Genomic DNA, 115343 nt, shown 5'->3' on the forward strand with positions numbered 1-115343 from the left:
GGGTAACCATGGGGTCACCTCTGGGAGGATGAACCCATCCGAGCGACACCCGATTTCAGGTTTGACGACATCACCCCGGTGCGACGAGCGCCGGGGTGATGGACTACCCTGAAAGTGTCACTCATCACAAGTGAGAAAAGAGTTTCCATGACAGATTTCACCGTTCTTAAGAACCTCCAGCCGCAACCCGAGCTGGTGCGCGAGAACATCAAGAAGGATCCCGGCTTCGGCCAGTACTTCACCGACCACATGGCGCACATCCGCTATACGATCGATGACGGCTGGCAGGGGCACGAGGTCCGGCCGTATGGTCCGCTGCTGCTCGACCCGGCAGCCGCCGTCCTCCACTATGCCCAGGAGATCTTCGAGGGGCTCAAGGCCTACCGTCATGCTGACGGATCGGTATGGACGTTCCGACCCGAGCGCAATGCCGCGCGCATCAACAGGTCCGCCGAGCGTCTCGCGCTGCCACAGCTGCCCGAAGAGGACTTCATCGACTCGCTCAAGCACCTGGTCAGCCTCGATCAGGCATGGGTTCCGACGCCGGAGTCGGACGCCGATGAGTCGAGCCTGTACCTGCGGCCGTTCATGATCGCCACGGAGCGGTTCCTCGGCGTGCGGGCCAGCCACGAAGTCGACTACTACGCCATCGCGTCGCCGGCCGGACCTTACTTCTCCGGGGGCATCAAGCCGGTGTCGATCTGGCTCTCACCGAAGCTCAAGCGCGCCGGCGCGGGAGGCACGGGATTCGCCAAGTGCGGCGGCAACTATGCATCGTCGCTGGTGGCGACCAACGAGGCGGCCGCCAAGGGGTGCCAGCAGGTGCTGTTCACCGACTCGGTGGAGAACAAGTACATCGACGAGCTCGGCGGCATGAACCTCATGCTCGTGACGAAGAGCGGCAAGCTGCTCACCCCGGCGCTGAGCGATTCGATCCTCGACGGCGTCACCCGCCGTTCGCTGCTCGAACTGGCTCCTCAGCTCGGACTCGAGGCCGAAGAGCGTCAGATCTCCATCGAGGAGTGGCGCGAGGGCGCGGCCAGCGGCGAGATCGTCGAGGCGTTCGCCTGTGGCACTGCCGCGGTCATCACGCCGATCAGCAAGCTCGTCAGCGAAGACTTCACCATCGACCATGGTGAAGAGGCCGGTGAGACGACCATGGAGCTGCGTAAGACGCTGCTCGGCATCCAGTACGGACGCGTCGAGGACAAGAACAACTGGCTCGTGCGACTGGCCTGATCAGGTAAACGCTGCAGATCTGGCAGGCGTTGCCGGTCCGGCGGGCATGGCTGGTCGGGCGTTGCTGGTCTGGCGGGCGTTGCTGGTCCGATGGGCATTGTCTGATCTGGACGGCAGCCGGGCACGCTTCTGAGGTGGGCAGCTGCGAAGAGATTCGGAGCTGCCCGCCTTCTGCGTTCCGCCCGTTGTTCATCACCCGCTGTCAATTGCGCTGCGGATCTCGGTGGGCGGCTCAAACTGTGGTGGGCGGCGGATGTCGGGGTGGATGCGGAGACTGTGGTGGACTGGGGAGTGGCGTACGTGCGGTAAACGCGCGCGGAGCGTTTTACTCAGTTGTGCGTTAATTGCGGTACTGTGGCCACGTGCACACGACCACCTCGGCGTCGGTACCGACAGCCTCCGAAGTCATCGCCCACCTGCCATGGAAGTGGCGCACTCAAGGTGCCATTTTCATCATCGGCGGGCTCGGTTTCATGTTCGACGCATGGGACGTCGCCCTCAACGGATTCCTCATTCCGCTGCTCAGCGGCTATTGGAGTCTCACCGTCGGCCAGGCCGCCTGGATCGCGACCGCCAACCTCATCGGCATGGCACTTGGTGCCTTCATCTGGGGCGGCATCGCCGACGTCATCGGTCGGAAGAAGGCCTTCACTCTCACGCTCCTCGTGTTCTCGATCTTCACCGTCGCCGGAGCCTTCGCGCCCGCATATGGGTGGTTCATCCTCTTCCGCTTCCTCGCCGGATTCGGGCTCGGCGGATGTATCCCCGTCGACTACGCCCTCGTCGGGGAGTTCACTCCCAGCCGTCACCGCGGACGCGTGCTCACGGCTATGGACGGCTGGTGGCCGATCGGCGCCTCGCTCTGTGCGTTCGTGTCGGCTTACCTCCTCGGCTTCGGGGACTGGCGCCTGATCATGCTCGTCATGATCGTGCCGGCTCTGTTGACGGTGGCGGTGCGTTTCGGGATTCCGGAATCACCTCTCTATCTTGCCTCGGTCGGACGCTACGCAGAGGCCGATGCGATCATCAAGCGACTGGTCGAGCGCACCGGCGCCGACGTCGCCGAATGGACCCATGAACCAGTCAGCGGGACTGCTGCGACGCCGACCTCGGGCACAGGACCGAAGGTCAGCGGGCAGCTGCGTGCGGCCAGCGGTCAGCTGGTGCAGCTGTGGCAGCACTCCGCGAAGACGACTCTCGTCGCCTGGTCGCTGTTCGTCTCCGTCCTTCTTGTCTACTATGCGGCGCTGACATGGCTGCCGGGGATCCTCAAGAAGCAGGGGCTGGCCGATCAGGCGGCATTCCTCGTCACCGGGTCGATGACCGCGGTGGGCATCCTCGGCGTGATCGTCTCCGCGCTCATCGTCGAACGATTCGGTCGCAAATGGGTGCTCGGGGCCTCGTCGATCGTGGCCGCCATCCTCCTCGTCGGATCGGCCGTATTCATCGAAGCCTCCGGCGCCGACCTCACCTGGACCGCGAGGGCCGCAATCATCGGTTTCGGCTTCGTCATCCAGATCGCCATCCCGACGCTCTACACCTACGTCTCCGAGCTCTATCCCACCCGACTGCGCGGATCCGGTTTCGGGTGGGCGTCGGCAGCGTCTCGACTGGCGACAGGAATCGCTCCGATCGTCTTCGGTGCTTTCATGTGGCCCGTGCTCGGACTGACGCTGACATTCGTCCTCACCGGAGCGCTCGTCGTTGTCGCCGTGCTGCTCATGGGCTTCCTCGCCCGAGAGACGACCGGCGAAGAACTGAGCTGAGGCAGTCGCGAAAGCAGCGGGGCAGCTCCACCTTCATTCGTTTGGCAACGGATCTGCTTCCATGAAGCTGTGACCTGCACAGATGGGGGCCCGAAATCTCGTGTCAGTGGCGAACGATAGTGTTCTGGACATGGAAGCAAAGCAGGTTCCAGACGTGCTCACCGAGATCGCTCGGTGGTGTGAGAGCCTGTCCGAAATGCCTCCTGCCGCGACCGAGGAAGAAGCGATCGATCGCATCACGGCCATCGAGAAGCTGACCTCCGCCTGCGCCGCCGCGCAGGCCCGCGAAACCCTGACGTTCGATATGCACCGCAGGAATCGGGAAGCCGAAGACGGGATCCCGAGCAAGAAGCAGGGTCTCGGAGTCGGTGCGGAGATCGGCTTAGCCAGAAAGGTCTCCCGGCGCCGTGGCAACGCGCTGCTCAGATTCTCTCGGACCCTGCTCTTGGATCTGCCCAATGTCTACAGGGCGATGAAAGGTGGCGACATCTCGGAGGAGAAGGCCCACACGGTCGCAAAGGAATCCGACTGGCTTCCCCGTGAGAAGAAGCACGAGCTCGACGAGCGGATGGCCGGACGCCTGGCCGAGGTGGGTGTCAGGCGACTGGGCAACGAAGTGAGGGCTCTCGCACAGAGGCTCGATCAGCAGGCTGCGGTCGACCACCTCGAGCGCTGTATCGAAGAGCGCTCGGTCAGTGTGCGTCCGGCACCGGGAAACATGGCCTATCTGACCGCTCTGCTGCCGATGCCGCAGGCAGTCGCCGCATTCGCCAACCTCAAGAAGTCGGCGCAGACTGCCATCGCCGCAGGCAACGCCGATGGCCGTGGTCAGAGTCAGATCGCTGCGGATCTCTTGGTCGAGCGGCTGACCGGGCAGGCTGCTGCTGCGGCAGTGCCCACCGAAGTTCACCTCATAATGCAAGACAGCAGTCTGTTCGGGCCTGGGGAAGAATCGGCCTGGTTCCCCGGAGTCGGCCCGATCCCGGCACAAGCCGCCAGGGCCGTCGTTGCCGAAAACGACGCCGCCATCTTTATCCGCAGGCTCTACACACGACCCGAAGACGGGCAGCTCGTGAGGATGGACTCGCGCCGCAGGGAATTCTCCGGGCTGCTTCGACGCATGGTCATCTTCCGCGACGACGTCTGCCGCTCGCCCTGGTGCGAGGCACCCATCCAGCACGCCGATCATGCCGACCCGGCTGCCGGCGGCGGCGAAACCGATTGGGACAACGCCTCTGGACTGTGCGCGTCCTGCAACTATCTCAAAGAACTCAGCGGTTGGCGCCACAAGGCAACTGCCGGTGCCCTCGAGGTCGTCACACCGACCGGTCACCACTACAAAACCCGCACCAAACCACTCAGTGACCCCGATCCCGGATGCACCTCTGCTCAGGACGAGGGATTCGGTGCGAGGCATGGCCCCGGCCAACAGGATCCTCCTGATCAGCAGCACGATCGGGAACGGCAGCAATTTCCCGGTCGACAACACGGCCCCGAGCCGGGACGAGACTATGGTCCCGAAACGGGACACGAGTCCGCTCAAGCAGCGGAGGCGACGGCGTCGACCGGTGACGGAGCTCGTGCCGCGCCGCCCAGCGACGGAGGTCGTGCCGTGCCGCCCGGTGACGAAACCCGTGCCGTGCCGCCCGGTGACGAAACCCGTGCCGCGTCACCGGGCGACAGAGCTTGTGCCGTTCCTCCGAACGACCGTGACGGTGCTTCACCGGACGAAGCCGTACACGCGTTTTCGGTGCTGATCCCATGGCGGTACGTTCGCCGGACCTCGCAGCCGGCAACCGTCGAAATCGCCGGAACCACCATCGGAATCGATATCTTTGATGCTGACGAACGCCCGATGAGTCCCACCGAAGAACTCCTCTGCGCCGCAATCATCGAACACCGAGGCAGGCTGTGAACCGAGTCTGCCGAAGCGATGACAAGTGGTCACCGAAAGTTCAACTGCCCGCTCCAACACGGGACTATGGTGATAGTCATGAACGACCTCAACGGGCAGACGTCGCCCGCTGACCACATCGCGACCTCCGGCCGAGCAGACGTTCCCGCGGTCGAAATCGTGTGGGGGATGCCGTCGGGAATGGGTACGTTGTGGCAGGGAGTGCCCTCGGGGCCGGGAATCGCCGGAGTCCTCCCGCCCCGCAGCGAGGTCGAAGCAGTCTATGGGGCTGCTGCCGCCGAGCCGCCGCTGAACGAGGACCCGAGGTTCGCGGCAGTATTCGCCGACGTCTACGAAGTCTCCGTCCGCAACGGACAGGTCCTCATGACATTGACGCGGACCCAGCCCGACGGACGGCTGAGCTCATTCGCCTACGGACACCATTGGAAATGGGAAGAACAGAAATATCCGTGGGCATTCGAACTGCAGCGCCGCCTCGGCGAGTCTTCGACCGAACTCGAATCGACCTTCGCTCTCAACCTGCTCGCCCGTGATCCGAACCGGCGGGAACGAGGTTTGGGACGGCGCACTCTCGAGGCGTGGGTCGGGGAGGTCGGTCGCTTCGGCTGCTGGCTGCAGACCGACGATATCGACAGTCCGGCACGACGGCTCTACGAGGAACTCGGCTTCACCGAACTCGGCCACGGGCCTGAAGCACCCAACGGGCACCCCGGTTTGGTCATGTTCCGCAGCCCGCGGTGAGAAATCCTCGTCTGAACAGTTCTTAGTCAGCGGCACCAAGCGGCTGAGTCAGCGGCAGTCATTAGGATGGGGCCATGCGTGAAGAAGACTCCTCAAAGACGGCCTCGACGGTGAACGCCGAACTGCCCGACGACGAAAACATCTGGCTCGAAGACATCTACGGCGAGGAGCAGATCGCCTGGGTGAAAGACCAGAACGTGAAGACCCTCGAGCGATTCCACGACGGACTCTTCGACGACATCTCCGGTGATCTGCGCACCGCACTGGACTCCGACGACCGCATCCCGATGGTCACCAAACGCGGGGACCACTTCTATAACTTCTGGCGGGACAAGACGAACCCGAAGGGCCTGTGGCGACGCACCTCCTGGGACAGCTACCGCACGGCCACCCCCGACTGGGAAGTGCTGCTCGACCTCGACGAACTGGCCGCAGAGGAAGACACCGCCTGGGTCTGGTCAGGAGCGATGGTGCGCCGCAGCGACAACCGCCGCGCGCTCGTCCTCCTGTCCCCGGACGGAGGCGACTCACACCGAGTCCGCGAATTCGACCTCGATGACCGCGCCTTCGTCGACGGCGGCTTCGACATCCCCGCCGCCAAAACACGGTTGGCCTGGCTCGACGACGACACCGTGCTCGTTGCCACCGAAACCGACGCTGACTCACTGACGACCTCGTCCTACCCACGCCAAGCCCGAGCGCTCCGCCGAGGTCAGAGCCTCGACGACGCCCCGATCGTCGCCGAAGTGCCACGCGACCATGTGGCGATCTTCGTCGGCAGCGACATCCGCCCCGACACCGAGGCCACCGACCGTGCCGTCATCATCGACGCCATCGACTTCTTCAACTCGACGATGAGCTTCCTCGACCTCGCCGACATCACGAGCGCAGACGGTTCGCTGTCAGTCGAACCGACAGCATGGGCCGACGCGCTCAACAGGGTCGACGTCCCCACCGACGTCGAGGTCGGCTTCGAGCGCGACCTCCTGCTCTTCCGACCCCAGTCGACGTGGACGTCCGCCACCACCGAGGTGGCCGCCGGCGGCCTCGCCATCGCCGATATCGATGCAGTCAAGTCAGGCGAGATCGCTCCGCGCGTGATCTTCACCCCCGACGCCCACACCTCCCTGCAGTCCTTCACCTTCACCCGGGACTACCTCGTGCTCGAGCTGCTCGCCGACGTGCAGTCGAAGCTCACGGTCCTCGACCTGGGCAACGGCTTCGCCGAATCCGCCCTGCCCGGAGTCCCGGCCAACCATATGGTCGGCCTCGGCGCGGTCGATCAGTACGACCCGGCCACCGCCAACGACTTCTGGATGGTCAGCACCGGCTTCCTCACGCCCTCGACATTGTCGTACGGCACCTTGGGCCCCTCGGACGAAGCTGCGGGAACGAACTCCGACGAGTCCACCATCGAGGTGATCAAGTCAGCCCCGGCGATGTTCGATGCCGAAGGGCTGAGCGTCGAGCAGCACTTCGCCACCAGCGCCGACGGGACGAAGATCCCGTACTTCCAGATCGGAGCCGATGACCTCGCACTCGACGGAGAGAATCCCACCCTGCTCGACGGCTACGGCGGCTTCGAAGTCAGCCGCACTCCCGGATACTCACCCGTCGTCGGCATCGGCTGGCTCAGCCGCAGCACCACCGGCAACACCCTCCCGGCAGGTCGCCGAGGCGTCTATGTCCTCGCGAACATCCGCGGCGGAGGCGAATACGGACCCGAATGGCACACATCGGCGATGCGGGAGAACCGCATGCGCTGCTATGAAGATCACTCGGCCGTGGCACGCGATCTCATTGCCCGCGGAGTGACGAGCCCGAAGACGCTCGCCTGCGCCGGCGGATCCAACGGGGGCCTGCTGGTGGGCAATATGCTCACCCAATATCCCGAGCTCTTCGGTGCTGTGTCCTGCGGCGTTCCGCTGCTGGACATGGCCCGATACACGAAGCTCAGCGCCGGCTATTCGTGGAAAGCCGAGTACGGAGACCCGGACGTGGCCGAGGACTGGGCGTTCATCAGAGAATTCTCTCCTTACCACCTCCTCGAGAACGGTCAGGACTATCCGCCGGTGCTGTTCTGGACGGCCACGTCGGATGATCGGGTGGGCCCGGTGCAGGCACGAAAGATGGCCGCCCGGATGCAGGCGCACGGAATCGAGAACGTGTGGTTCTTCGAAGACACCGAAGGCGGACATTCCGCCGCTTCGGACAATGAGCAGACCGCGTTCACCCGGGCGCTGAGCTACCGGTTCATGTGGAACGCACTGACAGGGGAGTAGGTTGGGAGACATGACGAACGAGACGCAGCACTTCCACGGCGAGTACAAGGTCATCGGCGGCAAACTCGTCGTTGCCGATGTCACCACCGACGGTCAGACCATCACCGAGGTGAAGATCTCCGGGGACTTCTTCCTCGAACCCGAGGAAGCCTATTTCGACCTGGCACCGGCACTCGTCGGCGCCAGCGTCACTGCCGATAATGCGGCGCTGCGCGGTCGCCTCGACGCGGCTCTGGCCGGCTACGGTTCGGAACTGGCGATGCACGGCTTCTCCACCGCCGATATCGCCACCGTCGTGCGCCGGGCGTTGGGTTCGGCGGCGAACTTCACTGACTTCGACTGGCAGGTCATCCGCGGCGAGGTGTTGCCGACCCAGCTCAATGTGGCGCTCGATCAGGTTCTGCTCGAGGAAGTCGCAGCAGGTCGCAGGCAGCCGACCCTGCGGTTCTGGGAATGGGAGGACACGGCTACCGTCATCGGGGCCTTCCAGTCCTACGTCAACGAGCTGCGGCCCGAAGGCGTGGAGAAGTACGACGTCCAGGTCGTGCGTCGCATCTCAGGCGGAGGTGCGATGTTCATGGAGGGCGGCAACTGCATCACCTATTCGATGTTCGTCCCGCCTTCCCTCGTCGCCGGCCTCGACTATGAGGAGTCGTATGTGTTCCTCGACCAGTGGGTGCTCGCGGCTCTCAAAACTCTCGGCGTGGAGGCATTCTACAAGCCGATCAACGACATCTCCTCGACCGGAGGCAAGATCGGCGGTGCCGCACAGAAGCGCAATCGCGACGGCACACTGCTCCACCACGCGACGATGAGCTACGACATCGACGCGGACAAGATGGTCGAAGTTCTGCGCATCGGCGAAGCGAAGATCTCCGACAAGGGAGTGGCGAGCGCGAAGAAACGCGTCGATCCGCTGCGGAGTCAGACCGGTGAGGCGCGCAAGGACATCATCGATGTCATGGCGGACACCTTCGCCACCCGCTACGGGGCCACTTACGGCACCTACACAGAGGAGGAACTCAAGCGGGCCCAGGAACTCGTCGATGAGAAGTTCGGGACCGAGAAGTGGACGCACCGAGTGCCGTGAGCACCTCTGAATCCACCGCTTTCCGGGGCACGATCGTGGCCCTCGGCGGCGGTGGGTTCTCGATGTCCGAGACCGGGGAATCGGCTATTGACGACGAGCTTCTGCAGATGGCGACTCGACGAGCCCATGCCGTCCATCAGGAAGGCACCGGCACCGGCACCGCATCACTCATTCCACACGTCTGCTTCGTCCCGACGGCATCCGGCGACAGCCGCGACTACATCGAGAGGTTCGAAGCGGCGTTCGAGGCGCGGGCGCGAACCCATGTCCTCTCCCTGTTCGGGCAGAGCCCGTGGGACTACCAAGATCCGGCGATGCTGCTCGACATGGACCTCATCTACGTCGGCGGCGGCTCCACGGCGAACCTGCTCAGCCTCTGGCGGAGGCATGGCGTCGACCAACGGATGAGAGATGCGGCCGCCGGAGGATCGATCCTCGCCGGCATCAGCGCCGGTGCGAACTGCTGGTTCGAAGCATCTTCGACGGACTCGTTCGGTTCGCTGGCACCGCTGAACGACGGGCTCGGATTCCTGCGGGGGAGTGCCTGCCCGCACTTCCATGGAGAACCCGGACGGAAGGAATCCTTCCGGGAATGGATCGCGCAGGGCCGGCTTCCCGTCCCCGGAATCGCCATCGATGATCATGCCGCGGTCGTATACGTCGACGGTGCGGCCACCTCGGTGATGGAGGAATCCGCAGGGGCGCAAGCGTTCGTCGTCGATACGGGCGGTCGCCTGCACAGCCTCGACGTATAGGCTTCCGTCGCACCTGTCCGCCAAGACGGTTGAGGCGAGGAGAATTTCGGTGCGGACCGGTCGCCGCAACCAGCCGGGCTGTCTGTAGGATTGGGAATCAATCACGTCCCCTTCACTAGGAGAGCCATGCGCCAGGTCGAACCGTCCGTTGAACTGCTCGCCAAGCCCAATATCGATTGGGAAGCGATGAGGACTTACCTCGACGAGGTGGGCGGTACCTCCTGGGCGGACCGGGTCGAAGATGCGGAATCTCCCGACGCCGAGGATCTCCTCGAGTTCTCCGGACGCATGTGCTACCGCTCATGGGAGCCGGGACTCAACCCGAACGTCTCGCGTGTGCGCACCGATTCCGCGCAGTACCTCGGCAACGTCGTGAAGTCCCAGCACGGATCCGTGCTCGAACACGCGAACTTCACCTTCGTCCTCCACAACGTCTCGCGCGTGCTCACCCACGAACTGATCCGCCACCGCGCGGGATCGGCGTTCTCGCAGGAATCGCTGCGCTACGTCCGCCTCACGGACATCCCGTTCTGGTTCCCTGAGTGGGCCCGTGAAGATCCCGAACTCATGGAACGCAGCCTCAAGGTCCTCGACACACTCGAGGAGCACCAGCAGTGGATGGCCGATCATTTCGAGCTTGACGAGGAGGGCACGAAGTTCTCCCACAAGAAGCACATGACCTCGTTCATGCGCCGCTTCGCCCCCGAGGGCCTGGCCACCGGAATCGTCTACACCGCGAACCTGCGTTCTCTGCGCCACGTCATCGAAATGCGCACTGCGAAGGGCGCTGAAGAGGAGATCCGCCTCATCTTCAACAAGATCGGCGAGGTCATGCGCGAAGAGGCACCGGCAGTCTTCGCTGACTACGAAGTCGTCGACGGAGAATGGATCCCCGGCACCCGCAAAGCCTGAGACCACGCAAGGCCTGTTGCGAAGCGTCCGGAGGCCTCCGAGCGCCTCACACCTACAGACACCTGACACGTCGAGCCACACCTGACGCCGATGTCAGACAGATTTCAGGAGGAACCGTCATGGCAGATATCTACGCTGCTCAGCTCAACCCCGGCAAGCTCGACGTAGTCACCGACTGGGTAGCCAAGCAGGACTGGGCCGCCGAGCTCGACCTCGCGGTGCACCCGCTCGAGGCCGTCACCGCGTACCGATTCGACGATCCCGCCGGCGAAGTGGGCATCGAGATCCACATCGTGAAGAGCAGCGATCAGCTGCTGCAGGTGCCGCTGACCTATCGCGGAGCACCGCTCGAGGGCGCCGACGAAGCATTCGTGGCGAATATGGAGCATTCGGTGCTCGGCAAGCGGTGGGTCTACGCCGGCATGGGTGATCCGCTGTTCCGGCAGCGCCTCGACCACACCATCGCCACCGCGTCGACCGCGGCGAAGCAGTACCGCGTCGACGCTGAAGGCAACCGGGGCGAAGAGATCACCGAGGTGGCCCACGCCTTCGGGACGGGACCGCTGCCGGGTGCCGGCGACGTCGAGATCCTCTACCGCCTGTCGCCCGAGTCACCGGCGGAGAAGACCGACGCCGGTCTGCTGCTGGGCCGCTGGGAAGGCCAGGACACGAACGTCGTCCTCGCCATCATGGTCTGAGGGCTCGCCTATGTGATCTGAGGGGCCCGGGCTAAACGCCGTACGGCACAGCCAACTCGTTGCGGGGAGGAATCGGAACTCATGAGCATCGACTGCATCTTCTGCCAGATCGTCGCAGGTGACGCGCCGAGTGCGCCGATCGCCGAGACCGAGTCGACCTTCGCGTTCATGGACATCCAGCCCGGGTCGGACGGGCATCTGCTCGTCGTGCCGAAACGTCACAGCACGGACCTGCGGGACATCCCGGCCGAAGATCTGTCTGCGGTGGCGCTCGAATCCCAGCGCATCGCCAAGCACGCTTTCGACGCGTGGGGAGCCGACGGCGTCAATCTCCTCAACTGCTGTGGCGCCGATGCGTGGCAGACGGTCTTCCACTTCCATATGCACGTCATTCCGCGCTACCGGGACAAGGGCAAAGACCGCCTGCGTCTGCCGTTCGAACCCGGCATCCGCGGGAATCAGGAGCTCATCGGATCCCTGGCCGCGAGCATGCGGGAGTCACTCGGCGACGAATGAGGCAATGCCGTGACCGCCGCCGTTGCGCTCGACCTCGCCGAGGCGACGCACAGTGCCCGGGCCGTCGGCCGTCTCACCTGGTCAGGTCGATGATCGTCATCCCCGCCGAGGCAGAGGGTGACCCCATCGCCTCCATCGCCGCGGGCGCCTCGTCGAGGCCGATGACAGTGCTGACCAGGTCCTGTGGTCGCAGCCGTCCCTTAACGACAAGGTCCACGAGCTCAGGGTACTCGGCTGCAGCCATTCCGTGCGAGCCGAGCACGCTGAGTTCGAGAGCGATCACGCGCGGCAGATCGACGACCGGCTCGGCAGACAGCAGTCCGATCTGCACATGCCGACCCAATGGTGCCAGAGCACCGATTGCCGCCCGGATCGTGTCCTCCCTGCCCAGGGCATCGACGGTCACAGCCACCCCGTCAGGATCGGTCGACGCGAACTGCGCGACCACCTCGGCGCTCAGGTCCTCGGGACTGAGATCCCGTGCGTTGACGCATCGTGCTGCGCCGAACTCACGGGCGGATTCCAAGGCCGCATCGCTGACGTCGATGGCGACCGCCTTCGCGCCAAGGGCCCGAGCGATCATGATCGTCGACAGTCCCACCCCGCCGCAGCCGAAGACGGCGACCGTTTCGTCCGCGGCAAGGCGAGCCCGCACGCGCAGACCATGGAAGGCCGTGGCGAATCGACACCCGAGCCCGACGACGGCCGCGGCCGGCAGATCCTCGGGCACGGCCACGAGGTTGGCATCGGCATTGTGGATGACGACCTGATCCGCCCACGATCCGAAATGTGTGAATCCCGGCTGCGTCTGATCGGGGCACACCTGCGCATTGCCGGAAACGCACCACCGGCAGCTCCCGCACCCGCACACAAAAGGAACGGTCACACGCTGGCCGACGTGGAAGTCCTGTACGCCCACACCGGCCGAGGCGACCCTCCCGACCAGCTCATGCCCGGGTACGTGGGGCAGGGTGATCGTCGAATCGTGGCCGGCCCACGCGTGATGGTCGCTGCGGCACACCCCGGTGGCTTCGACGTCGATGACGACGCCGGCATCGGGGGCCGTGGGAGCGGGAATCTCATGAAGCTGGGGGCGGACGGAGAACTGATCGAAGACGATGGCGCGCATACCGTCGATCGTAGGGCGCGTGCCCGGCGGGAGCCGAGTGTGTCCGCTCTATGGCAACGGCCCGTCAGATGCCCGACCCGCCGACACCTCAGCGCGGATGAACTCCCGCGACCGCCAAAGCTTCGAGCAGGCGCGACCGCAGCGCCTGCGCCCTGTCGGAGAAATCCTTCTGCCGCTCCATGTACTCGGCCTTGCCCGCTGCGGTCTCGATGGGGACGACCCCGTAGCCCCATCCGCGCAGGTCATAGGGGGAGGCCTCCATGTCCAGGGTGCGGATGTCGAGCGCGAGGTCGAAGCAGTCGACGACGAGATCCGAATCAGCGATCGGCGAGATCTTCATCGCCCATTTGTACAGATCCATCCCCGCGTGCAGACACCCGGGCTGCTCGTTGGCGATCATGCCCTCGCGGCTCGGCTGCAAGGTGTTGAGCGGACGCGCGGGTTCGGTGAAGAAACGGAACGCATCATGATGCGAACACTGGATGCGGTGGCCTTCGACCACATCGTCGGTCTCGGCGTGGCTCAGCCGCAGCGGCACCTGCTGATGGCGGCGCTGCTCGTCGGTGAGACGGTAGACCATTGCCCATTCGTGGATGCCGAAGCACCCGAAGTTCGCTTCCCGACCCAATGTCGACGACAGCAGGGAGGCGATGAACTTCGCCCCGTCTCCACGGTCGGTGCGCCAGGACTCGAGGTCCACCTCGGCGAAATTCTGCGCATCGTCGATGCGATACCACCGACGATCGAAATACCGACGATCTTCGGCCGTCTCAAGCGCGACACGCACACCTGGCCCGGGATGCCACTTCTTCAGCTGCCCGACCTTGAACGGGTAGTAGGTGAAGAGGAAGTCCTCGACCGGGTGGGTCTCCTGTCGCATCCGCCGCCCGATATGCGCATCGGTGCGCTCGGCGATCCGATGCTCGTGCTCGTCACGCGGCTCGCGCCAGATCTCGGCAGGAACGACACCGTCGCCGAGGCGGCCCGACGATGCGTCGGTGCGCTCGGTCGCCGCCCTGTACGGGGCGGAGGTCGTGGTCGAGAGTGCGGAAGTCACCGCACCATTGTCCCAGACGGTCGAGTCGGGCTCCAGCTCAGCGACCGGAGCGCTTCGTGCCCTTCGCCGCAGGCGCGGTGAGTGGATCCTCCGGCCACGGATGCTTCGGGTAGCGGCCCCGGTTCTCGGCCCTGACATGGGCATACGCATTCGCCCAGAATGACGCGAGATCACTGGTGACCGCCAGGGGCCGCCTGGCGGGGGAGAGCAGATGCATGGTGACCTCAACCCTTCCGTCGCAGATGCGAGGCACGTCGGTCCAGCCGAAGCACTCCTGGAGTTTGACCGCGAGGATCGGGCTCGGGAGCTCGACGAGGTCGGGGTCCGGATACTCGAGGCGGATGTGTGATCCGCTGGGCACCTCGATATGGGTCGGCGCAAGCTCGTCGAGCCGGGCCGCCTCGGGCCAGGGCAGCATGCCGCGCAGCGCGGAGACGAGGTCCACGCGGGCAGGATCGGAGCCCTTCGCGATCCGGTCGAGTGCATCAGGACACCACTGGTCGAGCGTGTCAGAGAGGTGCTCCCACGTCACGTCCGGCCACGGGTCCCCGTAGATCGCGCGGAGCAGTCCCAGCCGGGCGCGCAGCGATTCGAAAGCCTCGGAGGGACGCAGAACCTCGCGGGCTCCTCGTTCGCGCACCGATTCGGCGATGGCACGGCGGGCGAGTTCTGGGCCGGCCTGGATCGGGGTGGAGGTCAGTTCGATTCCGCCGAGGCGGCCGCGCCGTACCGCGCGGACCTTCCCGGACTCGAACGTCGCCGTCTCCTCCGTGTGCAGCAGTCCGGCGCCGGCGAGTTCTGCGGTGTCGACGCCGATGGGAACAGCTGATCGGATGATCGCACGCGATCCGGCCAGGCCCACCTCGGCGATGGCCAACCATGGGCTGCCCTGCAGTGAGGAGTCTCGGGGCAGGCTCGCCGCCGTGCCTGAGGCGAGCAGGTATTCGGAATCGGAGGCGCTGCGCTGACGCGCGATCTGCAGGGGATAGGACAGCGCCGTGACGAGTCCGAGGTCCTCGGGAGTCAGCGCTGTGCCGGAATCGCCGGTGACTTCAGCGCGGTCGCCGAATCCACCGTTCCCGGTGTCGTCTCCCGTGTCGCCGCCATCACCGCCCGAGGCGAATTCGCGTGCGATCGACGCGAACCGTTTGCGGTCCTGAGCGAATCGGGCGTCCTTGCTGCGCCGCAGGTGCCGCAGCAGAGCGGAGAGATCGGCGCCCAGAGCCCTCTGCTCGGATTCGATGACGGCGACCGCTTCTGCCGCACGAGCGGGAGACAGCAGCGCAGCTCCGTCGAGGAGGCCACGTGCCGACCACACCGAGGCGGGAACCGCCGCGATCGCCCGCCCTGTCTGGGTGACGTGCAGTGCCGATATCGGGAACTCGGCGGTGTCGGGGCGCTCACCGGTTCGGCGCCCATCGGCGGAGCGCTCGCCTCCTGCACTGTCCATTGCCGCCGCCGAGATCTCCACGGCTCCCAAGGCGACCAGGTTGTCGACCGCCTGCCGCTTCGGTCCGGCTGGCAGCGGATCAGGCAGGAGGGACTCGTCGCCGCCCCACACAGCGAGTGCGAGCACTGCGGAGGTGAGATCGGAGGTCGCGATTTCGGGAGGAGTGTGCTCGGGCAGGCTCGCCCAATCCGCCTCTGACATGCACCGATACGCAACACCCGGTCCTTGCCGGGCGGCACGACCGGAACGCTGTGTTCCCGAAGCCTTCGACTCCCGCATCGTGACCAGCCCGGACATGCGCCGCCTCGTATCCAGCCGTGGTCCCCGGGAGAGCCCGGAGTCGACGACGATGCGCACTCCGTCGATCGTCAGTGCCGACTCGGCCACCGACGTCGAGACGATGACGCGACGGTCCCGTCCCTGGTCGGCGCGTGGGCGCAGAATCGCGTCCTGCTCCTTAGCGGGGGTCCGCCCCATGAGAGTGTGCACCTCGACCGAGTCACCGGTACCCGAACCACCGGAGCCGATCGGTCCACCACCGGCTCCCGAACCGCCATCTGATTCCACACGGCGCCGCACGCGAGAGGCCACCTCGTCGACTTCGCGTGCACCGGGAGCGAAGACGAGGACGTCGCCCTCGCCGGTCTCAGTCAGCGCATGCACCGTCGTCGCCGCCAGATGATCAAGGAAATCCCAGGTCACACCCCGCGCGTCAAAGGGCCGCTCCTTCGCCGGCGCCCACCGTATTTCTAAGGGATGAGGATCGGCGGACACCGACAGCAGCGTCGCCGGCGACTGCGGTCCGTCACCGAGACGCGCGGCCCACAGCTGCGCATCCAAGGTCGCCGACATGACGACCACGGAGAGATCCTCGCGCAGATCAGCCAGTTCCCGGCACATCGCGAACGCGAGATCCGTATCCAGCTGTCGCTCATGCACCTCGTCGAGAATGACCCCGTCGATACTGGTCAGCTCCGGATCGCGCAGCAGTCGGGACAGAAGCACACCCGTGGTGACGAACTCGATCCGTGTCGCCCGCGAGGTCCGCGACTCTCCGCGGACGGTGAACCCCACCACCTCGCCGAGGCGGGTCCCCGTCAACGACGCGAGCCGCCTGGCCGCGGCGCGGGCTGCCATCCGCCGGGGCTGGGTGACGATGATGCGGCCCGGACCAGTCAGGTGCTCAGCGATCATCGGCGGCACCACGGTGGTCTTACCGGTTCCGGGAGGAGCCTCCACGACCAATCTCGGGGCGGGGGTCGCCTCGGCGAGGCCCAGCTCATCGATGAGCCGGGCGGCAGGCAAGCCGGCCCCGATGCGGGCGAGATCGAAGGTGTGCGGGAGGTGCGGATCGGGCATGCCACCAGTCTCTCAGCAGGGCGGCCCCGCCCGCACACGGGACACAGCGGGGGAACTGTGGGGACCTGATCGCGGATCGATGAGCACCGACGCGGCAGAAGGCACCAGGCACTGACTAGACTGTGACACATGCGTATCGCCAGATTTGTACATCAGGACGAACCCAAATACGGAGTCGTCGAAGGTGAAGTGCCGCCGATCACCGACGGAAGCTGGGACACGTCGGGACTCGAACTCGCCGTTCTCGACTCGGACCCCTTCTTCTCTCCGGCCCAATCGACAGGCGAGAGGCTGAAGATCGACGACGTGCGCCTGGTCAGCCCCATCCTGCCGCGTTCGAAGGTGATCGGCGTGGGCCGCAACTTCGCCGCACACGCAGCAGAACTCGGCAACGAGGTTCCCGTGACCCCGGTGACCTTCTTCAAGCCGAACACCGCGGTCATCGGCCCCGGCGACCCCATCCGCCTGCCCGCCATCAGCGAATACGTCTCCTATGAGGCCGAACTCGCCGTCGTCATCGGCCGTGTGGCCAAGGGTGTGAAGGCGGAGAACGCTTTCGACCATGTCCTCGGCTACACCGCGAGCAACGACGTCACCCTGCGCGACCTCCAGAAGTCCGACAAGCAGTGGACGCGGGCAAAGGGCTTCGACACCTCGGCCCCGCTGGGCCCCTGGATCGAAACGGAACTCGACGTCGACGACCTCGGCATCCGGTCCTGGGTCGACGGGGATCTCAAGCAGGACGGCACCACCGCCGACTTCATCTTCGATATCCCGACCATCATCGAACACCTGTCGGAGACGATCACCCTGCTGCCCGGCGATGTCATCCTCACCGGAACCCCGGAAGGGGTCGGCCAGATCGTGTCCGGCAACCGCGTCGACATCGCCATCGAAGGACTCGGCGTCCTGTCGAACCCGGTCATGGACGCCTGAGCCCACCGACGCCTCGGCGGAGTTGCGTCCCGGACCTTCCCACCGCCGCCTCGGCGATCGCATCCGCGGAACACCAGAGCCGCCGAACCACCAGCGCCACCGCGCACACCACAGACTCACACCCGAGAAGATCACGCAAAGGACAATCGTGAGCGTCAAAGTTCGTTTCTGCCCATCGCCCACCGGCACCCCGCACGTCGGCATGGTCCGCACAGCCCTGTTCAACTGGGCCTACGCCAAGCACACCGGCGGCAAGTTCGTCTTCCGCATCGAGGACACCGACGCGGCACGTGACTCCGAGGAGAGCTTCGGCCAGGTCGTCGAAGCCCTCAAATGGCTGGGCCTGGACTGGGACGAAGGCATCGAGGTCGGCGGCGACAACGGACCCTATCGCCAGTCGCAGCGCGGCGAGATCTACGCCGACGTCATCGAGAAGCTCAAGGCCGGCGGCCACATCTACGAGTCCTACTCGACCAACGAGGAAGTCGAAGCCCGGCACAAGGCCGCGGGCCGTGACCCGAAGCTCGGCTATGACGGGTACGACCGCGACCTCACCGACGCGCAGAAAGCTGCCTTCCGCGCCGAGGGCCGCGAACCGGTGTGGCGCGTGCGCATGCCCGATGAGGACATCACCTTCACCGACCTCGTCCGTGGAGACATCACCTTCAAGGCCGGAACCGTGCCCGACTTCGTCGTGGTTCGTGCCAATGGCCAGCCGCTGTACACCCTGGTCAACCCCGTCGACGACGCGCTCATGGGTATCACTCATGTGCTCCGCGGCGAGGACATCCTGTCCTCGACCCCGCGTCAGATCGTTCTCTACGAACACCTCAAGGCCATCGGCATCGCCGAGGCGACTCCCGAGTTCGGTCACCTGCCCTACGTCATGGGCGAAGGCAACAAGAAGCTGTCGAAGCGCGACCCCGAATCGAACCTGTTCCTCCACCGCGAGAACGGGTTCATCCCCGAGGGACTCATCAACTACCTCGCCCTGCTCGGCTGGTCCATCGGACCCGACCGCGACGTGTTCAGCGTCAAGGAATTCACCGAGGCATTCGACGTCCACGATGTCCTGCCCAACCCGGCCCGCTTCGACGTGAAGAAGGCCACCGCCATCAACGCCGACCACATCCGCCTCCTCGATCCGGATGACTTCCGTGACCGTCTGGTGCCGTATCTCCAGGCCGCCGAGGTGCTCCCGGAGTCCCCGAAGGAGGCTCAGCTGCAGATCCTCGACGAGGCCGCACCGCTCGTGCAGACCCGCATGAAGCTGCTCGGAGAGGCTCCGGATCTGCTCGCGTTCCTCTTCACCTCCGATGACGACCTCGTCATGGCCGAGGACGGGCTGAAGACGCTCAAGGACTCCGCCCCCGAGGTGCTCGCCGCCTCGATCGAGGTCCTCGAGGGACTCGATGACTGGACCACGGCCAAACTCGAAGAGGTGCTGTCAGCCAAGCTCGTCGACGAGATGGAGATCAAACCGCGCCTGGCCTACGGACCCCTGCGTGTGGCCGTGTCCGGCCGCAAGGTCTCACCACCGCTGTTCGAGTCGATGGAGATCCTCGGCAAGGACTCCTCGCTGAAGCGCCTCAAGGCCCTCGCGGCACAGCTGTGACCATGGTCGAGCAGAAGAACTGGACCCGTGGGGGACTGCACTTCCGTGACGTGACGGTCACCGTGCCCTTCGACCATTTCGGAAGGTCGGGGGATGCCGCCTCGGCGGGGAAGAGCGCCGCGTCAGCCGCCTCGGGGAAGGCGAATCTGCCGGACGCGATGGACGTCTTCGCCCGGATCATCGCCACTGAGGCGGACAGTCAGAAGCCCTACCTCGTGTACCTGCAGGGCGGGCCCGGCGTGGAAGCCCCGCGCCCGGGCATCGTCGGCGGTCCCGGCGCCTGGGTGAAGCGTGCCCTCGAAGAATTCCAGGTCGTCATGCTCGACCAGCGTGGCACCGGAAGATCGAATCCGATCGGCTCTGTTGATGGGGCCATCACCGGACTGGAGACGGTAGGGGACGGCCCGGCCGCGATCGCCGAGGCGCTGTCCTTCTTCCGTGCCGATTCGATCGTCGAGGACGCGGAGATCCTGCGCCGCCACCTCGGCGCGGAAACCTGGTCCCTGCTGGGGCAGTCCTTCGGCGGCTTCACGACTCTGCGCTACATCTCCGCGCATTCGGATGCCCTTCACGAGGTGTACTTCACCGGCGGTCTGCCGGCGATCGGCCTCGATCCGGCGACCGTCTACGGACGTACGTGGGAGGGCATGATCCGCAAGTCCGAGCAGTATTACGCAGCGTTCCCCGGCGACCGTGAGAAGATGCGGCACCTCGTCGAACTTGCGTCTGTCGGTGACGGTCTCGCCCTGCCCGGGGGAGCGCGGGCGACGCCGGAGCGGATCCGTCTGCTCGGGCACTTCCTCGGCGCTTCGGATGGTCCGGAGAAGCTGCATTATCTGCTCGACCTCGACTTCTCTTCGGGGGCATTCCGGCATGACCTTGCCGCGTCTCTGCCGTTCTCGGGGCGCAATCCGCTCTATGCCGTCATCCACGAATCCTGCTGGGCCGACGGCACGGTGACGAACTGGGCGGCCAGGCGGGCGATGCCCGATGCCGTGGTCAAGGATCCGACGCTGCTGGCCGGCGAGCATGCCGGGCCGGAGTCGCTGCATGAGGATCCGGAGCTTACGCCCTTCGCCGAGGTGGCAGAGATCGTCGCCGCACGTCAGTGGCCCGGTCTCTACGATGTCGACGCTCTGCAGGCCGCCTCGGTCCGTGGTGCGGCGGCAGTGTACTTCGAAGACGCCTACGTGCCGGTGGAGTATTCGCTGTCCACGGCCGAGCATCTTTCCGGGGTGCAGCCGTGGGTGACGAACGAGTACGAACACAACGGTCTGCGTGCCGACGGCTACCGGGTCCTCGACCGGCTCATCGGCCTCGCCCGCGGGTGAGGCCGGGGCCCGTCGGGACAGGCAGACCGAGCCCACGCGCGGGACTACTTGGCCTGTCGGCGGGCTGGGTGCGGTGAGCCAGTTGTGTTAAGAAGGTCACACTGAAAAGGAGCCTCTCGGATTTGTCGGGAGGCGGGGTGCTTGTGTAGAGTTATATCTCGTTGCTCAGGGAAATCTCCTCGGGGATAACCTTGAAAAACATTGGGCTATGGTGTAATTGGCAGCACGAGTGATTCTGGTTCATTTAGTCTAGGTTCAAGTCCTGGTAGCCCAGCGGACACAGTCTGGATCTGTCCAGGAGTGTTGTTCTAGCCCCCGTCGTCTAGTGGCCTAGGACGCCGCCCTCTCAAGGCGGTAACGGCAGTTCGAATCTGCTCGGGGGTACGGTTGAGCCCCGCATCGAATTTCGGTGCGGGGCTCACTCTAATTCACGGGCGTTTTCCCTCGTTTTCCACTCCGCTGGTCATAGGCCCGAAGGAAGCACGGGTTTGAGGAGGCTGTAGGGGGCGGGACTCACTCGCCCCAAATTGAGGTCACTATCGGATGCTTCCGCCAAAACTCAGGTCGCTATCGGATGCTTTCTTGCGCGAAAAGTATCCGATAGCGACCTATTCTTCTGGTGCAGTGAGTCAGCGGCTGACTGAATCGGCGATGCGCTTCGTATGTTCGGCCGTCTTGATGTTGGAGACGATGAGCTCGAGCACGAGACGGACGCCGATGACCCACAGGGCCGGGATGATCCAGCCGAAGATGATCGACAGGATCAGTGGCAGCACGCTGAAGCTCGGTCCACCGCTGAGGTAGCTCGATGCCGAACCTGCGGCGATTCCCGTGGTGATGCCGGCGACGATGGTCCCGAGGTAGGACAGGACCGCGACCACGATCGCGATGATGTAGATGAAGCCCGCCCACTTCACCGCGATGAAGTTGTCGAATCGGATGTCGAACAGCGACTTGAAGAACCCGGACTGCTGAGGCGCCGACTGCGGAGCCTGACCATACGCAGGCTGCCCGAAGGCAGGCTGGCCGTACGCCTGCTGTTGGGCCGTACCCTGCGAGTATGCGCCCTGCTGGTAGGGGTCCTGCTGGTAAGCGCCGGGCTGCGAATACCCGCCCTGCTGGTACTGCTGTCCCTGTGCCTGATAGGCATTGGGATCATAGGTGCCCTGCTGATAGCTGGGCTGATCGGGCTGGAACTGTGCATCATTGCCGTGCTGCGATGCCGGCGCATCCTGGCTGGGCTGGAACTGAGTGTCCTGAGGGTTCTGCGCCGAGTGATCCGAGGCGGACTGGGCACTCTCTGGCTGGTCGCTCGCGCCGGGGCTCTGGCCGTCGAGGTTCTGCTCAGCCGAGGTACTGTTCGGGTCGTTCGGGTTCTGCGGTGTCGACATGGTGTCCCCTTCGAGAATGGAACGCACCCAGGACAGGGCACGCTCGCCTGATATCTGCCTGTAGTCGCAACCTATCAGGATGCGCCGACTCGCAGCAGGGCGACTGTCATTTTGGAAGGAAGCACGAAGTGTTGACTCAGCCCGCAATCCCAGGCTGAGGTGATGGCGTCAGGCGTCGGAGTCAGTGGGAGCATCGTCGGGGGCAGACGAAGCCTCCGCTGAGTCAGCGGGAGCATTGTCGGAGACGGACGAAGCCGAATCGGCATTTCCGTCATCGATCCCGGTCAAGGCGATGCTCCACTCGACGGCAAGCTCGTCACCCGGGGAGACGACGTCGAAGTCCTCGCCGGCTTCGCCCGCGGCGAATGCATTCGGAGGGCACGTCATCGGCTCGATCGCAATCGCCCGACGAGCCAGATCCTCATCGAGGCCGTCGCCCGTACACGCCTGCCAGGTGCGGAACCCCGGCCCCATCCCGACGACGACCTCGCGCTGATCTGCACCCTTCAGTCGTGCCCTCGACCATCCGTCGTCACCCCGCCGAGGCTGCCCGAAAGCATCATCGAGGATCGTGCCGCCGATGAGGCGCAGCGCCCGGAAGTCCTTGCACACCATGCATGCGGAATCATCGGAGGCATGATCGGCCGGGACGGCAGTGCCGTCATCGAAGGGACGAACAGCCGTGGGGATGAGCCGCTCATCGGTCTCGTACCAGCGCGCAGCGGGAATGACGAGCTGAGCCTCATCGACGAGCTCACCATCCCCGGCCGAGAGCCACGGATGAAATCCGAAACCGAACGGTGCGGGAGCCGACCCCGTGTTCAGGGCACGTGCGCGCATGCGCAGCTCCGCCTCGGCGAGTTCGAAATCCACCTGCAGATCGAACGCAAACGGATACCCCTCCGTCGGCTCCAGCGTGTATTCGAGGCTGACCATCGACTCTGTGCGCTCGACCACGGACCATTGCACATCGGCGACGAGACCATGAAGTGCGGTACCCCGCTCGGGCTCGGTGATCGGCAGCCGGCGGCTGTCGCCGGCGAAGTCGTAATGGCCCCCATCGATCCGATTCGGCCAGGGCGCGAGCACGGCTCCGTCGAACGCCTTCATCGGCACCACGACCGGACGATCGCCGACGCTGAAGCTCACCAAGCTCGCGCCGATGGGGGAGATGACCGCCGCCGACCCGTCACAGGCGAGTGCGATGGTGGCGGACATAGGTCTCCAGGGTGCTCGAGCGCGGGAAGAACAGTTGCAGATATTCTACGCCGTCCGCACGCATCCGGGCCGCCAGATGTTAGCATTATGATCGAAAATGATAACTTTTGGGAGGTCTGATGCCAGCGTCGCATCGCCGGGCGAACCTGTCCGATGGTCGTGAGATCCTGTTCTTCCAGGACCCCGACTCACCTGCACCGATGATCGCCGCCGACCCTCGGCCACACGATTCGCGACCAGACAGCGGAACCCTGCGCTTCGACGTTCTCACCGGCGAATGGGTCGCCGTGGCCACGCACCGGCAGACCCGCACCCACCTGCCCGCCGCCGCCGAATGTCCGCTGTGCCCGTCGACGCCGGATCGTCCCACAGAGATCCCGGCCGCGGACTTCGACGTCGCCGTCTTCGAGAACCGCTTCCCCTCCCTCGGCCCCGGCCTCGGTGATGTTCCGTCCTCTCAGAGCGTGGACACCACCTTCGCCGAGGCGGCCGCCGACTCCGCCGAAACCGTGACCTCTGCGCTGTCGGGACCGGGATACGGTCGCTGCGAAGTCGTCGTCTTCTCCTCGGAGCACACCGGCTCCTTCGAATGCCTCGGCACCGCACGCGCCCGCACCGTCATCGACGCATGGGCCAATCGGACCGCCGAACTCTCTGCCCTGCCGGGCATCGAACAGGTCTTCATGTTCGAGAACCGCGGGGAGGAGATCGGAGTGACGATGAACCACCCGCACGGTCAGATCTATGCTTACCCCTATGTCACCCCGCACACTGCAATCACCTCGGCCCGGGCGCATGAACACCTGCGCCGGACCGGTCGGCCGCTGCTCGGCGATGTGCTCGCCTTCGAACGCGAGGCAGGGGAGCGAATGATCCTTGAGACCGATCACTTCTCCGCCTTCGTGCCCTTCGCGGCCCGCTGGCCGATCGAAGTCCACCTCGTTCCGCACCGCCAGGTGGGAAGCGTCGACGAGCTCGACGAGACCGAACGCGACGACCTGGCTCGCGTCTATCCGGACGTGCTGCGCCGCATCGACGGCCTCTACCCGAGTCCCACACCGTATATCGCGGCCTGGCATCAGGCGCCGGTCAACAGTGCCGACCGCCGCGCCGACTGGCTCCACCTCGAGATCACGAGCCCCCGTCGTGCTGAGAACAAGCTGAAGTTCCTCGCCGGTTCGGAAGCCGCAATGGGCGCCTTCGTCGGCGACGTCTCCGCCGAGGAGACCGCAGCCAGACTGCGTGCCGTGACCCTGGAACCCCTCGCCGAGGCGGCCGTACCCGCAGCCGCGAACGCGAGCACGGCTTCGGCATTCGGCCCGGAAGACGATCGTTCATGACCGCAGAGACCCCCGAGGCCGTATCCACACCGACCCCCGGACACCTCGTCGAGGAGTTCGAGTCCCTGTTCGGATACCGTCCGATCGGTTCCTTCCGTGCTCCAGGCAGGGTGAACTTCATCGGCGAACATACCGACTACAACGCCGGCTTCGTCCTGCCGATCGCCATCGATCGGGCGGTCTACGTCGCCATCGGTCGGCGACCCGACAACGGCGCTGACGGGCGAGGCGGGGACGCCGCAGAGCGGCAGGTCGTTGACGCAGAGAGCACGGGGACTGTGCAGCCGCCTCGGCGAGGGGACAGCATTCGCATCGTCTCCGACCATCGCGATGACACCGGCCGGAGAATGTCCGGCCAGTTCGCGGCCGCGGACCTCTTGCCCGGAACCCTGCCCGGATGGCTGAGCCATCCTGCGGGAGTCGTCGACGAGATCGCGAAGACCACCGGCACGGTTGTCGGCGGAGTCGACCTCTATATCGAATCCACCGTGCCCGTCGGTGCCGGACTGTCGTCATCGCACGCACTCGAAGTCGCGGTGCTCATCGCCCTCGACGAGGTGTACGACCTCGGCCTCGACGACCGGGAGAAAGTCCTGCTGACACAGCGAGCCGAGAACGACTTCGTCGGTGCGCCGACGGGAATCGTCGACCAGGCCGCTTCGATCATGACCGAGGCCGGGCATGCGCTCTTCCTCGACTGCCGTGACCTCAGCGCTCGCCAGATTCCATTCGACCTCGACGCCGAGGGGCTCAGACTCCTCGTCATCGACTCGAAGGTCTCTCACTCGCACAGCGAAAGCGGGTACGGCGCCAGGCGGAGGACCTGTGAGGAGTCCGCCGCGATCTTCGGAGTCGACAGTCTGCGGGAACTCGCCGATGACGTCGACCTGAGCGAACTGACCGAGGAGCAGCGGAGGCGGGTGCGCCACGTCATCGCCGAAAACGCACGGGTCTGCGCCACCGTCGAATTGCTCGAGGACAATGAACGAGCAACCGGCGACGAGCATGATGCGCGCATCAGTGCCATCGGCGACCTATTGGTGGCTTCCCACGAATCTCTGCAGCACGACTACGAGGTCTCCTGTGTCGAACTTGACGTGGCGGTGGCCGCCGCAATGGGAGCCGGGGCGCTCGGCGCGCGGATGATCGGCGGCGGCTTCGGCGGTTCCGCGATCGCCCTCATCCACGCAGACCAGGTTGTTCAAGTTGGCGACGCCGTCACCGCGGCATTCGCCGAGCACGGCTGCGGGGCGCCGGACATCTTCGCTGTCAGCGCGGGTCGGGGTGCTGCCCGGTTCGACTGAACCTTTTTCGGCTGAGCCGCTGATTCGGCTGACCCGGCAGGCGTTGACTTCCCGAACCTTCGCAGCTCATGCTTGAACCTCAGATGAGGATGGACTCAAGCAGGCGGGGGAGCGCATGGGCATCTGCGACGTCAATGGAGTGAGCCTCGGCGTCGACGAGTTCGGTGAGGCGGATGCGCCGCTCGTTCTCTGCCTCGGCTCCCCGACGATGCTGTCCTGGCCCGATGCTCTGTGCGAGCAGCTGGCAGAGCAGGGACGTCACGTTGTGCGCTGCGATCTCCGCGATGCCGGGGCCTCGAGCCATGGTGATCTCGAATCACCGGACTACACCCTGCGAGACCTTGCTGCTGATGCCGCCGAACTCGCACGGACCTTCGACGGTCGGCCCGCTCATCTCGCGGGAATCGGCATCAGCGGAATGATTGCGCAGGTCGCGGCTCTCGACCATCCGAAGGCGTTTTCGGCACTCACTCTCATCGGCACGCGACCGGTCGCTCCCGGCCCCGTCGACGATGACCTGCCGGATCATGATGAGGCGACGATGGGTCCGTTGTTCTCCCGTCCGCAGCCGGACTGGACGGACGTCGGCTCGGTGGCCGACTACATGGCCGAAGGTGCGCGGATCCTCGGCGACGACCCTGAAGAGGCACGGGCAGTCGCCGCGCGGATCTGGGCACGTACGCAGAGCTCTGATTCAGAACAGAGCTCAGATCCGACACAGAACTCAGATCCGGAAGCTCATCTGGCCGATCAGCTGGGAATGGTGTTCTCCCGTCTCGACTGCCAGCCACGCTGGCGAGAACGACTGCCGCAGCTGACGGTGTCGACTCTCGTCGTGCACGGCAGGCGTGACCCGTTCTTCCCCGTGGGCAATGGAGAGGCGCTCGCCCAGGAGATTCCAGGTGCCCGGCTGCTCATCCTCGAGGAAGCCTCGCGGGCAGCGCCGGCTGAGGACTTACCCGAGGTTGCGGCAGCGATGGCAGCGCTCTGAGCGGATCGACGCAGACTGAGGCGATCAGTCGGTGCCAGGCGCGCCGGCGGCGTCGTCGGGAGTTTCGACGATGCGGATCGGGCGCAGCTTCGCCCAGATGAGGAAGACGGCTGCGGCGATGATGAGGCCGATTCCGGTCCACAGGTTCGCATCGACCCCGCCGGTGCGCTCTGCTTCGTCGGGGGTGAAGCCGACGATTCCGGCGATCGTGAGGATGACGCCGAAGATCGCCAGCAGCGCACCGATGAAGTTGCGGACGTCGAAGGCGCCTGCGGTCTTGGTCAGTTCGTTGGATTTGCTCATGGGTCTCACTGGCTCCTTCAGCCGAATGTCACGTTGAGGATGATGACGAGCACCAGAGCGACACCCGCGACGGGCACGGGGCGCTTCCAGAACGGCGCCTTCGGTTCGCTGAGGTCCTCGAAATCGGACTTCGGGGTCTCCGAGTAGACGAGTCCGCGCAGCTCCGCGGCGGGCTTCGGCGTGGTGAACAGGGTGACGATCACCGACAGAACGATGTCGACGACGAACGCCGTGCTGGCCGCGAGGAATGCGGCACCCTGACCGGGCAGGTCAAGGACTCCGGTCTCGGCGAGGATGAACACGAACACGGCCGAGAGCGTGCCGCCGACGAGGCCGACCCAGCCGGCAGTCGCCGACATCCGCTTCCAGAACATACCGAGGATGAACGTGGCGAACAGTGGGGCGTTGAAGAAGCCGAACAGCGTCTGCAAGTAGTCCATGAGGTTGGAGAAGTTGCCCGCGATGAGCGCTGTGAAGATCGCGACGACACAGGCGCCGATCGTCGCCCAGCGGCCGATCTTCAGGTAGTAGTCGTCTTCGCGGTCCTTGACCACATACTGCTGCCACAGGTCATAGCTGAATACCGTGTTGAACGCGGAGATGTTCGCGGCCATACCGGCCATGAATGCGGCGAGGAGGCCGGCGATCGCCACACCGAGGAGACCGTTGGGCAGGACCTCGCGCATGAGGAGCAGGAGCGCGTCGTTGTACGTCACGCCCGTCTGTTCGAGCGCGGTCGCCTCGTCGATGGATGCCGAGATCTCCTTGAACTGCGTCATCTGCGGTACGAGGACCGCGGCGATCATGCCGGGGACAACGACGATGAAGGGGATGAGCATCTTCGGGAACGCGCCGATGATCGGGGTCAGGCGCGCGGCATTGATCGACTTCGACGCCATGGCGCGCTGGACCTCGACGAAGTTCGTCGTCCAGTAGCCGAAGGAGAGGACGAAGCCGAGGCCGAAGACGATGCCGACGACCGAGAGCACGGGGTTGGAGAAGCCGGAGAGCTGTTCGCCGGGCCAGCTGCTCAGCTGTTCGGCCCCGAGCATTCCGTCATTGCTCACCCGGTCGACCAGCCCGTCCCAGCCGCCGACGCGGTTGAGGCCGATGAGGGTCAGCGGCAGGAGGGCCGCGACGATGACGAAGAACTGCAGCACCTCGTTGTAGATGGCCGCGCTCAGCCCGCCGAGGGTGATGTAGGACAGGACGATCGCGGCGGCGACGATGAGGGTGATCCACAGCGGCCAGCCGAGCAGTCGATTGACGATCGTGCCGAGCAGGAACAGGTTGACGCCGGCGATGAGCAGCTGTGCGACCGCGAAGGACAGTGCGTTGACGAGGTGAGCGCCCGTACCGAAGCGCTTGCGCATGAACTCCGGGACCGACCGGACCTTCGAACCGTAGTAGAACGGCATCATCACGACGCCGAGGAACAGCATCGCCGGGACCGCGCCGATCCAGAAGTAGTGCATCGTCGGCATGCCGTACTGGGCGCCCGTGGCGGACATGCCCATGATCTCCACGGCGCCGAGGTTGGCCGAAACGAACGCGAGAGCCGTGACCCAAGCAGGCAGGCTCCGTCCGGAGAGGAGGAACTCGATGCTCGAGGAGATCCCGCGCTTGGCGAACCACCCGATGCCGAGGACGAAGATGAAGTAGATCGCTATCAGCAGATAGTCGATCCACTGTGCGTCCAAGCGGATTGCTTCCAAGGTTCCTCCATATGCGTCAGTGCATGTCGTCGTGATGCGTCAGTGCATGGCTGCGTGTGGTGTAAGACACCTGAGTGGACACTTTAGAGGATTGTGAGCCTGATCGCTAGTGATCGAACCTGAACAGTTTTGATCGTTTGCTGGCGAGGGTCAGACGACCTCGACCTCGACGCCGGCCTCGCGCAGGGAAGCGAGTTCGGATTCCTCGCTCTTCGAATCGGTGATGAGCTGCTGGATCTGCTCGGTCGGAACGGTGAGCACCGATGAGCGGAGGCCGACCTTCGTATGATCGACGAGCGCGGTCACGCGCCCTGCCCCGGCGGCCATGGCCCGATCCGTATCGGCGACGGGGAACGCCGGTGTCGACAGGCCGAAGTCCGCGGCCAGTCCGTTCCCGGAGAGGAAGACGGTGTCGGCGCGCAGGCCGAGCAGCTGGGACACCGTGCCGCCGCCGACGAAGGCCCGGATCGAATGGCGCAGCAGTCCGCCGACGACGATGACCTCGTTGTCGGGGGAGGAGACCATGGCCTCGGCGACGAGCAGCGAATTCGTCACCACGCGCAGACCCGAACGCGTCACGAGCTCCTTGGCCAACAGTTCGGTCGTCGTTCCCGGCCCCAGGGCCACGACATCGCCGTTGCGCACCTGCGTCGCCGCAGCGCGGGCGATGGCCGACTTCTCGGCCAGAGCCTGCTCGAGCTTCTCCGCATAGCTCGACTCCCGCGCGCTCGAGGCGAGGACAGCACCGCCGTGGGTACGGATGAGCCTGCCCTCCTCAGCGAGCTGATCGAGGTCACGGCGGATAGTCACGGCCGAGGTATCGAGCTTGTCCGACAGTGAGGTGATGGAGACTGCGCCGTCTCTCTCGATCGTATCGACGATGATGTTGCGTCTCTGAGCGGCGATCATGGGGCCATAGTACAAGTCCGGAGGCCGGGCCGACTTCAAGGACGGTGCACGACCGCGGGCCCGGAGGGATGATCCTCCGGGCCCGCGGTCAAACCGTTCGCCGCTGGGCGAGGTGCGATGGGAGCAGAGTCGGACTCAGCCGCGCACGAGTGCTTCGGTCAGAGCACGCGCTGCATCGAGGACCGACTTCGCGTGCAGGCGGCCGGGCTGGCGAGTGAGTCGGTCGACCGGCCCGGAGATCGAGACGGCCGCGACCACCCGATTGCTCGGCCCGCGCACGGGAGCCGACACCGAGGCGACGCCCCGTTCGCGTTCGGCGATGGACTGGGCCCAGCCGCGGCGACGCACCCCGGAGAGCATGGTCGCGGAGAACCGGGCACCGCGCAGACCCGTGTGCAGGCGGTCCGGTTCCTCCCAGGCCAGCAGCACCTGAGCCGCGGAGCCGGCGCGCATCGACAGCGTCGCACCGATCGGCACGGAGTCGCGCAGACCCACGGGGCGTTCGGCCGCGGCCACGCACAGACGCAGATCGCCCTGACGGCGGAAGAGCTGAGCGGACTCACCCGTCTGATCGCGCAGCTGACCGAGCACCGGTCCGGCCGCGGCCAACAGGCGGTCCTCGCCGGCAGCCGACGACAGCTCGGCCAGACGCGGCCCGAGGACGAAGCGCCCCTGCAGATCGCGGCCGACGATGCGATGGAATTCGAGGGCAACAGCCAGGCGGTGGGCAGTGGGGCGTGCCAGTCCGGTCAGCGTCACCAATTCGGCGAGAGAGGCGGGTCCGGCCTCAAGTGCGGAGAGAACCATTGCGGCCTTGTCGATGACCCCGACGCCGCTACCATTGCTTGTCATAGGCACCATTGTGCGCGTCTCAGTGGGCGAGATGCAAGTTCGCATTGCGATACGACCGAGTAGATTTCGAATACGCACTCACTCCAGTGCACACATCGCAGTTCATCGACGCGCCGTACCTCGGCCCGTCAGGTCTACATCGGGTGCAGAGATCCCTGCACCGGCGGGAGGAACCATGCCACGCACATTGGCCGAGAAGGTCTGGGCCGATCACGTCGTCTCACGAGGTGTTGACGGTGCGCCGGACCTCATCTACATCGACCTCCACCTCGTCCACGAGGTGACCAGCCCGCAGGCCTTCGACGGACTTCGACTCGCCGGGCGCCCCGTGCGCCGCCCCGACCTCACCATCGCCACCGAGGACCACAACACCCCGACGTGGGACATCGACAAGCCGATCGCCGAACCGACCTCGGCCACGCAGATCAACACCCTGCGCAAGAACGCCGAGGAATTCGGCATCCGCCTGCACAGCCTCGGCGACGCCGACCAGGGCATCGTCCACGTCGTGGGACCGCAGCTGGGCCTGACCCAGCCGGGCACCACCGTCGTCTGCGGCGACTCGCACACCTCCACCCACGGCGCCTTCGGAGCGCTCGCCTTCGGCATCGGCACCTCCGAGGTCGAACACGTGCTCGCCACGCAGACGCTCAGCCTCAAGCCCTTCAAGACGATGTCGATCACCGTCGACGGCGACCTGCCCGAAGGCTCGAGCGCCAAGGACATCATCCTCGCCATCATCGCGAAGATCGGCACCGGCGGGGGACAGGGCTACGTGCTCGAATATCGCGGCTCGGCCATCCGCCAGCTGTCGATGGAAGCCCGGATGACGATCTGCAATATGTCGATCGAAGCCGGTGCCCGCGCCGGAATGGTCGCCCCCGACGAGACGACCTTCGAGTACGTCAAGGGCCGTCCCCACGCCCCCGAGGGCGAAGACTGGGACGCCGCCGTCGAGTACTGGAAGACCCTCTACACCGACGAAGGCGCGGACTTCGACGCCGAGGTGGTCCTCAAGGCCGAAGACATCGAACCCTTCGTCACCTGGGGAACGAACCCTGGCCAGGGCCTGCCGCTGTCGGCGAGCGTGCCCAGCCCCGACGACTTCACCGACGAGAACGACAAGGCCGCCGCCGCCAATGCGCTGGCATATATGGGCCTGACCCCCGGCACGCCGCTGCGCGAGATCGAGGTCGACACCGTCTTCCTCGGGTCCTGCACGAACTCCCGGATCGAAGATCTCCGGGCCGCCGCCGAGGTGGTCCGCGGTCGCAAGAAGGCCGACAACGTCCGCTTCATGGTCGTCCCCGGCTCCGCGAAGGTCCGCCTCCAGGCCGAAGAAGAAGGCCTCGACGTCATCTTCAAGGACTTCGGCGGCGAATGGCGCTTCGCCGGCTGCTCGATGTGCCTGGGCATGAACCCGGACCAGCTCGCCGAGGGCGAACGCTGTGCCTCGACCTCCAACCGCAACTTCGAAGGCCGCCAGGGCAAGGGCGGTCGCACCCATCTCGTCTCGCCGCTCGTGGCCGCGGCCACTGCGGTGCGCGGCACGCTGTCCTCACCGGGCGACGTCGCCGACCTGCCGCGGGATGCCGAACCCGTGGAATGGGCCGACAATCGCCTGTCCCTCAACCTGACACCCGTCTCGGCGAACGACTGACAAGGAGGACGAGCCATGGAAGCTTTCACCACCCACACCGGCATCGGCGTTCCTCTGCGCCGATCCAATATCGACACCGACCAGATCATCCCCGCGAAGTTCCTCAAACGGGTCACCCGCACCGGCTTCGAGGACGCCCTGTTCTACCGCTGGCGAACCAACAACGACTTCGTCCTCAACGACCCCGATTTCGCGTCCGGCTCCGTCCTCGTCGCCGGCCCCGACTTCGGTACCGGATCCTCCCGCGAACACGCCGTCTGGGCGCTCAAGGACTACGGCTTCCGCGTCGTCCTGTCCTCCCGCTTCGGCGATATCTTCCGCGGCAACTCCGGCAAGGAGGGCCTGCTGGCCGCCCAGCTCGAACAGGCCGATATCGAACTGATCTGGAAGATCCTCGAGAACCATCCCGGCACCTCGATCACCGTCGACCTGAACGAGAAGACCGTGACGTGTGACACCGTCACCGTGTCCTTCCAGATCGACGACTACACGCGCTGGCGCCTGCTCGAAGGCCACGACGACATCAGCCTCACCCTGGCCAAGGAAGACGAGATCGTCGCCTACGAATCCTCCCGTTTCGCCTTCAAGCCGACGACCCTGCCCGCCAAGGTCTGACCCTCACTTAAGCCGGCGCCCCCGCACCGATCCACCCTCACCGAGGATGCCCACCGTCACGCGTCCGGACGTGACGGTGGGCCGCCTCGGCGAATCGGTGGGATACCGTCGGCTGGGTTAGTCTAGGACGGTGCCCGCGGCAATCGTGGGGCACCGTCTCCGGGTGGCATCCCGCCCGGATCCGATCATCGGAATCAGGGAGGAACATGCTCGAAGTACGTGGGGGAAATCCGCTGGACGGCACCGTCCGAGTCCGCGGCGCCAAGAACCTGGTGCCCAAGGCGATGGTGGCTTCTCTGCTCGGCGAGACTCCGTCCGTGCTGCGCGGCGTGCCCAACATCCGCGATGTCGAGATCGTCACCGGACTCCTCGAACTCCACGGAGTCCGCGTCACCTCCGGACCCGACGGGGACCAGCCCGATGGCGAACTCCACCTCGACCCGGCCGATGTGGCTCAGGGCTCCATAGTCGACATCGACGCCCACGCAGGATCCTCCCGGATCCCGATCCTCTTCTGCGGACCTCTCCTGCACAGCCTCGGTCAGGCGTTCATCCCCGACCTCGGCGGCTGCCATATCGGCGACCGCCCCATCAACTTCCACCTCGATGTGCTCCGCAAGTTCGGAGCCGAGGTCGACAAGACCCCCGGCGGCATCATGCTCAAGGCGCACAGCCGCCTGCAGGGCACCAAGGTCGAACTGCCCTACCCCTCCGTCGGGGCCACCGAGCAGGTGCTGCTGACCGCGGTCCGCGCCGAAGGCGTGACCGAGCTGCGGGGAGCGGCCATCGAACCGGAGATCATGGATCTCATCGCGCTGCTGCAGAAGATGGGCGCGATCATCACCGTCGACACCGACCGCGTGGTGCGCATCGAAGGCGTCGACACCCTCCGCGGGTTCATCCACCGCGCCCTGCCCGACCGCAACGAGACCGCATCCTGGGCCTCGGCGGCACTGGCCACCGGCGGAGACATCTTCGTCGAAGGCGCCAGCCAGCCGGAGCTCATCACCTTCCTCAATGTGTTCCGCAAGATCGGCGGTGAATTCGATGTGCAGGAGAACGGCATCCGCTTCCGCCACCCCGGTGGCAAACTCCGATCCTTCGCCCTCGAAACCGACGTCCATCCTGGCTTCATGACCGACTGGCAGCAGCCGCTGGTCGTCGCGATGACTCAGGCCGAAGGTCTGTCGATCATCCACGAGACCGTGTATGAGAACCGGTTCGGCTTCACCGACGCCCTGCGGGATATGGGAGCGCAGATTCAGCTCTATCGTGAATGCCTCGGCGGCACCCCCTGCCGCTTCGGACGACGGAACTATCAGCACTCGGCCGTGATCTCCGGACCCACCGACCTCAAGGGCACCCGCATCGACGTTCCCGACCTGCGCGGCGGCTTCAGCCACCTCATCGCCGCACTGGCTGCCCAGGGCACGAGCGAAGTCCACGGCATCGAACTCATCAACCGCGGCTACGAGAACTTCCTCGACAAACTCACCGGACTCGGTGCCGAGGTCTCCGCATGAGCGCCGACATCGAACCAGACGCGAACGACCACGATCTCGTCTCCTTCGATCCCGCCTCGGTGCGTTCCCAGAACCGGGCTGGCACCGTCGCGGCCGCTGCGGCCTTCGGACTCATGCGTACGGCTACGAAGATGAGCGTGCGGGGAGTCGAGCACCTGCCGCCGTCCGGCACGGGCGTCATCGCCGCCGCCTACCATGCCAACCATCTCGACCCGATCCTCGTGGGGCTGGCACTCAAGCGCAACGGCCGGATGCCGCACTTCCTCGCGAAGTCGACGCTGTTCACCGGGGTGCTCGGCAAGATCCTCAAGACCATCGGGCAGATCCCGGTGCTGCGGGCCTCGGCGTCGGCCGGCGACTCCCTCGAATACGCGAAGGACGCCCTGGCGAACGGGCAGACCGTCGTCATCTACCCCGAGGGCACGCTGACGAAGGACCCGGAGCTGTGGCCCCAGCACTTCAAGACCGGCACCGCTCGGCTGGCATTGGAGACCGGAGCCCCGATCATCCCCGTCGCCCACTGGGGACTGGACACGGTCTACCCGCGAGGGCAGAAGAAGGTCCGCTTCCGCCCCTTCAGCCATGATTCTGTCGTGTCGTTCGGCCCCGCCATCGACTATTCGGACCTGTGGGAGCACCGGGATGAGAAGAAGACGATGGGAGACCTCTCCCACCGCGTGAAGAACACCGTGGCAGCGATGGTGGCCGAACTGTCCGAACGCGAACTGCCGCAGCGTTTCACAGCTAAGGAGACAGGCGAATGAGCGTCGACAAGATCACCGTCCTCGGAGCCGGATCGTGGGGAACCACCTACGCCGCGGTCATCGCCGACGCCGGATTCCCCGTCACCCTGTGGGCCCGCCGTCCCGAGGTCGCTGAAGAGATCAACTCCACGCACACCAATGAGCGCTACCTGGGCGAGCGAGTCCTGCCTGAGGGTCTGAGCGCGACCGCTGACGATATCGCTGCGGTCACCGACGCCGAGGTCATCGTCCTCGCCGTCCCCGCCCAGACCCTGCGGGAGAACCTCACCCGGTGGAAGCCGCATCTGCGTGAGGGCGTGAAGCTCGTGAGCCTGATGAAGGGCATCGAGGTCGACACCGGCAAACGCATGTCCGAGGTCATCGCCGAGGTCGCCGAGGTCGACGAATCCCAGATCGCCGTCGTTTCCGGACCCAATCTGGCGCGTGAGATCGCCGACCGGCAGCCCACCGCCACCGTTGTCGCGTCCTCCGACATCACCACCGCCGAGGTGGTCGCGGAGATCAGCGCGAACGCCTACTTCCGCCCGTATACGAACACCGACGTCGTCGGCGTCGAGATCGGCGGAGCGATCAAGAACATCATCGCCCTGTCCGTGGGCATCGCCGACGGACAGAAGCTCGGCGACAACTCCAAGGCGTCGATCATCACCCGCGGGCTCGCGGAAACCTCTCGCCTGGCCGCGGCCATGGGCGCTGAGGCGCATACTCTGTCCGGACTCGCCGGGCTCGGCGACCTCGTGGCCACCTGCGCTTCGCCCCTGTCGCGCAATCGCACCTTCGGACGCCACCTCGGTGAGGGGATGAGCCTCGAGGACGTCATCGCCCACACCTCGCAGACGGCCGAAGGCGTGAAATCCGCTCCCGCCGTCCTCGCCCTGGGTCGACGCAACGGCGTCGACCTGCCCATCACCGAGGCGGTCTGTGCGGTTCTCGCCGGAAGACTGCAGGTTGACGAACTCGCCGGATTGCTGTTGTCTCGGAAGCGTAAGCACGAAGGACCACCTGCCTGAGCCACACCGAATCTCAGGCACCCGCTGGAAAACTAGGAGCACTCATGAGCGCCAACTCACCGTTCTTCAACCTTCCCGAGCTTCCCACCTTCACGCTGACGAGCACCGACATCGAAGACGGTGGGGTGCTCACCGGCCCCCAGCTCTCCGGCGCCATGGGCGTGCCCGGCGGTGAGGACGTCTCTCCGCAGCTGTCCTGGTCCGGGTTCCCCGAAGAGACCAAGGCCTTCGCCGTGACCTGCTACGACCCCGACGCTCCCACCGGCTCGGGCTTCTGGCACTGGGTCGTCACGGACCTCGACGCCTCGGTGACGAGCCTGGAGGCCAACGCGGGCGACCCGGCCGCCGATCTCCTGCCCAGCGGCGCCGTGACCCTGCGCAACGACGCCGGCGAACCCCGCTTCGTCGGTGCCGCCCCACCGGAGGGCCACGGACCGCACCGCTACTTCTTCATCGTCACCGCTCTGGCCGAACCGCTGGGCATCGACGAATCCGCATCCCCGGCCTTCGCCGGCTTCAACATGTTCTTCAAGGGCATCGGCCGGGCGTGGCTGGAATGCACGTACGAGGCCAAGTGAGCTAGAGTCTTTCAGTCCGCGCACACCTGACCCGCTGTGCGCACCCGTGTCCGGTTCGAGTGCACGGGAGTACCACTTCAGCAAGGAAACTCATGGCAGACAACGATCACCGGCCCCTTGTCGCAGTCCTCTTCGGAGGCCGTTCGAGCGAGCACTCCGTCAGCTGCGTCACCGCGGCCGGTGTGATCGGTGCCATCGACGCCGATGCCTTCGACGTACTGCCGATCGGCATCACGAAGACCGGTCTGTGGCGGGTCGTAGACGACTGGGCGAGCATGCGCTTCGACCCGGACAACATGCCCGAGGTCACGGACAACGGCACCGAGGTGATCCCCCCTGTCTCCGCCGACGGGTCACCGCTGCTGCACCGTGATGCCGAGGGCAACTACACCGAACTGGGTGCGGTCGACGTATTCTTCCCGCTCCTGCACGGCCGCTTCGGTGAGGACGGAACCCTGCAGGGGCTGTTCGAACTCAGCGACACCGCGTTCGTCGGCTCCGGAGTGTTCTCCTCCGCAGCGAGCATGGACAAGCACTACACGAAGTCACTCATGGCCCACGCCGGAATCCCCACCTGCCCGTGGGAGCTCGTGACCGAGACGATGTGGGCCGCAGACCGCGCGGAGGCGGAGAGGCGAGTGGCCGCACTCGGCCTGCCCGTGTTCGTCAAACCCGCCCGGGCCGGATCGTCCATGGGAGTCAGCCGGGTCGCCGAGGCGTCCGACCTCGAAGCCGCCCTGCTCGGCGCCTTCGAGCACGACTCCAAGGTCATCGTCGAACCCGAGGTCAATGGTCGTGAGGTCGAATGCGCCGTGCTCGGTTCCGTCTATGACACGGAGCTGCGAGTGTCGTCTCCCGGAGAGATCCGGGTCAGCGGAGACCACTCGTTCTACGATTTCGACGCCAAGTACCTCGACCTCGCCGCCGCGGAGGTCACCTGTCCGGCCGATCTCGACGAGACGGCGACCGCCCGGGTTCAGGAGTTGGCTGCCTCGGTGTTCCGTCTCTTCGACTGCACCGGTCTGGCCCGCGTCGACACCTTCGTCACGGACACCGGCGAGGTCGTCATCAACGAACTCAACACCCTGCCCGGGTTCACCCCCACCTCGGCGTACCCGTTCATGTGGGCACAGTCAGGACTCGAATACTCCGAACTCATCGGCGAACTCATCTCGATCGCCCTGATCGACCGCGCCCGCGCAAAGTAGGCACGCGGGCCGCGGAGCTATCGAGTCCGCGGAGCAGCCGCGTCTTCGGCGGGCGCTCTAGCCGGCGATGTCCTCGGCGCCGACGCACTCGTTCTCCGGCGGGAACTTCGACAGGGTCGGTGAGATCGCGGCGAGCACGTCATTGCCTGACTCGGCCTTGCGGTTGACGAGCACCTCGACGGCGGGGGTGCGCCCGTAGCTGGTGAATCTCCACGTCGAATCGTCGTCCTCGACCGGCTTCGAGATCCAATCGACCCCGGACACGCTCACGCACTGATCCGTCGTCGGCCCTGGAGGAGTGACTCCGCAGCGCAGCACCGCGACGTTGGGGTCTCCCCACGCCTTCGTGCCCTGCGAGGAGGTCGTGCGTGCCTTCTCGCCCGAGATCTCATCGGGAAGGGTGAGCAGGATGTCGGCACACTTCGGATTCGCCGCGTCCTTGGCCGGTTCGACGATGACGGTGCGCGAACACCCGGTCACTGCCAGACCGGTGAGGACCGTGGCCAATGCGACGTAGGCGAGAGAACGACGACGGTGCGCGGGCCGAGCGTTGCGGCGCGTCGAAGCAGGGCGAGATCTCATAGGACTACCGTATCGCCCGATAACCTGGAGCCATGACCCGACTGTCCGAACTTGGCGAATCACACATCATCTCCCGCGTGCTCGGCCGCAATCCCAGCAGCACGCACGTGATCGTCGGACCCGGGGACGACGCGGCCGTGACCGCACCGGAGGGGCGACTCGTCTCGACCGCGGACATGCTCGTGGAGGATGAGGACTTCACTCGCGAGTGGTTGGACTGGGAGAAGCTCGGAGTCAAGGCGGCAGCCCAGAACCTGGCCGACGTCTGTGCCATGGGCGCGACCCCGCACGGATTGCTCGTCTCCGCCGCCGTCCCCGATGACACGGACATCGCCTGCCTCGAAGCCCTGTACTCCGGGCTCTTTGACGAAGCGGAACGAGCTGGGACGGCTTTGGACTGCACGGTGCCGATCATCGGCGGGGATCTGTCTTCCTCGGGTCTCATCGTCATCGCCATCACCGCACTCGGGACCGTAGGGGAGGAGTCCGCAATTCTGCGCTCCGGCGCCCGGCCCGGAGATTCGCTCTACCTGGCCGGAACGGTCGGGCGAGCCGCCGCCGGGCTCGACCTGCTCTTCGCCGGAGCGCGACCTGACACCGCCGGACCGGAGCTCCGCTCGCTCATCGACACCCAGCTGGCGCCACAGCCTGACTACGGTGCGCTGCGCACGGTCGGGGCTGCCTCGGCGATGATCGACGTCTCCGACGGGCTCAGCCTCGACCTCGCGCGGGTGGCGACCGCCTCGGGGGTGGGCATCGATCTCGATCGCTCCGGGCTGCGCGACCTTGTCGACCCGCTGCTGCCCGCAGCCGAATTCGTGCTCGAAACACGGGCGACTGGAGGGGCAGGCGACGGGGTCAGTGAAACGGAGGTGGCCACGACGGCAGAGGATCTGGCGCTGTCCTGGGTGCTCGACGGGGGAGAGGACCACGGCTTCGCCGCGTCTGCGCCGCCTGCCGCCGTGCCTGGAGTAGGCTGGCGGAGAATCGGTGAGATCCGCACCGGACACGATGTCAGCCTCGACGGCACACCCGTGCCGGCGAGCGGTTTCAGCCATTTCGGGAAGTGACATGAGCAACGCCATCAGCCTCAACGGTCGTCTGGCAGCCCGCTGGGCCCGCCGTGCGGTCGACCGGCTGCGCAAGGAGCGCACCGAGATCGACGAGCTCAACGTCTTCCCCGTCCCCGACGGCGACACCGGCACGAACATGTACCACACCCTGCGCGCCGCTTACCTCGCCGTCGAAGAGCTCACAGGCCCCGTCACCCTCCCGCACGTCGTCGCGGCACTGGCCGCCGGAGCCGGACGCGGCGCTCGCGGCAACTCCGGACTCATCCTCGCCGTCGCCCTGCAGGGAGTCGCCGATGCCCTGGCCGGAGTCACGGTGGCCACCGCCGACGCCATGGCCACCGCCCTGGAGACCGCGTCCGACCGGGCGCGGGCCGCCGTCGCCCGACCCGTCGACGGCACCATGCTCACTGTGCTCGACGCCATGGCCACCGAGGCCCGTGAGCAAGCCGACGACGGAGCCTCTCTGATCGACGTCATCGCGGCCGTGCGGGAACGCTCCCGGTCGGCGCTGCGCGAGACCACCGGACAGCTCACCGTGCTTCGCGAAGCCGAGGTCGTCGACGCCGGATCGACGGGCATCGTCGAACTCTTCGACCTCCTCTACGCCACCGTCACCGGCCGCACTCCTCAGGATTCGATGCTCGCCGAGGTGGCCCGCGCCCCGAAGATCATCCACGAAGCCACCGCCGACGAACTCGAGATCGTCGCCATCCTCGTCGACACCCCCGCTGACGCACTCGCCGAGGATCTCGACCGCCTCGGCGGGACCTCGATCGTCATCAACGCGGCCAAGGTCCACGTCCACGTCGCCGACGAAACGACCGCCGCGGCCGTCATCGACCGCCTCGGCGAATATGGGATCGCCCGGCTTGATATGGAAGACCTGCGGATGCACGAGGAGGAGGGTGAGACGAAGCTCATCGCCCTGGTCAAGGGCACGGGACTGCTCATGCACACCGCGCTCAACGGGGCCACGGCGCTGACTCCGGAGGTGGGGGACCTGTTCGAGACGATGACCGAACTCATCGCCGCCGAGGACCGAGAGGTCATCGTCATCCCCAGCTCCACCTCGGCGCTGAAGTCCCTTGCCGGGCTGGGGGCGCACGTCGTGCGCTCTCGCAACGTCGGCACCCTGCTCTCGGCCCTGGCCGTCTACGATCCCTTCGCCCCCGCGGGGGAGATCTTCGCCGATATGACCGAAGCGGCCGCGGGCACGAGGGTGGGCACGATCTACTCAGCCGATCAGCTCGCCTCCGACCCTCCGACGGGGATGCTGCCGGTGATCCGCGAAGACGAAGGATCGACTGCGGGCGGCGTTCCGGGTGCGGCCACGGATGATCGTCCGAGCGGGGGCACGGCAGTGGCGGCTCATCCGGCACAGTTCTACCGGGTCTTCATCGAAGGCCGCGCGAAGACCCAGAGCACGGAGCTGCGGACCCTGGTCGAGAAGCTCGCCGATCGGCTGCTCGGGGCCGGGGGAGAGCTGCTCACCGTCGTCCACGGACCCGACTGCGCACCGGAGGTGCTCGACCACCTGCGGGATTGGATCCAGAAGTCACATGAGACCGTCCACTTCCAGGACATCGATTCCAGAGACTCCGGAGTGCTCGTGATCATGGGGGTCGAATGACGACCCGGCTCGAAGACAACTTCCGGCCGGCTGATCGGAAGAACTTGGCCCAGCGCGGGGTGCATTCGGTCACTGACCTGCTCCGCTTCTTTCCCCGCCGCTACCTCGTCCCCGGGGAGCGCACGGAACTCGGGGATCTGCCCCTGGGGGAAACCGCGATCATCCAGGCCGAAGTCATCAAGGTGGAGACGCGACGGATGAAGCAGCGGAAAGGCACGATCACCGAAGTCATCGTCCATGACGGGAAGCAGTCGATGAAGATCGCGTTCTTCAACCAGTACTGGTTGGAGAAGTCGCTGAAGCCGGGACTGACCGTCGTCTTCGGCGGCAAGGTGGAATCGTTCCGCGGGCAGCTGACTTTGGCGTCTCCGGTGTGGCTCAACCGCACCGAGGATGACCATGAGTGGACACCCGAGGACCTCAACTCGCCGTTCCCCATCTACCCGGCTGTGAAGAAGATCGCGCAGTCCCGGCTGTGGAGTTCGATCAAGACCTTGCTCACCGTCGCTGGGCCCGAGGAGTTCGAGGATCCGCTGCCGAAGGGGCTGCGGGAGGCACATGAACTGCCGGATCTGCGCACAGCTCTGGAGGACATGCATCGACCGCGGAAGATCGAGGACGTCGAACGGGCCCGTCTGAGGTGGAAGTGGGAAGAGGCACTCGCCCTGCAGACCGAGTTCGCTGCCCGCAAAGCGAAGTTGGCCGACGAGAAGGCGACGCCGCTGCTCACGCAGGGGACGAAAAGCCGCCGATTCGACGAAGACCTGCCCTTCACCCTCACCGAGTCCCAGGTCAGGGTCGGTGAGGAGATCGCTGAGGACATGGCCGCAGACCGGCCGATGCACCGGCTCCTGCACGGTGACGTCGGTTCCGGTAAGACCCTCGTGGCACTGCGGGCCATGCTCACTGCGGTCGACTCCGGTGCCCAGGCCGCCATGCTCGCCCCCACCGAGGTGCTCGCCACTCAGCATTTCCATTCGATCCGGACATTCCTCGACGAGCAGATGGCGCTGTCGCCTCTGCTGGCCGACGACGACCAGGTTACGGTGGCGCTGATGACCGGGTCGATGCCGGCGAAGGACCGTCGCGAACTCGCTCTCGACCTCGTCGCCGGCAACATCGACATCGTCGTCGGCACGCATGCGCTGCTGTCGGAGTCGACGATGTTCGCCGATCTCGGTCTCATCGTCGTCGACGAACAGCACCGCTTCGGTGTCGAACAGCGGGAAGCGCTGCGCGCGAAGGGCGGGGACACGACCCCGCACACTCTCGTGATGTCGGCGACGCCGATCCCGCGCACCGTGGCGATGACGGTCTTCGCCGACCTCGATATCTCGACCTTGAAGGAGATGCCGGCCGGGCCGAAGGACATCGCCACCCATGTGGTGCCGGTCGTCGACCAACCTGCCTGGTACGTCCGGGTTCGGGAGCTCATGCGGCAGACCGTCGAGGCCGAGAAGGGAGTCTTCGTCGTCTTCCCGCGAATCGAACCGATGGATATCGAAGATCCGGAGTCCGGGGATGTAGTCGGACAGAAGCAGGGCATCGAGGACATCACACGGAAGCTGTCTGAGACCCCGGAACTGGCTGGTCTGAAGTTCGGTCTGCTTCATGGGCGGATGTCGACGGCGGAGAAGGACCGGGTGCTCGCGGACTTCGTCAGAGGCGACATCGAGATCCTCGTCTCGACGACGGTCATCGAGGTCGGCGTCGACGTGGCGAGGGCGACGATGATGGTCATCATCGAAGCTGAGAACTTCGGTGTCGCACAGCTGCACCAGCTGCGCGGACGCGTCGGCCGTGACGGCAGCTCGGCCATGTGCTTCCTGCTCACCGAGATGAGTGCTGAAGATGAGAGCTATGGACGGCTGCAGGCCGTGGCCGAGACGCTCGACGGTTTCGCTCTGGCCGAATACGACCTCGACGCCCGAGGCGAAGGCGACGTGCTCAGCGGCTCCCAGTGGGGCGGATCCTCACTGCGGCATCTGTCGATCCTCCGCGACTCCGAGATGGTCGCCGAAGCGAAGACGATCGCTGAGCAGATCGTCGCCATCGACCCCACTCTCGAGGCGGTCCCCGCGCTCAAGGCCTTCATCAGGCGCGTCCTGCCCGAGGACGACGCCCACTTCATCGAGGCAGGCTGAGGGAGCAGATATGAGAATCATCGCCGGCGCACACAAGGGCGCCAGACTGTCCTCACCGTCGGGAGCGAGCACCCGACCCACGTCCGACCGGGTCAGGGAGTCTCTGTTCTCGATGCTCGAGGGCTACGGGGTGCTGCAGGCTGCGAACGTCCTCGACCTCTTCGCGGGGTCCGGTGGACTCGGCTTCGAAGCGATGTCGCGGGGTGCCGCGCAGGTCGACTTCGTCGACTCCTCGCTCGCCTCTATCCGCTCGCTGCAGGCCAATGCGGACAGGCTCGGCCTCGATCATTCCGCCGAGGTCCACGCCGGAGATGTGCTCCACTTTCTCGCCGGACTGCCCGGACCGGAGAATCCGGAGTCACGTGTCTTCGACCTCGTGTTCATGGACCCGCCGTATCCGCTGGGCGAGGACGCTGTCACGCAGATCCTCAGGCGTCTGCGAACGCACTTGGACATGGAGTCCATCGTCGTGGTCGAACGTGCCGCGCGTTCGCCGGAGCCGACGATGCCCGACGGGCTGGAGGTCTTCCGTTCGAAGACCTTCGGCGAGACCGCGATCCACTTCGTCCAGCTCGTCGCAGAGGGGGCGGGCGACGGCACCGAGGAGGGGTGAACCTCAGAGCACGCTGGAGAGGAACGACTTGGTGCGTTCGTGACTGGGGTTGTTGAAGATCTGGTCGGGCGGGCCCTCTTCGAGGACCTGACCGCCGTCGAACATCATCACCCGGTGAGAGACGTCGCGGGCGAACTGCATCTCGTGAGTGACCAGCAGCATCGTGATGTCCGTGGTCTCGGCGATATCGCGCAGCACGCCGAGCACGTCGCCGACGAGCTCGGGGTCGAGCGCCGAGGTGACCTCGTCGAGGAGGAGGATCTCCGGACTCATCGCCAGCGCCCGGGCGATCGCCACACGCTGCTGCTGGCCGCCGGAGAGCCTGGTCGGATGAGCATCGGCCTTTTCCGACAGCCCGACACGTTCGAGCAGCTCCTTGGCCTCCGTGCTCGCCTCAGCCTTCGACTTGCCGAGCACGTGAACGGGTGCTTCTATGATGTTCTCGAGCACCGTCATGTTCGGGAACAGATTGAATTGCTGGAAGACCATGCCGATGCGCGTGGTCATCTCACGAGTGCGCTTCTTCGGCATCTCGACCCGCTTGCCGTCGCGTTCCTCGAACGTCAGCGGTTCGCCGTCGACGAAGATGTAGCCGTCGGTGAGGTCCTCGAGCGTCATCACGAGGCGCAGGATCGTCGTCTTGCCCGAACCGCTGGGCCCTATGAGGGTGACGCGCTCGCCGGGAGCCACCGTGAAGTTGAGGTCTTTGAGCACAGTCGTGGGGCCGAAGCTCTTCTCCACGTCCTTGAACTCGATCGCCGGCGTGCCTGCGGTGGCGGGAGTGGCTGGGGTTTTCTCAGTAAGTGGCAAGGCGTCGGTCCAATCTCTGAATGAGCAATGAGGTCGGGTAGCTGGCGACGAGGAAGATGATTCCGGCCAGAGTGAAGGCTTCCGTATAGGCGAATTTCGCTGCTCCGAACTGCTGCGCGGAGGTGACGAGCTCGACCACGGAAATCGCGAACAGGAACGGTGTGTCCTTGAACATCGCGACTGCGTAGTTTCCCAGCGAGGGGATGGTCGCACGCAGAGCCTGCGGCAGTACGACCGCGGTGAAGGTCCTCACCGGCGGCAGGGACAGTGCGGTGGCAGCCTCGAACTGGCCCGGCGGCACCGAATCGATCCCGGCACGGTAGCTTTCGGACATGTACGTCGAATAGTGGATGCCGATGACGATGAAGCCGATGACGAGCGCCGGAACATCGACCAGGCCCGGTATGCCCGCGAAGATGTAGTAGACGAAGATCAGCTGCACGACCAGCGGCGTGTTGCGGACGAAGGCGACGAGCAGTCGGACAATCCAATTGATCCAGCGCGGCAGTCCGCGGATGGCCACGGCGAGGATGAGACCGAGGACCGTGGCGATGATCGTGCCCACGACGGTCGCGATGAGCGTGTTGACGAAGCCGCGGAGCAGGATCGGCAGCGCTTCGGCGGCGAATTCCCAGTTCCAGATCACAGTCGCCCCCCTTGTCCCGAAGCGGGTCCGGACTCCGGACCTGTCCCGAGTCCGTCGCCGCCTCCGTCATCTGCGGCAGCGCGTGAGGTCGAGCGGTCCTTGCGCACGGCATCTGCGCGAGCGAGGCGACGGGCCTCACGACGATCGGTGCGCGAGTTCGGCCGCCTGCGTCCCAGAGCGGCCGTGGCTCTGCGTTCGAGGAAGTTCATGAACTCCTGGATCAGCCAGGCGATGACGAAATAGATGATGAGGCCGACGGTGAAGGCGAAGTACGTGTCGTTCGTGGACTGACGCAGCTGCGTGATCTTGTCGGTGAGGTCCTGGAGAGTGATGAATGAGACGACCGCGGTGCCCTTGAGCAGCTGGATGAGCAGTGTGGCCAGCGACGGGATCATCAGGGCCCAGGCCTGCGGGAAGATCACGCGGATCATCCGTCGGGACGGTGAGAGGCTCAGGGCGATCGCGGCCTCCCACTGCCCTTTGTCGACGGTGGTGATCGAGGAACGGACCACCTCGGCGGAATAGGCGCCGTAGTTGAGCGCCAGCGCCCCGATGCCGCAGATCATAGGATCGAGCTCGACGCCGAGGAGCGGGAAGACGTAGAACAGCCAGAACAGCTGCACGAGCAGGGAAGTGCCGCGGAAGAATTCGACGATGATCCGGGCAGGTACTCGCAGCCACGCGTGCGTGGACGTCATCGCGAGCCCTAGAGCGAGCGCTATGATGACGGCGCCGAGGCTTCCGACGACCGTGAGGATGATCGTCACCCGAACTCCCTCCCACAATTGTGGGAGGAAGTTCAGCAACGTCGTGAGGTTTTCGGTCATGGTGCTTCAGTTCGCGTCGGCTCAGGAGTCAGCGGTGGGAAGTTCGCCCTTGCAGAGCTGATCGGTCGTGATCGAACCGTCGGGGCGCTCCTCCTTCGTGAAGCCGTAGTCCCCGACGATGTCGAGGTAGGACTTCTCGTCGGAGACGATCTTCTCCAGGGCCTTGTTCCATTCGTCGCGCAGCTCGTCGTCACCGGTACGGAACACAGTGGCACCCGCTCCGACCTGCGGGACTCCATCGATCTCCTGGACGAAGGATTCGCTGACTTCGACGTCGGCGTCCTTGTTGTTCTTCGCCATCCAGTTGAGCGAGATCCCCGTGAGGGCGAAGACATCGGCGCGCCCGGTCGTCACAGCGTCCATGCCGTCCTGTGGGGTGCCGACCTGCTGAGCCTTGATGCCCAGGCTCTCCGCGTAGTCGGACTCGATGGCACCGGTCATGGTGGCGAGCTTGAGGCCCTTCTCCTTGACGTCGTCAAGGGTCTTCATCCCTTCCTGCTTGCCCTTCTTCGTCATCAGAGCCGTGGTGTACATGAACTCGGGGTCGCCGAAGGCGGCCTGTTCGCAGCGGTCGGGAAGAATCGACATGCCGGCAGAGATCGCGTCAAAGCGCTCGGCGTTGAGACCTGGGATGAGGGAGCCGAACTCGGTATTGACGCCTTCGACGTCGTCGACGCCGAGCTCCTTGAACACGGCCTTGGCCAGAGCCACGGACGCTCCCTGGAGTTCACCGCCCTCTTCGAAGCTGTATGGGGCTTCACCGGCGAAGCCGACGGAGATCTTTCCATCGTCGATGGCCTTCTGCAGAGTCGACTTGTCGGAGTCGCTTCCACCGCAGGCACCGAGGGTCAGCGTCAGCGCGAGGATCGATGTCGCGGCGGCCAGTCCTTTGAGTTTCATGTGCTGTTCCTTCCTTGAACGTCGACACATCATCGTGACGTGCGTCTCTGAAACAGTATTCAATACTCATGCTGTCCGAATGTCACACTGTCTGACAACGTTATATGATCGTGACTGTGACGAATCCTCCGACTTCCGAGCTGCCGGTGCTGCGCAAAGTGGTCCGCTCTTCGACGATCGACCTCATCGTCGATCAGATCCGCAACGCCATCTACTCCGGTTCGCTCGAGCCTGGTCAGTCGATCAACGAAGTGCGCACGGCCGAGCTGCTTGAAGTCTCACGGCCGTCTCTGCGGGAGGCCCTGCAGCGTCTCATCAGCGAAGGAGTGATGACTCATGCTCCCGGACGCGGTGTGCATGTGAGACGCATGCGCACGGCCGACATCGACGATGTCTATGCCGTGCGCGAGGCGATCGAATCGCAGGCGGTCAAGCTCGTCATTCGGCGTGGTTTCGCTACCTCCCGGATCAGCTTCGCATTGAGAGAACTTGAGCATGCGATCGAGGAGAACGTCGCACGCTCCATCGGCGACGCGGACCTCAACTTCCATCACTCGATCGTCGCGTGCTCCGGATCGAATCGGCTGACCAATCTGATGAAGGTCTCGATGGTTCACACCCGCCTGCTGTCGCTGTCGGATAAGCGCGGCTATGAGGTCCGATGCGATGTCCTGGACAGTCACAGGAACCTCGCCGAGGCGGTCGCGGCCGGTGACGAACCCCGTTCCCTTGCCATCGTCGCCCGGATCATGGCCGAGGCGGCCTCCCGCCTGCACGGCCAGGTTGATGATTTCGACGGGCAGGTGGTCAAAGGTATCGATGCTGAAACTCCCACCGATGACCAGTGGCTGCTGCTGCGCGAACAGGCGCACTGACAGTCGGCGCCTCTCGAGTGTCCGTCACACGGATCTGCCCGCCTCTGATCGGGGCAGACGATACGATGAGGGCATGAAGGTCGTCTGTCCCGGTTCCTATGACCCGATCACCATGGGTCATCTCGATATCATCGCCCGCAGCTCTCTGATGTTCGAAGAGGTCGTCGTGGCAGTGGTCCACAATCCCTCGAAGTCCGGTCGCTTCGACCCGGAGATCCGTGCCGACCTCATCCGCCGATCCTTAGCCGAGGACGAACGCACTCGAGATGCGCAGAACATCACGATCGACCTCGTCTCCGGGGGCCTCCTCGTCGACTACTGCACGAGAATCGGCGCCCCCGCCGTCGTCAAGGGCCTGCGGTCGGGCACCGACTTCGCCTACGAACTGCCGATGGCGCTGATGAACAAGCACCTGTCCGAACTCGAGACGATCTTCGTCCCCGGTGACCCGAAATTCGAACACGTCTCCTCCTCACTCATCAAAGAAGTCCACGCTGGCGGCGGGAACATCGAGGGCCTCGTCCCCATCTCGGTGCTGGAGGCATTGGGCGGCCGCGGACCCGCGGCCGCGAACGACGACAGCGTCGTCTGAGGAATGAGCGCAGCCGCCAACCCTGCCAATAGGGCCTGGTTCCCGGGCCTCGTCATCCACACCGTCGTCGCGCACGCGACGTACAACGGTGTCCGCGTCCTCATCTCCTACCGCACCCTGGAGCTCGGTGGATCAGGAGTCGTCCTCGGTCTCATGACCGCGGTGTACTCACTCGTCCCGCTGCTCACCGCGCTCTTCGTCGGTCGCCTCGTCGACCGCGGGTACGCCACGGCGGTGCTGTGGGTCGGCACTGCTCTGTCGATCCTACCCGTCGCGCTCGCGGCCACCGCACCCAACCTCGGTGTGCTCCTCATCGCCACGATGAGCCTGGGCTTCGGCCAGCTGCTCACCACGGTCGCCTCCCAGGCGCTCATCCCGCAGAGCTTCCCCGCTTCGAAGCTCACCGCGAAGTTCGGCCACCTCACCCTCGGGGTCTCGATCGGACAGACCATCGGCCTGCCGCTGGCCGGCATGGTCGCCGACGCCACCTCGGGTGATACTGCGATCACGAACGCGCTGTGGTTCATGACCGCACTGTCAGCGCTCACCCTCATCGCCGCCGTCATCGTCATGCTCCGCGGCCGCACGCCCCATGTCTCCCGCGCCGAGGCGGCCGAAGGTGCCATCGCCCCGTTGGCTCTGCTGTCGGTGAGGGGGATGAAGCCCGCGATCTTCGCCTCCATGGCCACGCTCGCCGCCGTCGATCTGATGACCGCCTACCTGCCGCTCATCGGTCAGCAGAACGGATTGACGGTGACGACGGTGACGTGGCTGCTCGCGGCACGGACCTTCGCCTCGGTGATCTCCCGGCTCTTCATCGGCTTCCTCACACGGAAATGGCGAAATCTCTCCCTGCTGTGGACCGCCTCGGCGGCCGCTGGGCTCTGCGTGGTCCTCATCCCCGTGCTCAGCCAACCGTGGACGCTGGCGATCCTGCTCACGATCGCAGGCTTCTGCTTCGGTCTCACCCAACCGCTGACGATGACCTGGGTGTCGACGCTGTCGGATCCAGCGAACCGGGCCGCGGTGCTGTCGATCCGCTTGGCGGGCAACCGACTCAGCCAGGTCGCGATCCCATCGGCCGCCTCGGCGCTCACGGTCATCGCCGGTTCCGGGATCGTGTTCACGATCTCCGGCGCACTGCTCCTCCTGGCCGGCGGCGTCACCTGGCGCAACCAACACGAGAAATGGTGAGCAGGAACACCTGCGTGGCGAGACGGACCCGATTGGTAATGGCCGCTGACAATGATTAGAATGGTGAGTCGCGTGTGAACGCAGGAGCGACATCCTCAAACGCACCAGGAGGACAGGGCATGAAGAGCAGATCTGAATTCGTCTATGATCTCAGATCCATGGGATTGCTCGGTCATCCGGGTGAGTGGGAACGGGTGAACACCACCTTGTCGGCTCCAGCGGATCTCAAGATCGAAGTGATCGGGGTTGCGGAAGGTTCACCACTGACGCTCGAGCTGATGTTCGAGAGTGTGTCGGAGGGGATCTACGTGTCGGGCACAGTCTCGGCGACGGCCCGCGGCGAAGACGCGAGGACGCTCGAACCCATCGAGTTGCCTATAGATGTGGACATCCAGGAGATGTACGTCTATGAGCAGGCCGAAGGGGACGAGGACTCCTACGTCATCGACCGGGATCAGCTCGACCTCGAGCCCGCGATCAGAGACGCCGTCGTGATGGCTGTGCCGTTCAATCCCTCGCGGGATGAGAGCGAAGAGTTCAGCTACACCTTGGGGGAGGACCTCGAGGTGGACGAGGACGAATCCGAATCGCCGTTCGCATCATTGAAGAATCTGTTGGAAGAGAAGAAAGAGAGCTAGACGTGGCTGTTCCGAAGCGTAAATTGTCGCGCAGCAACACCCGCCACCGTCGTTCGCAGTGGAAGGCCAAGGCTCCGAACCTGGTCAAGACTGTGGAGAACGGTCGCGTTGTGTACTCGCGCCCCCACCAGGCCAAGGTCGTCGAAGACGCAGCCGGCACCCCGCTGTACCTCGAGTACAAGGGCCGCAAGGTCGCTGACGTCTGAGACTGTGGACACTGACACCACAGCAGCACTGAAGAAGAGTCTCGGGATCGATATTGATCCCGAGACTTTTCGTCTCGCGCTCACGCACCGCTCTTTCGCCTTCGAGGCCGGTGGCATCCCCACCAACGAGCGCCTCGAGTTCCTCGGCGACTCCGTTCTGGGCCTCGTCGCCACCGAGTCGCTGTTTTACGACAACCCGGATCTGCCTGAAGGCCAGTTGGCCAAGATGCGTTCGGCCGTCGTCAACACGCGTGCCCTGGCATCGATCGCTCGCCGGCACGGCATCGGCGAGCACATTCTGCTGGGCAAGGGTGAGGAGCTGACCGGAGGGCGGAACAAGGACTCGATCCTCGCCGACACGGTCGAGGCCCTCATCGGTGCCACGTTCGTCTCTCGCGGTCGCGAAGAGGCCTTCGCCTTCGTCCACCGCCTCATCGACGGCATGCTCGACGACGCGGTCAACCTCGGTGCGGGGATGGATTTCAAGACCACCCTGCAGGAGGCCGCCGCCGACCTCGACCTGGGTGCCGTGAGCTACGAGATCACTTCGGCCGGACCTGACCATGCGATGGTCTTCACCGCCACCGCGATGCTCGGTGCGAACAACTGGGGTACTGGCGACGGCTCCTCGAAGAAGGCCGCCGAAGCCGCGGCCGCCGAGGTGGCCGTCAAAGCCATCCGCACCATCTATCCGGACTACCGGCGCTGAGCCTCACCGTGGTGACTTTGTGCGCTCACGGGCGCATTCCCGGTCGATTCGAGGGGCACTGATGCCTGAGCTTCCCGAGGTCGAAAGCGTCCGTCGCGGCGTCGACGAATGGACGGCTGGAACCACGATCGCCGGCGCCGAGGTGGCCGACCCCCGAATCTTGGGCACGACGTCCCAGCGGCGCATCGATCCGTCTGCGGTCTCCGGGTTCGTTTCGGCCGTAACTGGGGCGCACATCCTCAGGGCCGAACGGCGCGGGAAGTTCATGTGGCTGAGCCTGGGGGAGGGGACTGATCTCTCCACTGCGGACCCGGTCACTTCACCTGTGCCGAGGCCCGAACTCGGCATCCTCGTGCATCTGGGCATGAGCGGACAGCTGCGCATCCACTCGCCCGGCGAGGAGATCCACCGCCACACACGGGCGATTCTGCATCTCGACAGCGACCGCGAACTGCGGTTTGTCGACCAACGGATCTTCGGCCATATCGGCGTCCAACCTCTCGTCCACGGGTACGGTCGGCTCGTCCCCGCCTCGGCGGTGCACATCGCGGCCGATCCGCTCGAGCCCGCGTTCGATCCGGAGGCCGTTGTCGGCGAACTGGCGAATAAACGCACCGCGATCAAGACAGCGCTGCTCGACCAGACGCTGGTCAGCGGAATCGGCAACATCTATGCCGACGAGGCACTGTTTCGGGCAGGAGTCCACCCCTTGGCGGTGCCGGCCCGGACACGGAAGAGCCGCCTCGTTGCGGTGCTCGAATCCGCGACGAAAGTGATGAGCGATGCCCTGGCCGTGGGCGGGACGAGCTTCGACGCGCTCTACGTCAACGTCAACGGCGAATCTGGTTACTTCGATCGCGCCCTGCTCGTCTACGGGCGCGGGGGACAGGAATGTGTGCGCTGCGGGACCGAGATCGTCAAGATCACCGTCGGCGGGCGCGGAACCCACTACTGCCCCGTGTGCCAGAAGCCCCCGCGGTATCGTCTGCGGTGACGACGCTGGGGTGATCCGGCCTCCGAGTCTCCGGCACGGTGCACTGCAGCTGCCGAGAGCAACCCGTTGGTCGCAGTCCCTCGCCTTCGTCGCAATTCCTACAGTCAACGGTCCATCGGACACCGGCAGCGGCATTATGCACCGCTGCAGCGCGGTGAAATGAAACTCAGGGTGTGGGATGCCGGGCAGGAAAGGCTGTCGAGACCTCCGGCTTCAATGCAGTGAAGCGTAGACTCGGGCGAGAGGTCGCCACCTCGGCGCTCAGGCGGAGAGGAATGCTCATGTTCACGGTTCCAACGATCGCTGCCGGGATCGTACTCCTGCTCGTCAGGGCGGTTCTGACGGTGGCTTTCGTCCGCGAGTTCATGGTCAAGGCCAATGATATTCCGCGGTTCGCCAAAGCGGATGGGCTCAACGTCCCGACCGCATGGTTCGTTGCCATCGCCGAGCTTGCCGCCGCAGTCTCGTTCGCCACCGGCGTCCTCGCCCAATGGGCCGGTCTCGGCGTCATCGTGCTCATGCTCATCACGACGAGCCTACACGTATTCAAATGGCACTCGAAGTACTGGGCCTCTGCGGGAGGTCCCGAATACGACCTGCTCCTTCTGGTTCTGGCCGCGGTCATCACCGCATTCGGTGCCGGCCCGATCGCCATACCGGCGCTGTTCGGAATGTAGCCGAGAATGGGTTCGTCCGGCTCACGACGAACGAGTCAGCCGGCGGATGAAGACGAGGGTCGCCACGGTGAGCAGGCCGGGGATGACGAGGCCGAAGATGATGAATCCCGGCAGGCTCCCCAGACGATCGAGCATCCACTGGAAGTTCATGCCGAAGAAGCCCGTCGCCAGAGTGAGCGGCAGGAAGATCGTCGCCACCAGAGTCAGCCGTTCGGACACGACTGAGTCCTGCTCGTTGAGGATGTCGCCGAGCATCGCATACAGACGCGTGGTCATCGACTGGTTCGCCCCGAATGCCGCTGCGGCACGGGCGAGCAGCCGCTGATGGTCCTCGCCGAGGCTCTGCGCGAGCTCTTCCTCGTTCGACAGCAGCCTCTGCTGTGCGGCCTGGGTCTCACCGATCCGGAAGGGCTCGGCTCGCAGTCTTCCCATCGTCCGCCGCCGCGGTGAAGACGCGTAGCCGACTGCTTGTGACTCGAGCTCCTGGCACCGGTCATCGATCTCGTCGAGTGCCTCTTCGCAGCGGCGTGCCACGATGAGAATGAGGTCGACGAGCGCTGTCCACGTATCGTCGGCATCGGCAGGAAGCTTTCCCGCTATGGAGTCCAGGGCCTTCTTCTCGCCGATGACGAGCAGGCCGCGGTCACGGGCGTGGAGCTGCAGCGCGTGGTGGGCGCGATCCTCGTCGAGTACCTGCAGCACGAGGCTGATCTGGTTGTCGATGACCGCAGCCATCGGCCGCCTCGGCGCAGGATGTGCGGTGTGCAGCTTCAGGTCGAGGACTTTCGACGCTTCATCCGTCAGCTCTCGGTCTTCGGGGGTGGCTAGAACGCAGCGTGCGTCGGCAGAGTGCTCACGCAGCGCCTCGACGCTGTCGACCACGATCATCAGTCTCGCCCTCCGTCTTTCGCCTTCAACAGTGCCGTCTGCGAACACAGTATCAAGACGTCAGTGTCAGAATGCCCTCGCGAGATACGCTTTGTGGCCATCGATGAGAGCGCGTTGCGCCTCGGTGTGGTCAGGTGGGGAGAGAACGTTCGCGGGGTTCGTCGGAGACAACCACAGTGAGTCGATTTCGACGATCCGACCGTCTCTCAGGCGCACTGCCGCAGCCAGCCGATAACGTGAACCGGGAGCCGGTAGGAGAATGCGGTCGAGATCCCGCCAGGCGATCCGATGAGGTCTGCCGGTGAAGCCGCACCAGATGAATTCCTCAGGAGTGATCTCCAACCGGGCGCGGGTGTCCAAGTGGAAGTTCACCCACGCGCCGATGAGCGCGAGGACCGGTGCGAAGAGGAAGATGAGAAATGCCGGTTCGGCGAAGATCGCCAGGAGGATCACCGTGATGAACGCGAGAATCGCCATGACGACGAGCATCCAGCCGATGAATGTCGAGATGTTCCCCTCGCGTCTGATGACTCTGTGCATGTGCCTAAGTCCGTCTCTCCAGAACTACCTGACGGCGGCCCAGCAACCTCGCGCGAGGTAGCTGAGCCGCCGTCAGGTAGTAATAAGGGGTTAGTTCTTTGTGGAGGTGTCCTTGTCTGTGGACTTTGCCGCATCCTCCGTGTCCTCGGCCGGCTCGTCCTCGATCTGGAGTTCCGAGGTTTCGAGGCCGAAGATCTCGCCGTCGTACGCGTCGACCGCGGTGGCCACCGAGGTCTCGAGCACGTGCGCGGCCAGCTGCTCCTGGATGATGAGCGGATCCTTCGACAGGTCTTTCCACACCGCCACGCATAGCAGCAGCATGACGATGACGAATGGCAGGGCGGAGACGATCGTGATGTTCTTCAGCCCGTCGAGCGCCTCGGCGGGATCGGAACCGCCCGCCAAGAGCATGACCGCAGCCACGGCACCGGTCGCGGTGCCCCAGAAGATGACAAGGCCCTTGCCCGGTTCCTGCATGCCGTTGGCCGACAGGGTGCCCATGACAATCGACGCGGAATCCGCGCCGGTGACGAAGAAGATCGCGATGAGGATGACCGTGACGATCATGAGGATGATCGCAATGAGGTTCGGCAGCGGCAGAGCGCCGAGGAGGTCGAACAGGATCGTGTCCATGTTGATGTCCGGTTCGCCGTCGACGACCTTCGCCAGCGCCTTGACCGTGCCCTCGCCGCGCTCTGCGCGCTCCTGGATGCCTATGGCGCCGCCGCCGAAGATGGCGAACCAGATGGTCGAGACGACGGAGGGGACGATGAGCACGCCGGTGACGAACTGACGGACGGTGCGACCGCGCGAGATGCGTGCGATGAACAGCCCGACGAAGGGCGACCATGACACCCACCATGCCCAGTAGAAGACCGTCCACGACGACAGCCACTCATTGACCCCCTGACCGTCGGCAGCCGTGCGCGAAGCCAGCTGCGGCAGATCCTGGATGAACGCACCCACCGAGGAGGGGATGACGTTGAGGATGAACAGCGTCGGTCCGCCGATGAAGACGATGAGGGCGACGATGACCGCGAGCACCATGTTGATGTTCGACAGCCACTGAATGCCCTTCTCCACACCCGAGACCGCGGACGCGACGAACGCGGCCGTGAGGATCGCGATGATGATCACGAGCACCGGTGAGGAGACATCGGACATGATGCCCGCGGATTCGATGCCGCCGCCGATCTGGATGGCGCCCAAGCCCAGCGAGCAGGCCGAACCGAACAGAGTCGCGAGGATCGCGAGGATGTTGATGACCTTGCCGCCGATTCCGTTGACGGCGCGTTCGCCGAACAGCGGGGTGAACATCGACGAGAACAGCTGCGAGCGTCCCAGACGGAACGAACCGTAGGCCACGCCGAGTCCGACGATGGCGTACATCGCCCACGGGTAGAGCGTCCAGTGGAACAGTGTCGTTCCCATGGACGTGCCCATCGCCTCGGCAGTGGAGCCGTCGACTGTGTTCGGGGGAGGCGACATGTAGAAGAACAGAGGCTCACCGACCGCGGAGAACACGAGTCCGATGCCCATGCCCGTGGCGAACATCATCGCAATCCACGAGGAGGTCTTGAACTCCGGCTTCTCATCGTCCTTGCCCAGAGGGATCCGACCGAACTTGCTGACGGCGACGACGATGACGAAGATCGTGAAGATCGTGGCGGCGATGACGAAGAGCCACCCGAAGTTGTCCATCACTCCGGTCAGCAGCGTGCCCGCCACCGAACCGAGAGTCTCGGGGGAGACGAAGCCCCAGACGACGAACGCGACGGCGAGGATGCCGGCCGCGAAGAAGACCACCTTGTCCAGACCTTCACGTTTGAAGGGCCGGAGCGCGGTTGTCGGATGCTTCAGGTGCTCGATGAGTTCCTGAGTCTTTGTATGTTCACTGCTCATAGTGATCGGGCCGATCGGGGCGGGTCCTCGGTGACACGAATGAGAACGGCTGCCGCCTCGGCGTTCCTTCCTTGGATGGACTGCATCGGACAGGTGGCCGAAGGGATCCGAGCCGAGTGCACCCGAACACCTCTCACACATGATCATGACAGACCATGGGCGATGATGGTCGGAAATCCCTCATCTCGGACCACCAACTGTCGCCTTTCGCTGTGCTTCACCGTCACACAGGTGCGGTGAATAGTGAGGGACCCTGCCGCGCACGACAGGGCCCCTTCCAGCTCCCCCGGCTGGGCTCGAACCAGCGACCCTTCGATTAACAGTCGAATGCTCTGCCAACTGAGCTACGGAGGAAAACGGCGCAGTCGCCTACGCACGAGGAGAAACTCTACCAAAAGATTCGGGATCTCGCCGCCGCCTGCGGATATGCTGGTGCCCAATATGCATCTCAAAAGCCTGACACTGCGGGGATTCAAGTCCTTCGCCTCGGCGACGACCCTCCGATTCGAGCCGGGAATCACCTGCGTGGTCGGACCCAACGGCTCGGGCAAGTCCAACGTCGTCGACGCCCTGTCCTGGGTGATGGGCGAACAGGGTGCGAAGAATCTGCGCGGCGGAAAGATGGACGACGTCATCTTCGCTGGTACCTCGAAACGGCAGGCCCTGGGACGCGCCGAGGTGACTCTGACCATCGACAACACCGACGGAGCCATCCCCGTCGACTACACCGAGGTGACCATCTCGCGGACCCTGTTCCGCACCGGCGGATCCGAATACGCCGTCAACGGGGCGCCGGCGAGGCTGCTCGACATCCAAGAGCTGCTCAATGACTCCGGCCTGGGCAAGGAGATGCACGTCATCGTCGGTCAGGGCCGTCTCGACGCGATCCTCCATGCTGACCCGCTGGAGAGGCGCAGCTTCATCGAAGAGGCCGCCGGGGTGCTCAAGCACCGGCGTCGCAAGGACAAAGCGGTCCGCAAACTCACCGGACTGCAGACGAACCTCGACCGGCTCACCGATCTGCGCACCGAACTCAACCGGCAGCTGGGGCCCTTGGGACGGCAGGCCGAAGCCGCCGCGAAGGCAGCGACCGTGCAGGCGACGCTGCGTGACGCCACCGCCAGGCTGCTCGCCGACGACGCAGTGAGGATGCAGTCCTCCCTGGCCTCGACGAGCGAGGGCGAAGACCACAGCGACCGCATCGCCGAACTCGACCACCGCCGCACCCGCACCGAGGCGCGCCTGTCGGAGATCGAAGCCCGGCTGTCCGAACTCGACAGCGAACTCGAAGTCCAACGCAACGCCGAATCGCGGACACAGACACAGGTCGTGCGTGCTCAGGGGCTGAGCCAACGTGCCGAGGACAAGCGCTCCCACCTGCTCTCGGAGGTCACGAGCCTGGGGCAGCGGGAAGCGAAGTCACCCGAAGAGCTGCGCGCCCAGGCCGAACGCAACCGCTCCGAACTTACCGACGCCGAGGCGGCCCTGACCGAGAAGACGAACGCACTCGAGGCCAGCCAGCAGCGGAAGGAAGAGCTCACCCAAGCCCTGCGCACCGCCGAAGACGAGGTCAAGGCCGCACAGATCGCCATCACCGAAGCCGTGAAGAACCGCTCGGCGCTGCAGTCCAAGCAGACGCAGGCGGCCGAGCGGATCACCGACCTCAAGACCCGGATCGAAGCCAACCGTGCGGAGATCGACACCGTCACGGCTCGCATCGCCGAGCGCAGCAGGGAACTCGAAACTGCCGAGACCGGTGTCGAGGACGTCGAAGCCGGTGAGACCGAACTCGACTCCGCGTACGAGGCCGCGCAGGAGAGCCTCGAGAAACTGGAGACCGAGCGCACTGAGCTGCAGGAGCAGCGGGCGCAGGTCGCCTCCGAACTGTCATCGGCGAAGGCCCGCGCGGAAGCCCTGGCATTGGGCACCGCCCTGGAAGCCGACCTCGAAGACATCGTCAATGCGGATCTGCCGGGAGTGCGCACGGCCGTGACAGAAAGACTGAGTGTCGACCACGGATTCGAAATGGCCGCGGCCGCGGCCCTGTCGACGACGGTCTCCGGCGTCATCGTCGATGACAGCGCAGCGGCGCTGGCAGTGCTCGACCACCTCGGCGAGGACACGAACGTGTCCCTGACGATCCCCGCCGGGGTCGAACCAGCGGCAGGGAAGGGCGGTGGGAGCGCCCTCGACGCTCTGCCGGAGCTGCCTGCGCTGGACGGCCTGCGATGGCTCTCCGATGTCGTCGACAGCAACGTCCCCGAACTGCGCGCTCTGCTTGCCCGTGCCCTGCACGGTGTCGTCTGCGTCCCCGATGCGCGCACCGGAATCGAACTCACCGAGGCCCGGCCCGAACTCACCGCCGTCACCGTCCACGGTGAAGTGCTCACCGCGACCCGCATCAGCCGAGCCCGCACCGCCTCGGGCACACGCCTGGCCTCACAGACCGCGCTCGAGGACACGCATTCCCTCGTTGCCGACCTCGACGACCGGGCGCAGAAGCTCGACGCCTCCTTGAGGGAACTCGAACCGCGCCTGACCGCAGCGCGAGAGGAGTCGGCCGCAGCCCTCGACGCCCTCCACTCTTCGGACGCGAAGATCATGGCCGCGGCCGAAGAGGTCTCACGCATCACCGGTGAGATCGGTGTGGCTCGCACTCGCCTGCAGCGCGCGCAGGAGAACGCGACCGAACTCGAATCCCGCCTCGCCGCCGCCGAACGCGACTCTCAGTCGGCCGCGGCAGCACTGGCCGGAGCCGCCGAGGTCGACGAAGTCGTCGACACCGCTGCTCGGGACGAACTCAGCGCACAGGTCGCCCAAGCTTCGGAAGACCTCGTCGAAGCCCGCATCAGCCATCGGTCTGCTGCCGACCGGGCCCGGTTCTTAGGCGACCGGGTCGACTCCCTCCTGCGGGCGGCGAAGGCCGAAGAAGCGGCGCGGGAGCAGACGCAGCGCACGATCGCGAAGAAGAAGCGCGCGGCCGCCTCGGTGCAGCTCATCGCCGAAACCGCGACCGAAGCCGCGGAACTGGCCACCTCCACCGTGGCCGAGCTCGGTGAGGCGATCCAGGTCCTCGTCGACGAACGCGGCGGTCTGCGCGAAGAGAAGGGCCGCCTCGGCGAGGAATTGGGATCGACGCGAACTCAGCTGCAGAAGCTCAAGGACGCTGCCGCCGAAGCCGAACTCGCGAAGGAACGTTTCCGGCTTAGGCTCGAGGAGATCGCGCACCGATCGGAGGAGGAGACGGGGCTGGGAATCGACCGCCTCATCGACGAATTCGGGCCGCATCTGCCCGTTCCGTCGTTCGAAGAGGACGTCGAGGACCGGCCGTATGTGCGCTCCGAGGTGGAGAAGCGGCAGAAGCAGGCGGCGTCGCAGCTCAAGCGCATCGGCACAGTCAATCCGCTCGCGCTCGAGGAGTATGAGGCGTTGAAGGAACGGCATCAGTTCCTCGAGAAGCAGATCGCGGACATCGAATCCTCGCGCAAGGACCTCATGCAGCTCGTCGAGGAGGTCGATCGGCACGTCGAACGCGTCTTCGCCGAAGCCTATGCGGATACGGCGCGGGAGTTCGAGGACATCTTCTCCCGCCTCTTCCCCGGCGGTGAGGGCGCACTGAGCCTGACCGATCCGAACGATATGCTCACCACCGGCGTCGACGTGCACGCCCGCCCGGCCGGCAAGAAGGTCAAACGTCTGTCTCTGCTCTCAGGAGGGGAGCGGTCGCTGGTGGCCGTGGCCATACTGGTCGCGATCTTCAAGGCTCGGCCGAGCCCGTTCTACGTCATGGACGAGGTAGAAGCGGCCCTCGACGATCTCAACCTCTCCCGCCTGCTCACAGTGTTCAAGGAGCTGCAGGACTCCTCGCAGCTCATCGTCATCACCCACCAGAAGCGGACGATGGAGATCGCCGATGCCCTCTACGGTGTGACGATGCACGGCGACGGGGTGTCGAAAGTCATATCGCAGCGGATTCCGTGAACCGCGGCCCACGATCTGCCCGGCGCGCCCGAGCTGACAGGCCTGCCGCTGGGGCACAAGGCCGTTTGACGGTGATGCCCAGGACAGTCCCAGGGAATTTTGCAACTGCCGCACGGTGGGCGAGCACAATTGTCGTGGCCGGGGACTATAGACTTGGGCCCAGACACAGGTATTCGAAGAACGTGAGGAGCGGGACGTCCATGGCCGAGGCTGCTGTACTGCGAGGTGGCTCGAGGGCATGAATTCGGTACTTGTCGTCATCGTCGGACTCGCGATCTCCTTCGCCCTGGCACTCGTCGTCGTCCTCCTCGTGGCTCTGCCCGGCCTGCGCGCCGAAGGACGCCTGCGATACTCCTCCGATGTGCAGCGATTCCGCCTGCCGCCCGAGTGGACCGGCTACGACGACGAAGTCCACGAATTCTTCGGCCATGATGACGGCACCTCGCACCTGGCGACCAGGGAGCAGGCAGCGGTGACCGCTATCCGCGACCACTCCTATGTGCTCCGGCCCCAGCCCCGACGCCATGCGGCGCCCTCCCTCATCACGGTCCGCCCGCGCACTCGCCACTGGAAGATCCCCGAGTCGGGAACCGGGTGGAAGACCACCGCCGGGTTGCTCTTCGGCAGCCGCGGATCCTGACCTGAGACCTATGCGGCCTCGAGCGGTCGAGGCCCACGACAACGGAGGTCGCGCCGACTGATTCCGGCGCGTTCACCGACACACTGACACCACCGGAAGAGTCCGGGAACTCGAGTGCCGGCGGCCCGAACGGCGGCACTCAAAGGAGGACGGAAGAACCATGGATCAGCCGATCATCTTGCTCATCGTCGCGGCGATCGTATTCGCTCTCGTCGTCGGCGTGGGCATCTCGCTGCGCGTCAACGCGCGCAAGAAGGGCCTCGATGACAGGCGCGGCATCGATGCGGAGGTCACCGGTGAGCTGAGCATCGATGACGTCGCCGAGGCAGTCGAGAAGGACAAAGCCGAAGCGCGCGGTTCCGAGGTTCCCACCGAACCGGCCAGCCGCCTCGTCCGCCTGCGTGAACGCCTTGCGAAGTCGAACAGCGGGCTCGGGCGCGGACTGCTCAACCTCCTCTCCCGTGACAACCTCGACGAGTCCGCCTGGGAGGAGATCGAGGATACGCTCATCCTCGCCGACGTCGGCGTCGAACCGACGACCGAGCTCGTCGACCGCCTGCGCGAACGCGTCAAGGTGCTCGGCACCCGGAACCCAGAAGAGGTCCGCGGGCTGCTGCGCGAAGAGCTCATCGAACTCGTCGATCCGACGATGGACCGCTCGCTCGCCGATACCGGCAAGGGCGGCGACCCCTCCGTCATCCTCGTCGTCGGGGTCAACGGTGCCGGGAAGACGACGACGGTGGGCAAGATCGCCCGCGTGCTCGTCGCCGAGGACAAGTCCGTGTTGCTCGGCGCCGCGGACACCTTCCGCGCCGCCGCGGCCGAACAGCTGTCCACATGGGGTGAACGCGTCGGCGTCGAGACCGTGCGCAAGGAAGAAGGCGCCGACCCCGCTTCGGTGGCCTACTCGGCCGTCGAGAAGGGACAGGCCGACGGTTCCGACGTCGTCCTCATCGACACCGCCGGACGTCTGCAGAACAAACGCGGACTCATGGACGAACTCGGCAAGGTCAAGCGAGTGGCCACCCGACCGCTGGGGGAGGGCCACGAGATCGACGAAGTGCTCCTCGTCCTCGACGCGACCACCGGACAGAACGGCATGCAGCAGGCGAAGGTCTTCGCCGAGGCGGTCGACATCACCGGAATCGTGCTCACCAAGCTCGACGGCACCGCGAAGGGCGGAATCGTCGTCGCCGTCCAGCGTGAACTCGGAGTGCCGGTCAAGCTCATCGGCCTCGGCGAAGGTGCGGACGATCTGGCGCCGTTCACCGCCGAAGGGTTCGTCGACGCGCTGCTCGACTGATTTCACACACTGAACCTGCGCATGGATTCTGCCGGGTCTCACCCTTGTATCTGCTGGGTGAGACCCGGCTTGTCATATTCACGAAACATAGCCGAATCATCACTGTGACATGCGTCATGGAAACTGTCTCTGCGCGGTTCGATCCGGAACCGACTTCGACAGATGAGAGACGACATGGAACTCGATGCAGTGAACGTATGGATGATGGTCGCGGCAGGGCTGGTCCTGCTCATGACCCCCGGGGTGGCGTTCTTCTACGGCGGGATGACGCGAATCACCTCGGCCATCAACATGATGATGATGGTCTTCTCCGCAATGGCCGTCGGCGGTCTCGTCTGGGTGCTCTACGGATACGGACTGAGCTCGGGTGATTCGATCGCCGGACTCGTCGGCAATCCGCTGTCCCAGCTCGGACTCACCGGTGCCGTCGCCGAAGATCCCGCCTCGCTGATCTCGATCGGCTACGGTTCGACGTTCGCGATGATCGCAATCGCACTCATCGCCGGTGCCGTCGCCGACCGAGCGAAATTCTCCACCTGGCTGGTGTTCTCCGCCGCTTGGGTGACGCTCGTTTACTGCCCGCTGGCGTTCATGGTCTGGGGCGACGGACTGCTCAGCGAATCCGGTGCGATCGGCAGCCTGTTCGGACCCGCCATCGACTTCGCCGGCGGCACCGTCGTTCACATCAATGCCGGCATCTCGGCGCTCGTCCTCGTCGTCGTCATGGGTCGCCGTGCCCGCTTCTCGACCCCGCACAAGCCGCACAACATTCCGATCACCGTGCTCGGAGCGGCCCTGCTGTGGTTCGGCTGGTTCGGCTTCAACGGCGGTGCCGCCTCAACGATCGAACAGGGTGGACTCATCTGGATCAACACCTTGGCAGCACCGGCCGCCGGCATGATCACCTGGATCATGATCGAACGGCTGCGGGCCTCGCGGCCGTCCAGCATCGGCAGCGTCTCGGGTGCGATCGCCGGCCTCGTCGCGATCACCCCGGCATGTGCCAACGTCGATCCCTACGCCGCCGTGCTCATCGGCATCGCCGCGGGAGCGGGAGCGATCTTCGCCGTCGAAGCCAAGAACCGTCTGCGCTACGACGATGCGCTCGATGTGGTGGCCGTCCACCTCGTCGCGGGAATCATCGGCACCGTGATGATCGGCTTCTTCGCCTTCCCGCACGAGGACGGACCGTCCGGTCTCTTCTACGGCGGCGGACTCGAACTCCTCATCGCGCAGGTGCTCGCCTGCCTCGTGGCCATCGTCTTCGCGGGGCTCGTCACGCTGGCCATCTCGCTGGTGCTGCGGCGGACGATGGGGCTGCGGATCGACCCGCGCGAGGAGCTCGAGGGCATCGACACCTACGAGCACGCGGAGCAGGCCTACTCCTTCCGGTGAACGCAGTCGCCAGCGGTGGCCTCCCCGATCACCGGCTGCTGAATTTCGGCCCTCACCTCGCAGGTGGTTGCTTCCCCGACCACTGCTGGCCACCTGTCACCGCTGGCGGCAACTCTTCCCCACGCGGTCGCTTCCTACAGGTACTGACACATCCCTCACTGCTTGTTCTCTCTCCTGCAGCCAGTCGGGCATCCCTCACTGCTCCTCACAATCCGCTTTGGCGCAACGAGTGGGTTTGCGACCGCCACCGTGTTCTGCGAGGAATTGTCGGGTGAAGCACCAGCGGGGAGGAGTTCACCGGGGCTCACGGGGGTTTGCCAGCATGTGTGGTTTCAGCCGGACCCGGGTGAGTTGCTAGTCTAGAGAGTCGACCAAACCATCGTGAAGAAGGCTTGTACGTGTTTAACTCTCTGTCCGACAGGCTCACCGCGACTTTCAAGAATCTGCGCGGGAAGGGCCGGCTGTCCGAAGCCGACGTCGATGCTACCATCCGTGAGATCAGACGTGCCCTGCTCGACGCCGACGTCGCCCTGCCTGTCGTGCGTGCCTTCACCGGCCGGATCCGTGAACGCGCCCTGTCCGAGGAGGTCTCGGGCGCACTCAATCCCGGCCAGCAGGTCGTCAAGATCGTCAACGACGAACTCGTCGGCATCCTCGGCGGTCAGACCCGTCGACTCAACTTCGCCAAGCGGCCGCCGACGGTCATCATGCTCGCCGGCCTCCAGGGTGCAGGTAAGACCACTCTGGCCGGAAAGCTCGCGCACTGGCTGAAGTCCGAGGGCCACCGGCCTATGCTCGTCGCGGCCGACCTGCAGCGCCCCAACGCCGTCAACCAGCTCCAGATCGTCGGCGAGCGTGCAGGTGCCGTGGTCTACGCCCCGGAACCGGGCAATGGTGTCGGTGATCCGATCCAGGTCGCCACCGACTCGATCGAGGTTGCGAAGTCCAAACTCCACGACGTCGTCATCGTCGATACGGCCGGCCGCCTTGGCATCGACGAGGAGCTCATGCAGCAGGCCGCGGACATCCGCAGCGCGGTCAACCCCGACGAAGTCCTCTTCGTCATCGACGCGATGATCGGTCAGGACGCGGTGAAGACCGCCGAGGCGTTCCTCGACGGCGTCGACTTCACCGGCGTCGTGCTCTCGAAGCTCGACGGCGACTCCCGCGGTGGTGCCGCGCTATCCGTCGCCGAGGTGACCGGAAAGCCGATCATGTTCGCCTCCACGGGCGAATCGATTAAGGACTTCGAGCAGTTCCACCCGGACCGGATGGCCGACCGGATCCTCGACATGGGCGACATCATGACGCTCATCGAGCAGGCCGAGAAGAACTTCGACGAAAAAGAGACCGAGAAGCTCAAGAAGAAGGTCGAATCCGGCGAGGACTTCGACCTCAACGACTTCCTCACGCAGATGGCGGGCCTGAAGAAGATGGGCTCGATGAAGAAGATGCTGGGCATGATGCCCGGAATGAGCCAGTACAAGGAGCAGCTGGCGAACTTCGACGAGCGTGAGGTCGACCGGGTCGAAGCGATTGTGAGATCGATGACACCCCAGGAGCGCTCCAACCCGAAGATCCTCAACGGCTCCCGCCGTGCCCGCATCGCCAAGGGTGCCGGCACCACGGTCACCGCGGTCAACCAGCTCATGGAGCGCTTCACCCAGGCGCAGAAGATGATGCGGTCGATGACCCGCGGCGGCGGTATGCCCGGAATGCCCGGTGGCGGAGGTATGCCGCAGATGCCCGGAATGGGCGGAATGCCTGGTGCCGCCAGTGGCAAGAAGAAGAAACCCGCAGGGAAGAAGAAGGGCCGCAAGGGCGGTCAGTCGGGCAACCCGGCCAAGCGTGCGCAGGAGGCGCAGGCGCTGGCGGACAAGAAGGCGGGCAAGACGCAGGACCCGGTCGGCTCGGCCTTCGGCGGAGTCGATCTGGGCAAGGACGAGGAATTCGATCCGGCGAACCTGCCCAAGGGCTTCGGCGGAATCTTTCCAGGTGGCAAGAAGTAGAGCCTTCTGGCACAATTGACTCTTGTACTTTTGCTTTCGGCCCGGGCCCTCTCATCCGCGCCGAAGTGATAGTCCGAGCCGCGGCTTCCAGCAGATCAACCCCACGATTCTTCTGGTACAGCTGTGCACACAGAACACAAAAGGAGACACCACTAAAGTGGCAGTCAAAATTCGTCTGACCCGCATGGGCAAGATCCGTGCACCCTTCTACCGCGTCGTCGTCGCTGACTCGAAGACTCGTCGTGACGGTAAGGCCATCGAACAGATCGGCATCTACCACCCGACCCGTGAGCCTTCGGTCATCGAGATCGACTCCGAGCGCGCGCAGTACTGGCTCGGCGTCGGCGCACAGCCGAGCGACCAGGTCAAGGCTCTGCTCAAGCTCACCGGCGACTGGCAGAAGTTCAAGGGCGAAGGCGAAGCGGTCAACACCGTGAAGCCGCAGCCTGAGAAGGAAGCCTACGTGGCCCCGAACGCCGAATCGGTGATCAAGGAAGCCATCACGCAGAAGGGCGGCAAGTCCGCTGAAGCTGCCGAGGCTCCGGCCGAGGAAACAGCCGAAGCCGCATCTGAGGCCGCTGAAGAAAGCGCTGAAGCCTGAGATGTTGCCTGATTCGCTCGAACATCTGGTCCGCGGAATCGTCGATCATCCCGACGACGTCTCCGTTCGTTCGCGTTCTTCGCAGCGCGGCACGACCCTCGAGGTCCGGGTTCACCCCGAAGACCTCGGCCGGGTCATCGGCCGTGCAGGCAGGACCGCCAAGGCCCTGCGCACCGTGATGAACTCGCTGGCCGGCCGTGAGTCGGTGCGAGTGGACCTCATCGAGGCGTAATTCCAACATCCGAGAGGGGATGCAGTGCACGTGCGCTGCATCCCCTCTCGTGCATTCACCCACCGGTCGCCGACTACACTGGTGCCTGAACGCGGCGGCCCGCCGTACGACCGCAGAAGCGCAGTCACCTAAGTGCAGGGCCGGCCGAACAGACAGCGACAGCAGACTTCGAGGAGCAGAATGGACACGGTGATCGCCCGGCTGGGCAAGCCGCACGGAATCAAGGGCGAGTTCACCGTCGAGGTGCGCACCGACCGACCCGAGGACCGGCTCAATCCAGGGGCGACCTTCGCCACGGATCCCGATATCGGACTGCTGACGCTGAAGTCGGCGAGGTGGCACCGCGATCGCCTGCTCTTGGCCTTCGATGAGGTCCCCGACCGCAACCGCGCCGAGGAGATCCGCAACACCCTCATCCTTGCCGAGGCGGATGAGGACGACGACGAAACCGACGCCTGGTACCTCGACGACCTCATCGGCCTCAAGGTCTATGAGAACGACGCCCTCGTCGGCGAGATCGTCGACGTCACGAACGGGACCGCCCAGGATCTGCTCCACATGAAGCACACCGCCGGTCACGTTGTGCTCATCCCCTTCGTCACTGAGATCGTGCCCGATGTCGACATCGACTCAGGACGCGTCACCGTCACCCCGCCCGCCGGCCTCTTCGACGCCGAATGAGCGAACCGTTCCCGATGAATGGCAGCGACACCCCCGCCGAGGCGACCGGAGCGGACTTCGTGACCCAGGGTGCGACTCCCGCCGAGGCTAGCGGACCGCAGATGTCGATCGATGTCGTGTCGATCTTCCCCGAATATCTCGCCGGACTGCAGCTCTCGCTCATCGGCAAGGCCGTCGATCGTGGTCAGCTGAGCCTCGGCGTCCACGACCTGCGGGACTTCACCTTCGACCGGCACAATACCGTCGATGACTCGCCCTATGGCGGGGGAGCGGGAATGGTCATGAAGGCCGAACCCTGGGCGCTGGCTCTCGAGCACATTCTCGCGGAACGCGGCAGCGCTGCGGTGGGCGAGGGTGCGGATGGTGCTCGGACCGCCGGTCCGGCAGCCGGAGGCAAGCCGACGCTCATCGTGCCCAGCCCCGCCGGGCAGGTGTTCGACCAGCGCATCGCCGAAGATCTCGCCGCCCGCGACCACCTCGTCTTCGCCTGCGGACGCTACGAAGGAATCGACCAGCGCGTCATCGATTGGGCCGGGGAGCACTTCGACCTGCTGCCCATGAGCATCGGCGACTACGTCCTCAACGGCGGTGAAGTCGCCTCGATGGTGATGATCGAAGCGGTCAGCCGCCTCATCCCCGGCGTCATCGGAAACCCCGAGTCGCTGACCGAGGAGAGCCACGAAGACGGACTGCTCGAATACCCGATCTATACGAAGCCGGCGTCCTGGCGCGGACGCGAAGTGCCCGAGATCCTGCTCAGCGGCAACCACGCTGCGATCGCCAGGTGGCGACGTGACCGACGTCTCGAACGCACCGCGGATGTCAGACCGGATCTGCTTGAGAAGCTCGATGACCTGAGCAAAGACGACCTGGCGGCTCTCGAGCGGTTTGAGTCTGAGCGCTCAACCGTGACAGAATAGAGCGTCGCGTTTGTTGGCACTCACCTGCTTCAGGGGGATGAGTGCCCACGGTGGCCCGTCGCATCGAATCGGCGGGCCGACGGGGAGAGATCCCGACAGACGATCCAGTTACCGGAACACCGGTCCGATATGCGTGTCCTCGACCTGAAGCAGAGGCCACAGGAGAAACCACAATGCAGAAGCTCGATGTTGTAGATGCAGCCTCGCTGAAGTCTGACGTTCCCGAATTCCGTCCGGGCGACACCCTCAATGTTCACGTCAAGGTGATCGAAGGTTCGCGCTCGCGTATCCAGGTCTTCAAGGGAATCGTCATCCGTCGCCAGGGCGACGGCGTTCGCGAGACCTTCACCGTCCGTAAGATCAGTTTCGGCGTCGGTGTGGAGCGTACCTTCCCGGTGCACTCGCCCAACGTCGACAAGATCGAGGTCCTCACCCGCGGCGCCGTGCGTCGTGCGAAGCTGTACTACCTGCGCGAACTGCGCGGCAAGGCTGCTCGCATCCGCGAAAAGGCCTGATTTGCCCGGCACGGTGGGAGATGATCACACGGTGCCGAACAGACATGAAGACGCGACCTTCGGGTCGCGTCTTCTGTCTTCGGCACGGTTCTGGAAGGCGATCGCGGCGATCGCCGTCATCATCATCGTCCTCGGCGGATCGATCCGCGGATTCGTCATCCAGCGCTTCACCATTCCGAGTGCCTCGATGGAGCCGACGCTCAAGGTCGATGATTCGATCACGGTGTGGCGCCCGGACGCCCTGCGCGGAGACCTCCGACGCGGAGACATTGTCGTCTTCGATGGCCGCGGATCGTTCGTCGACGATGAGCTGCCCACTCCTCTGCAGAAGATCGGTTCCTGGGTCGGTCTCGGCCCTCGGGATGTCTACTACGTCAAACGCGTCATCGCCATCGGCGGTGACAGCCTCGAATGCTGCGACGCGAAGGGTCGTCTGCTGCTCAACGGCAAGCCTCTGAGCGAAGACTATGCCCCGACCCCCGCCTCGGCGGTGGAATTCTCCATCGAAGTCCCCGAAGGCACCATGTGGGTGATGGGCGACAACCGCAACGACTCCGCCGACTCCAGGTCGCTGCTGGGACGGCCAGGTGGGGGATTCATCCCCACCGACCGGATCCTCGGCCCCGTGATCGGGCACGGCTCCTCTATCGACTGAGCGCCGCCTCGGTTTGGGGAACCGTCGTCCACAGAATGCCGCCTCGGTGCGGGCAGTCGTCGTCGACTGAGCATTTGCGCGGACGGCTGAGCGTACACATGGAACTGCACTGCGGCTGAGTGTGCGGCGAGAGTCGTGCTGATACGCTCGGTTCAGTCCACAGCCGCAGTCCCGGTCCGATGTGAAAGCGAACGAATGACAAGCGAATCCGAAGCTTCCCCGCCGCCCGCCTCGAAACGGTTCGCGCGCGGTCTGCTGGAGACCCTGGCGATCATCGTCGTCGCCCTGCTCATCTCGACGGCCCTGAAGACGTGGGTCGTCCGTTCTTTCTACATCCCGTCCGAATCCATGATGACCACTCTTCAGGTCGATGACCGGGTGCTCGTCAACCAGCTGGCTCACCGCTTCGGACCCGCCGACCGCGGCGACATCATCGTCTTCGACGACCCGGACCATTGGCTCTCGGCCGCCGAAACCGCCGAATACACGCCCAACCCGGTCCTCGAATTCATCGGCTTGGCTCCCGCGGACTCGGGCAATCAGCTGATCAAACGGGTCATCGGCGTCGGCGGCGACACGATCAGATGCTGTGACGCCGAAGGACGCCTGCTGGTCAACGGCGAGCCGATCGACGAAACCTATCTCGATGAGGGCACCGCCCCCTCGGAGGTTGAATTCGAGGTCACCGTGCCCGAAGGCCATTACTGGGTGATGGGCGACAACCGCAGCAACTCCGCCGACTCGCGATACCACATGGACACCGACCCGTTCGTGTCCGAAGGCGACGTCGTCGGCACCGTGTTCCTCATCAACTGGCCGTTCAAGCACTTCAGCTGGGTCTCCACACCCGACAGGGTCTTCGCGGCCGTACCGGATACCGCCGAGGGACTCAGCGGGAACTGATGGCCGCACGTGGACTGACCGACCTCAGCGTCGAACGGGAACTTCTGAGCGAAGGATTCGACTACGTCATCGGCGTCGACGAGGTGGGCCGTGGTGCCCTGGCCGGGCCTGTCAGCGTCGGTGTCGCCCTGTTCGATCTGCGCACTCTCACTGCCGCCGAGGTGCCCGCCGGCATCCATGATTCGAAGCAGCTGAGTGCGCAGTCGAGGCAGGTTGCCACCGACCGCGTGCGGTCGTGGGCGACCGCCGCGGCGGTGGGATCGACGACGCCTGCCGAACTCGACGAGGTGGGGATGACGATGGCGCTCAACCTCGCCGGACGTCGTGCCATGATCTCGATGCTGCGCGAATGGGCGGGTGCAGGTTCCGGCGGACACGGTTCGGGCGGTGCCGAAAGGAACGGTTCGGGAGGTGGCGATGTCAATGGAACGGCCGCCTCGGTGAGGGATTTCCCGGGCCGGACGATGGTGCTCCTCGACGGTCGACACGATTGGCTTTCGGCCCCACTCACCCTCGATTGCCTGGGGATATTCGGTGACTGTGCCGACCTCGAACTGCCGCCTGTGCGCACCGTGATCAAGGGGGACGGCTCCGTTCCGGCGATCGCGGCGGCGAGCATCGTGGCGAAAGTTGCACGCGACGAGACGATGATCGCACTTGCCGAGGCCCATCCGCACTATGGTTGGGAATCGAACGTGGGATATGGGACGGTGAAGCACCGGCAGGGCATCACCGAACTCGGACCCAGCATCCACCACCGGAGAAGCTTCCGCCTGACCGCGGACTCAGGAGCGAAGGAGGGCCTGTCATGAGCGCCGATGATCTTGACGACTACGAAGCACAACTCGAGCTTGCGCTGTACAAGGAATACCGGGACGTCGTCGGTCTCTTCGCCTATGTCGTCGAGACCGAGCGCCGGTTCTACCTCGCCAACCACGTCGACCTCAAGGCTCACAACGATGCCGGCGACGTGTACTTCGAACTCACCCTGCGCGACGCGTGGGTGTGGGACAGCTACCGGTCGGCGCGGTTCATCAAGACCGTGCACGTGCTGACGTTCAAGGACGTCAACATCGAAGAGATCGCGAAGTCCGATCTCGAACCGCCGACGGCGATCCGTGGGTGAGACGGGGCGCCGGGGCCACCGGCGAACCCTGGGCTCACTCACTTCGGCACCGATTGCTGTGGACGAGGCACGGACTCGAACGTAGAACCCCTGTGGATGAGTCGGCCTCGTCCACAGCCCCTTTTTCTGCTCTTCCTCGAGGCAGGGTCGGCATGGTCATCTGACCGGCATGGGACGGATACGAACACCCGGTCGGAATCGAGCGTCGAAGAGCACGCGGACCGTGAAGGGCCTGCGTAAGCAGGCGCTCGGCAGCAGGGGAGAGGACCTCGCCGCTGCGTTCCTCGAAGACACTGGACTCGTCATTCTCGAACGCAACTTCCGGTGTGCTCGCGGTGAGCTCGACATCATCGCCCGCGACGGTGACACCGCGGTCTTCGTGGAGGTCAAGACGCGTCGCACGGCCATGCTCGGATCACCGCTGGAGGCCGTGACCCGAAACAAGCTCGCCCGCATCCGCACATTGGCAGGGCTCTGGCTGAGCGGGCAGGACGAATACTTTCCGGGCACGCGCATCGACGCACTCGGGATCATCATGGAACCGCGCGTCCAGTACTTCCACTGCCCGAACATCCAGGTCGACTCGTGAGTGAGGAGACCCTGGGACGGGAGGAACCGCCGGGCGATCCGGTCGAACCGCCAGAGATGGTCGACCCGCCGGAGCTGGTCGAGCCGGCCGAGGCCGACGAAGTCGAACCCGCATCCTCGGCGCACATCATCGGGCGGGCCTCCGCCGTGGCCCTGTGGGGATTGACCGGGAAGATCGTGTCGATCGAAGCCAGCGTCAGCGCCGGCCTGCCGGGAATCGACATCGTCGGACTGCCGGATGCCTCGGTGAGCGAATCACGCAAGCGCCTTCGTGCGGCCCTGTCATACCTCGGCAAGCCCGTCGCCACAGAACACCTGACGATCAACCTCACCCCGGGAACGGTGCCGAAGATCGGCACCGGATTCGACCTCGGCATCGCCGTCGCCGTGCTCAGAGCACTCTCGTTGATCACCAACGACGACACAGGCAGCGTCATCCACTGCGGTGAGATCGGGCTCGACGGCAGAATCCGTCCCGTCACCGGGGTGCTCCCGTCCCTGCACACAGCGCTGCAAGCTGGGTTCGACCGATTCGTCGTCCCCATCGGCAATGCCGGTGAGGCGGGACTCATCGGACGGGCAAGAGTCCTCTCGGTCGCCTCGCTGGCCGAGGTGGTCAATGCCTACGGAGGATCGATGGCCGTACCCGCACTGCCGGCGGTCCTCGAAATGGATCGGCCCGACCCCATGAACCCAGAACTCCACGACCTCAGCGAAGTCCAAGGACAGGCTGAAGGACGTTTCGGCCTCGAGGTCGCCGCGGCAGGTGGCCACAACATGCTCATGCGCGGAACACCCGGAGCGGGCAAGACGCTGCTGGCCCAATGCCTGCCCGGAATCCTGCCGCCGCTGAACGACGACGAAGCCGTAGAAGTCGCCACCGTCCGTTCCCTGCGCGGAGAACTCGACGGCAGCGACGGACTCGATCACCGCCCGCCGTTCGAGGCACCCCATCACCGCAGCACCGCCTCGGCGCTCATCGGCGGACGCCGCCCCGGAACGGTCGGAGTCCTCAGCCGCGCCCACCGCGGGGTGCTGTTCATGGATGAGGCACCCGAATTCTCACGCGATGTGCTCGAAGCCCTGCGACAGCCGATGGAATCCCGTCGCCTCCACATCCACCGTGCCTGGGGATCGATGGTGCTCCCGGCATCCTTCCAGCTCATCATGGCCGCAAACCCCTGCCCCTGCGGAGTCGGGATGGCCGGCGCCGGCGGGGACTGTCGGTGCACCCCTTTGGACAAACGCCGCTATCGCAATCGGCTCTCCGGACCGCTGCTCGACCGCGTCGACCTGCAGCTCGAGCTCTTCCCCGTCTCTCCCGCCGACATCCGGCTCGGTGGGGACCAGGAGACCAGCACCACGGTGGCCGCCCGCGTACTCGACGCACGGAGGCGACAGTCGGAACGCTTCGCCGGCTGCGACTGGAGGCTCAACGCCGAAGCGCCCGGAACCTGGCTGCGCGAACACTTCGCACTCACACCGACAGACCTCAGTGATCTCGATCGGGCACTCGACACCGGCCGGATCACCATGCGCGGCTATGACAGGGTGCTGCGTGTCGCAACAACTCTGGCCGACCTGGCGGGAAAGCAGGGTCCCGACCCCGACACGATGAGAATGGCGCTCGCCCTGCGGACACAGGAGTCATGACCGTGAACACACATGAGGACGTACGCATGGCCATCGCCTCACTGCTGCGCATAGGTGAGCCAGGCGACGGACTGCTCAAACGGCTCGTCGACGGAATCGGCCCGGTCGCCGCGCTGGCGATCATCACGGCCGTCGGTCGCGGTGAGACCACCGCACTCGATGCCGTCCAAGGTCTGGCCGACACCGGCACCGAGGCGGCCGAACACGGTCAGCTGTCAGCGGCCATCGACCGGTGGGCTGTGCGAGCCGGCGAAGCCGACGCGGTCGGGAGCGATCTGGACAAGATCGCGAGAATCGGCGGCCGACTGGTCATTCCCGATGACGATGAGTGGCCACGAATGCTCGACGATCTCGGCCCTGCAGCACCGCTGGGCCTATGGGTGAGAGGAGCAGCTTCTCTCAGTGCCGCACTGACTCGTTCCATTGCCGTGGTCGGGGCCAGAGCAGCCAGCAACTACGGAACCAAATGCGCCTCTGACCTTGCGTGGGATCTTGCCGCTCGTGGAATCACCGTCGTATCCGGCGGTGCGTTCGGCATCGACGCGGCCGCCCACCGTGCCGCCATCGCCCGGGAATCGCCGACGGTGGCATTCATGGCCGGGGGAGTCGACCGCTTCTACCCGGCGGCGAACGCCGAACTGTTCGAACAGATCCTCGCCACCGGAGCCATCGTGTCCGAGACTGCACCCGGAATGACGCCGATGCGCCACCGGTTCCTGCTGCGCAACCGACTCATAGCCGCCTCGTCGCAGGTGAGCGTGATCGTCGAAGCCGGCTGGCGCAGCGGGGCGCTCAACACCGCTCGGCATGCCCTCGAACTCTCCCGCCAGGTCGCGGCCTTCCCCGGGTCCGTGTACTCGGCGTCCTCGACCGGAGCACACAAGCTCGTGCGTGAACACGAAGCGGAACTCGCCACCTGCAGCGACGATGTCATCGCGCTCATGGACGATGACACCCCGGCACTCTTCGACACGGCCGTGTTCAGTTCTGCTGCGGGGAGTGGAGAACGCCCGCCGTCTCTCGATCCCCGCGAAGGGCTCGACGAGAGGGAGAAGATCTGTCTGAATGCGCTGACCGTGTCGAAGCCGCTCGACGTCGGCACCATCGCCTCCCGGGCAGGGCTGACGATCGCGGATGCGCTCAACTCTCTCACCGCCCTCGACCTGGCCGGACTGGCCGCACGCCGCGACACCGGATGGGTGAAGCTGCGCAGACCGAGCCCCTGATGCTGGGGATTGCTGTCAGTCCGCCGTGGAGGCCGCGTATCCTGAGAACGTGAGCACAGACTCTCCCGCCGGCCATTTCTCTCAGGCCTGGACAACACTGCTGAGAACTGTCGCCGAACTGCCCGACGGCGACTTCGAACGAGCCTCCGGCTGTGCCGGGTGGCGCGTCCAGGACCTCGTGTGCCACCTCATCATCGATGCCCAGGACGTCCTCATCACCCTCGTGACACCGAGCGAGGGCGCACCGACCCACGACGCAGCAACCTACTGGACTGTCACAGACTCCCCGCCGACCGGGAATGATCCCCTCGACGCGCTCATCCCGCGACTGGCTGCCGCCTATGGGGATCCGCAACTGCTGAAGTTCCACCTCGACGATGTGGGCACAGCCGCCGACCGGGCCGCTCGGCTCGCCGACCCCGAACGACGGGTGGAGACCCAGCACATGGTGCTCACGATCGGAGACTTCCTCAACGCGTATGTCCTCGAATGGACCCTTCACCACTTCGACCTCATCGCACACCTGCCGGGTGCGCCGACTCCGCCGACCGGCTGCGTCGCTCGAAGTCGGACGATGTTCGAGGACGCTATCGGGGCGACGATCCCCGCGGAACTGTCCGATGCCGAAGGTCTGCTCATCGGCACGGGACGACGATCACCGGACGCGGCACAGAGATCGGTCCTCGGCGACATAGGCGAACGGCTGCCGTTCATCCTCAGCTGAGGTCTGACGGCCGACACCTGACGCCTGATGGCCGACGGAAAACGGCGGCGTCCTCCGGCGCCGCGTATCCTGGGGACGTGAGCACATCATCGACCGTCGTCGAGGTGGTGTCCGGCTATGCCGACCACCTGAGGTCTCGTGACGTCTCCGAACACACAGCCCGTGCCTACGTCTCCGACGTCACTGACTTCCTCGATCACGCCGTGCATTCGACGAAGCTCCAACAGAGGAGCGGAGAAGGGCACCTCGCGACGGCATCCGGCGCACGGATCGACATCGCTGCTGTCGATCTCGACGTTCTGCGGTCCTGGCTCATCGCCCTCGACGATGCCGGTGCCGCGAAATCGACGGTGGCGCGAAAGATCGCGGCAGTGCGGTCCTTCTTCGCCTACGGCGTGAGCAACCTGGGACTGCCTAACAACCCGGCTGCGCGTCTGCGGACTCCGAAGAAGGACTCCCGCCTACCCACGGTGCTCAAACCTCAGCAGGCCGCCGACCTCATCTCCGCCGCCGAGAACCACCGAACCGGAGTCACCGGCGTGGGGCGGAGACGGAAAGGGGGAATCGCCGACAACGGCATGGATACGAGTGGCTTGATGGCAGACGACTCCTCGAAGAGCGACCCGGCGGCAGACGACGCCACGACGGGTGATTCCGCACAGCACGGCAAGAACGATCCACTCGATGCGGCCAAACGCATCCGCGATGCCGCAATCCTGGAAATGCTCTACGCCACTGCAGTGCGCGTCTCGGAGCTGACCGGACTCGACCGCAGCGACATCGATCACCGCGCATCGATGATCACCGTGCTCGGCAAGGGCAACAAAGAACGTCGCGTCCCGTTCGGGACCCCGGCACGCAGAGCCCTCGACGACTGGCTCGCCGCCCGCGAACTGTTCACCGGTCCTCACAGCGGCGACGCACTGTTCCTCGGCGTTCGCGGAGGACGCATCGGCGCCAGGCAGGTGCGCGAACTCGTACACCGCTACGGTTCCGACGACCCCAGCGCCCCGGACATCGGACCACACGGACTGCGGCACTCTGCGGCCACACACATGCTCGACCGCGGTGCCGACCTGCGTCAGATCCAAGAGCTGCTCGGCCACTCCACGATGAGCAGCACTCAGATCTACACTCAGGTATCCATGCAGCGTCTGCAGGACACCTACCGGCGAGCACATCCGCGGGCCTGAGACTCACAGAGAGGGACTTGGCCGACAGAGTCATGGCGGAAGCGTCGGCCAGACTGGGGCGTTCTACTTCCGGAATTCCCAGTGCCAGGGCTCGGGCAGGGACCCCGTCTGCCGTGCCCAACTGGGATGGATCCACCCGAACTTCGGTGCATTCGCCCGCATCCACTGATGCTGGGCGGTGCCGAAGGAATTGATCCCGCTGCCGAGGTCGACAGCCAGCGCCCACCCGTGATTCGACGTTCCCGGTGTCGCCGCCATCCGCCCCTTTCGCCGCTTGAGGATCACCTGCGTGGCGTAGTCCCGGTAAGCATCGGTGACCGAGATCGGGGCACCGAACCGAGCCTCGAACGCCGTCGAGAGCCGATCGAATGCCGCTTGAGCATCGCAGCGCAGCATCTGCCCGGGAGCCGACTCCAACTGACACATCGCCGAGGCGGGAATCCGCCCATTGCTGTGACCACCCCACGCTCCGGCACCGGAGGTGGCCGAATCTCCGCCGCCTTCAGGTTCCTTCGCGGGCTTCCGTGACAGAGGCAGAAGTGCCGACTGCTCCTGGCCGAAGAACTTGCCCGGATCGACGTACCTCTGATCGCTCGCGGCCGGCCATGCTCCGATATGCAGGCACGAACGCTGGCAGTGGTCACCGCTGCCCACCGTGCCGATCTTCTCGCCGGCGGCAAATCCCTCACCCTTCTTCAACGACGTCGCGGCCGGCTGGAACGTGAGCACATGATCGGACTCGGTGAGGATGCTGATGGTCGCAGTCCCCGCCACCGTGCCGGCAAAGCGGATCGTCCCTTCCGTCGGTGCCCGCAGCGGTTCGCCTTCGACTGCGAGCACGTCGATTCCGCGATGCCCCTTGAGCCACGGCTTGTCCGGAGGATCGAAGGCTTCGATGATCTCCATCGCCGGCACCGGGGTGACCCAGTTCGTCGGTGCGCTCCTCTGAAGGCTGACCTGTATCCGTGTCGACGAAGCCCCGGAGGCGGCGCTCGCCGTTGGGGGAGTGTTCGTGAGCACAAGCGCCGCTGCGATGATCACGGCAAGGAGCAGTGACCGCGGTGAGCCGAGGCTTGAGCGTTTCGTTCGGAGAAGGAGCAGCAGGCGGAGACGGTCGAACGCGAAGTGAGTCATGGGAGCATGCAAACCCCTAGCGCACGGTCGTGTCACCCGTGAGTATCACCCCTGTGGATGAGCCGCCTCCATCCTCAAGTCAAAGACGTTCGAGTGCGGCATCCGTCCACAGGAAGCGATGGTCGAGTGCAACGAATCGACAGCGATCCGGCTCCCCACACCCAACGGGACCCTGCGCTCCGGAGCTTGCCCACACCCATCGGTCCCCACCCGTCGACGTACGAGTCGGTACGACGATACGGCCCGGTGGGCCGCCTCGGCGGGGGATCGATCTCGATTGGAAATGACTTGCCCAACCGGGATAGACTGAGATCAGCAGAAGCGTGTCTTCTGACTACGCGTATCCGAATTCTTCTCCTTCCCATGGTGCAGGCAGCCGTCAGGCGTGCCTGTGGGGTGGATGAACCGGGTACTAGGAATCAACCGAAAATGTCATCGACGCATCCCGTCGATCGAATCGATGCGGACCCTCAAAGGTTCGCCTTGAGAACGATCGATGCGCGCGTGACGTAAAAGCACCCCGAGGGTGCACAGAAAGGAGGGCGTCGGCATGGCCGTCGTCACCATCCGCCAGCTGCTCGACAGCGGCGTTCACTTTGGACACCAGACCCGTCGTTGGAACCCGAAGATGAAGCGCTTCATCTTCACCGAGCGCAACGGCATCTACATCATCGACCTGCAGAAGTCGCTGGGCTACATCGACAACGCCTTCGAATTCGTCAAGGAGACCGTGGCCCACGGCGGCTCGATCCTCTTCGTCGGCACCAAGAAGCAGGCCCAGGAATCCATCGCTGAGCAGGCTCAGCGCGTGGGTCAGCCCTACGTCAACCAGCGTTGGCTCGGCGGTATGCTCACGAACTTCCAGACCATCTCGATGCGTCTGCGCCGCCTCAAGGAACTCGAAGAGATCGACTTCGACGACGTTGCAGGTTCCTCGCACACCAAGAAGGAACTGCTCATCCTGCGTCGCGAGAAGGACAAGCTCGAGAAGACCCTCGGCGGCATCCGCGACATGCAGCGCACCCCGTCAGCCGTCTGGATCGTCGACACCAAGAAGGAACACCTCGCGGTCGACGAAGCCAAGAAGCTGGGCATCCCGGTCATCGGCATCCTCGACACCAACTGCGACCCGGATGACGTCAACTACCCGATCCCGGGCAACGACGACGCCATCCGCTCCGTCTCGCTGCTGACCCGCGTGGTCGCCGACGCCGTGGCCGAGGGCCTCATCGCCCGCCACTCCTCGGACGACGCTAGCGGTGAGAAGAACGTCTCCGCCGTCGAGCCCATGCCCGAGTGGGAGCGCGAGCTCCTCGAAGGCAAGACCGAAGAGAACGGCACCGAGGCTGCTGCCCCGGCCGAAGAAGCCGCTCCTGCCGCAGAGGCTGCTCCTGCGGCCGAAGCCGAGAACGCCGAAGCCGCTCCGGCCGCTGAAGCTTCCGACTCCACCGAGTCGACCGAGTCCTGATTTCGTTTAACTCCACCATCCTGAGGAGAAGGAATGGCAAACTACACTGCCGCTGATATCAAGGCACTGCGCGAGAAGACCGGCGCCGGAATGATGGACGTCAAGAAGGCTCTCGACGAGTCCGACGGCGACCAGACGAAGGCCATGGAAGCCCTGCGCATCAAGGGCCTCAAAGGCGCCACCAAGCGCGAAGGCCGCTCGACCTCCGACGGTCTGGTCGCGACCTCCGTCGAAGGCGGAGTCGGCACCATGATCGAGCTCAACTCGGAAACCGACTTCGTTGCGAAGTCCGAACCGTTCGTCAAGCTCTCCGAAGAGGTCCTCGAGCTGGCCGTGGCCAACAAGGCCGATTCGGCCGAGGCACTCCTCGCCGCTGAGACCGACGGCAAGCCCGTCTCCCAGTTCATCACCGAATCCGGTGCCTCGCTGGGTGAGAAGGTCGAACTGCGTCGCGTGGGCCGTGTCGAAGGCTCCAAGATCGCCTCCTACCTGCACCGCACCAACAAGGACCTGCCCCCGCAGGTCGGCGTGCTGCTGGCATTCGAAGGTGACGACGAGACCGTGGCACACGATGTCGCCGTGCACATCGCCGCTATGGCCCCGAAGTACTTCTCCCGCGAAGACGTTCCCGCCGACCTCGTCGAGAACGAGCGTCGCATCGCCGAAGACACCGCGAAGAACGAAGGCAAGCCCGAGCAGGCTCTGCCGAAGATCATCGAGGGTCGCGTCAACGGCTTCTTCAAGGAGAACTGCCTGCTCGACCAGGGATTCGCCAAGGATCCCAAGCAGTCCGTGGCCAAGGTGCTCGAGGCTGCCGGCGTCAAGGCCACCGGCTTCCTGCGCTACCGCGTCGGAGCCTGATTCACCACTGACCGCGAAGCAGACAGATCTCTGCTTCCCAGGTTCACCGAGTGAGTGAGAACTCACCCGAAGGGCGGGGTCGGACCAATCGGTCCGGCCCCGTTTTTCGCTAAACTGACCCAGATGCCCGATCGCAGTGACGATCCCACCGGGCACAGACCTGCCCGCACGGAAGAAGGACTCCATGACAAGCACTCCTGTTCACGAATCCAGCTACGCCAGCCGCGCGGTGCGCTCCCATCGGCGCCGCGTTCTGCTCAAGCTCTCCGGTGAGGTCTTCGGCGGCGGGAAGATCGGCGTCGATCCCGACGTTGTGGCCGCAGTCGCCCGCGAGGTCGCTCCCACCACCGAGGACGTCGAGGTCAGCATCGTCGTCGGCGGCGGCAACTTCTTCCGCGGAGCCGAACTCTCCCAGCGCGGCATGGACCGCACCCGTGCCGACTACATGGGCATGCTCGGCACCGTGATGAACTGCCTGGCGCTGCAGGACTTCCTCGAACAGACCGGAGTCGACACCCGCGTGCAGACAGCGATCCCCATGTCCCAGGTCGCCGAATCCTATATTCCCCGCCGTGCCATGCGGCACATGGAGAAGAACCGCGTCGTCATCTTCGGCGCCGGTGCCGGACTCCCATACTTCTCCACCGACACCGTGGCCGCTCAGCGCGCACTCGAAGTGCATGCCGATGAGGTCCTCATCGCCAAGAACGGCGTCGACGGCGTCTACACCGCCGACCCCAAGGTCGACCCGAATGCCGAGAAGATCTCCGAGATCAGCTACCAGGACGCCCTGCAGCGCGGCCTCAAGGTCGTCGACGCGACCGCCTTCAGCCTGTGCATGGACAACAAGCTGCCGATGCACGTCTTCGGTATGGAAGGCGAGGGCAACCTGCGCAAGGCCATCATCGGTGAGAAGATCGGCACGGTCGTCCACTGAGACCCACTCCCACCGAGGCGATCCGACGTTGAATGCAGGCGGATCCTCACGGCGGGGGACCGCCTCCACCGAGACGGTCGGACGCCTGATATCCACGCAGGTGAGAACACCCGTGCGATGATTCAGTGCGGCATTTTTCAGTGATGACCCATAGAATGAACCCAAAGCTTTAAGAAGAGGGAAAGAGGCAACCGTGATTGAAGAGACACTGGCCGAAGCCAGAGAGAAGATGGACAAGGCCGTCGAATTCACGCAGGAGGACTTCGCGTCGATCCGCACCGGCCGTGCCAACCCCGCACTGTTCGCTGATATCGAGATCGACTACTACGGCGCTCCGACACCGCTGCAGCAGCTCGCCTCGTTCCAGACGCCCGAGGCACGTACGATCCTCGTGACCCCCTACGACAAGGGCACGCTGACCGATATCGAGAACGCTCTGCGCAACTCCGACATCGGGGCGAACCCAGCCAACGACGGCAACGTCATCCGCGTCGTCCTCCCGGACCTCACCGAGGAACGCCGGAAGGAATACGTCAAGATCGTCAAGGGCAAGGCCGAAGACGGCAAGGTCTCCATCCGCAACATCCGTCGTCACGCCAAGGAGACGCTCGAACGCATCAAGAAGGACGGTGAAGCCGGCGAGGACGAGGTCACTCGCAGCATCTCCGAGCTTGACGATCTGACGAAGAGCAAGGTCGAAAACGTCGACAAGCTGCTTGCGCAGAAGGAAGCTGAGCTGCTCGAGGTCTGATGATCGCCGTGACAGGGTCCGACAGCCCCGCAACAGATCCGGCTCCCCGAGGGGAGCCGGATCCGTCAGGCGAGGCAGCGCGGGTCGAGACCCCTTTCCCCAGACGTCGAGACCTGCGCAACTCGGACAAGCCGTATTCGCCTGACGACCCGGAGTCGAATCCGACCGCCGAGGCGGCTGCGGCCGATTCCGAACCTGAACCGAAGGATTATGGTCGAGCAGGACGCAACCTGCCGGCCGCGATCGGCATGGGACTGCTCATCGGCGGCGTGGTGCTCGCGTCCCTGATCTTCCTGCCGATCTCGTTCCTCTTCATCGTCCTCGTCGGCATCGTCGCCGCAATGTGGGAGCTGGCGAACGCTCTGTCACGTTCCGGTTCCCTTGTCTCCCGAGTGCCCACCATGGTGTCGGCAGCCTGTATGGTCGTGGCCACGTTCATCGGGGGCCGCGAAGCACTCTGGGTGACTTTCGCCGCCAGCGCTGGAGCAGTCATGCTCTTCACGATGGTCGAGCGCCGGAAGAACGCAGTCAAGGACGTCTCGCTCTCCCTCTTCGCTCTCACCTATGTCGGCCTCATGGCCTGCTTCATCGTCTACATCCTCACCCAGCCGGACGGTAACTTCTACGTCATCATCTTCCTCGCCGCGGTCGTCGCCTCCGACACCGGCGGCTACGTCTTCGGCGTGTTGTGGGGCAAGCATCCCATCGCCCCGCGGATCTCTCCGAAGAAGTCCTGGGAAGGCTACCTCGGCTCGACCGTCTTCGCCGCCGTGGTCGCAACGGTCCTCGCCGTCACCGTCGTCGATGCTCCGTTCTGGACCGGTTTGGTCATCGGTGCCGTCATCCCCGCTTTCGCCACTCTCGGCGACTTCAGCGAATCGATGATCAAGCGCGACCTCGAACTCAAGGACATGGGCACCCTGCTGCCCGGCCACGGCGGAGTCATGGATCGGCTCGATTCGATCCTGCCGACCGCTCCCGTCGCGCTCGTTCTCTTCTCGGTCCTGCCCGGCTACCTCTGACCGTCCCGCCGACTCGGTTACCCGGCTGTCTCTGGCCCTGTCCGGTTCGCACTTGCCCCACGTGGCGGCTCACACACGACAGCCGCGCAGCGAACATGAGACAATGGCCGTGTGAGTTCTCAAGCAGGCAGAAGGCAGACCAGGCCCGTCGTCGAACATGCCGACGGCACGACATCGAAGACCCCGATGCGCGATGGCCGTCCCCTTCTCAACTTCAAGTCCGCGCGGGTCAAGCAGCCTCCTCAGCATCTGGCCGATATGACGATGGACGAACGCGTCGACGCGGTCAAGGAGATGGGACTGCCTGCTTTCCGGGCCAAGCAGATCTCCACCCACTACTTCAGTCACTATGTCACCGACACCGAGGCGATGACGGACCTGCCCAAGGACAAGAGAGCAGAGATCCAGGAACGGTTCTTCCCGCACCTACTCACCGAAGTGCGCCGCCTGCGCACAGAGAACGGCGACACCATCAAGTTCCTGTGGCGCCTCTTCGATGGGGCACTCGTCGAGTCCGTGCTCATGCGCTACCGCAACAGGGTCACCCTGTGCGTGTCCAGCCAGTGCGGCTGCGGAATGAACTGCCCGTTCTGCGCCACCGGCCAGCAGGGTCTGACCCGGAATATGTCCACGGCCGAGATCGTCGAACAGGTTGTCCGCGCCAACCAGGTCATCGCCGCCGGCGAACTCGCCGAAGCTCCGAAGTCGGATATGCCCGGTGCGGGAGAGACCGCGCTCGGCGGGGAAGCCGACGAAGACGAAGCGGCGGGAGAAGCCGGATTCGACGGGGAGGCCGCGGCCGCCTCGGCGAATGGCCCCGAACGGGTCTCGAACATCGTCTTCATGGGCATGGGCGAACCCCTGGCCAACTACAAGCGAGTGATGAACGCGGTGCGCCGGTTCGTCGGACCGAGTCCCGAAGGACTGGGCATGTCGGCCAGGCGGATCACGATCTCCACGGTCGGACTCGTGCCCGGCATCAACAAACTCGCGGCCGAAGACATCCCCGTCACGTTCGCCCTCAGCCTCCACGCACCCGATGACGAACTGCGCGATGAGATGATCCCAGTCAACACGCGGTGGAAAGCCGATGAGGCCATCGACGCCGCCTATAACTACTACCAGGTGACCGGGCGCCGGGTGAGCATCGAATACGCGCTCATCAAGGACATGAACGACCACGCGTGGCGTGCGGAACTGCTGGCCAAGAAGCTCAACGCCCGCGGACGCGGCTGGGTCCATGTCAACCCGATCCCGCTCAACCCGACCCCGGGCTCGGTGTGGACGGCCTCGGAACCGGAGGTCGCCGACGAATTCGTCCGCCGCCTCATCGATCAGGGCATTCCGACGACGATCCGCGATACCCGCGGATCCGATATCGACGGCGCCTGCGGACAGCTCGCCGCAGCCGACTGATCGACGCCCGGTTCGGCAACTGCGGACTGCGGCAACGCAATTGCTGCGGCTTCCATCTATTATGGTGGAAACACCACAGCCACTCGCTTCTGGAGGAGACATGGCGGACACGACTTTCCCTCGAATGTCCGGTTGGAAGAACGGATACGACCCCAAGCAGGTCGACAGCTTCTTCAAGCGTGCACGTGAGTCCTTCGAACGGCCGACGCCGCAGCCCGGCGACCTCGACTCCCGGGCGGTGCGCACGGTCGGATTCGACCTCGTTCGCAAGGGCTACCACGTCGCTGTCGTCGACGCCGCGCTCGACCGTCTCGAGGACGCATTCGCCAAGCAGGCCCGCGACCGCCTGATCGCGCAGTCCGGTCAGGACGCCTGGGTCTCCGAGCTCACCCGTGTGGCGGCGTCCCTGCGAGGACGCCTGGTCCGTGAGCCCGGTGAACGCTTCGACAATCCTCCTCCCGGAGTCATCGGCTACGACATCACCCAGGTCGACGACATGTGCGACAAGGTCAACTCGTACTTCACGCAGGGCGTGGCGATGAGCGTCGACCAGGTCCGCCGCGTGCTGTTCAAGACCGCAAAAGGCAAGAAGGCGTACAACGAGGACCAGGTCGATGCGTTCATCGACCGCGTCGTCGAAGTGATGGCCTCCGTTGACTGATTTCCACTACTTCGCGGTCCCGACTGCGACCGATCCCGGCACGCTCAACCCGGTTTACGAGCTCCTCGACTTTCCGATCGCGATGGGCAAGGCCGAAGATATCGTGCTGACCGGACCCGCTCCGGAGAAACCGCTCGTCGACGGCCGGGAAGTCACGGATCCCCGCCTGGTTAAGGCCCTGTCCGTTCCCGTCGAGCTCGACCGCGCCGAGGTGCTCGACCGGAGTTCGAAGCTCGCCGGAGTGCTCCGTGCCATGGGCGTGGTTCCGGAATCCGGTGCCCGGCTCACCTTCGCCGAGGATGTCCCGCCGTTGGCGCGGGCGCTCGGTGTGTTGGCTGCCGCCCGGATCGGGCTCGTCGTGGATCTGCGAGCAGGGGCTCCGTCTGACTCTGCCTCAGACTTAGTGGTTCTCCACGCCATCGAAGACGAACCGGTCGAGCCGGGGCGTGCCTCTGTGCGGGTCACCCGGTCGCGCTTCGAAGGCGTCGGAGTGACGATCGGCTCCGAGACCGCGAACCTCGACCAGGCGATGCGCGACTCCCGCGTCGAATTCGCCGCAGTAGTGCCGCTCGACCCGCAGCGCACTCTGCTGCTCACCGATGACGGTGATCTTGAGGCGGGTACGAGCCTCGACTGGTTCCGCTCCGAGGTTCTCACTGCCTCCTGAGCCCCGGACGCCTGGAGGCTTCGACACCGAAGATGGTGTCGACGTTCCGGCTTCCGCGGACCCGCGGTCTGCTGACCAGCGTTTGGCTGAGACGGTATCTGCTCTGCGCGCGGCTGGCTGTGTCTTCGCCGAGGACGAGGCGGCGATCCTGCAGGAGTCAGCAGCTGGCTCTGTGCCGAAACTCGATGAGCTCGTTGCACGACGCGTGGCCGGTGAACCCCTCGAGCAGGTCGTCGGCTGGGTTGATGTCGCGGGTCTGCGACTGAGCGTGCGTCCCGGAGTGTTTGTGCCGCGGCAGCGGACTGCTCTGCTTGCGGCTCACGCAGTCGCGGTGACCCGACAGATGCTGGACGCACAGGGAAATGGGACCAGGACCGCCGCATGCTCAGACTCTGCTGCTGACCGGCCCGTTGTGCTCGAAGCATTCAGCGGAGTCGGCCCGGTCGCCTCAGTGGTGGCCTCTTTTGTGCCGGGGGTGGAGATCCACGTCGGCGATGCTCAAGCGGAGGCCGTGCGGTGTGCGGTGGAGAATGTTCGCCGTTGTTCCCGGGCGGGGGAATCCGCACCCGCAGGCGAATCAGCACAGGAGTCCGGCCCCGCTGTGACCGGCCATGTCCTCGACTGCCTCCAGGGCCTGCCGGAGGGACTGCGGCAGTCAATCTCCGTCATCGCCGCTGTCCCACCGTACGTTCCTGAGACAGCGGCCGAGTTCCTCCCGCATGAGGCTCTCGACTGCGAACCCGGAATGGCGCTGTTCGGCGGTGCTGACGGGCTCGACCTCGTCCGCAGACTCATCACGGACTCACTCGATTGGCTTGCTCCGGCCGGTGCCTTGCTCATCGAACTCGGGCGCGAACAGGCGGCCGCGGCCACCACGTTCGCAACTGCACATGGGCTGAAAGGGCAGAGCCACCTCGGCGAAGGTGAGCAGACTGTGGTCCTCGAACTACGTCGTCGGAACTGACAACGGCCGGCTGAAATCGAGTGATTTCAGCCGGCCGGCTGCGTACCGACTGGTTCAAAGTACATGTGCAGTGCATTAGGGTCGTGCGCCTGTACTTTGAGCCAGTCGGTGATTGGGTGGAGTCAGTGCGCTGCTCCACCCTGGGTGATGCGGTTCAGTTCGCGAAGGCGTTGATTCCGGTCATCGTACGGCCCAGAGTCAGCTGGTGCACTTCGTGCGTGCCTTCGTAGGTGAGCACGGTCTCGAGGTTGACCGCGTGACGCAGCGGCGGGTACTCGCTCGTGATGCCCGACCCGCCGAACAGAGCACGCAGGTCGCGGCAGACATTCATCGCGGTATCGACGTTGACCATCTTGCCCAGGCTGATCTGCTCGGGACGGACACCCTTCTCGGAGTCCTTGAGCTTGCCCAGGTGAGCGGCGAGCAGAGTGATCTGCGAGTACTGGCCGAAGGCCTTCGCAAGCTTCTGCTGAGTGATCTGGAAAGACGCCAAGGGGCGATCGAACTGCACGCGGGTGCCGGTGTACTCCAGCGCGGAGAGCAGCGCGTCGCGGGCAGCACCGGTGACGCCGAAGACGATGCCGTAGCGGGCCTCGGACAGGCAGGACAGGGGGCCTTTGAGTCCCTTGGCCTTCGGCAGCATCGCATCCTCGGGCAGCCGGACGTTGTCGAGGACGATCTCACCGGTGATCGAGGCGCGCAGCGAGATCTTGCGGTGGATCTCCGGGGTCTGCACACCCTCGGTGTTCGAGGGGACGACGAAGCCGCGGACGACATTCTTGCCCTTGTCGTCGACCTCTTCGGTCTTGGCCCACACGACCATGACGTCGGAGACCGGGGAGTTCGTGATCCACATCTTCGCGCCGTTGAGGATCCAATCGGATCCGTTCTTCTTCGCGGTCGTCTTCATCCCCGACGGGTCGGAGCCGACATCGGGTTCGGTCAGACCGAAGCAGCCGATGGCCTTGCCGGCGGCCATCTTCGGCAGCCATTCTTCCTTCTGTGCTTCCGATCCCCAGTGGTGGATGGCGAACATCGCCAGCGAACCCTGCACAGAGACGAGGGAGCGCAGACCGGAATCGACGGCTTCGAGTTCGCGGCAGGCCAGTCCGTACTGAGTCGCCGTCGACCCGCCGCAGCCGTAGCCATCGAGGTGCATGCCCAGCAGACCGAGCTCGCCGAGTCCTTCGGCCAGTTCTCGGGCGGGGATGGTGGCGTCGAGGAAGTAGTCGCCGATCTTCTCCCGGACGTTCTCGTCCAGCCATTTCTTCACGATCGATGCGAATTCGAGGTCATCGGGTTCGAAGACCGAATCCATTCCAAGAATGTCGTCGGGGCTCAGCGTCTTGCTCATATCCATCTCTTTCGCCATTGATTGTCTTCATTCACAGTTTTACCGGAACCCGGTGGAAGATCGGTGTCCCGAAGCACTACAGATGACCATGTCCCGCTAGGCGACACACGAATCCGTGTCGAGTCATTTCCCAGAGAACTTTGGCATCATCGGTTGGCGTGAGTAAACGTGGTTTCATTGTAGTCGGCTCAACCGGTTCGGTCGGCACCCAGGCCCTTGATGTCCTAGCCGAACACCGGGACGAGCACGCGGTCATCGGCTTGGCCGCCGGGTCCCAGCTCGACCTTCTGCTCGAGCAGGCCCTCGATTTCCACGTCCCCGTCATCGGGCTCACGACCCCACCCGCCGGAGGCGAGGCCGAGGTGCGTGCGCGACTGGCCGAGTTGGCTGCGCAGCGGGGGACCGCCGATCCCGTCGAAGCCATCCATCTCGGGGACGATGCCGCCGAGGCGGTCGCGGGCTTGGCCGCCGATATGGTCCTTAACGCGATCACCGGTGCCGCCGGTCTCGGCGCGACCCTGGCCGCCCTCGAACGCGGTACGGATGTCGCCCTGGCGAACAAAGAATCCCTCATCATCGGCGGGTCCATCGTCCTCGACGCCGCTCATGCCTCCGGGGCCCGCCTGGTGCCGGTCGACAGTGAGCACTCCGCCATCGCCCAGGCGCTGCGCGCCGGCACGCACGGGGAGGTCAGCAAGCTCATCATCACCGCGTCGGGCGGCCCCTTCCGCGGCATGACCCGTGATGCTTTGCGTCGGGTCACCCCCGCCCAGGCGCTCAACCATCCCACCTGGTCGATGGGGTCGATGATCACCATCAACTCGGCGACCCTGGTCAACAAGGGCCTCGAAGTCATCGAAGCCCAACTGCTCTTCGACATCGACTTCGACCACATCGAAGTCGTCGTCCATCCGCAGTCGCAGATCCATTCGATGGTCGAGTTCGCCGATGCCTCGACGATCGCGCAGATCTCCCCACCGGATATGCGCCTGCCGATCTCCTATGCGCTGGGCACCCAGGACGATGGAACGACGAAGCGGCTGACCTCGGGGGCTGTTCCCCACAATTGGGGCCAGCCCATGCACTGGTCGTTCGAACCGGTCAACCATCTCGCCTTTCCCGCGCTCGGTCTGGCCATCGACGCCGGCAAGAAGGGCCGCAGCTACCCGGCCGTGCTCAACGCCGCCAATGAGGAACTCGTCGCCGCCTTCATCGCCGGGGACATCGCCTTCACCGGAATCGACAAAGGCCTCGCCCGAGCTCTGGCCGCCCACGAACCGGCGGCCGAACACTCGGTGGAGACCGTGCTGGCCGCCGACGCCTGGGCCAGGGACTTCGCTCGCGCTGACGTCGCCGAACAGAAGGGGGACCGTCGATGACCGTTGTGCTCTACATCGTCGGGATCATCCTGTTCCTCATCGGCATCTCGATCTCGATTGCGCTGCACGAACTCGGCCACCTCACCCCGGCGAAGAAGTTCGGCGTGAAAGTCACACACTATATGGTCGGCTTCGGACCGACCCTGTTCTCGTTCCGCCGCGGTGAGACCGAGTACGGCATCAAAGCCTTCCCACTCGGTGGGTTCATCGCGATGCCGGGTATGTATCCGCCCGAGGCGGCGACGAAGGCTCGCTTTGAGACAGCCGTCGCTGCGCAGAGGGGCGGCACGGCCGCCGGTGTCGAAGAAACGTCGGGCGGCCTCGGCGAATCGGGCGCCGCACTCGATGAGGTGGACAACGAAACGTCGGGCCGCCTCGGCGTGGGGATGGGTGACGGTGATGCCGCTCCGCTGCGCGGGGACCGGAAGAAGCGGAAGGGGCGGCCGTTCGAGGACACGATGGCCGATGCCCGCGAGTTCTCGAATCAGGAGATCGAACCGGGGGAGGAGCACCGGACGTTCTATGCGCTCAGTGTGCCCAAACGCCTCGTCGTCATGTTCTCCGGTCCCTTCGTCAACCTCGTCCTGGGCATCCTCATCATGGGGATCTCGCTGCTGGGCATCGGTGTGGTCACTCCGACGACGACCGTCCAGACCGTCGTCGAATGTGCGGTGCCCGTCTCCGAAGCCCAGCAGCGTCCCGCCTCAGAGCAGAACACCTGCCGTCCCGACGATCAGCTCACCCCCGCGTGGGAGGCTGGGATCAAACCGGGTGACGAGATCACCTCGATCGCCGGCGTCGAGACGAAGGACTGGGACCAGCTGTCCTCGGTCATCAAGGAACATGCAGGCGAACGCGTCGATGTCGACTTCATCCGCGATGGTCAGGCCCAAACGGTGTCGGTGCCGATCATCGCCACCGAACGGCCGAAGGTCGACGACACCGGCAAAGCCGTGCTCAACCCGGACGGAACTCCGCAGACCGAGACCCAAGGATTCTTCGGCGTCGGACCCGTTCAGGAACGTCAGTCCCTGCCGCTCGAGGAGTTCCCCGGTGCCGTGTGGGACCAGGTTTCCGGAGTCTTCCACGCGATCCTCACCCTGCCGGTCAAACTCGTCGATATCGGCGAGGTGGCCGTCGGCACGAAGGACCGCGACGCCGAAGGGCTCGTCGGCATGGTCGGCGTGGGGCGCATCGCGGGCGAGATCGTGTCCACCGATCAGATCGACGTCGTCGACAAGGCGCAGATGGGGCTGGGCATGCTCGGCTCGCTCAACATCTTCCTCTTCGCGTTCAACATGATCCCGCTGCTGCCTCTCGACGGCGGACACATCGCCGTGGGTCTCTACGAAGGTGCGCGCCGCCGCATCAACCGGTGGCGCGGCCGCGGACTGGTCGGCCCCTTCGACACCGCGAAGCTGCTGCCGCTGACGTACGTGTGCATCGGGCTGATGCTGTGCATGACGGCGCTGCTCGTCTACGTCGACCTCGTCAAACCCATCACCCTCGACGCGATCTTCAACTCCGGCGGGTAGGCCGGGCCGTTCCGGCGGATAGGCCGGACACGCAGTTTGGGCGATCTCGGCTAGGGTGGTGCGAGTGGAGAATACTGAGACCAAGCCACGTGAGCGTTTCTTCTCGCGAGCGGAATGGACGTTCATCGGATTCCTTGCGCTCGCCTTCGTGCTGACTCCGCTCTTCTACGGGCTGCCCTTGCTCAGCCCTCTGTTCGCTATGGGGACGCGGGTCCGCGGGCACAGGGCGAAGATGATCTGGCTGTGGACGGTCTCCTCACTGCTCGTCCTGATGTCGATCGCACCGTTCATTCTCAAGTTTGCAGGGCTGAGTAACTTCGTCGTGGAATGAAGGCGTGAGCGATCTGCGGTTGAGCGTTATCATTCCGTTCAGTGGCGGACCCGTTCAAGAACTGAGGGTGATCGCCTGCACCTCGCCGAGGTGATTGAGCCCGACCGTGATCGTGGCGTTCTCATCTGCTGTGCCCGGCACTGTGACCACTCCGCGCAACGGGGAGACCATCTCGAGGTCCGCCTCGGTGAGAGGACGGTCGATCTGCTTCTCCGCCCGCCACCGGGCGAAGCGCTCCCGCCTCTCGTCGCGGGGTTCGTCGAGGTCCATGTTCATGGAGAAGATCTCCTCGGCGACGGTGTCGTCGAAGTTGTTGACGAGGTTCGCCGCGGCCATCACGGCATCGATCTGGGGTTGGACGGCGGGGTATCGGGGCACCGGCGCCGAGGTGGCACTCCGTTCCAGCCGGGTGTCCTGTCGTCCCGTGGCCGCCGCCCAACCGAGGTCGAGCGCGTCCTGGACGACGCGCTGCGCCGGGTAATAGGTCGTATTGCCGAGCACGACGATGCTGAGCCCCAGATCGGGGAGCCAACGCATATGTGAGCCGTATCCTGGGTAGCCGCCTGAATGGCAGACGATGCGGCCGAAACGTGTGTCCAGACGAGTCTCGAGACCGTATCCGTAGCTGAGCGTCTCCGCATGGTGGTCGCTCTTCTGGACCTCCATGGTCCGTCGTGGCTGCTGGTTGTCGGTCAGTATCCGCGACCAGGATCCGGAAGCATAGGAGTCCATGCGTTCGAGGGCGTCGAGATGCGTGTCCATCCATGTGCCGACGTCGTCCACCGTGGAGATGACCCCGCCGATGGGGGAGAAGACTCCTGGGCCGGTGAGTTCGGCCGGGTGGAGGCCGCCGTTGAGGTCGACGCGGAACCCGGTCGCCAGGTCCGGGAAGTCCGTGTGGTCGAAACCGGTGCGCGTGAGCTTCAGGGGATCGAAGATCTCAGTGGACACGAGTTCGGTGAACGCCCTGCCTGTGACCGCCTCGGCGACCATGCCGAGAAGCGCATAGCCGAGGTTCGAATACTCATAGCCGGTGTCGGCGGGCGCGCAGGCAATGGCTCCGCGGTGCAGCCAGTCGGTGAGCTCGGCCGGAGTCATCGCCTCCATCCGGTCCGCCCACGGGTCGTCCTTGGTGAAACCGGTGCTCATCGTCAATGCCTGTCGGCAGGTGCGGTCGGCGATGGCCGTATCGGCCAGTTCCGGGAGCAGGGTGCCGAAAGGATCGTCGAGATCGAGTCCGTCGGCGGCGAGGAGCCCGATGGTTGCGGCGGTGAAGGACTTCGTCATCGAAGCGATCCGGTACGGAACCTCGCCGTTCACGGTTCGGGCGGGGCCGCCTCGGCGAAAGATTCCCCATGCCAGAGATCCACCCTGCTCGTCGAGCTGCTGTGCTTCGGCCTCGAGAGCCGCAGTCATCGCCTCGGCATCGGGGTCCACGAATCCGGGTGTGCTCACAGGGCTGCTCCTTCGCGCAGACGTCAGGTCACCTTCACACTACCGTCAGCCGGTGACACTGGATCGGTACCAGTGGGCCGTGGCGTGGTGCGGGTGGAGTCGAGGTCGCGCGGGGGCCGCCCAGGGTGCGCCGGTTGACTGTCCGGGGTACGCCCTGCGGACGGACAGTTCTGTGTCAGTGGGAGGTCCTACAATGGTGATCGTTCGCACAATCCGGGTCCCGCATCGGCGCTGGCTCGGACATTGTGGCTGGTCAACAGCCTGACTGAAGGGATCCTTCGTGACATCGGTCAATCTCGGAATGCCCGCACCGCCGCCTCCCGTGCTCGCTCCGCGAAGGAAGACGAGGCAGATCAATGTCGGAAAGGTGGGGGTCGGATCCGATTCCCCGGTGAGCGTGCAGTCGATGACGACGACGCAGACGACGGACATCAACGGAACCCTGCAGCAGATCGCCGAACTCACCGCCGCCGGCTGCGATATCGTGCGCGTGGCCTGTCCCACCGCCGACGACGCCGCGGCTCTGCCGATCATCGCCGGCAAATCCCAGATCCCCGTCATCGCCGACATCCACTTCCAACCCAAATACGTCTTCGCCGCCATCGACGCCGGCTGTGCGGGAGTGCGCGTCAACCCCGGCAACATCCGCAAGTTCGACGACCAGGTCAAGGAAATCTCGAAGGCCGCCGCCGAGGCGGGCGTGTCCATCCGCATCGGCGTCAACGCCGGATCCCTGGACAGACGGCTGATGGACAAATACGGCAAGGCCACGCCCGAGGCGCTCGTCGAATCCGCGCTGTGGGAAGCGTCCCTGTTCGAAGAGCACGGATTCTATGACTTCAAGATCTCCGTCAAACACCATGACCCGGTGATCATGGTCCGCGCCTATGAGCTGCTCGCCGAACGCGGCGATTGGCCGCTCCATCTCGGTGTCACCGAGGCGGGACCCGCCTTTCAAGGCACGATCAAGTCCGCTACCGCCTTCGGACACCTTCTGGCCGAGGGCATCGGAGACACCATCCGAGTCTCCCTGTCCGCGCCTCCCGCCGAGGAGGTCAAGGTCGGCAACCAGATCCTAGAGTCCCTCAACTTGCGGCCCCGAAAGCTCGAAATCGTCTCCTGCCCTTCCTGTGGGCGCGCGCAGGTCGACGTGTACACGCTGGCCGAACGCGTCACCGCCGGACTCGAAGGCATGGAAGTGCCGCTGCGGGTGGCTGTCATGGGGTGCGTCGTCAACGGCCCCGGTGAGGCTCGCGACGCCGACCTCGGCGTGGCCAGCGGCAACGGCAAGGGCCAGATCTTCGTCAAGGGCGAGGTCATCCGAACCGTGCCCGAATCCGAGATCGTCGAGACCCTCATCCATGAGGCCAACCGCATCGCTGAGGAGGCCGCGGGTCAGCCATCGGGCGCTGCGTCGGGGCCGCCTGAAGTGACCGTCGGCTAGGTGCGATACCTTGTGAGGACGAAGAGTTTCATGGTCCAGTCATTGGCCCATGCTGACGGCTGAGAAAGAGTTCAGGGGCACATGGCGCTGAGGATCGCACGACTGGAACATCAGCACACCCGGTGGCTGACGGACCTGCTTGCGCGCAACCCCTGCGAGAACGTCTACCTCATCTCCCTGCTCGAAGTCACAGGCACCGCCCGTCTGGGCTCCCCGGCCGGCACCCTGTACGGAATCTTCGATGGTGACCGACCCGTCGCCGCCTACTGGGTGGGCGGCAATATCATCCCGGTCGCGGCGACCCCGGCGACGAATGAGGTGCTTGCCCGGAAACTCAATGCCGACGGTCGCGTGTCCTGCTCACTCATCGGCAGCCGGTCCGTCATCCTCGACCTGCAGCAGCGGCTCAATTGGGGTCGACCGCGTGGAGTGCGCGAACGGCAGCCGCTGCTGGCCATCAGCTCGGATCCGCTGGTCACCCCCGATGAGCATGTGCACCGGGTGACCCTCGATGACCTCGGTGCGGTATTTCCCGCCAGTGTGGATATGTTCACCAAAGAGGTCGGATTCTCACCGATCGAGGACGGCACCGCCGGGTACCTGGCGCGGGTGCGCGGAATCATCCGCGGCAAGAACTGCTACGCCCGGATCTCGTCTACCTTGCCCCAGGGAGGTGCGGTGCCGCGGTGGCCGGCCGAAGAACAGGATGAACAGGTGCTGTTCAAGGCCGATATCGGCATCCGGGCCCGCCGCATCGTTCAGGTCCAAGGAGTCTGGGTCCATCCTGCAGTACGCAATCAGGGTCTGGGGGCAGCGGGCATGGCCGCGGTCGTCCAGCGCACTCGTGACAAAGGCCATTCCACGGTGAGCCTGTATGCCAATGACTACAACGAGACGGCGCTGCGCATGTATGCCCGCGTCGGCTTCGAACAGGTCGGCACCTTCGCCACCGTCATGTACTGAGCGCCCGAGCGCTCAGGCACCGGAAGATTTCACTGACCGCTCGAGTCGCCGTCGCTGTATCAAGCTATGCGGTGAGCGGTCGGCGGTAACTTGAGCTCTCGGCGGGCGGGGACGCTCTGCGGAGAGCGGTTGACGTTAACTTGAGCTGTCGGCGGATCAGTCTCGACGGTTGCGCGACTGAGGTTTGGCCATATCGCCGAGGAACTTCTCCATCTCCCGGCGGTCCTTCTTCGTCGGACGCCCCAGCCCTTTGTCTCGCCTGGGCACGAATCCGCGCAGCGCCGGATCGGGCGGGGGAGTGAGGTCCTCATAGCACTGGACAGCGATGGAGGCCTGCATCCTCGTGGGGATGAAACCGGTGATCTTCCAGATGAACTCGGACCCGGCCTTGCGCACGCGCACCTCCTGGCCGATGCTCACCTTCTGCGCGGCCTTGACGCGCTGACCGTCGACCTGCACATGCCCGCCGCGGCAGGCCTGAGTGGCGAGGTTGCGGGTCTTGAACATCCGCGTCGTCCATAGCCACACGTCGACGCGCATGTGCTTTCCGGCGTCGCGGTTGATCTCGGTCATCAGCGACTGCCATCCGGGGAGTCCGTGCCGGACGAGAGCATCCCGGCATCGGCATCATCGGGGTCGTGTCTTCGGGAGTCGGCTCGCAGCGCCAGAGCCGAGCGTCGGGTGAAAGTCTGGGCGGGACGACCACGCCCCTGGCTGACGGCCTCCCCGGTGGGATCGAGCAGCGGCAGCATGGTGCGACGGAACGTATCGGCCTGCAGGCTCTCCCCGGCGACGATCTCGTGGAGCTCGCGCAGCTGCCGCAGCGAGAACTCCTTCTCCAGGAGCCCGAAGGGATCCGGTGTGCGTTCGTGGAACGCCCGCAGTCGGTGCACGGCCACGCGCACGATCTCCTGATGCTCGGCGCTGAGCTCGCCGACATCGTGGACGGGCACGAGCTTCCGCCGGTGGACGGGGGAGCCCGGGTGATCGGAATCCGATTCGGCAGTATCAGGGTCGGCCGCCTCGGGGAGGACCTCCTCGGCGGGGGACGATTCCGTACCCTGCGCCGGAGCATCCGCCACGGCCGCCTCGGTGGGATCGCCCTCCTCAGCGAGTCCGACATCGGAGGCGGAGAGAACATCGAGATGGGCCACGGAGATCACCCAGCCGCGATCATCGCGGTCCGGTTGGTCGAACACGTGCAACTGGACGGGGGCGCGGTCGACCAACCGAGCCTTTTCGCGCAGACAGCGGGCGACCGCCTCGGCGAGGCGTTCCTGCGGACGCAGGATCGACCCGGGCAGCTGCCACACCCCATCTCCGGGATGGGTCATGAGAACATGCAGACCACGGCCGGGCACGGGGCAGAGGACCGCGGTGTCGACCGCGACCGAGGGCCGCGGGAACTGCGTGAGTTGGCTGGGATCAGGCATGCTCTTCGTATCGTTCGGACTCGTCATTTCAGCGGGGACCGGGCGGGGACCGGACGGCCCCGACCGATGTCGGGCTTCGGTGCTGCAGCCACCAGTCTAATTCTCTTCCCGCAGGTGACGAATCCGCACCCGCTCCGATTCCCTCCGGCTCGCCCGCGTGCGATAGTGTTCGATCTGAGTCTTGACAAGTTGAGGAGATTTACCCATGGCCCTGCGCATGTCGTCCCTGTTCGTGCGAACCCAGAAGGAAGACCCGGTCGGCGCCGAGGTGGCCAGCCACAAACTGCTCCACCGTGCCGGATACATCCGCAGGTCAGCACCGGGAATCTACACGTGGCTGCCGCTGGGACTGGCCGTGCTCGGCAAGATCGAAGCCATCGTGCGCGAAGAGATGGCGCTCGCCGGCTCCCAGGAGGTCCACTTTCCGGGCCTGCTGCCCGCCGATCCGTACAAGAAGTCCGGCCGTTGGGAGGCCTTCGGGCCTGACCTCTTCCATCTCAAGGATCGCCGCGAGAACGACTACATCCTCGCTCCCACTCATGAGGAGGTCTTCACCCTTCTGGTCAAAGACCTCTACTCCTCGTACAAAGACCTGCCGCTGTCGATCTACCAGATCCAGACCAAATACCGCGACGAGGCTCGTCCTCGGGCCGGACTGCTGCGCGGTCGCGAATTCATCATGAAGGACGCCTACTCCTTCGACATCGACGATGCCGGACTCGACGCCTCCTATGAGGCCATGCGCGTGGCTTACCTGCGGGCCTTCGCCCGCCTCGGCCTGCCGTGCCTGCCGGTCAAGGCGACCCCGGGTGCCATGGGCGGCTCCGGAACAGAGGAGTTCATCTACCCTTCCGAGGTCGGGGAGGACACGTTCGTGAGGTCGCCCGGCGGATATGCCGCGAACGTCGAGGCCGTGACCTCGATCGTCCCCGAGGCGATTCCCTACTCGCAGTCGCCGGCCGCGCACGTCGAGGACACCCCGGACACCCCGACCATAGAGACCCTCGTGGCAGCCGCGAACGCCTCGCACCCGCGCTCCGATCGTGAGTGGACGGCGGCGGACACGCTGAAGAACGTCGTCTGCGCCGTCACCCATCCCGACGGCACCCGCGAGATCATCGTCATCGGCCTGCCGGGTGACCGCGAAGTCGACCTCGACCGGGCTGCCGGCACCGGCATGCTCGGCGACGGTGAGGTCGACCTCGAAGCCGCCACGGCTGAGGATCTCGCCGCCCATCCGGAACTCGTCAAGGGTTACATCGGACCCGGCAACTCCCTCGACGCGCCGGTTCTCGGCCTCGAGTCGCCCTCGAAGATCCGCTACCTCCTCGACCCTCGCGTCGTCGACGGCACCCGCTGGATCACCGGAGCCAATGAGCCCGGACGCCACGTCTTCGACCTCGTTGCCGGACGGGATTTCACTGCCGACGGCACTATCGAAGCCGCCCAGGTCGTCCTCGGCGATCCGGCACCGGACGGCTCCGGTCCGCTGGAGCTGGCCCGCGGTGTCGAGATCGGTCAGATCTTCAAGCTCGGCCGCAAGTACGCCGAGTCCCTCGACCTCAAGGTGCTCGACCAGAACGGCAAGGCGACGACCGTGACCATGGGCTCCTACGGCCTCGGCGTCACCCGCGTCATGGCCTGCATTGCCGAGGAATACCATTCCGAGGACGGCCTCCTGTGGCCCCAGCACCTGGCCCCGGCCGATGTGCACATCATCGTCGCCGGCAAGGGTGAGGAGATCGCTAAAGCCGCCGAGAAGATGACGACCGAACTCGAGGCCGAAGGCGTCAGCGTCCTGCTCGATGACCGCAACAAGGTCTCGCCCGGATTCAAGTTCGCCGATGCCGAGCTCATCGGCATTCCCACTGTCATCGTCGCAGGCCGCGGTCTGGCCGACGGCGTCGTCGAGGTCCGCGACCGTCTGGCCGGGGAGAAGACCGACCAGCCCGTCGCCGAGGTGGTCCCTGCGACCGTGGCACGTGTGCGTGAGGCGTACGCGAAGGCTGCAGCCGCAGCCGACGCGGCGATCAGCGCCGACCAGAACGCCTGAGCCGCCTCGGTGTTCGAAGCCCTCGCCGGAGGCATCGATGTCACCTGGACGATGGTCCTGTGGCTGCTCGCCGCGGGAGTCCTGGCCGGGTGGATCGATGCCGTCGTCGGCGGGGGCGGACTGATCCAGCTGCCCGCGCTGCTGCTCGTGCCGGGGATAAGCCCCGTCCAAGCGGTCGCGACGAACAAGATCGGGTCGATTGCGGGCACAACCGCCTCGGCGGTCACCTATCTGCGCAAGATCACCCCGGACCGGTCGGCGACGATCCCGGCCGCGGCGTCGGCGTTCTTGGGTGCCGTGCTCGGGGCGAAGCTCGCGACCTTGGTGCCCAGCGACGCGTTCACCCCGATCATTCTGCTCGCGCTCATCGGGGTCGGGATCTTCACGGTGCTCAACCCGAGCCTCGGCGCCGATGCCACGCTGCGGTTCGGGGAAACCTCGAAACGTCACCACGCGCTGTCGTGGCTGATCGGGCTCGTCATCGGCATCTACGACGGAGTGCTCGGGCCGGGGACGGGATCGTTCCTCGTCATCGCCTTCGTCTCGATCATCGGGTTCTCATTCCTGCAGGCCTCGGCCACGGCGAAGGTGATCAACTGGGCGACGAACTTCGGAGCGCTCGTCTACTTCATTCCCGACGGTCAGGTCGTCTGGCTGCTGGGTGTGATCATGGCCGTGGGCAATGTCACCGGCGGGATCTTCGGTGCGCGCACCGCGCTGGCGAAGGGCTCAGGGTTCGTCCGCGTCGTCTTCGTCATCGTCGTCTCCGCTCTGATCCTCAAACTCGGCTTCGACTTCATCTCCGCCCTCATCCACTAATTGCTACCTGACGGCGGCTCAGCAACCTCGCGCGAGGTTGCTGAGCCGCCGTCAGGTAGCAATAGGGGTTAGCCGATGGGTTTGAGGGCGTGGGCGTTGACTCCGGCGACATCGGCGCCGGACAGCGCGCGGGCCACCCACAGAGAGCGGGCAGCATCGGCCAGGCTCGAATTCGACCCGCCGGAGGCCGCGCGCAGATACCAGAACATGTTCGTGATCTCCCGTGCCACGGTCGCCCCCATCCCGTACTGCGGATCGACCCCGGCGCACAGCGCCAGGTCCGTGGCGAAACCACGCAGCCACGCCGCCTGCGCCTGCGGATGATCCGACGGGATCTCGGCGAGGCGGTTCCACAGCACCGGAGCCAAGGTGTACGCGGTCGGACCGGCCAAGGGCTGAGGGTCGATGGCCTTCCACGTCGAGATGCCCGTCGGGTCGGGATTGCCGGCGAGGATGTTGTAGTAGTGCAGGTCGGCGTGGATGAGCCACTTCTCATCCGAGGACGCCAGAGTCTGCATCCAATTGCGGGCGAACGACAGCAGCAGGGAATCGTGCGGACCTGCCTCCGACCACCCGTTCAACAGCGCGGCATCGGCATCGAACGAGTTCAGCCACCCGGCCACGACATCCTGGACGCGCAGGAACTCCGAGGTCGCCGGAATCTCCAAGGACCTCTGCAGCGCACCCCACACCGGCGGCACATCGGCCAGTGGCAGCACGGACAGATTGTCCTTCGTGCGCAGTCGCTCCTGCAGAGTGACCCGGAAGCTGCGATCATCCCGGATGACCCGCACCGCCCCGTGCCCGTTCCACATCTTCAGCGCCCGCAGCACCTGCGCATGCGCGGCCGTATGTGCCGAGGTGGGAGCCGCGAACCGCAGCACCCCCTGATAGTTCTCCTGAGTGAGCACCGGAATCACCAAGGACTCGCACCCGGCCCACGGTGCCCCCGGCACATCGTCGAAGCGCAGCTTCCACCGATCGAGGAGCTCGTTGGCCATATAGTCGAGCGCGGCAACCCACGAATCGGTGCGATATTCGCCGATGATCTCGCGCGTCGCACGGTAGAGAACCGGTGGGACCTTCACTCCTGCACCTCCGCCTGCCCGGGTTCGTCATAGGTGAAACGCAGCGGCTGCGGAGCGGCGAAGACCATCCGGTTCCGGGCCGATTCCCAGAGCCGGAGAATCGCCGAGGCGTCCGCCTCCAACCAGGGCAGAAGCGCGGAGGCGATACCGTCTTCCAACGACAGCGCCAACTCCTTCGCGGAGCCCGCATCCGTCGGGGTGGGATCGAGCTTCCACGCCGAGGCGGCCGGATCGGCTGCGTCCTCACCGAGTCGTTCGAGCATCTCCCCGGACAGGGCACCCAAGGATTCGAGCCTGGCCAGGGCAGCCCTGCGTTCACGCGACTTCGAATCGAAGTTCACGGCCAGCCGTTCATAGCCGTACGCGGCGGCCCGCGACTGCCTGAGTATCGCGTTGAACATCTCCGCCCGACCCTTCGGCACCTGGCTTCCGGAATCGCTCGTCCCGGCATCCGCGTCGGCCCCGCCGGTGGCACTGGGTGACGCAGTCGCATCATCGCCGCCGTCCCTGCTCTGGTCGAGTTCCTCACGGCCGGCGCGGATGAGTTCGTCGGCGGTGGTGATGATCTCCGGCTTCTTCGTCCCAGCAACCAGAGCCAGACCCGTGGCCACATCGGCCAGGACGGGAATGAGATCCGAACCCAGGGACGCTGAGGCCTCGAACACTGCGCGGGAAGCCACCTCGGCAGCCTGGACGAAGTTGCGGTCCTCCTCGGTCGGAGGCGCCTCGGTGGCGAATTCGGTTGGTGGATTCCATTCCGGACCGATCGCCGCAACGAAGTCAGCAAGGTTCTCACCAGTGGTTTCGGGATCACCGGTGCCGGGAGAAGTGGAGTCTAAGATGCGGGCCAGACGATTGCGCAGCTGCTGAGTCGCATCAAGTGTGGGGATCTCGGGATCCTGATCGAGTCGCAGGCCGCAGGCGGTGAGCAGGCCCAGACTCAACCCGCCGACGCCGGCAGTCAACAGGCCGCGGCGACTGACGGGAAAATGCATACGGCAATCCTATCGGATGCCCCGACAGCGCCGAGGGGCACCAGACAGCTCCGAGGGGCATCGACCCTCGCCCGCCCGACCGCAGGATGAGACTCGCACCCGGCAGAACCGCGACGAAGGCTTAACCTCGACGGCGGCTGTCGCTTAGGGTGGGTGAGAACACGGCGGTTGCACACGTGCACGGTGCGCCGGCCCCTCGCCCCGCCTCGGCGAGGGGGACGCACAAGGAAATGGAGGAGAAATGGACGAAGACGTCGAGCGGATCAAGGGCCTGCTCGCCCCGCCCCTGCAGGATGCGGGATTCCACCTCGAGACCATCAAAGCGGTGGCGGCCGGTCCGCGGCGCACGCTCACCGTCGTCGTCGACCTCGACGAATCGAGCACCGATCCGATGTCGATGGAGAAGGTCGCCGAATCGACGAAGATCGTCGGCGACGCCCTCGACGAGGTCGAGATCTTTCGGGACAAGCCGTACCAGCTCGAGGTCACGAGCCCCGGTGCCACCAGAAAACTCGAGACCCCGCGCCACTTCCGACGCGTCATCGGCCGTCGCCTGGAGATCACGACGAAGAAGGACACCTTCAAGCTCGACCTCGCCGAGGTGGGGGAGAGTTCGATCACGGGCACGGACCCCCAGCGCAAGGAGTCGAAGACGGTCGATCTCGGCGAGATCCGCAAGGCCCAGGTGGAATTGAAGTTCCGCTGAGGCGAACCTCACGCTCCGTCGGCGGTGCGGCAGTCCCTTCGCGGACAGAGTGCGGGCGCGGACTGGGATAGACTGTTACGCCTGCATAAGTGAACACAGACAATTCAATGCTCGGTTGAGCGAGAGAGGACTTAGACATGGACATCGACCTCAATGTTCTGCGCGTCATCGAACGAGAGCGTGAGATTCCGCTGGAAACCCTCATCGAACTCATCGAACAGGCGCTCTTCCTCGCTTACCAGAAGACCGAAGGGGCCTGGCCCGACGCCCGCGCCGAACTCGACAAGTCCACCGGTGAGGTGCGCATCCTCGCCGTGGAGTTCGACAACGACGACAACCCGATCGGCGAGTTCGACGACACTCCCACCGGCTTCGGCCGCATCGCCGCCCAAACTGCTCGGCAGGTCATCCACCAGCGGCTGCGCGATGTCGAAGACGAGACGCTGCTCGGCACGTTCAAGGGCCGTGAAGGCGAGATCGTCTCGGGCATCATCCAGCAGGGCCGCGACCCGCAGATGGTCCAGGTCGACATCGGAGACGTCGAGGCCGTGCTGCCCCCGCACGAACAGGTCCCCGGCGAGACCTACGCCCACGGCACCCGACTGCGGGTCTACATCGCCGACGTGCACAAGGGCACGAAGGGCACCTCGGTCACCGTCTCCCGCACCCACCCGAATCTCGTGCGCCGACTCTTCGCCCATGAGGCTCCGGAGATCGCCGACGGCACCGTCGAGATCGTGTCCCTGGCCCGCGAAGCCGGCCACCGCACGAAGCTCGCCGTGCGCGCCACGAAGCCGGGAGTCAACGCGAAGGGATCGTGCATCGGCGAACTCGGCTCCCGTGTGCGCGCGGTGATGAACGAACTCGGCCAGGAGAAGATCGACATCGTCGACTACTCCGACGACCCGGCGAAATTCATCGCACACGCCCTGTCCCCGGCCAAGGCCAAGAGCGTCGAGATCCTCGACGCCGCCGCTCAGGAATCCCGCGCAGTCGTCCCCAACGACCAGCTGTCCCTGGCCATCGGCAAGGAAGGGCAGAACGCCCGCCTGGCAGCCAAGCTCACCGGCTGGAAGATCGACATCGTCGCAGGCGAATAGCCTCGTGCAGTGATTCGCACCACTGGCCCCCTTGGCGCGAGCGGGGGTGCCGGTAATGTAGAATCATTCATTGTGAATGTTGGTGATGGACCCGTAAGGACGTGCATCGCCTGTAGGCAGAAGGCCAGTCGGGACGAGCTGACACGCTTCGTGTTCCGCCCCGATCAGCACCCCGCCGTCGTCCGCGATGTGTCAGCTACACTGCCGGGACGTGGTGCGTGGGTGCACCCTGTTGCGAAGTGCCTGGACAAGGCACTGACCACTGCCGCCTTCGCTCGATCCTTTCGAACGAAGATCACCGCCTCGGACCTCCCGAGGCCGGACACCGAACCCAAAGAGAACGGGTAGCCGAATGGATGACAAGTTGTGAGTGTCGCACGATGACACCCAAACGGAATTCGAGAGAGCAGTGAAATGAGTACTGCTCTTCATTGATGAGGTTCTTTCCTGACCGGGAAAGAACCCGGACAGGAGAACTGTGGCAAAGCCCCGTGTCCATGAGCTCGCGAAAGAGCTCGGCACAACAAGTAAGAACGTCCTCGAAAAGCTCCAGGACATGGGCGAATTCGTTCGCTCGGCCTCTTCGACGCTCGAAGCGCCCGTCGTGCGCCGTGTGAAGGAGGCATTCGCCGATTCCTCTTCCGCCGATGGTGAGAAGTCCACCGGCGCGAAGAAGGCCGCCAAGCCGGCCGCGAAGCCCGGAGCCCCGAAACCCGGTGCGAAGCCCGCACCAAAGCCCGCCGCGAAGTCGGCCGCCAAGCCGGGTGCTGCGAAGTCCACCGGTGCAGCGAAATCGGCCCCCGCCGAGGATGCCGCCCCCGCTGCGAAGTCCGCACCGAAGCCTGCCGCTGAGCCGAAGCCTGCCGCTGAGCCGAAGCCTGCCGCTGAGCCGGCGACGCCGGCTGCTCCGAAGGCAACCGAATCGTCCGAGGCTCCCGCAGCCAAGCCGGCTGCCTCCTCGGCGCCGAAGCCCGGAGCCCCGAAGCCGGCAGCCGCGCCCAAGCCCGGAGCCCCGAAACCCGGAGCTCCCAAGCCAGGTGCTGCAGGGAAGCCCGGCGGTCGCGGTGCCGCGCGTCCCGGAAACAACCCCTTCGCGTCCTCGCAGGGAATGCCGAAGCCCGGTCGTGGGCCCAAGCCCGGCGGTCGTTCCGGCGGTCAAGGCGGTCAGGGTGGCCAGGGCGGACGCCCCGGCAACAACCCGTTTGCGCCTTCGCAGGGAATGCCGAAGCCCGGCCAGAAGCAGCGCGGATCCGGTGAGGAATCCTCGGGCGGTCCCCGTCCGGCACCTCGCCCGGGTGCACCACGCCCGAACCCGTCGATGCTGAAGAACTCGGCACTGAACAAGCCCGCTCCCGGCCGCGGTCGCGGCGGCGGACGCGGAAACGCCCCAGGCGGCGGCGCCCCCGGTGCCCCGGGCGGCGCTCCCGGCGGTCCTCGTCGTGGACCCGGCGGCGGTCCCGGTGGTCGCGGTTCAGGTCGCGGTCGCGGAAGCACGCAGGGTGCATTCGGTCGCGGCGGCGGTCCCCGTCAGAAGGGACGCAAGTCGAAGCGGGCGAAGCGCGCAGAGCTCGAGCAGATGCAGGCTCCCTCGGTCGGTGGCGTCACCGTTCCGCGCGGAGACGGCAACACGCCGCTGCGTCTTCGTCGCGGCTCCTCGCTGGCCGACTTCGCCGAGAAGATCAACACCGATCCGACGAACCTCGTGACCGTGCTCTTCCACCTCGGTGAGATGGCCACGATCACCCAGTCCCTCGACGAGGCGACCTTCGAGGTCCTCGGCGAAGAGCTCGGCTACAAGATCGAGATCGTCTCGCCCGAAGACGAAGACCGTGAGCTGCTGGAGACCTTCGACATCGACCTCGATGCCGAAGCCGCAGAAGAGGACGACGAGGACCTGCAGGCACGTCCGCCGGTCGTCACCGTCATGGGTCACGTCGACCACGGTAAGACCAAGCTGCTCGACGCGATCCGCTCGGCCAATGTCGCTTCCCGCGAAGCCGGCGGAATCACCCAGCACATCGGTGCCTACCAGGCCGAGGTCGAGCACGAGGGGGAAGATCGCAAGATCACCTTCCTCGACACCCCGGGTCACGAGGCGTTCACCGCCATGCGTGCCCGTGGTGCGAAGTCGACGGACCTCGCGATCCTCGTGGTCGCCGCCGACGACGGCGTCATGCCGCAGACGATCGAAGCTCTCAACCACGCTCAGGCGGCCGATGTGCCGATCGTCGTGGCCGTGAACAAGATCGACAAGGAAGGCGCCAACCCCGCCAAGGTCATGCAGCAGCTGACCGAATACAACCTCGTGGCCGAAGAATACGGCGGCGAGACCATGTTCGTGCCGATCTCCGCGCTCAAGCGCGAGGGCATCGACCAGCTGCTCGAATCCGTTCTGCTGACCACCGATGCGGCCCTGGACCTGCGGGCGAACCCCGACAAGTCCGCTCGCGGCATCGCGATCGAAGCCAAGCTCGACAAGGGGCGCGGTGCGGTTGCCACCGTCCTCGTCGAGTCCGGCACCCTGCGTCAGGGCGACGCCATCGTCTGCGGCACCGCCTACGGACGTGTGCGTGCGATGTTCGACGAGAACGGAAACGTCGTCGAGGAGGCCGGACCCTCCCGCCCCGTGCAGGTGCTCGGTCTGTCGTCCGTTCCGCGTGCCGGTGACTCGTTCATCTCCACCGATGACGACCGCACAGCCCGTCAGATCGCTGAGAAGCGTGACGCAATCGAGCGCAACGCCGCTCAGGCCCGCGGTCGCAAGCGCATCAGCCTCGAGGACTTCACGAAGGCTCTGGCTGAGGGCAAGGTCGACATGCTCAACCTCATCCTCAAGGGCGACGTCTCCGGTGCTGTCGAAGCGCTCGAGGATTCGCTGCTCAAGATCGATGTGGGTGACGACGTCGACCTGCGGATCATCCACCGCGGCGTCGGTGCGATCACGGAGAACGACATCAACCTGGCCACGGTCGACAACGCGATCGTCCTCGGCTTCAACGTCCGTCCGGAAGCGAAGGCTCGCGACCTGGCAGACCGCGAAGGCGTCGACGTCCGATACTACTCGGTCATCTACCAGGCGATCGACGACATCGAGTCCTCGCTCAAGGGCATGCTCAAGCCCGAGTACGAAGAGGTCCAGACCGGTACCGCGGAGATCCGCGAGGTCTTCCGTTCCTCGAAGTTCGGCAACATCGCCGGTTCGATCGTCCGCGACGGCCTCATCAAGCGGAACTCGACCGCTCGCGTCACCCGCGACGGAATCGTCATCGGCGACAACGTCCACATCGAATCGCTGCGCCGGTTCAAGGACGATGCGACCGAGGTCCGCGAGGGCTACGAGTGCGGTATCGGACTCGGCAAGTTCAACGACCTGCGCGTCGGCGACATCATCGAGACCTTCGAGATGCAGGAGAAGCCGCGCGACTGATCGGTCGCACAGTGAGTTCCACCCCCTGATTCGACAGCGCAGCAGCGCAGCGGAGGAGGATGGGACTCACACCGTGAGTCGACGGCTCCGGTCGGCCCCCTGAATGGGGGACCGACCGGAGCCGGTTCGATTGCACAGCTAATATAGGGCCGGAGAGAAGCTCCGGCCCCGAACAGAAGGACACGCACCATGGCAGACTCGACACGGGCCCGCAAGATCGCCGACCAGATCAAGGTCATCGTCGCCAGCACCATCGAGCGCAAGCTCAAGGATCCCCGCCTCGGCTTCGTCACCGTCACCGATGTCCGCGTGACCGGCGATCTGCAGCACGCGACCATCTTCTACACCGTCTACGGCGACGACCAGGATCTCGTCGGCACCGGTCATGCCCTCGAATCGGCCAAGGGCTTCATCCGCTCAGAGGTCGGCAAGGGGCTGACGATCCGCCTGACCCCGAGCCTCGAATTCATCGCCGATGCCGTCCCCGAGGCGGCCGCCCGTCTCGACGGACTGCTCGCTCAGGCCGCCGCCGACGACGCTCGAGTGGCCGGGTTGGCCAAGAACGCGCAGCATGCAGGTGAATCCGACCCGTACAAGAAGGCCGACGACGCCGACGAAGAGTGATCGTCGCATTCCAGCGAACAGAGTGCATCGCGCCTTATCATCGGGTGGAGAGCGGCGGAATGGCCGTTCCGGGTCCGATTTGAGCTTCGTCACGTCGCGAAAAAAGTTCTCGTAACAGTTTTGTTATCTTTCCGAGATGTCGTAGACTTTTTGCGGTAACGAAATGATTACGACTCTGTTAAGGGAATTCTGCATTGGGTAAGCACTCCTCACCGAAGCCGTCGTTCGCGAAGCAGCTGATCCGGGATCTGACTCCCGGCAAGCGCCCCGCAGGCCGACGCGCAGCGAATGCGCCGTCCTCGGCGACTTCCGTGCTGGCGACCGTCAAGCAGCGTCCCGTCGTCGCCGCGATCGCCGTTCCAGCAGCCGCGACCGCCGCCGTCGTCGGTTCGACCGTCGTCATGGGACCACCCGAGTCCAGCAACGTCACCACTGAAGCCGCATCGACGACCCCCGAGGAGTCGACCACTGCCTCGACCCCGAGCCAGAAAGAGCTCGACGCCGAACGCAAGAAGGCTGGCGAAGAGTACCTGGAGAAGGTCAAGGACGACCCGAAGTACAAGAACAAGACCTCGAAGACCGATCTCGAGGTCAAGGCTCCGCCGAAGCCCAAGCCGACCGCCGAATCCTCGGCTGCCTCGGAGAAGAGCGACGATTCGTCCTCCGGTGATAAGTCTTCCGATGAGAAGTCCTCCGGCGGAGGCACCTCTTCGGATACCTCGGCTCCGCCCTGCAGCGTGTCCTCCTCGATCGAGTCCGGCCTGCTGCCGAACGCCGTCAACGGCTACCGTGCTGTCTGCGCGAAGTTCCCCGAGGTCAAGACCTTCGGCGGACGTCGCCCCGGCACCGGTTCGGATCACAACACCGGTGAGGCCGTCGACATCATGATCACCGGATCCACCGGCGACCGCATCGCCGATTACCTCATCCAGAACCAGGGTGCCCTCAACGTCAAGTACGTCATCTGGAAACAGCGCATCTGGATGCCCGGGCAGGGCTGGAAGGGCATGGAGGACCGCGGAGACGCGACCGCCAACCACTTCGACCACGTGCACGCGTCCTTCAACTGATCGCACACCCAGTGAGCGATACTTCCCCGCAGGGCGTCCTTGTCTGCGACAAACCGCAGGGACTGAGCTCCCACGGCGTGGTCTCTCGCATCCGCCGCTGGTTCGGGACGAAGAAGGTCGGCCACGCCGGCACTCTCGACCCGATGGCCACGGGTGTCCTCGTGCTCGGCCTCGGCCGCGGCACCAAGCTGCTCACCTACATCACCGGGGTCTCGAAGACCTACTTCGCCACCATCCACCTGGGGTCGTCGACACCCACCGATGACGCCGATTCCGAGCCCGATCGCTTCGCTGACCCGTCCGATCTCGCTCGTGTCGACGCTGCGGCCATCGAAGCCGCCGTGGCCAGGCTGCGCGGCCCCATCGATCAGGTGCCCAGTGCCGTCTCGGCGATCAAGGTCGACGGCAAGCGCTCCTACGCTCGCGTCCGCGCCGGCGAGGACGTCGAACTCAAGGCCCGCCGCGTCGAAGTCTCGGAGTTCCAGATCATCGACATCCGCTTCTCCGCCGTGGATGGGCATATCGACGTCGATGTCGAAGTCGACTGCTCCTCGGGCACCTATGTGCGCGCCCTGGCGCGCGATATCGGCACCGACCTCGGCACCTTCGGCCACCTCACCGCGCTCCGGAGGACGCGTGTCGGCGATTTTCACATCGACCAGGCCGTGACCTTGCCCGAGGACCTCGACGTCCCCGCGCCCACCCTCATCTCCCTCGCCGAGGCGGCCCGCACCCTCCTGCCCGTCGTCACCGTCGATGCCGATCGAGCCAGGGCGCTCATGCAGGGCAAGACCGTTGCGGCTGGTGACTGGCATGCAGATCCCGACGCCGGCGACACGGGGAACCGAGAGGTCGCGGTCGTCTGCGGTGATGCCCTCGTCTCCGTGGCAGAAGTGCGTCGGAACGGCGGTCTGAAGTCGCTGACCGCCTTTGCCATCGACCTCGCCTGAGGTATCCAGCTTCCACGTTCGAAACAACGAAATAGATTGTATTCATCAAATACAACCGAAACTCTTGTACCTGGGACAATCATCTGGTCTACTTGTCCTATGTTCGTCTTGACCATCGACCAGCAGGATTCGCGGTCGAACGCCGACGCAGTGCCCCGCATCCTCGATGCTCTCTCTCCGGTCGGCACGGTCGTTCCCTTCGCCCGCACCATCGGTGACGAGGTCCAAGGGGTCCTAGACGATCCCGACGTCGTCGCCGAGGCGGTCCGCCGTATCGGCATCGACTCCGGCTGGCATATCGGCATCGGCATCGGCGAGGTCGAACGGCCGCTGCCCGAAACGACCACCGAGGGCAGGGGAGAGGCCTTCTACTCGGCCCGCCAGGCGGTCGAGGCGGCCAAATCCGCACCGGCTCACCTCGTCGTCAGCGCCGATCCGGACAGTGGCCATCGTGGGTTGGCAGAGGCGGCTCTGCGGCTCCTCATCAGCGCGCTATCCGAGCTGCGCGGTCACTCCCGCGGCTACGTCGGATACCGACTCGACCACCCGGACGCCACGCAGGCCGAGATCGCCGCGGAATTCGACGTCTCCCAGCAAGCGGTCTCTCGGGTGCTGGCGGCCGGTCCCGCCGAGATCATCGCCGGGGCCGAGCATCTGGCCCGGCATCATCTCGACCGGCTCCAACGAGCCCTATCGGAAGGAGACGCACATGTGGACTGACGTGCTCGTCGCCATCGCCGCCGCCATCATCGCGGCCCTCATCGGCTGGCCACTCGTCCCGCTTCTCCTCCGCCTGACCCATGCGGGCCCGGGCTCCAAACCCGAACGCACAGGAGCCGAGGACGTCGAAGTCCTGCGCGGCGGACTGTGGATCGGCATCGTCGAACGCGCGCTCATCGCCGGAGCGATCGTGCTCGGCCGTCCCGAACTCATGGCCGTGGTCATCGCGGTCAAAGGGCTCGGACGCTTCGCAGAGATCAAATCCTCGGCGGCCGCGGGAGAGCGGTTCATCATCGGCACCTTCGTCTCCATCGCCCTGGCCTCCCTTCTCGGCGTCATCGGATGGGCGATCATCGCCTGAACATGTTCTTCCGCATCGGCGAGGTCCGGGTTAGGAGGCGGAAGATCTCTGCGATAATCTGAATCGGTGCACGGAAGGAGCGAATGTCTGGTGGAGCTGTATCACGGACTCGGTGAGGTCGAGGTCGACGCTGTCGGCACCGTCGTCACCCTCGGCAACTTCGACGGCGTGCACCGCGGACACGAAACGGTCCTGACCACCGTCGCCGCCCTGGCCAGGCAAGAGGGCCTGCGCTCGATCGCAATGACCTTCGATCCCCACCCGCGCACGGTCCACCGCCCCGAAGAGCCGACCGTGATGATCAACTCGACCCGGCAGCGCGCCGACCTCATCGCCGCCACCGGAATCGACGGCCTTCTCGTCCAGCCCTACGACCTCGACTTCGCCGCCCAGTCGGCCGAGGAATTCGTGCGCCGGTACTTCGTCGAAGCCCTGCGCGCGAAGATCGTCGTCGTCGGCGATGATGTCCGGTTCGGCAAGGACAACGAGGGTACGATCGAGACTCTGCGCCGCCTCGGCGGGAGATTCGGGTTCCGTGTCGAAACGATCGACGAAGTCGGGCGCGGGGGTCGGTATTCGTCCTCCCGGATCCGGGAGCAGCTCACTGCCGGTGATGTCGCCGAGGCGGCCGACCAGCTCGGGCGCTACCATGCACTCCACGGCACCGTCGTCCATGGCGATGCCCGCGGACGCGACCTGGGATTCCCGACGGCGAACCTCTCGGAGAATCCGGACGGGCTCGTCCCCGCCGACGGCGTCTACGCCGGCTGGGCGACGTTCTCCGGTGAGGATCAGGCGTACCCGGCCGCGATCTCTGTGGGCACGAACCCGACTTTCCAGGGGCAGGTTCGACGGGTCGAGGCGTACGTGCTCGACAAGGAATTCGGCGAATTCGACGTCTACGACCGTGAGATGACTCTCGAATTCGTCTCCCGCATCCGCGGGCAGGTCGCGTTCACCGGGATGGACGACCTCATCGTGCAGATGCATGAGGACATCGCCGATGTGCGCGAGGTCCTGCACACCTGATAAGCTGATCTCTGCCGTTTTCACCGGCCGCGGTCCCATAGGGCAGAGACTTCAGGTCCCTGCGCCGCGCAACGACACGAAGGAGAACTCCATGGCTCTCGATACCGCTGTGAAGCAAGAGATCATCAAGGAATATGCAACTCATGAGGGCGACACCGGTTCTCCCGAGGTCCAGGTTGCACTGCTGACCCGCCGGATCACCGACCTGACCGAGCACTTCAAGGATCACAAGCACGACCACCACTCGCGTCGTGGCCTGCTGCTCCTCGTCGGCCAGCGTCGCCGCATGCTCAAGTACCTCGCGAAGGTCGACATCGAGCGTTACCGTTCGCTCATCAAGCGCCTCGGCCTGCGCCGCTGATTCGACTCAGCACAGCTGAATCGGAAGCGTCCCACCTTCGGGTGGGGCGCTTCTGTGCTTCTGCGGTAGACTTCGTACCGGACAACCACGCCATGGACGTTTCGGTCTTCGGTAGTGGCCTCCGGAGGAATGAGCGCTTGAGCGCCGGTTCCGTGGGCCCCGATCGATGACCGGCTTGGATCCATGGGATGTCCGAGCCAATATCCCGCCGGAACGACGCGGGGTCGCGCACTGTCGAGGCACACCGCCGAAGGCAGCGCGTCACTGATGCGTTGAGAACTATCACCTGCGCACTACAGACCACCGCGTGCCGGCACAACATAGGAGACTACGTGGGACTCAACCCTGAATCCGCCGTTGCCCATATCGACAATGGCAGCTTCGGTTCGCACACCATCCGCTTCGAGACCGGGCGTCTGGCCCAGCAGGCCGCCGGCTCCGCCGTCGCCTACCTCGACGACGACACCATGCTTCTCTCGGCCACCGCGGCCGGCAAGAACCCCCGTGAGGGCTTCGACTTCTTCCCCCTGACCGTCGACGTCGAAGAGCGCATGTACGCCGCCGGACGCATCCCCGGTTCGTTCTTCCGCCGTGAGGGCCGCCCCTCGACCGATGCGATCCTCACCTGCCGCCTCATCGACCGCCCGCTGCGCCCGTCCTTCGTCAAGGGCCTGCGCAACGAGGTCCAGGTCGTCGTCACCGTGATGTCGGTCAACCCCGACCACCTCTACGACGCCCTGGCCATCAACGCCGCGTCGATGTCGACCCAGCTGTCGGGTCTGCCGTTCTCCGGCCCCATCGGCGGTGTGCGCATCGCGCTCATCGACGGCCAGTGGGTCGCCTTCCCGAACCACTCGCAGCTCGAGGATGCCGTGTTCAACATGGTCGTCGCCGGTCGCGTGGTCGGTGACGACGTCGCCATCATGATGGTCGAGGCCGAAGCCACCGACAACGCCATCGACAAGATCAAGACCGGCGCCCAGGCCCCCACCGAGGAGGTCGTGGCCGAGGGGCTCGAAGCCGCGAAGCCGTTCATCGCCGAGCTCTGCCGTGCGCAGTCCGAACTCGCCGATCGCGCCGCGAAGCCGACCGTCGAATTCCCCGTCTTCCGCGACTACGAGGACGACGTCTTCGAAGCCGTCAAGGAACTCGCCGAGGCGAAGCAGACCGAGAACTTCAGGATCGCTGACAAGCAGGAGCGCGAAGCCGCCGGCGCCGCCCTCCTCGACGAGCTCTTCGAGAAGCTCGGAGAGCGCTTCGAAGGCCGTGAGAAGGAGATCGCGAACGCTCTCAACGCCCTGACCAAGCAGGTCGTGCGCAAGCGCATCCTCACCGACCAGGTCCGCATCGACGGCCGTGGGCTCAAGGACATCCGTCCGCTCACCGCCGAGACGAACGTCGTTCCGCGCGTGCACGGTTCGGCCATCTTCGAGCGCGGCGAGACCCAGATCCTGGGCATCACCACGCTCAACATGCTCAAGCTCGAGCAGACCATCGACTCCCTGTCGCCGGTGACCTCGAAGCGCTACATCCACCACTACAACTTCCCGCCCTACTCGACCGGTGAGACCGGCCGGGTGGGCAGCCCGAAGCGCCGCGAGATCGGCCACGGTGCACTGGCCGAACGTGCCCTTGTGCCCGTTCTGCCCAAGCGTGAGGACTTCCCGTACGCGATCCGTGAGGTCTCCGAGGCCCTCGGTTCGAACGGTTCGACCTCGATGGGCTCGGTCTGCGCCTCGACGTTGGCCATGCTCTCGGCCGGTGTGCCGCTGCAGGCACCCGTCGCCGGCATCGCCATGGGGCTCGTCTCCGACGTCATCTCCACCGACCAGGGTGAGCAGACCGCCTACGCGGCTCTGACCGACATCCTCGGTGCCGAAGACGCCTTCGGCGATATGGACTTCAAGGTCGCCGGTACGCGTGACTTCATCACCGCGATCCAGCTCGACACCAAGCTCGACGGCCTTCCCGCCTCGGTGCTCGGTGCCGCCCTCAAGCAGGCCCGCGAAGCACGCATGGTCATCCTCGACGTCATCAACGAAGCCATCGACGCCCCGGCCGAGATGGCACCGACGGCACCGCGGATCATCTCCGTGAACATCCCCGTCGACAAGATCGGTGAGGTCATCGGGCCCAAGGGCAAGATGATCAACCAGATCCAGGAGGACACCGGCGCGGACATCAGCATCGAAGACGACGGAACCGTCCTCATCGGTGCCACGGACGGACCGGCCGCCGAGGCCGCCCGTTCGATGATCAATGCGATCGCGAACCCGCAGGTTCCCGAGGTCGGCGAACGCTACCTGGGCACCGTGGTCAAGACGATGAGCTTCGGCGCATTCGTGTCCCTGACCCCGGGCAAGGACGGCCTGCTGCACATCTCCGAGCTGCGCAAGCTCAACGACGGCAAGCGCGTCGAGGACGTCGAAGACGTCGTCGGTGTGGGCCAGAAGGTCCAGGTCGAGATCACGAAGATCGATGACCGCGGCAAGCTGTCGCTGGCTCCGGTCACCGACGAAGACGAGAAATCGGACGAAGAGGGATCAGACAACTGATACTGAGCAGTTCGCACACCGGGGAGGGCAGCCGAATCGATCGGTCTGTCCTCCCCGGTGGTTTGACGCTGACCACCGAACACATGCCGGGTCTGGCCTCGGAGACGATCGGGATCTGGGTTGCAGCCGGGTCCCGTGACGAATCCGCAGAGACCGCCGGCTCGACGCATTTCCTCGAGCACATGCTGTTCAAGGGCACCGGCAGCCGCGATGCGAAGACCATCGCCGCGGCCTTCGACCGCACTGGCGGGGATTCGAATGCGATCACCGCCAAGGAGCTCACCTGCTACTACTCCCGGTGCCTCGTGACGGATCTGCCGAACATCGCCGGGCTGCTCCTCGATATGGTCTCGAACTCCCAGCTCGACATTGAGGAGTTCGAACGCGAGCGCGGTGTCATCATCGAAGAGCTCGCCATGTCCGCCGACGATCCCGGGGACGTCCTCTTCGACGACTTCGATTCCCTGGTCTTCGGTTCGCATTCGCTGGCCCGGCCCGTGGGTGCGACGAAGGATCAGATCCGCGTGCTCGGCCACCACACGGTCATCGACCACTATCAGTCGACGTATATCCCGCCTCGTCTGGTCATCGCTGCCGCGGGCGGTGCGACCCATGAAGAGGTCCTCGCGATGGTTAAGGACGCCCTCGCCGAGGCGGGGCTCGGGTCACGTGCCGACGTCTGGTCGGGCGCGGGAGCCGGTGGCCACGGTGCGGGCTCGGTGGATGCGGGCAAGGCCGATGGCGGGGCCGCCT

General features: G+C 65.2%; 107 protein-coding genes and 3 tRNA genes (1 of these 110 running past the window's edge). 85 read left to right on the plus strand and 25 right to left on the minus strand.

What is annotated here, in order from left to right; all coding sequences use genetic code 11:
- Positions 1–147: 147 nt before the first annotated feature.
- The 10 genes from D3I60_RS11485 to D3I60_RS11530 all read left to right on the plus strand — a co-directional run bounded on the left by D3I60_RS11485 (position 148) and on the right by D3I60_RS11530 (position 11914).
- Positions 148–1239: a branched-chain amino acid aminotransferase gene (locus D3I60_RS11485; protein WP_262776423.1), complete on the plus strand. Its 1092-nt coding sequence runs from the start codon at positions 148–150 to the stop codon at positions 1237–1239.
- Between the two features lie 362 nt (positions 1240–1601).
- The gene (locus D3I60_RS11490; RefSeq protein WP_262776425.1) at positions 1602–3005 is read left to right on the plus strand and encodes an MFS transporter; all 1404 of its coding nucleotides are present in this window, start codon (positions 1602–1604) and stop codon (positions 3003–3005) included.
- A 130-nt stretch (positions 3006–3135) separates the two neighbouring features.
- Entirely contained in the window at positions 3136–4920 is a 1785-nt protein-coding gene (locus D3I60_RS11495) for a DUF222 domain-containing protein (protein ID WP_262776426.1), read from the plus strand.
- A gap of 78 nt (positions 4921–4998) precedes the next feature.
- A complete protein-coding gene (locus D3I60_RS11500) occupies positions 4999–5661 on the plus strand; it encodes a GNAT family N-acetyltransferase (RefSeq protein ID WP_262776427.1) in 663 nt (220 codons plus the stop codon).
- Between the two features lie 74 nt (positions 5662–5735).
- Positions 5736–7943, plus strand: a complete 2208-nt coding sequence (locus D3I60_RS11505) for a prolyl oligopeptidase family serine peptidase (RefSeq protein ID WP_262776430.1) — start codon at positions 5736–5738, stop codon at positions 7941–7943.
- Between the two features lie 10 nt (positions 7944–7953).
- Positions 7954–9033 carry a lipoate--protein ligase family protein gene (locus D3I60_RS11510; protein WP_262776431.1) on the plus strand — a complete coding sequence of 360 codons (1080 nt, stop codon included), beginning with the start codon at positions 7954–7956 and terminating at the stop codon, positions 9031–9033.
- Positions 9030–9788, plus strand: a complete 759-nt coding sequence (locus tag D3I60_RS11515; RefSeq protein WP_262776434.1) for a Type 1 glutamine amidotransferase-like domain-containing protein — start codon at positions 9030–9032, stop codon at positions 9786–9788. Before D3I60_RS11510 ends, D3I60_RS11515 begins: the two co-directional genes overlap by 4 nt.
- A gap of 126 nt (positions 9789–9914) precedes the next feature.
- A complete protein-coding gene (gene thyX, locus D3I60_RS11520) occupies positions 9915–10700 on the plus strand; it encodes an FAD-dependent thymidylate synthase (protein ID WP_139468853.1) in 786 nt (261 codons plus the stop codon).
- Between the two features lie 119 nt (positions 10701–10819).
- Positions 10820–11398: a maltokinase N-terminal cap-like domain-containing protein gene (locus tag D3I60_RS11525; RefSeq protein ID WP_262776436.1), complete on the plus strand. Its 579-nt coding sequence runs from the start codon at positions 10820–10822 to the stop codon at positions 11396–11398.
- An 81-nt stretch (positions 11399–11479) separates the two neighbouring features.
- Positions 11480–11914, plus strand: a complete 435-nt coding sequence (locus tag D3I60_RS11530; RefSeq protein ID WP_262776437.1) for an HIT family protein — start codon at positions 11480–11482, stop codon at positions 11912–11914.
- 73 nt (positions 11915–11987) lie between these two features.
- On the opposite strand, the gene D3I60_RS11535 is transcribed toward D3I60_RS11530, so the two are convergent.
- From D3I60_RS11535 to D3I60_RS11545, 3 genes are all read right to left on the minus strand, one after another.
- Entirely contained in the window at positions 11988–13043 is a 1056-nt protein-coding gene (locus D3I60_RS11535) for a zinc-binding dehydrogenase (protein WP_262776439.1), read from the minus strand.
- 88 nt (positions 13044–13131) lie between these two features.
- On the minus strand, positions 13132–14100 hold the full coding sequence (locus D3I60_RS11540; RefSeq protein ID WP_262776441.1) for a 3-methyladenine DNA glycosylase: 969 nt from the start codon (positions 14098–14100) through the stop codon (positions 13132–13134).
- A gap of 37 nt (positions 14101–14137) precedes the next feature.
- Positions 14138–16909: an ATP-dependent RNA helicase gene (locus D3I60_RS11545; protein ID WP_262776442.1), complete on the minus strand. Its 2772-nt coding sequence runs from the start codon at positions 16907–16909 to the stop codon at positions 14138–14140.
- A 129-nt stretch (positions 16910–17038) separates the two neighbouring features.
- Between D3I60_RS11545 and D3I60_RS11550 the strand changes: the two genes are divergently transcribed.
- The 5 genes from D3I60_RS11550 to D3I60_RS11570 all read left to right on the plus strand — a co-directional run bounded on the left by D3I60_RS11550 (position 17039) and on the right by D3I60_RS11570 (position 21175).
- A complete protein-coding gene (locus tag D3I60_RS11550; protein ID WP_139468848.1) occupies positions 17039–17845 on the plus strand; it encodes a fumarylacetoacetate hydrolase family protein in 807 nt (268 codons plus the stop codon).
- A 148-nt stretch (positions 17846–17993) separates the two neighbouring features.
- Positions 17994–19460 (plus strand): glutamate--tRNA ligase, encoded by a 1467-nt coding sequence (gltX, locus tag D3I60_RS11555; protein WP_262776443.1) that lies wholly within the window; start codon positions 17994–17996, stop codon positions 19458–19460.
- 2 nt (positions 19461–19462) lie between these two features.
- The gene (locus tag D3I60_RS11560; protein WP_262776445.1) at positions 19463–20791 is read left to right on the plus strand and encodes an alpha/beta hydrolase; all 1329 of its coding nucleotides are present in this window, start codon (positions 19463–19465) and stop codon (positions 20789–20791) included.
- A 202-nt stretch (positions 20792–20993) separates the two neighbouring features.
- Positions 20994–21065, plus strand: a tRNA-Gln gene (locus tag D3I60_RS11565).
- 37 nt (positions 21066–21102) lie between these two features.
- A tRNA-Glu gene (locus D3I60_RS11570) sits at positions 21103–21175 on the plus strand.
- Between the two features lie 245 nt (positions 21176–21420).
- Here D3I60_RS11570 and D3I60_RS11575 read toward each other — a convergent pair.
- Positions 21421–22182 carry a DUF4282 domain-containing protein gene (locus tag D3I60_RS11575; protein ID WP_262776446.1) on the minus strand — a complete coding sequence of 254 codons (762 nt, stop codon included), beginning with the start codon at positions 22180–22182 and terminating at the stop codon, positions 21421–21423.
- Positions 22183–22350: 168 nt separating this feature from the next.
- Positions 22351–23400, minus strand: coding sequence for an aldose 1-epimerase family protein (locus D3I60_RS11580; RefSeq protein ID WP_262776447.1), 1050 nt, complete (start codon positions 23398–23400; stop codon positions 22351–22353).
- Positions 23401–23519: 119 nt separating this feature from the next.
- Here D3I60_RS11580 and galT point away from each other — a divergent pair, with 119 nt between their 5' ends.
- From galT to D3I60_RS11595, 3 genes are all read left to right on the plus strand, one after another.
- Positions 23520–24740, plus strand: a complete 1221-nt coding sequence (gene galT, locus D3I60_RS11585) for a galactose-1-phosphate uridylyltransferase (RefSeq protein ID WP_262776449.1) — start codon at positions 23520–23522, stop codon at positions 24738–24740.
- Positions 24737–26044 (plus strand): galactokinase, encoded by a 1308-nt coding sequence (locus tag D3I60_RS11590; RefSeq protein WP_262776450.1) that lies wholly within the window; start codon positions 24737–24739, stop codon positions 26042–26044. The genes galT and D3I60_RS11590 overlap by 4 nt, the downstream gene beginning before the upstream one ends.
- Before the next feature lie 115 nt (positions 26045–26159).
- On the plus strand, positions 26160–27035 hold the full coding sequence (locus tag D3I60_RS11595; protein ID WP_262776451.1) for an alpha/beta fold hydrolase: 876 nt from the start codon (positions 26160–26162) through the stop codon (positions 27033–27035).
- Positions 27036–27059: 24 nt separating this feature from the next.
- On the opposite strand, the gene D3I60_RS11600 is transcribed toward D3I60_RS11595, so the two are convergent.
- The 4 genes from D3I60_RS11600 to D3I60_RS11615 form a co-directional block, all read right to left on the minus strand.
- The gene (locus D3I60_RS11600; protein ID WP_262776452.1) at positions 27060–27338 is read right to left on the minus strand and encodes a hypothetical protein; all 279 of its coding nucleotides are present in this window, start codon (positions 27336–27338) and stop codon (positions 27060–27062) included.
- 17 nt (positions 27339–27355) lie between these two features.
- Positions 27356–29053 carry a sodium:solute symporter family protein gene (locus D3I60_RS11605; protein ID WP_139468839.1) on the minus strand — a complete coding sequence of 566 codons (1698 nt, stop codon included), beginning with the start codon at positions 29051–29053 and terminating at the stop codon, positions 27356–27358.
- 150 nt (positions 29054–29203) lie between these two features.
- Entirely contained in the window at positions 29204–29962 is a 759-nt protein-coding gene (locus D3I60_RS11610) for a DeoR/GlpR family DNA-binding transcription regulator (RefSeq protein WP_262776453.1), read from the minus strand.
- Positions 29963–30097: 135 nt separating this feature from the next.
- Positions 30098–30814, minus strand: coding sequence for an IclR family transcriptional regulator (locus D3I60_RS11615; protein ID WP_262776454.1), 717 nt, complete (start codon positions 30812–30814; stop codon positions 30098–30100).
- A gap of 175 nt (positions 30815–30989) precedes the next feature.
- On the opposite strand from D3I60_RS11615, the gene leuC reads away from it, so the two are divergent.
- The 7 genes from leuC to D3I60_RS11650 all read left to right on the plus strand — a co-directional run bounded on the left by leuC (position 30990) and on the right by D3I60_RS11650 (position 38172).
- Positions 30990–32474 (plus strand): 3-isopropylmalate dehydratase large subunit, encoded by a 1485-nt coding sequence (gene leuC, locus D3I60_RS11620; RefSeq protein ID WP_262776456.1) that lies wholly within the window; start codon positions 30990–30992, stop codon positions 32472–32474.
- A 15-nt stretch (positions 32475–32489) separates the two neighbouring features.
- Positions 32490–33089, plus strand: coding sequence for a 3-isopropylmalate dehydratase small subunit (gene leuD / locus D3I60_RS11625; RefSeq protein WP_101544568.1), 600 nt, complete (start codon positions 32490–32492; stop codon positions 33087–33089).
- A 206-nt stretch (positions 33090–33295) separates the two neighbouring features.
- Positions 33296–34612, plus strand: coding sequence for a UDP-N-acetylglucosamine 1-carboxyvinyltransferase (gene murA / locus D3I60_RS11630; protein ID WP_262776458.1), 1317 nt, complete (start codon positions 33296–33298; stop codon positions 34610–34612).
- Positions 34609–35376 (plus strand): lysophospholipid acyltransferase family protein, encoded by a 768-nt coding sequence (locus D3I60_RS11635; protein WP_262776460.1) that lies wholly within the window; start codon positions 34609–34611, stop codon positions 35374–35376. Before murA ends, D3I60_RS11635 begins: the two co-directional genes overlap by 4 nt.
- Positions 35373–36386 carry an NAD(P)H-dependent glycerol-3-phosphate dehydrogenase gene (locus D3I60_RS11640; protein ID WP_262776462.1) on the plus strand — a complete coding sequence of 338 codons (1014 nt, stop codon included), beginning with the start codon at positions 35373–35375 and terminating at the stop codon, positions 36384–36386. Before D3I60_RS11635 ends, D3I60_RS11640 begins: the two co-directional genes overlap by 4 nt.
- 44 nt (positions 36387–36430) lie before the next feature.
- Positions 36431–36964: a YbhB/YbcL family Raf kinase inhibitor-like protein gene (locus D3I60_RS11645; RefSeq protein ID WP_262776463.1), complete on the plus strand. Its 534-nt coding sequence runs from the start codon at positions 36431–36433 to the stop codon at positions 36962–36964.
- Between the two features lie 92 nt (positions 36965–37056).
- Entirely contained in the window at positions 37057–38172 is a 1116-nt protein-coding gene (locus D3I60_RS11650) for a D-alanine--D-alanine ligase family protein (protein WP_262776464.1), read from the plus strand.
- A gap of 57 nt (positions 38173–38229) precedes the next feature.
- Here D3I60_RS11650 and D3I60_RS11655 read toward each other — a convergent pair whose 3' ends face one another.
- On the minus strand, positions 38230–38754 hold the full coding sequence (locus tag D3I60_RS11655; RefSeq protein ID WP_262776466.1) for a DUF3515 domain-containing protein: 525 nt from the start codon (positions 38752–38754) through the stop codon (positions 38230–38232).
- Between the two features lie 32 nt (positions 38755–38786).
- Here D3I60_RS11655 and thiL point away from each other — a divergent pair, with 32 nt between their 5' ends.
- The 4 genes from thiL to rsmD are packed head-to-tail and all read left to right on the plus strand — an operon-like array spanning position 38787 to position 44214.
- The gene (gene thiL / locus D3I60_RS11660; protein ID WP_262776468.1) at positions 38787–39824 is read left to right on the plus strand and encodes a thiamine-phosphate kinase; all 1038 of its coding nucleotides are present in this window, start codon (positions 38787–38789) and stop codon (positions 39822–39824) included.
- 1 nt (position 39825) lies between these two features.
- Positions 39826–41457, plus strand: a complete 1632-nt coding sequence (locus D3I60_RS11665; RefSeq protein ID WP_262776469.1) for a DAK2 domain-containing protein — start codon at positions 39826–39828, stop codon at positions 41455–41457.
- Entirely contained in the window at positions 41454–43601 is a 2148-nt protein-coding gene (locus tag D3I60_RS11670; RefSeq protein WP_262776471.1) for an ATP-dependent DNA helicase RecG, read from the plus strand. The genes D3I60_RS11665 and D3I60_RS11670 overlap by 4 nt, the downstream gene beginning before the upstream one ends.
- 10 nt (positions 43602–43611) lie before the next feature.
- A complete protein-coding gene (gene rsmD, locus D3I60_RS11675) occupies positions 43612–44214 on the plus strand; it encodes a 16S rRNA (guanine(966)-N(2))-methyltransferase RsmD (RefSeq protein ID WP_262776472.1) in 603 nt (200 codons plus the stop codon).
- 3 nt (positions 44215–44217) lie between these two features.
- Here rsmD and ehuA read toward each other — a convergent pair whose 3' ends face one another.
- Genes ehuA through ehuB form a run of 4 tightly spaced genes read right to left on the minus strand, consistent with a single transcriptional unit; the run spans position 44218 to position 47397 of the window.
- Positions 44218–45024: an ectoine/hydroxyectoine ABC transporter ATP-binding protein EhuA gene (ehuA, locus tag D3I60_RS11680; protein ID WP_262776475.1), complete on the minus strand. Its 807-nt coding sequence runs from the start codon at positions 45022–45024 to the stop codon at positions 44218–44220.
- A complete protein-coding gene (gene ehuD / locus D3I60_RS11685; RefSeq protein ID WP_262776477.1) occupies positions 45011–45670 on the minus strand; it encodes an ectoine/hydroxyectoine ABC transporter permease subunit EhuD in 660 nt (219 codons plus the stop codon). Before ehuD ends, ehuA begins: the two co-directional genes overlap by 14 nt.
- Positions 45667–46497, minus strand: a complete 831-nt coding sequence (gene ehuC, locus D3I60_RS11690; RefSeq protein WP_262776479.1) for an ectoine/hydroxyectoine ABC transporter permease subunit EhuC — start codon at positions 46495–46497, stop codon at positions 45667–45669. The genes ehuD and ehuC overlap by 4 nt, the downstream gene beginning before the upstream one ends.
- A gap of 21 nt (positions 46498–46518) precedes the next feature.
- Positions 46519–47397: an ectoine/hydroxyectoine ABC transporter substrate-binding protein EhuB gene (gene ehuB / locus D3I60_RS11695; protein WP_262776481.1), complete on the minus strand. Its 879-nt coding sequence runs from the start codon at positions 47395–47397 to the stop codon at positions 46519–46521.
- A 116-nt stretch (positions 47398–47513) separates the two neighbouring features.
- Between ehuB and D3I60_RS11700 the strand changes: the two genes are divergently transcribed.
- The 8 genes from D3I60_RS11700 (at position 47514) to D3I60_RS11735 (ending at position 53282) form a co-directional block, all read left to right on the plus strand.
- Complete coding sequence (locus D3I60_RS11700) at positions 47514–48272, plus strand: GntR family transcriptional regulator (RefSeq protein ID WP_262776483.1); 759 nt, start codon at positions 47514–47516, stop codon at positions 48270–48272.
- A gap of 73 nt (positions 48273–48345) precedes the next feature.
- Positions 48346–48864 carry a pantetheine-phosphate adenylyltransferase gene (gene coaD, locus D3I60_RS11705; protein ID WP_262776485.1) on the plus strand — a complete coding sequence of 173 codons (519 nt, stop codon included), beginning with the start codon at positions 48346–48348 and terminating at the stop codon, positions 48862–48864.
- A gap of 3 nt (positions 48865–48867) precedes the next feature.
- Positions 48868–50058, plus strand: a complete 1191-nt coding sequence (locus D3I60_RS11710; protein ID WP_262776488.1) for an MFS transporter — start codon at positions 48868–48870, stop codon at positions 50056–50058.
- A 74-nt stretch (positions 50059–50132) separates the two neighbouring features.
- Positions 50133–50696, plus strand: coding sequence for a YceD family protein (locus tag D3I60_RS11715; RefSeq protein ID WP_262776490.1), 564 nt, complete (start codon positions 50133–50135; stop codon positions 50694–50696).
- A 2-nt stretch (positions 50697–50698) separates the two neighbouring features.
- Positions 50699–50902, plus strand: a complete 204-nt coding sequence (gene rpmF / locus D3I60_RS11720; RefSeq protein WP_025777330.1) for a 50S ribosomal protein L32 — start codon at positions 50699–50701, stop codon at positions 50900–50902.
- A gap of 4 nt (positions 50903–50906) precedes the next feature.
- Positions 50907–51611: a ribonuclease III gene (rnc, locus tag D3I60_RS11725; RefSeq protein WP_262776493.1), complete on the plus strand. Its 705-nt coding sequence runs from the start codon at positions 50907–50909 to the stop codon at positions 51609–51611.
- Between the two features lie 61 nt (positions 51612–51672).
- Positions 51673–52605, plus strand: a complete 933-nt coding sequence (mutM, locus tag D3I60_RS11730; protein WP_262776495.1) for a bifunctional DNA-formamidopyrimidine glycosylase/DNA-(apurinic or apyrimidinic site) lyase — start codon at positions 51673–51675, stop codon at positions 52603–52605.
- A 281-nt stretch (positions 52606–52886) separates the two neighbouring features.
- On the plus strand, positions 52887–53282 hold the full coding sequence (locus D3I60_RS11735; RefSeq protein ID WP_262776497.1) for a DoxX family protein: 396 nt from the start codon (positions 52887–52889) through the stop codon (positions 53280–53282).
- A 21-nt stretch (positions 53283–53303) separates the two neighbouring features.
- Here D3I60_RS11735 and D3I60_RS11740 read toward each other — a convergent pair whose 3' ends face one another.
- The 4 genes from D3I60_RS11740 to D3I60_RS11755 form a co-directional block, all read right to left on the minus strand.
- Positions 53304–54164: a CorA family divalent cation transporter gene (locus tag D3I60_RS11740; RefSeq protein ID WP_262776499.1), complete on the minus strand. Its 861-nt coding sequence runs from the start codon at positions 54162–54164 to the stop codon at positions 53304–53306.
- A 72-nt stretch (positions 54165–54236) separates the two neighbouring features.
- On the minus strand, positions 54237–54710 hold the full coding sequence (locus D3I60_RS11745; RefSeq protein ID WP_262776500.1) for a hypothetical protein: 474 nt from the start codon (positions 54708–54710) through the stop codon (positions 54237–54239).
- A 90-nt stretch (positions 54711–54800) separates the two neighbouring features.
- On the minus strand, positions 54801–56612 hold the full coding sequence (locus D3I60_RS11750; protein ID WP_262776502.1) for a BCCT family transporter: 1812 nt from the start codon (positions 56610–56612) through the stop codon (positions 54801–54803).
- A gap of 281 nt (positions 56613–56893) precedes the next feature.
- A tRNA-Asn gene (locus D3I60_RS11755) sits at positions 56894–56966 on the minus strand.
- Positions 56967–57053: 87 nt separating this feature from the next.
- On the opposite strand from D3I60_RS11755, the gene smc reads away from it, so the two are divergent.
- The 19 genes from smc (at position 57054) to D3I60_RS11850 (ending at position 76957) form a co-directional block, all read left to right on the plus strand.
- Positions 57054–60593 carry a chromosome segregation protein SMC gene (smc, locus tag D3I60_RS11760; RefSeq protein WP_262776503.1) on the plus strand — a complete coding sequence of 1180 codons (3540 nt, stop codon included), beginning with the start codon at positions 57054–57056 and terminating at the stop codon, positions 60591–60593.
- Positions 60594–60831: 238 nt separating this feature from the next.
- Complete coding sequence (locus D3I60_RS11765) at positions 60832–61233, plus strand: hypothetical protein (RefSeq protein WP_025777325.1); 402 nt, start codon at positions 60832–60834, stop codon at positions 61231–61233.
- Between the two features lie 160 nt (positions 61234–61393).
- Positions 61394–62536, plus strand: a complete 1143-nt coding sequence (ftsY, locus tag D3I60_RS11770) for a signal recognition particle-docking protein FtsY (protein ID WP_262776505.1) — start codon at positions 61394–61396, stop codon at positions 62534–62536.
- A 174-nt stretch (positions 62537–62710) separates the two neighbouring features.
- The gene (locus tag D3I60_RS11775) at positions 62711–63931 is read left to right on the plus strand and encodes an ammonium transporter (protein WP_440588574.1); all 1221 of its coding nucleotides are present in this window, start codon (positions 62711–62713) and stop codon (positions 63929–63931) included.
- 398 nt (positions 63932–64329) lie between these two features.
- A complete protein-coding gene (gene ffh, locus D3I60_RS11780; protein WP_262776509.1) occupies positions 64330–65940 on the plus strand; it encodes a signal recognition particle protein in 1611 nt (536 codons plus the stop codon).
- 157 nt (positions 65941–66097) lie between these two features.
- Positions 66098–66541, plus strand: coding sequence for a 30S ribosomal protein S16 (gene rpsP / locus D3I60_RS11785; protein ID WP_262776510.1), 444 nt, complete (start codon positions 66098–66100; stop codon positions 66539–66541).
- A 1-nt stretch (position 66542) separates the two neighbouring features.
- Entirely contained in the window at positions 66543–66773 is a 231-nt protein-coding gene (locus tag D3I60_RS11790) for an RNA-binding protein (protein ID WP_039210974.1), read from the plus strand.
- 180 nt (positions 66774–66953) lie between these two features.
- Positions 66954–67454, plus strand: coding sequence for a ribosome maturation factor RimM (gene rimM, locus D3I60_RS11795; RefSeq protein ID WP_262776513.1), 501 nt, complete (start codon positions 66954–66956; stop codon positions 67452–67454).
- A gap of 101 nt (positions 67455–67555) precedes the next feature.
- On the plus strand, positions 67556–68374 hold the full coding sequence (trmD, locus tag D3I60_RS11800; RefSeq protein ID WP_262776611.1) for a tRNA (guanosine(37)-N1)-methyltransferase TrmD: 819 nt from the start codon (positions 67556–67558) through the stop codon (positions 68372–68374).
- Between the two features lie 173 nt (positions 68375–68547).
- Entirely contained in the window at positions 68548–68889 is a 342-nt protein-coding gene (gene rplS / locus D3I60_RS11805; protein WP_025777317.1) for a 50S ribosomal protein L19, read from the plus strand.
- A gap of 31 nt (positions 68890–68920) precedes the next feature.
- Positions 68921–69544: a signal peptidase I gene (lepB, locus tag D3I60_RS11810; protein WP_262776515.1), complete on the plus strand. Its 624-nt coding sequence runs from the start codon at positions 68921–68923 to the stop codon at positions 69542–69544.
- Between the two features lie 195 nt (positions 69545–69739).
- Entirely contained in the window at positions 69740–70447 is a 708-nt protein-coding gene (gene lepB, locus D3I60_RS11815; protein ID WP_262776516.1) for a signal peptidase I, read from the plus strand.
- Positions 70447–71259 carry a ribonuclease HII gene (locus D3I60_RS11820; protein WP_262776518.1) on the plus strand — a complete coding sequence of 271 codons (813 nt, stop codon included), beginning with the start codon at positions 70447–70449 and terminating at the stop codon, positions 71257–71259. Before lepB (D3I60_RS11815) ends, D3I60_RS11820 begins: the two co-directional genes overlap by 1 nt.
- Positions 71256–71573: a DUF2469 domain-containing protein gene (locus tag D3I60_RS11825; RefSeq protein WP_025777313.1), complete on the plus strand. Its 318-nt coding sequence runs from the start codon at positions 71256–71258 to the stop codon at positions 71571–71573. Before D3I60_RS11820 ends, D3I60_RS11825 begins: the two co-directional genes overlap by 4 nt.
- 223 nt (positions 71574–71796) lie before the next feature.
- Entirely contained in the window at positions 71797–72162 is a 366-nt protein-coding gene (locus tag D3I60_RS11830; RefSeq protein WP_262776520.1) for a YraN family protein, read from the plus strand.
- Positions 72159–73814 carry a YifB family Mg chelatase-like AAA ATPase gene (locus D3I60_RS11835; protein ID WP_262776522.1) on the plus strand — a complete coding sequence of 552 codons (1656 nt, stop codon included), beginning with the start codon at positions 72159–72161 and terminating at the stop codon, positions 73812–73814. The genes D3I60_RS11830 and D3I60_RS11835 overlap by 4 nt, the downstream gene beginning before the upstream one ends.
- Entirely contained in the window at positions 73811–75040 is a 1230-nt protein-coding gene (gene dprA / locus D3I60_RS11840; RefSeq protein ID WP_262776523.1) for a DNA-processing protein DprA, read from the plus strand. The genes D3I60_RS11835 and dprA overlap by 4 nt, the downstream gene beginning before the upstream one ends.
- A gap of 49 nt (positions 75041–75089) precedes the next feature.
- Entirely contained in the window at positions 75090–75764 is a 675-nt protein-coding gene (locus D3I60_RS11845) for a maleylpyruvate isomerase N-terminal domain-containing protein (protein WP_262776525.1), read from the plus strand.
- Positions 75765–75841: 77 nt separating this feature from the next.
- Positions 75842–76957, plus strand: a complete 1116-nt coding sequence (locus D3I60_RS11850) for a tyrosine recombinase XerC (protein ID WP_262776527.1) — start codon at positions 75842–75844, stop codon at positions 76955–76957.
- Between the two features lie 63 nt (positions 76958–77020).
- Here the strand turns inward: D3I60_RS11850 and D3I60_RS11855 are convergent, their stop codons facing one another.
- Positions 77021–78091: a D-alanyl-D-alanine carboxypeptidase family protein gene (locus D3I60_RS11855; RefSeq protein ID WP_262776529.1), complete on the minus strand. Its 1071-nt coding sequence runs from the start codon at positions 78089–78091 to the stop codon at positions 77021–77023.
- Positions 78092–78641: 550 nt separating this feature from the next.
- Here D3I60_RS11855 and rpsB point away from each other — a divergent pair.
- The 9 genes from rpsB (at position 78642) to D3I60_RS11900 (ending at position 86838) form a co-directional block, all read left to right on the plus strand.
- The gene (rpsB, locus tag D3I60_RS11860) at positions 78642–79559 is read left to right on the plus strand and encodes a 30S ribosomal protein S2 (protein ID WP_262776531.1); all 918 of its coding nucleotides are present in this window, start codon (positions 78642–78644) and stop codon (positions 79557–79559) included.
- A gap of 33 nt (positions 79560–79592) precedes the next feature.
- Positions 79593–80420: a translation elongation factor Ts gene (tsf, locus tag D3I60_RS11865; protein WP_101544635.1), complete on the plus strand. Its 828-nt coding sequence runs from the start codon at positions 79593–79595 to the stop codon at positions 80418–80420.
- 184 nt (positions 80421–80604) lie between these two features.
- Positions 80605–81357 carry a UMP kinase gene (gene pyrH / locus D3I60_RS11870; protein ID WP_259357906.1) on the plus strand — a complete coding sequence of 251 codons (753 nt, stop codon included), beginning with the start codon at positions 80605–80607 and terminating at the stop codon, positions 81355–81357.
- Between the two features lie 193 nt (positions 81358–81550).
- Positions 81551–82108, plus strand: a complete 558-nt coding sequence (frr, locus tag D3I60_RS11875; protein ID WP_101544639.1) for a ribosome recycling factor — start codon at positions 81551–81553, stop codon at positions 82106–82108.
- The gene (locus tag D3I60_RS11880; RefSeq protein WP_262776533.1) at positions 82108–83130 is read left to right on the plus strand and encodes a phosphatidate cytidylyltransferase; all 1023 of its coding nucleotides are present in this window, start codon (positions 82108–82110) and stop codon (positions 83128–83130) included. Before frr ends, D3I60_RS11880 begins: the two co-directional genes overlap by 1 nt.
- A gap of 186 nt (positions 83131–83316) precedes the next feature.
- Positions 83317–84546: a 23S rRNA (adenine(2503)-C(2))-methyltransferase RlmN gene (rlmN, locus tag D3I60_RS11885; RefSeq protein WP_276584579.1), complete on the plus strand. Its 1230-nt coding sequence runs from the start codon at positions 83317–83319 to the stop codon at positions 84544–84546.
- 100 nt (positions 84547–84646) lie between these two features.
- Entirely contained in the window at positions 84647–85207 is a 561-nt protein-coding gene (locus D3I60_RS11890; RefSeq protein WP_025777300.1) for a DivIVA domain-containing protein, read from the plus strand.
- Positions 85200–85874 carry a hypothetical protein gene (locus D3I60_RS11895; RefSeq protein WP_262776535.1) on the plus strand — a complete coding sequence of 225 codons (675 nt, stop codon included), beginning with the start codon at positions 85200–85202 and terminating at the stop codon, positions 85872–85874. Before D3I60_RS11890 ends, D3I60_RS11895 begins: the two co-directional genes overlap by 8 nt.
- Before the next feature lie 82 nt (positions 85875–85956).
- Entirely contained in the window at positions 85957–86838 is an 882-nt protein-coding gene (locus D3I60_RS11900) for a putative protein N(5)-glutamine methyltransferase (RefSeq protein ID WP_262776536.1), read from the plus strand.
- A gap of 154 nt (positions 86839–86992) precedes the next feature.
- Here the strand turns inward: D3I60_RS11900 and D3I60_RS11905 are convergent, their stop codons facing one another.
- Complete coding sequence (locus tag D3I60_RS11905) at positions 86993–88192, minus strand: acyl-CoA dehydrogenase family protein (RefSeq protein ID WP_262776537.1); 1200 nt, start codon at positions 88190–88192, stop codon at positions 86993–86995.
- A gap of 158 nt (positions 88193–88350) precedes the next feature.
- On the opposite strand from D3I60_RS11905, the gene dxr reads away from it, so the two are divergent.
- The 3 genes from dxr to D3I60_RS11920 all read left to right on the plus strand — a co-directional run bounded on the left by dxr (position 88351) and on the right by D3I60_RS11920 (position 91437).
- Positions 88351–89571 (plus strand): 1-deoxy-D-xylulose-5-phosphate reductoisomerase, encoded by a 1221-nt coding sequence (gene dxr / locus D3I60_RS11910; RefSeq protein WP_262776538.1) that lies wholly within the window; start codon positions 88351–88353, stop codon positions 89569–89571.
- Positions 89568–91106, plus strand: a complete 1539-nt coding sequence (locus D3I60_RS11915) for a M50 family metallopeptidase (RefSeq protein ID WP_262776539.1) — start codon at positions 89568–89570, stop codon at positions 91104–91106. Before dxr ends, D3I60_RS11915 begins: the two co-directional genes overlap by 4 nt.
- 64 nt (positions 91107–91170) lie before the next feature.
- Entirely contained in the window at positions 91171–91437 is a 267-nt protein-coding gene (locus D3I60_RS11920; RefSeq protein WP_262776540.1) for a hypothetical protein, read from the plus strand.
- Between the two features lie 54 nt (positions 91438–91491).
- Here the strand turns inward: D3I60_RS11920 and D3I60_RS11925 are convergent, their stop codons facing one another.
- On the minus strand, positions 91492–92892 hold the full coding sequence (locus D3I60_RS11925; protein WP_262776541.1) for a serine hydrolase domain-containing protein: 1401 nt from the start codon (positions 92890–92892) through the stop codon (positions 91492–91494).
- A gap of 280 nt (positions 92893–93172) precedes the next feature.
- Between D3I60_RS11925 and ispG the strand changes: the two genes are divergently transcribed.
- Both ispG and D3I60_RS11935 read left to right on the plus strand, forming a co-directional pair.
- The gene (ispG, locus tag D3I60_RS11930; RefSeq protein ID WP_262776542.1) at positions 93173–94336 is read left to right on the plus strand and encodes a flavodoxin-dependent (E)-4-hydroxy-3-methylbut-2-enyl-diphosphate synthase; all 1164 of its coding nucleotides are present in this window, start codon (positions 93173–93175) and stop codon (positions 94334–94336) included.
- A gap of 81 nt (positions 94337–94417) precedes the next feature.
- Entirely contained in the window at positions 94418–95299 is an 882-nt protein-coding gene (locus D3I60_RS11935; RefSeq protein WP_262776543.1) for a GNAT family N-acetyltransferase, read from the plus strand.
- 156 nt (positions 95300–95455) lie between these two features.
- Here the strand turns inward: D3I60_RS11935 and D3I60_RS11940 are convergent, their stop codons facing one another.
- A complete protein-coding gene (locus tag D3I60_RS11940) occupies positions 95456–95872 on the minus strand; it encodes an RNA-binding S4 domain-containing protein (protein ID WP_139468792.1) in 417 nt (138 codons plus the stop codon).
- The gene (locus D3I60_RS11945) at positions 95872–96732 is read right to left on the minus strand and encodes an NUDIX hydrolase (protein ID WP_262776544.1); all 861 of its coding nucleotides are present in this window, start codon (positions 96730–96732) and stop codon (positions 95872–95874) included. The genes D3I60_RS11940 and D3I60_RS11945 overlap by 1 nt, the downstream gene beginning before the upstream one ends.
- 205 nt (positions 96733–96937) lie before the next feature.
- Between D3I60_RS11945 and D3I60_RS11950 the strand changes: the two genes are divergently transcribed.
- On the plus strand, positions 96938–98785 hold the full coding sequence (locus D3I60_RS11950) for a proline--tRNA ligase (protein ID WP_262776545.1): 1848 nt from the start codon (positions 96938–96940) through the stop codon (positions 98783–98785).
- Positions 98786–98836: 51 nt separating this feature from the next.
- Positions 98837–99604, plus strand: coding sequence for a TSUP family transporter (locus D3I60_RS11955; RefSeq protein ID WP_262776612.1), 768 nt, complete (start codon positions 98837–98839; stop codon positions 99602–99604).
- Positions 99605–99672: 68 nt separating this feature from the next.
- Here D3I60_RS11955 and D3I60_RS11960 read toward each other — a convergent pair whose 3' ends face one another.
- The gene (locus D3I60_RS11960; RefSeq protein WP_262776546.1) at positions 99673–100692 is read right to left on the minus strand and encodes an aminoglycoside phosphotransferase family protein; all 1020 of its coding nucleotides are present in this window, start codon (positions 100690–100692) and stop codon (positions 99673–99675) included.
- Positions 100689–101687, minus strand: coding sequence for a hypothetical protein (locus D3I60_RS11965; RefSeq protein ID WP_262776547.1), 999 nt, complete (start codon positions 101685–101687; stop codon positions 100689–100691). The genes D3I60_RS11960 and D3I60_RS11965 overlap by 4 nt, the downstream gene beginning before the upstream one ends.
- 241 nt (positions 101688–101928) lie before the next feature.
- Here D3I60_RS11965 and rimP point away from each other — a divergent pair, with 241 nt between their 5' ends.
- The 13 genes from rimP to D3I60_RS12030 all read left to right on the plus strand — a co-directional run.
- Positions 101929–102393, plus strand: coding sequence for a ribosome maturation factor RimP (rimP, locus tag D3I60_RS11970; RefSeq protein WP_262776548.1), 465 nt, complete (start codon positions 101929–101931; stop codon positions 102391–102393).
- A 137-nt stretch (positions 102394–102530) separates the two neighbouring features.
- Entirely contained in the window at positions 102531–103493 is a 963-nt protein-coding gene (gene nusA, locus D3I60_RS11975) for a transcription termination factor NusA (RefSeq protein WP_172174327.1), read from the plus strand.
- Positions 103494–103565: 72 nt separating this feature from the next.
- On the plus strand, positions 103566–103841 hold the full coding sequence (locus D3I60_RS11980) for a YlxR family protein (protein WP_262776549.1): 276 nt from the start codon (positions 103566–103568) through the stop codon (positions 103839–103841).
- 130 nt (positions 103842–103971) lie between these two features.
- The gene (infB, locus tag D3I60_RS11985; RefSeq protein ID WP_262776550.1) at positions 103972–106920 is read left to right on the plus strand and encodes a translation initiation factor IF-2; all 2949 of its coding nucleotides are present in this window, start codon (positions 103972–103974) and stop codon (positions 106918–106920) included.
- A gap of 189 nt (positions 106921–107109) precedes the next feature.
- Entirely contained in the window at positions 107110–107544 is a 435-nt protein-coding gene (rbfA, locus tag D3I60_RS11990) for a 30S ribosome-binding factor RbfA (RefSeq protein ID WP_139468786.1), read from the plus strand.
- A 194-nt stretch (positions 107545–107738) separates the two neighbouring features.
- Positions 107739–108614 (plus strand): ligand-binding protein SH3, encoded by an 876-nt coding sequence (locus D3I60_RS11995; RefSeq protein ID WP_262776551.1) that lies wholly within the window; start codon positions 107739–107741, stop codon positions 108612–108614.
- Positions 108615–108625: 11 nt separating this feature from the next.
- Positions 108626–109564 carry a tRNA pseudouridine(55) synthase TruB gene (gene truB, locus D3I60_RS12000; protein ID WP_262776552.1) on the plus strand — a complete coding sequence of 313 codons (939 nt, stop codon included), beginning with the start codon at positions 108626–108628 and terminating at the stop codon, positions 109562–109564.
- Positions 109565–109663: 99 nt separating this feature from the next.
- Positions 109664–110284 (plus strand): hypothetical protein, encoded by a 621-nt coding sequence (locus D3I60_RS12005; RefSeq protein ID WP_262776553.1) that lies wholly within the window; start codon positions 109664–109666, stop codon positions 110282–110284.
- Entirely contained in the window at positions 110274–110645 is a 372-nt protein-coding gene (locus tag D3I60_RS12010; RefSeq protein WP_139908424.1) for a hypothetical protein, read from the plus strand. The genes D3I60_RS12005 and D3I60_RS12010 overlap by 11 nt, the downstream gene beginning before the upstream one ends.
- A gap of 90 nt (positions 110646–110735) precedes the next feature.
- Complete coding sequence (locus tag D3I60_RS12015; protein WP_262776554.1) at positions 110736–111674, plus strand: bifunctional riboflavin kinase/FAD synthetase; 939 nt, start codon at positions 110736–110738, stop codon at positions 111672–111674.
- Between the two features lie 91 nt (positions 111675–111765).
- Positions 111766–112035: a 30S ribosomal protein S15 gene (gene rpsO, locus D3I60_RS12020; RefSeq protein ID WP_039210907.1), complete on the plus strand. Its 270-nt coding sequence runs from the start codon at positions 111766–111768 to the stop codon at positions 112033–112035.
- A 332-nt stretch (positions 112036–112367) separates the two neighbouring features.
- Positions 112368–114590, plus strand: a complete 2223-nt coding sequence (locus tag D3I60_RS12025) for a polyribonucleotide nucleotidyltransferase (protein ID WP_262776555.1) — start codon at positions 112368–112370, stop codon at positions 114588–114590.
- Positions 114591–114652: 62 nt separating this feature from the next.
- On the plus strand, positions 114653–115343 hold the 5' portion of the coding sequence (locus tag D3I60_RS12030; protein ID WP_262776556.1) for a M16 family metallopeptidase. It continues 659 nt past the right edge of the window; only the first 691 of its 1350 coding nucleotides appear in the window; its start codon is at positions 114653–114655; its stop codon lies beyond the right edge, outside the window.

The sequence above is a fragment of the Brevibacterium permense genome (genome assembly GCF_025506275.1).
Taxonomy (GTDB): domain Bacteria; phylum Actinomycetota; class Actinomycetes; order Actinomycetales; family Brevibacteriaceae; genus Brevibacterium; species Brevibacterium permense_A.

Coding starts and splice junctions, on each gene's coding strand:
- D3I60_RS11485 (WP_262776423.1), top strand. CDS start 148: ATGACAGATTTCACCGTTCTTAAGAACCTCCAGCCGCAACCCGAGCTG.
- D3I60_RS11495 (WP_262776426.1), top strand. CDS start 3,136: ATGGAAGCAAAGCAGGTTCCAGACGTGCTCACCGAGATCGCTCGGTGG.
- D3I60_RS11500 (WP_262776427.1), top strand. CDS start 4,999: ATGAACGACCTCAACGGGCAGACGTCGCCCGCTGACCACATCGCGACC.
- D3I60_RS11505 (WP_262776430.1), top strand. CDS start 5,736: ATGCGTGAAGAAGACTCCTCAAAGACGGCCTCGACGGTGAACGCCGAA.
- D3I60_RS11510 (WP_262776431.1), top strand. CDS start 7,954: ATGACGAACGAGACGCAGCACTTCCACGGCGAGTACAAGGTCATCGGC.
- thyX (WP_139468853.1), top strand. CDS start 9,915: ATGCGCCAGGTCGAACCGTCCGTTGAACTGCTCGCCAAGCCCAATATC.
- D3I60_RS11525 (WP_262776436.1), top strand. CDS start 10,820: ATGGCAGATATCTACGCTGCTCAGCTCAACCCCGGCAAGCTCGACGTA.
- D3I60_RS11530 (WP_262776437.1), top strand. CDS start 11,480: ATGAGCATCGACTGCATCTTCTGCCAGATCGTCGCAGGTGACGCGCCG.
- D3I60_RS11535 (WP_262776439.1), bottom strand. CDS start 13,043: ATGCGCGCCATCGTCTTCGATCAGTTCTCCGTCCGCCCCCAGCTTCAT.
- D3I60_RS11545 (WP_262776442.1), bottom strand. CDS start 16,909: ATGCCCGATCCGCACCTCCCGCACACCTTCGATCTCGCCCGCATCGGG.
- D3I60_RS11550 (WP_139468848.1), top strand. CDS start 17,039: ATGCGTATCGCCAGATTTGTACATCAGGACGAACCCAAATACGGAGTC.
- D3I60_RS11560 (WP_262776445.1), top strand. CDS start 19,463: ATGGTCGAGCAGAAGAACTGGACCCGTGGGGGACTGCACTTCCGTGAC.
- D3I60_RS11575 (WP_262776446.1), bottom strand. CDS start 22,182: ATGTCGACACCGCAGAACCCGAACGACCCGAACAGTACCTCGGCTGAG.
- D3I60_RS11580 (WP_262776447.1), bottom strand. CDS start 23,400: ATGTCCGCCACCATCGCACTCGCCTGTGACGGGTCGGCGGCGGTCATC.
- galT (WP_262776449.1), top strand. CDS start 23,520: ATGCCAGCGTCGCATCGCCGGGCGAACCTGTCCGATGGTCGTGAGATC.
- D3I60_RS11590 (WP_262776450.1), top strand. CDS start 24,737: ATGACCGCAGAGACCCCCGAGGCCGTATCCACACCGACCCCCGGACAC.
- D3I60_RS11595 (WP_262776451.1), top strand. CDS start 26,160: ATGGGCATCTGCGACGTCAATGGAGTGAGCCTCGGCGTCGACGAGTTC.
- D3I60_RS11600 (WP_262776452.1), bottom strand. CDS start 27,338: ATGAGCAAATCCAACGAACTGACCAAGACCGCAGGCGCCTTCGACGTC.
- D3I60_RS11610 (WP_262776453.1), bottom strand. CDS start 29,962: ATGATCGCCGCTCAGAGACGCAACATCATCGTCGATACGATCGAGAGA.
- D3I60_RS11615 (WP_262776454.1), bottom strand. CDS start 30,814: ATGACAAGCAATGGTAGCGGCGTCGGGGTCATCGACAAGGCCGCAATG.
- leuC (WP_262776456.1), top strand. CDS start 30,990: ATGCCACGCACATTGGCCGAGAAGGTCTGGGCCGATCACGTCGTCTCA.
- leuD (WP_101544568.1), top strand. CDS start 32,490: ATGGAAGCTTTCACCACCCACACCGGCATCGGCGTTCCTCTGCGCCGA.
- murA (WP_262776458.1), top strand. CDS start 33,296: ATGCTCGAAGTACGTGGGGGAAATCCGCTGGACGGCACCGTCCGAGTC.
- D3I60_RS11635 (WP_262776460.1), top strand. CDS start 34,609: ATGAGCGCCGACATCGAACCAGACGCGAACGACCACGATCTCGTCTCC.
- D3I60_RS11640 (WP_262776462.1), top strand. CDS start 35,373: ATGAGCGTCGACAAGATCACCGTCCTCGGAGCCGGATCGTGGGGAACC.
- D3I60_RS11645 (WP_262776463.1), top strand. CDS start 36,431: ATGAGCGCCAACTCACCGTTCTTCAACCTTCCCGAGCTTCCCACCTTC.
- D3I60_RS11650 (WP_262776464.1), top strand. CDS start 37,057: ATGGCAGACAACGATCACCGGCCCCTTGTCGCAGTCCTCTTCGGAGGC.
- D3I60_RS11655 (WP_262776466.1), bottom strand. CDS start 38,754: ATGAGATCTCGCCCTGCTTCGACGCGCCGCAACGCTCGGCCCGCGCAC.
- thiL (WP_262776468.1), top strand. CDS start 38,787: ATGACCCGACTGTCCGAACTTGGCGAATCACACATCATCTCCCGCGTG.
- D3I60_RS11665 (WP_262776469.1), top strand. CDS start 39,826: ATGAGCAACGCCATCAGCCTCAACGGTCGTCTGGCAGCCCGCTGGGCC.
- D3I60_RS11670 (WP_262776471.1), top strand. CDS start 41,454: ATGACGACCCGGCTCGAAGACAACTTCCGGCCGGCTGATCGGAAGAAC.
- rsmD (WP_262776472.1), top strand. CDS start 43,612: ATGAGAATCATCGCCGGCGCACACAAGGGCGCCAGACTGTCCTCACCG.
- ehuC (WP_262776479.1), bottom strand. CDS start 46,497: ATGACCGAAAACCTCACGACGTTGCTGAACTTCCTCCCACAATTGTGG.
- ehuB (WP_262776481.1), bottom strand. CDS start 47,397: ATGAAACTCAAAGGACTGGCCGCCGCGACATCGATCCTCGCGCTGACG.
- coaD (WP_262776485.1), top strand. CDS start 48,346: ATGAAGGTCGTCTGTCCCGGTTCCTATGACCCGATCACCATGGGTCAT.
- D3I60_RS11710 (WP_262776488.1), top strand. CDS start 48,868: ATGAGCGCAGCCGCCAACCCTGCCAATAGGGCCTGGTTCCCGGGCCTC.
- mutM (WP_262776495.1), top strand. CDS start 51,673: ATGCCTGAGCTTCCCGAGGTCGAAAGCGTCCGTCGCGGCGTCGACGAA.
- D3I60_RS11735 (WP_262776497.1), top strand. CDS start 52,887: ATGTTCACGGTTCCAACGATCGCTGCCGGGATCGTACTCCTGCTCGTC.
- D3I60_RS11745 (WP_262776500.1), bottom strand. CDS start 54,710: ATGCACAGAGTCATCAGACGCGAGGGGAACATCTCGACATTCATCGGC.
- D3I60_RS11750 (WP_262776502.1), bottom strand. CDS start 56,612: ATGAGCAGTGAACATACAAAGACTCAGGAACTCATCGAGCACCTGAAG.
- smc (WP_262776503.1), top strand. CDS start 57,054: ATGCATCTCAAAAGCCTGACACTGCGGGGATTCAAGTCCTTCGCCTCG.
- D3I60_RS11765 (WP_025777325.1), top strand. CDS start 60,832: ATGAATTCGGTACTTGTCGTCATCGTCGGACTCGCGATCTCCTTCGCC.
- ftsY (WP_262776505.1), top strand. CDS start 61,394: ATGGATCAGCCGATCATCTTGCTCATCGTCGCGGCGATCGTATTCGCT.
- D3I60_RS11775 (WP_440588574.1), top strand. CDS start 62,711: ATGGAACTCGATGCAGTGAACGTATGGATGATGGTCGCGGCAGGGCTG.
- D3I60_RS11790 (WP_039210974.1), top strand. CDS start 66,543: ATGTTGCCTGATTCGCTCGAACATCTGGTCCGCGGAATCGTCGATCAT.
- rimM (WP_262776513.1), top strand. CDS start 66,954: ATGGACACGGTGATCGCCCGGCTGGGCAAGCCGCACGGAATCAAGGGC.
- trmD (WP_262776611.1), top strand. CDS start 67,556: ATGTCGATCGATGTCGTGTCGATCTTCCCCGAATATCTCGCCGGACTG.
- rplS (WP_025777317.1), top strand. CDS start 68,548: ATGCAGAAGCTCGATGTTGTAGATGCAGCCTCGCTGAAGTCTGACGTT.
- lepB (WP_262776516.1), top strand. CDS start 69,740: ATGACAAGCGAATCCGAAGCTTCCCCGCCGCCCGCCTCGAAACGGTTC.
- D3I60_RS11820 (WP_262776518.1), top strand. CDS start 70,447: ATGGCCGCACGTGGACTGACCGACCTCAGCGTCGAACGGGAACTTCTG.
- D3I60_RS11825 (WP_025777313.1), top strand. CDS start 71,256: ATGAGCGCCGATGATCTTGACGACTACGAAGCACAACTCGAGCTTGCG.
- dprA (WP_262776523.1), top strand. CDS start 73,811: ATGACCGTGAACACACATGAGGACGTACGCATGGCCATCGCCTCACTG.
- D3I60_RS11855 (WP_262776529.1), bottom strand. CDS start 78,091: ATGACTCACTTCGCGTTCGACCGTCTCCGCCTGCTGCTCCTTCTCCGA.
- rpsB (WP_262776531.1), top strand. CDS start 78,642: ATGGCCGTCGTCACCATCCGCCAGCTGCTCGACAGCGGCGTTCACTTT.
- tsf (WP_101544635.1), top strand. CDS start 79,593: ATGGCAAACTACACTGCCGCTGATATCAAGGCACTGCGCGAGAAGACC.
- pyrH (WP_259357906.1), top strand. CDS start 80,605: ATGACAAGCACTCCTGTTCACGAATCCAGCTACGCCAGCCGCGCGGTG.
- D3I60_RS11880 (WP_262776533.1), top strand. CDS start 82,108: ATGATCGCCGTGACAGGGTCCGACAGCCCCGCAACAGATCCGGCTCCC.
- rlmN (WP_276584579.1), top strand. CDS start 83,317: ATGCGCGATGGCCGTCCCCTTCTCAACTTCAAGTCCGCGCGGGTCAAG.
- D3I60_RS11890 (WP_025777300.1), top strand. CDS start 84,647: ATGGCGGACACGACTTTCCCTCGAATGTCCGGTTGGAAGAACGGATAC.
- D3I60_RS11905 (WP_262776537.1), bottom strand. CDS start 88,192: ATGAGCAAGACGCTGAGCCCCGACGACATTCTTGGAATGGATTCGGTC.
- D3I60_RS11915 (WP_262776539.1), top strand. CDS start 89,568: ATGACCGTTGTGCTCTACATCGTCGGGATCATCCTGTTCCTCATCGGC.
- D3I60_RS11935 (WP_262776543.1), top strand. CDS start 94,418: ATGGCGCTGAGGATCGCACGACTGGAACATCAGCACACCCGGTGGCTG.
- D3I60_RS11940 (WP_139468792.1), bottom strand. CDS start 95,872: ATGACCGAGATCAACCGCGACGCCGGAAAGCACATGCGCGTCGACGTG.
- D3I60_RS11945 (WP_262776544.1), bottom strand. CDS start 96,732: ATGCCTGATCCCAGCCAACTCACGCAGTTCCCGCGGCCCTCGGTCGCG.
- D3I60_RS11950 (WP_262776545.1), top strand. CDS start 96,938: ATGGCCCTGCGCATGTCGTCCCTGTTCGTGCGAACCCAGAAGGAAGAC.
- D3I60_RS11955 (WP_262776612.1), top strand. CDS start 98,837: ATGGTCCTGTGGCTGCTCGCCGCGGGAGTCCTGGCCGGGTGGATCGAT.
- D3I60_RS11965 (WP_262776547.1), bottom strand. CDS start 101,687: ATGCATTTTCCCGTCAGTCGCCGCGGCCTGTTGACTGCCGGCGTCGGC.
- rimP (WP_262776548.1), top strand. CDS start 101,929: ATGGACGAAGACGTCGAGCGGATCAAGGGCCTGCTCGCCCCGCCCCTG.
- nusA (WP_172174327.1), top strand. CDS start 102,531: ATGGACATCGACCTCAATGTTCTGCGCGTCATCGAACGAGAGCGTGAG.
- rbfA (WP_139468786.1), top strand. CDS start 107,110: ATGGCAGACTCGACACGGGCCCGCAAGATCGCCGACCAGATCAAGGTC.
- D3I60_RS12005 (WP_262776553.1), top strand. CDS start 109,664: ATGTTCGTCTTGACCATCGACCAGCAGGATTCGCGGTCGAACGCCGAC.
- D3I60_RS12010 (WP_139908424.1), top strand. CDS start 110,274: ATGTGGACTGACGTGCTCGTCGCCATCGCCGCCGCCATCATCGCGGCC.
- rpsO (WP_039210907.1), top strand. CDS start 111,766: ATGGCTCTCGATACCGCTGTGAAGCAAGAGATCATCAAGGAATATGCA.